The following is a 115,343-nucleotide window of genomic DNA, read 5'->3' as shown; positions in this document are numbered from 1 at the left end:
TTCAGACATCCTTTTCATGGTTCAACAGAGTTTGAATATGCTTGAACCATGCCGAAGAAAGTTAAGCCACAGTGGGTGGGGTTCGGTCGAGAGTTGCGACGATGGCGTGAACAGCAGGGCTTCACGCAGGGACAACTGGGCGATCGAGTTTCAATTTCCTATGGTCTGGTGAGCGCTTTTGAGCGCGGCACACAAGCCCCAAAACTGGACTATGTTGAACGAATCGACCAAGCCCTTTCAAGCGGTGGCGCCCTAGTTCGGCTATGGCATGCTGCGAACAAGGGCAACGGACTCGCTTCCTGGTTTCGTGGTCTAGCTTCTCTGATCCAGCAAGCCTCTGAACTACGCGAGTACAACCCGATGCTCATCCCTGGACTGCTCCAGACCAATGATTACGCTCGTACCATCCTGCGGGCGGGCCAGCCAGGCGACACCGACGACGAGATCGAGGAGCAAGTCGCAGCTCGCATGAGCCGACAGTCGATCCTGTCCTCGGAGCGTCCCCCTCACCTGGTAGAGATCCTCGACGAAGCGGTTCTGCGCCGCCCCGTTGGTGGGCGTGAGATCATGGCACAGCAGTTAAAGCGCTTACTCGATGCCATTTCGGGGTCAAGGCTCACCTTGCAGGTCATACCACTCAGTACTGAGCATCATCCCGGATTATCCGAAGCGTTCTCGCTGGTAGCCGTGCCCGAGCGCGGCGAAGCCCTATACATGGAAACTCGCATGTCAGCCACAGCGGTTGACGAGCCCGAGGTAGTAGCGGCATACAACCGCCACTTCGGAGACCTGCGAGGCGCAGCCCTGCCGCCAGCAGCGTCCCGCGAGCTGATTGAAAGCATCAGAGGAGAATTCCAGTGACCGCTAACCAGCATGTTTGGCACAAGTCCAGCTACAGCAACCAGACCGGCGGGCACTGTGTCGAGGTGGCCGAGGCCGTGGCCGCGGTCTATGTGCGCGACACTCAGCACCGCGAGCGCGGGCATCTCGCGTTCTCACCCGCCGAGTGGGCCGCCCTGCTCTCCGAGGTGAAGCACGACCGGCTGTAGCCCGGCGGGCGCCTTCAAGCAGGCGGAAGGCGCCGGGAAAAGGTCAGCGGCCGTGGGTGAATCTCCCCGATACCCACGGCCGCCCGGCCCGCTGTACGGTGACCAAAAGGGAACAGCGGGCACGTCTTATCCGGTTATCTCGCTAGTTCGCCGCGGCGGGTGTTTCCGCCGCCTCTCCCCCGCTACTTCACGCGAGTATCGCCGCTGCCCTCGATCCAGGTGTCGGGGACGACCTCCCGGTCGACGCGGCAATCCAGCAGGCAGGGGGCCTTCTCGCGCAGGGCGTCGGCCAGCGCGTCGTCGACCTCGTCGTCGAAGCTGACCGTGTGCGAACGCACGCCGTGGGCGCGGGCCACCGCGGCGAAGTTGGTGAACGTGAACTCGGTGCCCACCGCGCGGCCCTCGAAGCGGCGGCGCTGATGGTTGTACTGCGACGAGTAGGTGGCGTCGTTGCAGACCACGACGATCACGTGCGAGCCGCGCCGCGCGGCGGTCTCCAACTCGGACAGGCACATGGCCAGACAGCCGTCACCGACAAACGCCACCCCGACGCTGCCGGTGTCGGCCTCGGCCACACCCAACAGGGCGGGAAACGAGTAGCCCATGGCGCCCAGTCCGGCCGAGCGGATGTAGGTACGCGGCTCCAACACCCGCAGCTTCTTGCCGAAAAAGGAGTGCAACCCGGAGTCGATCGAGATGACGGCCTCGCGCGGCAGTAGGCGCTCCAGCGCGCGCACCAGGCGCCACGGGCTGACCCCGGTGCCGGGGTGGGGCTGGTCGGCGCGGTCGAGGTAGGCGCGCCGGCCCACCTCCCAGTCGGCGCGGGGCCGACTCCAGTCCTGGCCGCAGCGGTAGCCCCGCTCGGTGAGGCGCCGGCCCAGGGCGGTGAGGAAACCGTGGGCGTCGGCGACGACGGTGCGGTCGGCGGGCACGCCGCGCTGGCCTGCGGCGGGGTCGATGTCGACGCGCACAGTACGGGCGGTGTCGGGCCAGGCCGACCATTCGAACGTGGACACGTCGCTGAGGGCGGCGCCGACGACGATCACGAGGTCAGATGAGGCCAGCAGGCGTTTGGCGGAGTGGTCGCCGGCCTGGCGGGCGACGACGCCGAGGTGCAGCGGGTGGTCCTCGCCGAGGGCGCCGCGCCCGCCGTCGGTGGTGACCACGGGCAGGTTGTGGTGTTCGGCCAGCTCGGCCAGGGCCGGGGTGGCGCCCGACCACAGCGCTCCCGCGCCCACGAACAGCGCCGGCTTGGTGGCGGCGGCGAGCAGGTCGGCGACGGCAGCCACGTCGTCATCAGCGGCGGGGGTACGCACAGCGGGCACGCGGTCGCTCGCGGCGGTGACGCGGCGCGGGCGTGCGGGCAACTCCTGTTTGATGACGTCTTTGGGCAGATCGAGCAGGACCGGACCGGGCCGTCCGGAGGTGGCCAACCACAAGGCGCGGTTGACGGTGGAGGCGGCGTCGGCGGGGTCGCGCAGTTGGATGGCGGCCTTGGTGATGGGACGGTGCAGTTCGAGGACGTCGAGGACGTGGTAGCCCTCGCGCAGCGTGTCCTCGGTGCCGCGGCGGACCTCGTTGCCGGTGAGGGCGAGGATGGGCACGCCGTCCTTCCACGCGCCACCGATGCCGTACATCTGGCGCAGCGCGCCGGGGCCGACGTGGGCGAGGCAGACGCCGAGGCGGCCGGTGGCGCGGGCGTAGCCGTCGGCCATGTGGGCGGCGGCCTCTTCCTGGCGGGCACTGACGAACTCCAGGCGGGGCTCGTTGCCGATGGCGTCGGCGATGTCCATGGTCGAGGTGCCGATGACGCCGAAGACTTTTTCGACGCCGGCGGCGGCGAGGGTTTCGACGATGGTCTGCGCCGCTGTGGCCATCTGTCGCCTCCTGGGGTCATGGCGCGGGCGCGCCGGTGGGTGGGACGGGTCGCCGGGTGTCCCGGTGCCCCCGCAGGGCGCTGCGGGGGCACCGGGTGGGGGGTGGTTCCCGTGCGTTAAATGCCGAACAGGGTGGTGGCGTTGCCGCCGCAGATGCCGGCGCGTTCTTTGGGGGAGATGGCGCTGAGGCCGTCGATGAGGCCGAGCGGGTCGCTTTCGCCCATGTCGAAGGGGTAGTCGGTGCCGAGAAGGACTTGTTGTACCCCGGCGAACTCGACGAGGTTTTCCAGGATGCGGGGGGAGAAGACCATGGTGTCGAAGTAGACCTGGCGCAGGTAGGTGCTGGGGGGCTGCTCGATGCGTTCGCGGCATTCGGGGCGGACCTGCCAGGCGTGGTCCATGCGGGCGCTGTAGAAGGGGAGGTAGCCGCCGCCGTGGACGACGCACAGCCGCAGGTCGGGGTGTTGGGCGAGGGCGCCGGAGAAGATGAGGCGGGTGAGGGCGAGGGTGGAGTCCATCGGGTTGCCGATGACGTTCATCAGGAAGAAGTCCTGGAAGCGCTCGCCGTCGGTGAAGCCGTTGGGGTGGAGTAAGACGACGGCGCCCAGTTCTTCGGCGCGGCGAAAGAAGGGGCGGAAGCGTAGGTCGTCGAGGTCGCGGCCGGTGATGTTGCTGGAGATCTGGACGCCTTTGAAGCCCAGCGTCTGGACCACGTAGTCCAGTTCTTGCACGGCGCGTTCGCTGTCTTGCATGGGCACGGTGCCCACAGCGGTGAAGCGGTCGGGGGCGGCGGCGACCATCTCGGCGAGGCGGTGGTTCTGTAGCCGGGCGAGTTCGTGTCCCAGGGCCGGGTCGGTCCAGTAGTAGAACTGGGAGACGAACGAGGCGAGCACTTGGATGTCGATGCCCAGGCGGTCCATGTCGGCGACGCGAAGGGCGGGGTCGGTCATCTTGGGGCGCAACTCCGGCAATAGCGTGCGGTTGGTGCACGTGGTGCCTTGGCCCGCGTAGCGGTCGTAGGGGTCGTTCAGCAGGATCTGTTCCTGCGAGTAGTACTTCTCGACCAGGTCCTTGGCGGCCTGGCAGAAGATGTGGCAGTGCGCGTCGACCACCGGATCGCTGGTCGCGCCGTGTGGTGGCCGCACCGTTGACCGCTGCCCGGCCGTCGTGTCCCCAATCATTGCCCGCACCCGCTCTCTACCGCGTCAACCACGTCGACTGTCTGTACTGGAAGGCTCGGCCCCTAGGTTGTTTTTCGGGCGGCTGGGGGCCGTGGGGGTGTTCTTCGTTCGCTCGTGCCTCGATCACTTCGCGATCTCGGCAGCCCGCGGGGCGCCGGTGGAGGCGCTCGCCCCCGTGTGCCCCCACTTGTCCTCGTCGCCCGTCCGAAAACGGCCCTTAGCCGGGGCTGTTTACTGCCGGTGTCCCTTGTTGTCGATGACGTTCTTGCAACTGAGGACCTCAGAGTCCTCGACCGCGGTGACCTGGTGGGGCACATCGGGCAGGGCGTGGAAGGCCGATCCGGGACCCAGTTCGCCGATGTCGCCGTCAAGGTCGACTCTGAGGCGACCGGAGATGACGACCATGATCTGTTCGTGGGGGTGGTGGTGGCGTTCGGCCCCCTCGCCGGCTTTGAAGGTAAGGCGCCCCACCTCGATGGACTGGCCGGTGGCCAGCTCGCCGTAGGCGGTGGAGTGCTTGGGGGTCACGTATTCCTTTTCGACGTTGTCGAAGTGAATGAACGGCATGGTTCGTCCCTCCACGGGAAGCTTCAGCAAATTACACTGCATTTTATACGATGCATAGTCGCGTAGCAATATGCGAATATTGTCGGCTTAATACGCGATGGTGAGGTGTCGTCCTTAGCTCGCCCGCACGTCCGCCGTAGCGTGGCGCGACAGCCACGGGGAGCCCGAGCGGCACTGGGTTGTTATTTTTCGAACGGCTGGGGTCAGGGGTGCGCGGGAGTTCGTCGTCCGCTCGCGCCTCGATCGCTGCGCGATCTCGGCACCCCGTAGGGGCGACAGCGGACACGCTCCCCTGTTCCGCCCGCCCCCGCCCGCGCCGACCTTTTCAAAAAACAGAACCCAGGGCGCCACTCGGGTATACGTGCCCCTCACCCCGGCGTGGGGGCGAAGGCGGCGTGCCGGCTACTCCTTGCCGAGGTCGGGAACGCCGTCGACCGTGCCGTGGATGTGGTTGAGGATCGCCTCGCGCACCGCTTCGACGTCGCGGTCGCGCACGGCTTGCAGGATCTGGTGGTGCTGGTTGTTGGCTTCGTCGAGACGCCGCCCGCCGTGCAGCATGGCGGCCAGGATGTACATCGAGGCCGAGCCTTGCAGGGCCTCGACGATGCCGGCCAGTCGCGGCGAGTGCGCCGACTGGACGAACACCCGGTGGAACTGGCGGTTCAGCTCGACCCAGCGGGTGGGGTCGTCCTCGGCGTCGGCGCGCGCCTGGATCTCGGCGGCCTGCTCGATCTCCTCCTCGGAGATCCACTCCACCGCCCGCTGCATGACCTCGGGCTCCAGCAGCCGGCGGATGCGGTAGATTTCCTCGGCCTCGTCCTTGCTGAGTTCGCGCACCACGGCGCCCCGGTGGGCGTCCAGCCGGATCAGCCCCTCGGCGGCCAGGTCGCGCAGCGCTTCGCGCACCGGGGTCGTGCTCACGCGCAACTGCCGGGCCAGGTCGGCCTGGACGAGTCGCTCGCCCGCCTTCACCTGGCCGGTCAGGATGGCTCGGGACAACGTGTCGCGAACGAACTGGTAGGTCGTTCGCCGCTCACCGTAACGCAGGAGATCCAACAGGGGTACCGCCGACCGAAGCTCGTGCTCGTCGATTGCCAGGGCTGTATCGCAGCCTGATTCTACCGTTGATCAGACATGATCGATAAGCGAATGCGTGCATCATAGCTGACTGTCCCATCCTCCTCGGTCGAGGTCACGATTGCCCCATGTCAGCCATGGAGCGCCACCGTGGCGCGGTCACCGTCGACCGCGGCGACGAACCGGCCGGGTTCGGCCAGGTCGGATAGTGAGAGCCCGGCGCTGTCCAGGCGTACCCCCAAGACGGCGGGCACTCCCAGCGAGGTGGCCACCTCGAAGACGTGGGCGCCCGGGTTGCCGCCGAGGGTCACCAGCGCTGAGGCGCTCCACAGCAGGGGCGACAGGCCCGGGAGCGGGCTCTCGGCCACCACCACCTCCCGGCCGCCCAGCGGCGGGGGGTCGTGGGGGTTGGTCACCACGATCACGGGTCCGGCGCCCACGCCCGAGGCGGCCGAGCGTCCCGGCAGCGCGGGGCCTTGGGTGGAGATCGTGGAGAAAACGAAGGGTTCCCACGGGTCGGGACCGATGCGGGGCGCCTTGCCAGGGCCGTGACCGCGCTCGAACCAGCCGGCGATCTCGTCGGCGCTGTGGCGCCACAGATGCCCGGTGTGGCCGATGAACCCGGCCTGGACCGCGGCCACGGCCACCCCGTGGAGCAGTTCGACGATGCGCTGGCCCCACTCCCCCGGTACGGGGGCGAGGGCGGCCAGACGCCCCAGAGCCCGGCCGCCCTCGTTGCCACGTAGCCGGCGCAACACAGAGGTGGCCACGTCGGCGGCGTGGGGCATCGTGTCGCGCCAGGCCCGCTCGGTGAGCGTGCGCGCCAGGTCGTGGGCGTCGCGCAGGTCGGTGCGGGGATCGCGCGAGGCCGCCATCGGGACACCGGGACGTACCGGGGTGTCGGCGGCGGCCAGCCATGGCAACACCAGCTCGGCGCCCAGCGTTCCGGGGTGGTGGGCCGCGCCCACCGCCAGTCGCAGCGCGAGCGGGTCGACGGTGCCGGTGGCGACGGGTTCGGCGGTGACGGCGCCGCGCACGCGCGAGCGGGAGGACTGCAACAGTACGGGCTGGTCCCCGGTGAAGGCCCACTCGATGGTGGCGTCGCCGACCCGGTCGAAGGTGTCGCGGGCCAGTTGGGCCACCCGCGCGAAGACGGCCGCGTCGATGCCGCTGTCGGCGGTGTCGACGTCGACCTCCCCCTCTGCGGTGACGGTGGCGCACACGCCGCTGTCCCAGCCGGCGGTGAGTTGGGACAGCCGGCCGGTGGTGGCCACGACCTCGACGACGCCGTCGGGGCTGACGCTGGCCAGCCCCCCGCACTCGGTGACCAGTTGCGGCTGCACCAATACGGCCATGGCGACGGCGCCGGGGTCGAGGTCGGCCTGCTCGCAGCGTTCCACGGCGTCGACGGTGAAGGTCGAGGCCCACACGCCGCGCACCGCGGTGTCGAGTTCGTCGGGTGTGACGTCCTCGAAGGTGCTGAAGGCGCCGGCCCAGCGCCCGCCCGACTCCAGTTCGCTGGAGGAGCGCACGATGGCGGTGTGGAACCGGCCGCGCATCTCGGTACGCAGGTGCCGTTCGAGCTCGGGGGCGAGCTTTTCGGCCATGACCGCCAGGCGCGCGGCGCCGCTGCCCCCCTCGGTGAGGGCGGCGGCGCCCGCGCCCAGAGCGGGGCGCGCACACTCGGCGGTGACGACGAACCCGGGCGCGACGGGCAGGCCGGCGCGGCGCAACTGGGCGAGCCGGGCCGCCTTGGCGCCGGCCGCGCGCGGGTCGAGTGCGGCCTCGTCGTCGAGATCGATGAGCGACATGTCAGTCCACCGCGATGATCTCGTGTGGCTTGTAGCTGGAGAGCAGTTCGGGGCCGTCCTCGTTGACCACGAGCATCTCCTCCAAGCGCACGCCGAACTCGTGCAGCTTGCCGTGTTGGGTTTCCAGGGCGAAGACCATGCCTTCCTGGATCTCCACGGGGTGGTCCAGCGACCAGATGCGCGAGATGACGGGCTGGTCGTACTGGGCCAGGCCAAGGCCGTGGCCCCACAGGTTGGCGGCGGCCTGGTCCTCCTCCTCGTAGCCCCAGGCTTCCTTGGCCGAGGGCCACTTGGAGGCGATGTCGCGGGTGGTGGCGCCGGGGCGGACGGCCTCGATGGAGTCCCATAGCCACTTGTGGGCTTCGTCGTAGTAGCGCTGCATCTCGGCGGTGGGTTTGCCGCCCACACAGTAGGTGCGGTAGACGCAGGATTTGAAGCCGTTCCAGGTCAGCGCGGCCAAGTCGATGATGACGAGTTCACCGGGGCGGATGATGCGGTCGGAGAAGTTGCGCCAGTTGGGCCAGGCGTTGGGGCCGGAGGAGACGATGACGTCTTCGACGTCTTCCATGCCGGGGATGTCGTAGAGGTATTTGAAGCCGAAGGCGGCGACCTCGTTCTCGGTCAGGCCGGGTTTGAGGAACTGGGTGAACTCGTAGTGGAGCACGTCGCAGATCGCGCCGACGATGCGCATGGCCTTGATCTCGTCGGGGCTTTTGACGGCGCGGGCCTCCATCATGGGGGTCATGCCGTCGCGCCACTCGATGCCGGCGCGCTCGAAGGCGCGCATCATGTTGACGTCGATGAAGTCGACGCCGATGGGCTTGTCGCGCACCCCGGCCTCTTCGAGGTCGTTGAGCAGGGCCTGGGTGAACTTCTCGACCTGCTGCTCGGCGGCGGGGCCGGCGGCGCCCTTGATCCAGCTATAGGAGTGGCGGATGTTGCTCTTGGGAATCCAGGGGTTGTGCACCTCCAGGTGCAGCCCGATGTCGCCCTGCTCATAGACGATGGGTTCCCTGCTCTCCACCAGAATCCCGTAGCGCAGCCCCGGCTTGAGCCGGTTCCAGCCCGGGGTCAGCGTCGAGGAGATGTAGCGCAGGTTCTCGTCGTACATGCACAGCATCGCGCCCAACTCGTGGCGGTGCATCGCCTCGCGCGCGCGGCGCAGTCGCCATGAGCGCACCGCGTCCCAGTTGATGCCCTCTTTCCAGTCTGTGCTGAGAGCGCCGAAAGCTTCCTTCACGCTTCCTCCTCCGGGTCCTGACCGCGCCGGGGCGGCCGGTTGGTCCTGTCGGTCGGATACAGCCGGAACACCGACCGTGCATCGCCGATTTTATAAGACACTATACATAATGCACTATCGCTTATCTAGTGCTCAATAGGGAAACATCGCTGGCGAGAGCGGGGGCGGGCCGTTGCATGCGCGCTCCGGCGCGGCTCCCCGGTCGAACGCGAACCGAAAATCGCCTGAAACCACGGAAAACGGCGGCACACCACACGGCCTCGACTTGGGGCAGCACAGCGGCCCCGCCGCAGACACGCCGGGTGTGAGCGCTCCCACTCCTCCCCCATACGGCGAGCCGCGTCATGTATATTGCAATTAGTTCTATTGCTGGTCGGTTCTGTAACCGGAAGATTGCGGGGGAGAAGGTGAACCTGCTCGAATTCGCGGAAGAGCGGCGGACGGCACACGAGTTCGTCCGCGACACGCTCCGTCGCGCCATCATCGGGGGCGCCTTCACCGGCGGGACGCGCCTCGTCCAAGCTGACATCGCCGAACAGCTCAAGGTCAGCACCACCCCGGTGCGCGAGGCGCTGCGCGATCTGGCCAGCGACGGGCTGATCGTCTTCGACCCCCACCGCGGCGCGATCATCCACGAGCTCGACGCCAGCGAACTGGTGGAGATCTACGAGATCCGCAAGGCGCTGGAGCCGCTGGCCATCCGCAAGGCCGCCCAACGCATCACCGAGGAGCAACTGCGCGAGGCCACCGCGTTGCAGCAGCGCATGGACCGCGAGGAGGACCCCGCGGCGTGGGTGGAGCTCAACTGGGAATTCCACTCGCTGCTGGAGCGCGCCGCCAGCTCCCCCCGGTTCCAGTCGCTGCTCAAGAGCGTGCAAGACATCGCCGCCATCTACGTGGCCCACTCGCTCAAGATCGAGCCCCAGCGCATGGCCTCGGGCAACCGGGAGCACTGGGCGCTGCTGGAGGCGTTGCAGCGCCGCGACGGCGAGAAGGCGGCCAGCGTGCTGGTCAAGCACCTCGACGGCACGCTGGGCACGATCCTGTCCTCGGGCAGCCTGGAAAGCAGCAAGGGCGGCCGGAGCAGCGAGGCTGAGGAGCGCGGCCCGCTCCCGCTGAGCGCGCTCGCCCAGCAGTAGCCGCCCCTCACCCCCGCCCCGAGGCGAGGTGGCCTCGCCCGCGCGGGCCCGCCCGCGAGCGCGCTGTGGCGCACCTGCGCCCCGCTGTGGGCGGGGTGGGCGCGCACCGTAGCGCCGCGCCCACCGCAGGGTCGCCGTCATTGCCCGCTCGCCCGGGCCAGCGGGCGCACGCTGCCCTCGTACCAGCTCCCGCTCTGCTCCTTGCCGCGCGCCACGGCCAGCAGCGCGCCGCGGCGGCGCTGCGGCAGCGTCCGGCAGAAGCTCTCGATCTCGACGGCAGAGGTGACCCAGCGGCTCTCCAGCCCCAACGCCGTGCCGATCGCGGCGATGTTGGGGTTGTCGTAGTCCACGCCGACGTTGCGCCCGCCGTAGGCTTCGCGCTGCTTCTTGCGCTGCGAGCCGAAGCCGCCGTCGTCGAGGACGATGACGACCACCGGCACCTCCAGCGCGGCCACCGACTCCACCGCGGCCATCGACATGAAAAACGAGCCGTCGCCCAGCACCGCCACGGCCCCGTCGACCTCGCCGGAGATGACGGCGCCGATGGCGTTGGGGACCGCGAAGCCCATGTAGCCGAAGCCGTAGGGGTAGAGGAACCGGCTCGTGCCCAGCCGGGCGGGCGCGGTCAGGGTGAGCGGGCCGAAGCCGGGGTCGATGGCCACCGCCCAGGAGGCGGGGGCGGCCTGGACGATCTGTCCCACCAGGCGGGCATCCAGCGGTGCATTCTCGATGTCGCCGGCCATGGTGTCGCCGGCGGGGCCGTCATAGAGGTCGACCGCGGCGGCCCGATCCAGCCACTGCGGCGGCCACCGGGTCTCGCGGTCGGCAAGCTCAGCGGTGAGCTGGTCGAGGAACTCCTCGGCGTCGGCGATCACCCCGATGTCGGCGGGCAAGCGCAGGTCGACCTTGCGCGTATCGGGGTGGACCAGGGCCAGCCGGCTGCCGGCCTTGGGCAGCGACCAGCGCACCGTGTCGATGTCGGACAGCTCGGCCCCCAGCGCGACGACGCAGTCGGCTTCGGCGACGAAAGCGGTGGTGGAGCGGGAGCCGAAGCGTCCGATCGTGCCCACGTAGCCGGGACGCTCACCGATCCCGCCATGGGCGCCGAACGTGGCTGCATAGGGCACCCCCAGGTCGACGCAGCGGCGCACGATCGCGTCGGGGTCACTGCCGGGGAAGGCGGCCTCGCCGATGAGCAGCACGGGAGCGGTGGCCTCGGCGAGCATGTCGGCGATGCCGGCCACTGCGCGCGCGTTGGGCGCGATGCGGGTGGCCGGAGCCGTACCGCAGGCGGCGATGTCGTCGAGGATGGGGCCGGCGTCGTCGTGCCACTGGCGCGCCTGTTCGGCGGGGATGGTGGCCAAAGCGATGTCTTCGGGCAGGTCGATGTGGACCGGCTGGGCGGCGCCGCGCATGGCCTGGCCCAGGGCGCGGCGCAGCACGTGGGGAACCTGGTCGACGCGGGTGATGCGGTAGGAGAAGTTGGTGACCGCCCCCATCGCGCCCATGATGTCCCAGTCGTGGTAGGGCTCGCGGACCAGCGTCTCGCTCTCCTCGTTACCGGTGATGAGCAGCATGGGCACGCCGTCGCGGGCCGCGCCCACGATGGAGGTGACACAGCTCGTGGCGCCGGGGCCGACGTGGGTGAGCACAACCCCCAGCCGCCCCGAGGTACGCGCGTACCCCGAGGCCATGTCGGCGGCGCTTTGCTCGTGGCGGGCGCCGACGTAGCGGATGTGGCCGTTGGCGGCGATACCGTCGAGCAGCGGCATGATGGTGCTGCCGGCCACGCCGAAGACGTCGCGGACACCGCCGCGAGCCAGGAGCGCGACCAGTGCGTCGGCGACGGTGACCTGCCGATCCGGGCCGGTCTGGGGTGGGTGCATCTGTCCTCCTTGGAGATGAGATCCCCGTGGGGCGCCCGCGGTGCGCACGCGACGGGGTTGGTGATCGGCCGGGGGTCAGTACGTGCGGGGGGATCGTTCGCGCACGGCGCTGGGCAGCACCATGGCGGCGGTGAGGAGGGCGATGGTGCCCATAGCGATCCAGGAGGGGCCATAGCCGCCGGTGACCCCGACAGCGGCGCCGAAGAGGACCGGGCCGAAGAGTCCGCCGGCCATCATGGAGCTGAGCAGGACCCCGCCGGCGCGGCCGGCCCGTCCCCGGCCAAGGGTTTCGGCGCCGAACGCGCGGCTCAGCCCTACCCAGCCTTGGGCGACCAGGCCAAACAGCAGCGCCGTCAGCGGCCCTAGCACACCGATCAGCAGGTCGGGGATTGCTCCCAGGCAGATAGCCACGGTGCCGCCGGTCAGCGCGCAGGCCACCAGGGGGTAGCCGCGCCGACCCGACCATAGGGCGTCGCTGGCCCACCCCCAGGCGATACGGCCGATGGCTCCGCCGACGCTGAACAGGGCGAACCACGCTCCGGCGGTGACCGGGTCCAGGCCCACGGTGTCGACGAAGAACAGCGTCAGGAAGGTCATCGTGGCGGAGATGAACACGCCCATGCCGAAGCTGAAGGTCATGACGGGCGCCAACGGGCGCACGGTGGCCAGCATCCGCGCCGAGGCGGTGGCCGGCCGGTGGGGCGGCGGCTGTGGCGAGTCGTCGCCGTGGGCCGGGGCGGGCTCCTCGGGGGTGTCCTGGGGCGGGCCGGTCGGGGTAGGGCGGGCGCTGGGCACGGTGCGGCTCAGCGGGAGTCCGACCAGCACCACGACCACGGCCAGGCAGGCGATGGCGCCGCGCCAGCCGGCCGACGAGGCGGCGATGGTGGGCAGGGTGAGGCTGACCAGGCCGGCGCCGGCCGGGGTGCCCATCTGCTTGATGCCGAAGACCAGGCCGCGCGAGTCCACCGGGCACAGTTCGTAGCCCAGCCGGTCGGTCAGCGGTGGGACGGCGCTGCGCGCCACCCCGGCCAGCAGGAAGCCGGCCATGAGCATGGCGACGTTGAGGGAGGCGGCGACCGCGGCCAGCGCCGTCGCCATCCCGGCCGTGGTGACCGCGATGACCCGTGCCGGCCGTCCCGCGTCGACCCAGGTACCTAGCCAGGCCGCTGCTAAGCCGGTGCCGATGTAGGGCGCGGCGCCGATGACGCCCATGGCCGAGGTGGAGATGTCCAGGCTGGTGCGGATGAACGGCGCGAGTGCCCCCAAGGTGGTGAACACGGCCGCTTGCAGGGTCATCAGCCCCGCGAGGTAGCCGGCCACACGCCATCGGTTCGCTGCCACTGCTCGCCCTTCCTATCCGGCGATCGCCCCCGTTGGATGCGCCTCGGGGCCGTCGCCGGTCGACCCCGAGGCACTGTGCGGTGGTCACAGCCACGTGCCTTCAGGAAGCGGCACGTTGAGCAGCAGCGCGAACAGCGCGTAGAGCGCCATCGCACCGGCTGCGCTGGACAGCAGCTTGATCGCCAGGGACAGCAGGGTGGGCCGCCCGCCCAGCACCAGCGACACCGCGAACATGAAGGTGATGGTGGCCACCAGGTAGCCCAGGCCGCCGAGGATGACGAAGTAGCCCACGACGGCGGCGATGAACCATGCCGCGTCGACGGCGGCGCCCCACGAGGGGAACATCCGCTGGCGACCGCGTTTGAGCAGCGCGGATACGACCAGCACCGCGCCGACGACGATGAGGCCGGTGCTGAGCACGTTGGGAAAGAGCCAGGCGCGCTCGCCCCAACTGCCGCCGGCCTGGAGCGCCCCCGCCCCCAGCAGGAAGAACGCTAGCCCCGAGAAGAGGTTGTAGTTGAGCACGCCCTCAATCGGGCTGGTCTGGTCGGTCTGGGTGGTCACCGCGACCTCACCTCGCTCTGGTCGGTCTCCTCGACGGTGGCCTGGCCGGTGGGTTCACCGCGCGGCGGTTCCGGGACGTCCGGCTCCTCGCCGGTGTCGGCAGGGTCCTCGGGTTCGTCGGGGTCGTCCTCGCCGGCGAGCTGCCTGCGGCGCTCGGCCCGCCGCGACAGCACCGTCCACACGATCGAGGCCACCGTCAGCAGGATGAGTCCGGCGGAGATGGGACGCAGCACGAAGACCTCCATGTAGGAAGAGCCCTGGGCCATCGACAGCGCGGTGTCCAGCCCCGACTCCACGATCGGCCCCAGGATGATGCCCAGCGCCACCGGCGCCACCGGCACGCCGACCTTGGTGAGCAGGTAGCCGGCCACGCCGATGATGAACATCAGGTAGACGTCGAAGATGTTGTTGCGGATCGCGAACGAGCCCACGACGGCCAGTCCGGCGATGGCGGGCACGAGAATCTGGACGGGCACGGCCACCACCGAGACCAGCAGCGGCGAGAAGAGCACGCCCACGACGAAAACCAAAAGCCCGCCGATGATCATCGCCCAGATGAAGGCGTAGACGATGTCGGGGTTGGTCTGGAACAGTTCCCCGCCCGGCCGCAGGCCGTGCAGCAGCAGGGCGCCCAGGATGACCGCGCTGGGCGAGGAGCCGGGCACTCCCAGGGTCAGGGTCGGGACCATGGAGGCGGGAGCGGCGGCGTTGTTGGCCGTCTCGGAGGCGACCACGCCCTCAATCGCTCCCTTGCCGAACTGCCGCTTGTTACGCGACCAGCGCTTGGCCTCGTTGTAGGAGATCAGGGCCGCGATGGGCGAGCCGGCGCCGGGCAGGATACCGATCACTGTGCCCAGCACGCTGGAACGGGCCAGGTTGACCGGGTTGGCCGCCCGCGGCAGGGTCTTGCGCAGCACACCCTTTTCACGATCGAGGGTGCCGATGCTGCTCTTGGTGCGTCGGCCCTCGATGAGCTTGATGAGCTGGGGGATGGCGAACAGGCCGATCAGTACCACCGGCAGGCTGATGCCGCCCATGAGCTGGTACTGGTCGAAGGTGAAGCGGGTCTCGCCCCCGGAGACGGCGACACCGATCGTGCTCAACAGCAGACCGAACATCCCGGCGCCGATGCCGCGCAGGAACGATTTGCCCACGATCGAGCCCATGATGGTCAACGCGAGGATGCCCAGCCAGAAGAACTCCGGTGGGCCGAACTGTAGGGAGAGCGCGGCCAGCGGCGGAGACAGCAGCAGCAGGGCCACGCCGCCGACTACGGCGCCCACCGCGGAGCTGAAGCAGGCGGCGATCAGGGCGCGGCGGCCCTGACCTTTTTCGGTCATGGGGAACCCGTCGAAACTGGTCGCCAGCGAGCTGGGGGTTCCGGGGATGTTGACCAGGCAGGCCGGGATGGCGTCGCCGTACATCGCGCCGATGTAGAGGCCGCCGAGCATGACGAGGCCGGCGGTGGGTTCCATCACGAAGGTGAAGGGAACCAGCAGCGCGGTACCCATCGTGGCGGTCAGGCCGGGCAGACACCCCACCAGCACCCCGCCGAGCACCCCACCGAGCAGGTACAGCAGGTGCATCGGCTGGAGGCTGGCCAAAAGCCCTTCGATCATCTGAGTGCTCCTTCCGGAGGAAGGCGGCAGCCGGCGCGCGGTCCCCGCCTGTCCCCGAGGCCACGGGGTCGCCGAGCCTCGGGGAGGCGGCGGGGAGCGCGCGGGTGCCTACTCCCCCTCTTGCTCTTCGATGAGGGCCACGATCTCCTCGTACTGGCCGGAGATGCCGGAGACGAACTCCTTGGTCTCCTCAGGGCCATAGCCCAGGACCTGCTGCCCCTCGGCCGCGACCGACTCTTGGACCTCTTCCTTGTCCAGTGCCGCGAGGATGGCGTCGGCCAGTGTCTGGCGGATCTCCATGGGGGTGTCCTTGGGTGTGGCCACGCCCCACGAGGTCATGCCGACCACGTCGATGCCGAGTTCCTTGAAGGTGGGCACGTCGGGCAGTGCCTCGAAGCGGTCGTCGCTGCTGACCGCGATGGCGCGGACCTCGTCGCTGCCGACGGCGTGGTTGGCGCCGAGCATGCCCACGGGGAAGTGGCCCCCGGCCACCCCGGTGACCACGGAGGTCGAGCCTTCGCCGGTCGAGACGTAGTTGGTCTCCAACCCTTCCTGGGCCAGCTCGGTGGCGATGATGTGGCTGAGGTTGAGGCGGGCCGAGGCGCCGACGCTGACCTCGCCGGGGTTGTCTTCGACGTCGGCGGCGAAGTCCTCGAAGTCCTCGTAGGCGGGGTCCTCGGCGCTGACGATCAGTGCTTGGGGGGCTTGGACGTTGGCGCTGACGAAGCCGAAGCCGTCGGTGCTGAAACTGCCCTCCCCCTGGACCATCGGTTGCAGCACGATATGGGGGGTGACGATGCCGCCGATAGTGTAGCCGTCGGGTTCGGCGTTGACCAGCTCCGACCAGCCCACGCCGCCGTCGGCTCCGGGGCGGTACTCGACCTCGACGGAGACGCCCAGCGCCTCCTCCAGGTGGGGTTGGAGCCGGCGGAACTCGGTGTCGGAGCCGCCGCCGGGATCGAAGGCGACGATCCAGGTGATGGAGCGTTCGGGGTAATTGCTGTTGTCGCCGCCGCCCTCGGTGGCGCCGCCGTCTTGGGCTCCACCCTCGGTGGAACCGCAGGCGGCGACCAGGGTGAGGGACAGTGCGGCGCACCAGAGCCCCACTCCGCGGCGCACGAGCACTCTCGTTTTATGCATTGGCACTCCTCCTCATGGCCAATTGCGTGGCGGAAAACAGTGCCGTGCGTTACTCACAGGAGCTGAGACCGGAAACGGTGATCAGTACAGCGACTATGTAGTGCAAACTATAAGATGTCAAGAGCATTTCAGCGATGCTGCGGGTGAGGGTGCGGTCGAGCCGCCGCCGGCGAGCAGACCGCGAGCGCGCACGTCGGCCCGCTGTTTCCTCCCCTGTGCCGGCCCATTCGCCAGCCCAGGAACGCAACGACGGCGTAGTGCCCCGGCAGGATCGGCAGCGTGTGGGCGCGACGAGCCGGTCACACCCCGCCACGACGGCCGCCGGCCGCGCCCGTCCCGCTCCGGACCCCGGTCGGACTCATATCTGCTCCCCACCATGGCCTCGACAGGGCACATAAGCTCGTGACGTGGGAAAAGGTTGCTCTTCCCGCGAACCCCTCGCGGGCGCGCCCGCGAGGGGTTCGCCGTATCGGCCACCCCAGGCCGAGACGGCGCGGTCGCGGATGTGATGGACGGACAACACCTTCACAATGCATTAAGCATCATATATAGTCCTATGTGACCGAGGTCTCCAGTGCGCGTCGTAACGATCACAGGAGCCACGCGCTTCACCCGGTCCGGAAACAACAGACGCCCCCGATGCCCGCACAGCGGCACGGGCCAGGTCGATCGCTTCGCGGCTCGCCGCCGGCGGTCACCCACAGACAGTGTCATCTCGGATGCGATCACCCCTGAGAGAAGGCAATGAGCCATATCAGCTTCCCGGAAAAGGACGCCGGCAACATGGTGGCCAGTCACTACTCCACTGGCCAGGGACAGGTGCTGCGCAGCGACAAGATCGAGATCACCAAGATCCGTTTCCAGAAAGGCCACGGCGCCGCCACCCATCACCACCCCGAAGAGCAGGTCTTCTACATCCTTGAAGGCTGCCTGGAGGTGACGGTCGACGGTGAGACCTACGAGGTGCACCCCGGCGAGGGAAGCTTCCATCCGTCCAACGCGCCCCACTCCGTCATGGCCAAGGAGGACACGGTCGCACTGTCCTTCAAGAATCTCGTCGACCCCAATTACGAGGCGACGGGCAACCTCACCTGACGTAAGCGAGCGAAAACCGAGACGCTGTCGATCGCCCCTGTAACGACGGCCCCGCGCTCGCACGCACCGGCGTGCGAGCGCGGGGCCGGCACCGGCAATCCGGCCAGGCGGCTCACGACGGAAAGGCACCCTCGCATGGAGAACTTCTACCGGCTCCACATCGACGGGAAAGACAGGGTCGCCAGCGACCACGCCACGTTTTCGGTGGAGAATCCAGCCGATGGCAGCGTCATGTGCGAGGTCGCAGCCGCGACCTCCGAAGACGTCGCCGCCGCGGTGGCGGCGGCCAGCCAAGCGGTCGCCGACGGCCGGTGGTCACGGCTGCGCGGGCGCGACCGTGCGCGCACCCTCCAGCGGGTAGCCCAGCTTCTAAGCGAGCGCATCGAAGAACTCGCCGAGCTGGAGACGCGCCAGATCGGCCGACCCCTGCGGGAGATGCGGGCCCAACTGGCCCGCGTTCCCGAATGGTTCGAATACTTTGGGTCCCTGGCCCAGACGGTCGAAGGCACCATCCCCGACTTCGGGGGCCAGCACCTCAACTACGTGCAGCGGGTGCCCATCGGTGTCGCGGGGTTGGTGACCCCGTGGAACCACCCGTTGTTGATCACCACGAAGAAGCTGTCGGCGGCCATCGCCGCCGGTAACAGCGTCGTCGTCAAACCCTCGGAGTACGCTCCCCTGGCTCCACTCGAACTCGCCGCGATCTGCGAGGAGGCGGGGGTGCCACCGGGAGTGGTCAACGTCGTTCCCGGCTGGGGCGCCACGGCGGGCAAAGCGCTGGGCGAACATCCTGGCCTTGCCCGGGTGGACTTCACCGGCGGAACGGTCACGGGCCGGCGGGTGGCGGCCGCGGCGGGACAGAACCTGACCCCGGTCACCGCCGAACTCGGCGGGAAGGCACCCGTGGTGGTGTTCGACGACGTCGACACCGAGCGGGCGGCGGCTGCCGCCGCGTTCGCCGCCTTCATCGCCACAGGGCAGACGTGTGTGCAGGGGGCGAGGCTGCTCGTCCAGCGTTCGGCCTACCAGCGGGTGACCGACGCCTTCGTCGAACGCGCCGCCGGGCTGCGCGTAGGCGAGCCGATGAGCGCCGACACCCAGGTCGGCCCGTTGTCCTCCCGAGAGCAACTCGAGCGTGTCGCCGCGGCCGTGGCGCGCGCCCAGGAAGAGGGAGCCACGGTGCTGTGCGGCGGCCGTCCCTGTGACGACCCGCCGTTGGACCGCGGCCACTACTACCCCCCGACCGTCCTGGCCGATGTCACCCCCGACATGACGGTGTGGCACGAAGAGATCTTCGGCCCCGTCACCGTGGTCACCGCTTTCGACGACGAAGCCGAGGCCGTGCGCCTGGCCAACGACACCCCGTTCGGTCTGGCCGCCTCAGTGTGGACCCGGCACCTGGGCCGCGCCCACCGCGTGGCCGACCGGATCGACGCGGGGATCGTGTGGGTCAACGACCACCACCGCATCGACCCCGCCTCGCCCTGGGGTGGGGTCAAAGACAGTGGGATGGACCGCGAGAACGGTATCGCGGCCTACCACTCCTACACCCGCCCGAAGAGCACCATCGTCAACACCAGTGACGAGTCGTTCGACTGGTTCGGTACAGCCGACGAGCTGCGCTACTCCTGAGCAACGACTCTTCGGTCCAGATTCCGCCACCTGTGCCACCTGATCGCCGTTGAGCTGAGCGGTGGAAGCGGATCAGACGCATTGGCAACCGCGCTTTCCGCCCCACCGCCGCTCTCGGTCGGGCAACCACCGACGTGGCTGTGACCAGCCAGCTAAAGGGAGATGTCGTTGAAAGCCCAACGACCCAATAGCCAACCTATATTTTATTTTATCAATTTTATCGTCCCTGTCTGGCGGCCGGGGCGCCTGAAAGGGGCGAACTGACATGAGGAACAGATCATCCCGTGGGGGCACCGGCTCGACCGCGCTGGGACGGCGGGACTTCCTGCGCAGCGCCGCGATCGGCGGCGCCGCCGTGGCGCTGGCGCCCAGCCTCAGCTCGTGCATGCTCAGCGGCCAGGGACAGAGCAGCGGAGGCGGCGGTTCGCTGGCCCCGGTGCGCTTCTCCTTCGCCCCGGACCCGGTATGGGACTACATGTTGCAGCAGGGCGTGCAGGAGAAGTTCGAAAAAGAGCACGGCCTGGTCATCGAGACTTCCTCAACGTGGGACGAGTTCGCCTACTTCGCCGGCGGTCACGGCGACATCGTCTCCACGGCCAGCTACGAGCTGCCGCTGCTGGAAGAGGAGACCGGCATCAAGACGGTCACCTTCGGCAAGTACAACCTGCTGCGCATCACCCCCATCGTCAAGACCGACAAGCCCTACCAGACGCTGGCCGACATCCCCAAGGGTTCACGCATCGGCGTGCCCAGCGCGGTGTCGTCGACGCTGGTGTGGGGCATGTTCGCCCGCGAGCTCCACGACCTGGACTTCCAGGTCGGCAGTGGGGACTACGAACTGGTGGTCGAGGACCACTTCGTCATGGCCGAGCACGTCGATCGCGGCGACATCGAGGCCGCCCTGGTCATTCCCGAAGCCGCGATCAGCCTGCTGCGCCAAGACCGGCTCCGGGTGCTCTACGACAACAAGCTGCCTTACCAGATCTACGGCGAAGTCCGCGGCTCCGAGCACCGGGGCGTCATGGGCAACATGTTCACCGCCACCGAGGAGTGGTTCGAGAACAACCGGGAGCAGGCTGCCCTCTTCCTGGCCATGTGGGAGGAGGGCATCAAGCTCTGGGAGAGCGACCGCACCCAGATCATCCGCGACTTCCCGCAGCACTTCGCGGTGGAGGAAGAGGCCGACATTCAGGCCATGGACGACTACCTCAGCGAACACGACTGGTTCGTGGACACGGTTTACCTGGACCAGGACTGGATCGAGGGCGAAACGTCGCTGTACGACTTCATGAAGGACAGCGGATTCATGGAAGAAGACGCGCCGGTTCCCCGCTACGAGGCGGTCGACCCGCCGGAGCTTGGCTGACGGCCCCGGACCCCCGCGGAGGTGGGTATGGCAACAAACGCAGTGGAATCGCCAGACGCCAGCTCCTCGCCTCAAGAGAGCGACGAGAAGGCGCAACTCAACGCGCAACTGCGGCAACAACAGCGGGCCGAGCGGCGTAGCCGTTGGTTCTGGCGCATCAGCGGCTACGTCTTCTTCTTCGGGCTGTGGCAGTTCGCCTCCAGCTTCCTGGTGGCGGACTTCATCGTCCCACCGCCGCTGGCGATCTTGGAGAAGATGCGCGACATCATCGTCTCCGGCGAGGTGTGGGTCCACTTCGGCGCCACGCTGTCGACGATCGCCATCGGGTTCACCGTCGCCTACGTGCTCGGCGCGGCTCTGGGCATGCTCATCGGGCGGAGCCGCTGGTGGGAGTCGTTCTTCGGCGACTGGGTCATGGCCACGCTGACCACCCCCGGTCTGGTGTTTGCCCTGCTGACCGCGATGGTCTTCGGCCTGGGGCAACTGGGGCCGATCGTGGCGGTGATCATCACCTCGATCTCCTATGTGACGGTCAACGTCGTGGAGGGCGTCAAGGCGATGCCCGAGGACCTGGTGAGCATGGCCCGGGCCTACCGCAGGTCGCGCTGGCAGATCGTGCGCCATGTCTTCATCCCGTTCCTGGCGCCGTTCTTCTTCACCGCGGTGCGCTACGGCTTCTCCATCGCCTGGAAGATCGCCACCCTCACCGAGGTGATCGTGGGCACCGCCGGCATCGGGTTCATGATGCGCCGCGAGTTCCAGTCGTTCTCCATGACGGGCTTCCTCGCCTGGGTGCTGCTGTTCTTCGCTTTCGCGCTGTTCCTGGAACGCGTGGTGTTGCAGCGCCAGATGAAGCGCGTCCTCAAATGGCGCCCGGAGGTGGCCAAGTGAGCGCTACGACCCTGCGGCGACCGGCGCTGCCCTCCTCGGGCGCGAAGCTGGTCAACGTGCTCAAGGCCAACCGCAGCGCCCGGATCATGTCCTGGATTTCGCTGCTGGTGGCGTGGCAGTTGGCGACGTTGGTCATCCCGAGCGAGCTGATTCCCCCGCCCGCTCAGGTGCTGGAGTTCATGTGGAACGAGGTGCGCGCGGTCACCGTGGCACCGGAGACGCTGTACATGTCGTTCGGGCTGAGCTTCGAGCGGCTGGGCGTGGGACTGGCCATCGCCTTTGCTATCGGCACCCCGATCGGGCTGGCGATGGGGATGTACAAGCCGGTCGAGCACTTCCTCCACGACTTCGTCGTGGTCGGGCTGGCCATGCCCTCGTTGGTGTGGGCGCTGGTGGCCGGCATGTGGTTCGGCTTTGGCAACCTCGCTCCGGTGATCACGGTCACGCTGGCCGCCGTCACCTTCGTGGTGATCAACATCGCCGAAGGTGTGCGCAACGTGCCCAAGGAACTGCTCGACATGAGCGCCGCCTACGGGGTCTCGCGCTGGCGCACGATCCGCCACGTGATCTTCCCGTCGCTGATGCCGTTCTTCTTCGCCGCTCTGCGCTATGGCTTCGCCAACGCTTGGAAGGGGCTGGTGCTGGCCGAGGTGTGGGCCTCCACCTCGGGCGCGGGCTGGGTCATCAAGTTCTGGTACGACGCGCACCGCTCGCAGGGCATCGTCGGCTACGCCCTGTTCTTCATCCTGGTCGCCATCTTGATCGAACGGCTCGTGTTCGGTCGCCTGTCCAACTACGTCTTCCGCTGGCGCGCCACCACGAGCCGGGAGATCCCCGAACCTGCCAGCGAAGCACCGGCGAAGGAAGGAGCCTGACGTGGCAACCATTCGACTGGAGAAGCTGCGCAAGGAGTTCATCACCGACGATTCCAAGGTCGTGGCCCTCAACGACGTGTCTTTTGAGGTGTCGGGCCAAGAGTTCGTCAGCGTCATCGGGCCGTCCGGCTGCGGCAAGTCCACGCTGCTCAACATCCTCTCGGGGATCGAGACGGCGACCTCGGGCAAGCTGGAGATCACCGAAGGCGAACGCCAGGCCCGACTGGGCTACGTGTTCCAGGCCGCGCGGCTGCTGCCGTGGCGCACGGTCATGGACAACCTGCTGTTCGTGCAAGACGTGCGGGACAAGGAGACACGCGAACGCTGCCAGCGCTATCTGGAGATGGTGGAGCTGGGCCATACCGGCAAGCAATACCCCTCCCAACTCTCGGGGGGTATGCAGCAGCGGGCCGGCATCGCCCGGGCGTTTTCGACCGAGCCCGACCTGTTGCTCATGGATGAGCCGTTCAGCCACCTGGACGCGATCACGGGGCGCTCGCTCCGGCGCGAGCTGCACGAGCTGTGGACCCGCACCAAGAAGACCGTCCTGTTCGTCACGCACGACGTCACGGAGGCGGTGGAGCTGTCCACCCGGATTTTGATGTTCGCCAAGGGCGGGCACCTGGTCGAGGAGGTGACCATGGACCTGCCCTTCCCCCGCGACGCTACCTCCGACGAGGTGGCGCTGGCGCGCGCCGACATCATGCGCCGCTTCGAGGCACTCGACCTGGTGGCCACCTGACCCACGGGCCGACCGGCCCGGCGGGTGTCTCTCAACGGTGCCGCGAGCCTGCCCCGGCTCGCGGCACCGTCACGTGTGCAGCGCCCGACCGACCCCCCGGGGGCAATGTGGCGGGGTGTGGCTTCGGTCTGGGGAGAGCATGCGGGGTTTCTCCTCGCTCGTGCCTTGATCGCTGCGCGATCTCAGCAGCCCGGGGCGGGCTGTGCCTGAGGTGGCACGGGTGTCACGACGGGGGCTGGGGCCGACGCCGTAACCGGGCAGACGGGAACGAGACCACCACCGCAACCGGGCACACGGGAGCGGGGCGGCTCGGCGGGTTCCGGCGTGTTCTCAGCCGCCACCCCACCGGCATACCCCCCACACCAGCAGCACCCGGCACAACAGCGATGCGTCAAAGCTGCCGAGATCGCGAAGCGATCGAGGCACGAGCGAACGACGAACACCCCCACCCACCCCCGACACACACCCACCTACACCCCACCCCCGGCGTGACAAACCCAGAGAAGCACCCCCGGGGGGCACTACCGCTTTAAGAGCCCTCGGCTTCCCTGGAACTGGGGGTGACTTCGGCGGCAGCCGGCTTTCGGGGGCCCCACTGCCATTTGAGAATGTAGTTGGCTTCGGTGGGCAGCCACTTGCCTTTGGTGGGCAGGATGCGCCAGTACAGCATCGTGCCCTCCTGGGTGACGAGAGGACGGTGCTCACCCGTTAACTGACGGGGTTGGCCGCGACCGAGCTTGGCCTCGCCCGTGGCGCTGGAGCAGGGGTAGGCGGGATCGAAGATGAGCACGAAAGTCAGCGAGCGCACCGGACGCTCGATGTGGGTCTCGAACGTCTCTTGGGGGCGCTTGTCGTAGGCGCCCCGGAAAACGATCTCGTTGGTCACCCGCACCATGTTCTTCGCGGCGAGGTGCTCCAAGTCCACGGCGATCACCCGGTTCACCGCCATGTGGCCGGAAGCGTATTCTCCCCACTGATGTTTCGTGGGGTGGCTTACGCATTCTCCGGATAGCTCGCCGCTGGTGCTGTAGAGAAAAATGGCGCCATTGCCGTCGTTGGATTCGCGCCGTATGAGGTAGGAATCCGTGAGCCGTGCGACGCCGGTCGTTTCCTCACCCCGACTGGGACTCTCCCGAAGATCCAAGACCTTAACCAGATCATGAACACTGAACGCCGATCCCTCGCGAATCGCGCCGTACTCCAACGACTCTGAGCGGCGCGGCGCTCGGTCGCGGTTCCAGTTCCACGTGCGCTGGATCAACGCGCCCACTATGGTCGCCACGACCGCACATATACCGACGATGACCTGAGCATCCACGAGACAACCACCCTCCCCTCCCCCCGTGCGCGAACAGTACAGTCCCGCCGCCCACCCCGCCCCGTGGCGCCGTGACTCGACACAGCCTGATTAATGGTAGAACGCGCGACGGAGAACGACACACATTTTCACGGAAAATGGCAACGGAAGGGGAGTGTTGATCTTTCCCACCCTCACACGCCTCAGAACAACACCCTTCACCAGAAATGCAATCAAGGAGACACGAAGCGTGAAAACAAGAATCCAGCACCATTAGAAGCGAAAGTAATACTAGGTATTTTCACGTTTGCTTAGGTCGTGTGCCGTGCCGTCCGCGCCCCTCATGCGGCATCAGACACCTTTTGGCCTCAGCACGGCGAAGGTATCTTCTCCACCGTGGCCCCGTCCCCTTCCCTGGGATGCGCGCTGCCCGCCGCGATCGCCACCGCTAGAGAAGAGACGTTAATGCCCGACCCGTCGCCCGCTGTCCCCGGCTTCCCCATCGACCGGTGGAAGCCCGCCCGCACATTCCCCGAGACCTACCCGGGGGAATGCCCCAGCGGACCCTACCTGCTGTGCGAGGACACGGTACGGCCGATCGTGGGCGACGGCCCCGGCGGCCACTACGAAATCGACGCCCCGCAGGGGCGTATCCCGCTGGAGACGGCCCTGGCCAGGCTAGGGCTGCCCGGGCTGGCCGAACGCTTCCCCGTCCTGGCCTACGGCGCCAACCGCAACCCCGCGACGCTGCGGATGAAACTGGCCAACTACAACTACGAGCCCCCCAACGGCGTCGACTCCTGGATTCCCATGCTCAGCGGCAGGATCGCCGGGGCCGACATCGCCGTATGCGGGCCGCACGGCCACGGCTACTTCTACGGCGAACTGCTGATGGACGAACGCTTCACCGCCGACACCGTGCTGGATGTGCACGTGTGCCTGGCCGACCGCGACCTGCTGCGCGTACTCAACGCCAGCGAGGGGGTCACGACCGGGATGTACGCCCTGGCCAGCGTCTCCGGCGTGGAACTGACCGGCGGCGCGAGCCTACGCTCGACGCTGGGCTACATCGCCCAAGCTCCGGTATGGCGCTCGCCGCGTTACCGCTCCCCTGTCTCGTATGCGGTCAGCACCGCGAGCAACCGCACCCTGCCCGCGCTGACCTCGCGCGCGATCATGGAACACGTGCTCGACACCCTCGGCCTGCGGGGCAAAGTCAGCGCACTATCGGGCCTGCCCGACGACGCCGCGCTGGCCTCCGCCCTAGCCAGCTACCTCAACGAGCAGTGGTGGCGCGAGTTCAACGGCACCGGCCCGGCGACCCCGGCCTACCACGAGATCCTGGAAGCATTGCGTTCGGGCATGGCCGGTGACGGGTTGACGCCCCGCACCCTGGACCATCTGGCGCGCTTGGGCCGGGTGCTGCCCACCGAGCGCGCCGACGATCCGGGGCCAGCGCACACGTGGGCGGCCCTGCGGACGTGAGCACGGCCCACAGCCGGTGCCTGAGAGAGCGCGCCGGGCACGATCTGCCACGCTCTCCCGCGTCCCAGGGGCACCAACGGGTAACGCGCCCCTACCCAGCCTCGACGCGGGCGAGCTTAGGGCTTGTAGGCGATACCGGCCATCTGGGTGCGCTGGAAGGGTTCCATGTCCTCGAAGTCGGGCACGGGCACCTCGGGGGTCTCGGGGAACCACTGGGCGATGTACTGCAACCCCGGCGGCACGAGGTCCAGCCCAACGAAGTGGGCCAACAGATCGTCGACGGGGCGCGCCCAGCCGTTGCCCAAGGTCTGCACCGCGGCGCGCTCCAGCGACTTTTGGGCCGGGTCGCCGGTGTCGGGCCAGGAGGTGATGAACAGATAACTGCCCGAGGGCAGCGCGTCGACCAGCTCACCGATGAGACGGTTGGGCTCCTCGGTGTCGCTGATGTGCATGAGGATGCCCACGATCATCAGCGCGATGGGGCGGTCGAAGTCCAGCATCCGCTTAGCCTCGGGCGCGGTCAGGATGGCGTGGGGATCACGCAGGTCAGCGGTAACCACGCTGGTGGTGTTGTTCGTGGCTAGCAGCGCACGCCCGTGAGCCAGCACGATCGGGTCGTTGTCGACATAGACGACGCGGGCCTCGGGATTGATCTCTTGAGCGGCCTCGTGGGTGTTGCGCTCGGTGGGCAAGCCGCTACCGATGTCGAGGAACTGGTCGACGCCGGCGACGCGGGACAGGTACTGCACTCCCCGGATGAGGGCTTCGCGGTTTTCCCAAGCGCATTCGCGCACCTTGGGAATACTGTCGGCGAAGACGCGGGCCGCGGCCCGATCGGGCTCGAAGTTGTCCTTCCCGCCAAGGATGGCGTCGTAGGTACGGGCGATGGACGGTACGGACATGTCAATGTCCGGGGGAAACCGGTGAATGTCACCCTCGTGGGAAGGGTCCCGATCGGAACTGCTCATCGCCTACCTCTTTTTCTCCACGGCAACATGAAAAATCTTAGGTGCTCGCTCATCAATGTACGAACCGGGACAACAGAGCGGATATAAAAACGTTTACTCTTCGGGACGCAGCGGCGACCACCGGACCGCGGCCGGTAACGAGGAGCGGCGCAGCGAAGCGGCTGCGCGCCTGCCAGAGACGAAGCCGGAAGCAAGGGCCGGGCCACTCTGGAACTCTTCGGCGAGGGGGAACCTTTTCCTAACCCCATGCCCCTGTAAGAAAGATTTTATCCGGCAATGCTGCTCGGGCCGCCGGTGGCAAGGAGTAGGCCGGGCGGGGCTCGAACCCGCGACCCACGGATTATGAGTCCGCTGCTCTGACCATCTGAGCTACCGGCCCCCAACGGGGTGGGGCCTCGGTGCGGCCCACAGCACGATTCCGGCCATCTGTGGGCCGGACTCTCGAATCAGTTTAACAGGGGGTGAGCCCCCGCCTCCGTGCCAGAACCCCCGCGTGCTGGGGGGATCGGGCGGATCACACTACCTTCCCCAGACTCAGGACACACGCGACAAGCTGGACAGGGGCAGTTGAGGTGGCGAGCGGGCGCACAGATTAGGGTTTTAGGGTTGTTATCCGCGACGCGGGTGCAGACCGGGCGGTTTCGTTTCGGGCACCGACAGCGACGGCCGGGCCGCCGCTCGTCTCGTGTCCGTCGCGAAACGAGACGGGTCACCCAGCGCGCCGCCGCCGGGCCGAAACACCCGGCAGCATCACCGTCGTCAGGAGAAGAAGGTCATGGCCCAAGTACCCGTCAACGTCACCGTTACCGGCGCCGCCGGCCAGATCGGCTATGCGCTGTTGTTCCGCATCGCCTCCGGGCAGTTGCTCGGCCCGGACACGCCGGTCAATCTCCGCCTGCTGGAGATCCCCCAGGCGGTGCAGGCCGCTGAGGGCACAGCGATGGAACTTGACGACTGCGCGTTTCCGCTGCTGCGTAGCGTCGACGTGTTCGATGACGCACGCCAGGCGTTCGACGGCGCCAACGTCGCACTGCTCGTGGGCGCCCGTCCGCGCACCAAGGGCATGGAGCGCGGAGACCTGCTGGAGGCCAACGGTGGGATCTTCAAGCCCCAGGGTGAAGCGATCAACGCCGGTGCTGCCGACGACGTCCGAGTGCTGGTCGTGGGCAACCCGGCCAACAGCAACGCGCTGATCGCCCAAGCACACGCGCCCGATGTCCCAGCCGAACAGTTCACCGCCATGACGCGCCTGGACCACAACCGGGCGCTCAGTCAGCTCGCCAAGAAGCTCAACGTGCAGGTCAGTGAGATCAAGAAGCTCACGATCTGGGGTAACCACTCCGCGACCCAGTACCCTGACATCTTCCACGCCGAGGTTAACGGCACCACCGGCGCTGCCGCGGTCAACGACCAGGCGTGGCTGGAGAATGAGTTCATCCCGACCGTGGCCAAGCGCGGCGCCGCCATTATCGAGGCCCGCGGCGCATCCTCGGCCGCCTCGGCGGCCAACGCGGCTATCGACCACGTCTACGACTGGGTCAACGGCACGCCCGAGGGCGACTGGACCTCCGCGGCCGTGATGTCGGACGGCTCCTACGGCGTTCCCGAGGGGCTCATCTCCTCCTTCCCCGTCGTCTCGCGCGGCGGCCAGTGGGAGATCGTGCAGGGACTGGAGATCGACTCGTTCTCGCGCGAGCGCATCGACGTCTCGGTCAAGGAACTCTCCGAGGAGCGCGAGGCCATCGCCAAGCTGGGGCTGGTCTAGCCGTCGCAGCCGGGGCGGGCACCGGAAGTCCCCAGTGCGCGCCCCACGGCCCACGTCCGCATGGGCGGGAGCACGGCTGTTCGCTCCGAGCTGGCGTGTCGCCTGCGCCGGACCCTCCCCGCCTGCGCAGAGCCTGAGGCGGGGTGTGGGTTGGGTTGAGGGAGACGTGTGGTGTTCTTCGTCGCTCGTACTTCGATCGCTGCGCGATCTCGGCAGCTCAGAGGTGGGCTGTGCCCCTGGGACGGATGCTTGAACACCCCCAGAGCACGAGACACCTCTGAGACAAGCGCTTCAACCTGACGTCCCACCCCGAAACCCCGGCCACAGGGCGACTGTCGTTGAGGCGCCTAACCTGGCGCCACACCCAAGGAAAACCACCATATACAGCCACACCCCACCCACCAGAATTACGGATAGCACCACACCCAGGGGAGGCCGTCACCCGTTGCTGTGTCCTGGGCTATAGGCAATACTCCTCCCCCCGGTGGCTGCCTGCGTCGCGTCACGGCACCTCACCCCGCCCCCGCATTGCTCGATATCACCCCACTCTCCGCGCCCTCGCATCGTTTGATGCCGCCCCTGCCCCCGCGCCCCGCAGGCTGCCGAGATCGCGCAGCGATCGAGGTACGAGCGAACGATGAGGCTTTCCCCACCGCCCGCCACAACCATTCCCGCATGCGTGGGGAGTACCGTTCCACGGGAGTTTGGGGGCGTACGGACAGGGGACCACCCCCGCATACTGCGGAGCTTACGTCTCCCCCTGAACCCGCCGACGCCAGCGGACCGGACCATCCTCGCAGGTGAGGAGCTGCCGCGCTGCGGGCGCGAACCGCGTGCCACGGCCGGTGGCATCCACGCAGCCACCGGGTGAAGCCAAGGTGACAGTCGTTGCGCGGGGGACGCGGTGCCCCGCCTCACGTATGCATTCAAGGTGACGGCGAGGGCGCCGGCTGCATAAGGTCGTGCCATGCCGCGCACCGATCTGCCCTTGGACGAACTTCGCGACTTCCAGGTCGCGAGCACCGCGCCCGACGACTTCGACGAGTTTTGGGCCGAGACCCTGGCCGAAAGCGGGGAACGCCGGGTGACCCCGCAACTCGTCGCCCACCCTCGGCGGCTGCACACCGTCGAGGTTTTCGACCTCGCCTACGCCGGTTTCGCCGGCCACCCCGTCAAAGCGTGGCTGGTGCTGCCGCGCGAACGCACCGGACAACTGCCCTGCGTGGTGGAGTTTCCCGGCTACGGCGGTGGCCGCGGCAACCCGCTCGACTTCCTGCTCTACGCTTCGGCTGGCTACGCCCACCTGGTCATGGACCTTCGGGGCCAGGGCAGCGGCGGGCGCACCGGCGAGACCCAAGACCCGGTCGCCTCGCCGCACCCCCACTTTCCCGGCTTCATGACCAACGGAGTGCTCAACCCGCGCGAGTACTACTACCGCCGTGTCATCACCGACGCGGTGCACGCGGTGGATGCCGCTCGGCGGCTCTCCGTCGTCGACCCGCAGCGGGTCGCGGTGATGGGGGGCAGCCAAGGCGGCGGGCTGGCTGTGGCGGTGGGAGCCCTCGTGCCGGATGTGGCCGGTGTGATCTCGGACTGCCCCTTCCTGGCGCACATGCGCCGCGGCGCCGAGATCGCCACTGAGGGCCCCTATCTGGAACTGGCGCGCTACTGCCAGGTCCACCGCAACCGGATCGACGACGTGTTCACGACGCTGGCCTACGTCGACGCTCTCAACTTCGCCCCTCGTGCCACCGTGCCCGCAGCGTTCAGCGCCGGCTACATGGACCCGGTCACACCCCCGTCGACCTGTTATGCGGTCTACAACGCCTACGCCGGCCCCAAAGAGATGAAACTGTGGGAGTTCAACGGCCACGAGGGCGGCGAGGCGATGCAGCACGAACGTCGGCTGGACTTCCTGGCCAAGGTGCTGGACTGAGCCGCTGCCGCGCCGACAGCGCCCCTCGAACGCACCGGGCCCCACCGCCGCTGTCCTGGCGTTTTACCACGGCCTACGGCGGGCGGGGGCAGGCACGTTGTCGGTAGCGGTGTCCCGGACGGTTGATGACAGCGGGCAGTATGGGAGGTGTGAGTCTCCTCGATCATCTCCCCGCAGACCCTGAACCCGACTCCCTATTCGAGACGTTCGCCACCTGGGCGGAGGAACGTGGGCTCACGCTCTACCCTCACCAGGAAGAGGCCCTCATCGAGGTGGTGTCGGGGTCCAACGTCATCCTCAGCACCCCCACCGGCTCAGGTAAGAGCCTGGTGGCGGCGGGCGCGCACTTCACATCGTTTGCCCGCGGTGAGCGCAGCTTCTACACCGCCCCTATCAAGGCCCTGGTCTCGGAGAAGTTCTTTGACCTGTGCGAGGTGTTTGGCACGGTCAACGTCGGCATGATGACCGGCGACGCCAGCGTGAACCCCGGCGCCCCCATCGTGTGCTGCACGGCCGAAGTGCTGGCCAACATCGCGCTGCGCGACGGCGCCGAGGCCGATATCGGCCAAGTCGTCATGGACGAGTTCCATTTCTACGCCGAGCCCGACCGCGGCTGGGCCTGGCAGGTGCCGCTGCTGGAACTGCCCCGGGTGCAGTTCTTGCTGATGTCGGCGACGCTGGGCGACGTCACGCGCTTCGAGGAGGATTTGACGCGGCGCACCGGCCGCACCACTTCGGTGGTCAAATCCGCGGAGCGGCCGGTACCGCTGTTCTACTCCTACCGCACCACGGCGCTGCACGAGACGCTCGAGGAGCTGCTGAGCACCCACGAGTCGCCGGTCTACATCGTGCACTTCACCCAGGCTCAAGCCGTGGAACGGGCGCAGTCCCTGACCAGCATCAACATGTGCAGCCGCGCGGAGAAGGACGCCATCGCCAAGGAGATCGGCAACTTCCGCTTCACCACCCGGTTCGGGCGCAACCTGTCGCGCTACGTGCGTCACGGCATCGGCGTACACCACGCCGGCATGCTGCCCAAATACCGGCGGCTGGTGGAACGGCTCGCCCAGGCGGGGCTGCTCAAAGTCATCTGCGGTACCGACACCCTCGGGGTGGGGGTCAACGTGCCGATCCGTACGGTGCTGTTCACGGGGTTGTCCAAGTACGACGGTGCTCGCGTGCGCCGGCTCAGCGCGCGCGAGTTCCACCAGATCGCCGGTCGTGCGGGCCGCGCCGGCTTCGACACGGTGGGCAACGTCGTCGTGCAAGCGCCCGAGCATGTGGTGGAGAACGAGAAAGCGCTCGCCAAAGCCGGGGACGACCCCAAGAAACGGCGCAAGGTGGTGCGCAAGAAGGCACCGGAGGGCTTCGTCGGCTGGGACAAGGCCACCTTCGAGAAACTGATCGCCGCCGATCCCGAGCCGTTGACCTCCCGGTTCAAGGTGAGTAACGCGATGCTGTTGAGCGTCATCGCCCGGCCCGGCGACTGCTTCGCGGCGATGCGCCAACTGCTCACCGACAACCACGAAGAGCCCAAGTACCGACGCCGCCACATCAGCGAGGCCATCGCGATCTACCGTTCGCTGCTCGACGGCGGCATCGTGGAAAAGCTCGACGAGCCCGACGAGGCGGGCCGCACCGCTCGACTAACCGTCGACCTGCAACCCGACTTCGCGCTCAACCAGCCGCTGTCGACGTTCGCGCTGGCCTCACTGGAACTGCTCGACCCGACCTCGCCGAGCTATCCGCTGGACGTGTTGACGCTGGTGGAATCCACGCTCGACGATCCGCGCCAGATCCTGGCGGCCCAACAGAACAAGGAACGCGGCGAGGCCATCGCGCGGATGAAGGCCGAGGGGGTGGAGTACGAGGAGCGCATGGAGCGCCTGGAGGAGATCACCTACCCCAAGCCGCTGGAGGAGCTGCTCGACCACGCCTACGAGGTCTACCGGCGCGGCCACCCGTGGGTAGGCGACCACCCGCTGCGGCCCAAGTCGGTGGCGCGCGACCTCTACGAGCGGGCGATGACGTTCTCGGAGTACATCGGCCATTACGAGCTGGCCCGCTCGGAAGGGCTGGTGCTGCGCTATTTGGCCGGCGCCTACAAGGCGGTGAACCAGACCATCCCCGAGGACGCCAAAACCGAGGAGCTGCGCGACCTGATCGAGTGGCTGGGCGAGCTGGTGCGCCAGGTCGACTCCAGTCTGCTCGACGAGTGGGAAGAGCTGACCAACCCCTCCGCCGACACCGCGGAAACCGAGTGCGCCGACGACCGTCCCAAGCCGGTGACCGCCAACCACCGGGCTTTCCGCGTGCTGGTACGCAACGAGCTGTTCCGCCGCGTGGAGCTGGCCGCGCGGGAGGACTACGCCAAGCTGGGGGAACTGGATGGCGCCTCGGGCTGGGACGCAACAGCCTGGGAGGAGGCGCTGGCCGACTACTACGACGAGTACGACGAGATCGGCATCGGCCCCGACGCGCGCGGTCCGGCGCTGCTGCTGGTCGAAGAGGACGCGCAGGTGTGGCGCGTGCGGCAGATCTTCGACGACCCCGAGGACCACCACGACTGGGGCATTAGCGCCGAGATCGACCTGGCCGCCTCCGATGAGGAGGGCCGGGCGGTCGTACAGGTGACGGCGGTGAACCGCCTGGAAGCCTAGCGCCGAGCGACCAGGGTGTTTAACTACAACGACGACAAGTGAGAGACAAAACGGGCGAGCGCGTCCGCTGCCACCCCATGGGCTGCCGAGATCGCGTAGCGATCGAGGCGCGAGCGAACGAAGAACACCTCCACACCCCAGCCGTTCAAAAAAACAGGCCCCAGGCGACGGTGCAGGAGTTGTGCGCGGGTGCGTTCACTCACCGCCCGCAGGGGCACGGGGCAACGGTGGGCTGCGGCGAGACGCGGCGTGTAGAAAACCCGTGCCCGGGAGCAAGGGGGAACGGGGTGGCTGCGAAGAGATGGGCGTTGTCAGTGGTCGCGGCGCACCGCTAGGTGGGCCAGGGCGGTGAGCTCGGCTGCCGGCTCTGGGGCGGGCTCGGCGGCCTGCAAATGCTGGAGGGCTTGGGCGAGGAGCTCGTCGGCCTGGGATTGGGCCCAGGCACGCCCGCCGGCGTTGTCGACGAGTTGGGCGGCGCGGACCACGTCGGCCTCGTCCAGGGGCCGTTCGTCGGTGTAGAACGCGGCCAGCTCCCGTCCCGCGTCGGTGTCGGAGGCCAGGGCCGCGACCACCGGCAGGGATTTCTTGCGGTTACGCAGGTCGGAGTGGACTGGTTTGCCGGTCGTCTGGGAATCTCCCCAGATCCCCAGCAGATCGTCGGCGAACTGGAAGGCCAACCCCAGGTGGTCGCCGAAGGCGCGCAGGTGTTCGACCCGCTCGGGTGAAGCTCCGGCGAACGAGGCACCCAGCGCGCACGAGCACCCCAACAGCGCGGCGGTCTTGCGCCGCGCCATGCTCACGCACTCCTCGACGCCGACGTCTCGGCGTTCCTCGAAGGCCATGTCGGAACTTTGGCCGGCCACCAGATCCTGCACGGCGGCACTGACCATGCGCACGCCCTCTTGCGCGGTCGGGTTGCCGCTGGCGGCGAGCACATCCAAGGCGAGGGTGAGCAGCGCGTCACCGGCCAGGATCGCCGGGCCGAGGCCGAACACGCTCCAGGCCGTGGGGCGGTGACGGCGGTTGGTGTCGCCGTCCATGACGTCGTCGTGGAGCAGGGAGAAATTGTGCACGAGCTCCACGGCCGCGGCGGCGGGAGTGGCCACCGCAGCGGTACCGCCGGTGGCCGTAGCTGCCAGGAGGGCCAACGCGGGGCGGACCGCCTTTCCGGCGGGGGTAGCGATCGGGTGACCGTGTTGGTCACACCAACCGAAGTGGTAGCCGATGACACGGCGTGTGGAGCCGGACAGCGTGTCGACCGCGGCGCGCAATGCGGGGTCGACCGTGGCGCGGCTCCAGGCCAGTGTTTGGCTGACTGAACTCTCGGCGGCACGTTCCTCCTCGATAGCGGCCATGGCCCCGATTCCTCCTTATATTCACCACACGGTCCCGAGATTGTCGGGTTGATCGGGCGCCGCTAGGGCGCATCTGACCCCGGTGCCGCGGGTGGCCGAGCACTCGCGGCGCCCGCGGCACCGGACTCCGTCACGGCCCCACCCCGTGTCGACCAGAACCGGGAGATCCCTGCTCCTGCCAGCACGGGCTCCAGGCCAGTCCCGCCGACACTCCAGCCGGGCCGGGGATGTGGCGACGGGACCGCTGCGGCGAGGGTGGCGGTGGCGCGAGGCGACCAGCACGGCCGCCTTACACCCACCGGTGGCTGTGGACCCGCGCGGCTGCCACGGGCAATCGCGCGGGGTGAGGGGTGCGAAACCTCGGCTGCCCAAGGGGCGCCTGCTCCGCTTAGATTCTGTTTGTCGGACGGCTGGGGGCGGGGACTGTGGGAGTGTTTTTTCGTCCGCTCGTGCCTCGATCGCTGCGCGATCTCGGCAGCCCGCGGGGCGGCGGTGGACGCACTCACCCGCGTGCGCCCACCGCCGGCCCTCGTCGCCCGTCCAAAAACAGAACCTAGTTCTCCCGTCCGATCTCGACGTGCTCCAGGACGCCCAGCGCGTCGGGAACGAGGATGGCGGCGGAGAAGTAGGTGCTGACCAGGTAGGAGATCAGGGCTTTTTCGTTGATGCCCATGAACCGCACCGATAGGCCGGGCTCGTACTCGTCGGGCAGACCGGTCTGGTGCAGCCCGATCACACCCTGGTTGTTCTCGCCGGTACGCATGGCCAGGATGGAGCTGGTGCGGGTCTTGCTGATCGGGATCTTGTTGCAGGGCAGCACCGGCACGCCGCGCCACGCGGGCACCATGTGCCCGGCGAAGTCGACGTTGTCGGGGTAGAGGCCCCGGCGGTTGCACTCGCGGCCGAAGGCGGCGATGGCGCGGGGGTGGGCCAGGAGGTACTGCGTGTTGCGGCGCATCGACAGCAGCTCGTCGAGGTCATCGGGAGTAGGCGGGCCGGTGCGGGTGTGGATGCGCTGCTTGAGGTCGGCGTTGTGCAACAACCCGAAGTCGGTGTTGTTGATCATCTCGTTCTCTTGGCGCTCGCGCAGCGCCTCGATGGTGAGCCGCAACTGCTGCTCGACCTGGTTCATCGGCTCGTTGTAGAGATCGGCCACGCGAGTGTGCACGCGCAGCACGGTCTGGGCGACGCTGAGCTCGTACTCGCGCGGGGAGAGCTCGTAGTCGACGAAGGTGCCGGGCAGGTCGGGCTCGCCGGAGTGTCCCGAGGCCAGTTCGATGGCGGCCTCGCCGTACTTGTTCTGTGCAGCGGAACGGTCGGCCTGGCTGCGTTGGAGCTGCTCGCGCAGCGCCTCGGACTGGTCGCGCAGCTCGGCGAAGGCCTGGCGCGACAGCGACAGCACGATGCAGGGGGTCACGGCCTTGACGGTGAACTCCCACTCGCCCTCGTCTTCGACCATGAGCTGCTCGCCGAAGTGCTCACCGTCGGCCAACACGTCGAGCACGGTGTTATCGCCGTACTCGCCCTGACCGAGCTTGTTGACCTTGCCGTGGGCGATGAGCACGATCTGGTCGGCCGGTTGGCCCCTCTCCACGAGCACGTCACCGGGCTGGAACTCCTGCTGGGTGAAGCGCCCGGCCATCGCGGTGAGGACCTCTAGGTCCTCAAAGCCGCGCAGCGGGGCCAGCTCGGCCAGCTCCGGCGGGATGACCTGCACTTCGGAGCCGGTGTTGGTGAAGGTGACCCGCCCGTCACCGACCGCGTAGGTGAGCCGGCGGTTGACGCGGTAGGCGCCGCCCCTGGCCTGGACCCACGGCAGGATGCGCAGCAGCCACCGCGAGGAGATGTCCTGCATCTGGGGCGTGGACTTGGTCGTCGTCGCCAGGTTACGGGCAGCGCGGGTGCTCAGGCTCAGCGGCGACTGCCCGTTGAGCTCCTGCGCACCCGCTTCGGCACCGGCGCTCGCGTCCATCGACTCCGTCACGAAAAACCACCAATCAGAGAGCGAAGAAACAAAGAAAAGAGGGAGATGTCAAATTAAAGGACCGCAGGCGGTGATTTTTGGTGATCCCCCCGCTTCGGAGACAACCGTACCGGAAGCCGTCGATACACGAGACAGGAATTAGCAAACTCCGAAAGATGGGATCTTGCTCACTTTGCCCCTCTCCTCGCATCTTCGAACGTCTTGATACGTACATCTTCACCACATTTCCAACGGCCAAATTTGAATATCGGAAACAAATTTCTGAAATTCGGCCCTGGATTGTCTCGCCACACTGAACAGGCAACGTAACGCTGCCACCTAGGATGATTACGAAGCGTGCCCGGTTTTGGACGTGATCAATACAGACGCCACTTCCACCCTTTTCGCTTTTTAAGAAGTCTTCTCCGTTCGTAAACCGAGGGCGGACGATCGGGCAGCCACACGGGGCAGCGGGGCAATCAATCCGACTAGCACCCCGAAAAGCCAAGAACAGACCAATTGATCATCACAGAAATGAGAAATACTGCTGCATTCCTTAAGAGAGGAAACAGCGCCGCAAACAGTACAAAACGGTCAAATCTTCAAGGGGCGAGCAGCGGGCGCGGAGGGCACCTCGGCCTCTCCGGCGCCCGGTGAGAGCCCGGTCAACCGCTGCTGGACCCACGCGCCGCCGCACCAGCGGGTGCTGGACGAAAAACCAGGTCAAGGAGTGCTTTGCCGGCTGCGGGCACCTCTCGCAGATGCCCGTAGAGTGTGACCACAGGCAGTGATCCCAGGCTGGTGTCGGCCACACCGACCGCGTCGATGCCCATCGCGCGGCACAGCGCCAGCGCCCGGGGCAGGTGAAAGTCCTGTGTCACGACCACGGCGGCCCGCACGCCGAAAACCTCGCGGGCCCGCGCACACGAGTCCCAGGTACGAAACCCCGCCGGATCGGTCATGACCTGGCCGGCGGGCAGGCCGGCCGCGAGGAGATAGCCACGCATCGCCTCGGTCTCGTGGTGGTGGGCGGCCGTGTTATTGCCACTGACCAGCACCGCCTCGACGCTGCCGCGCCGATAGAGCCGCGCGGCGACATCGAGGCGGCGCGCCAGGACCGGCGTGGGCTCTCCTTCGGCGGTGACCGCCGCCCCCAGCACGAGAGCGACCGGCCGCGGCGGCACCTCCTCCTCGACGGTGAAACGGTCGCCGGCCGTGGCCAGGTGCAGGCTCGCCAGCGGCACCAGTACGGCGACGAGCGCCCCCACCACCACGAGCCGCCAGCGCCGCCTTAGTACGGCCTGCCATGGCGTCACCCTCACGGCCCCTTCAGGACCATCGGGGGTGCTGTCGCAGGAAGAGGTCACGTCGGATCGGCAGCTCGCGCCCGCCACACGTGGGCCACAGCCACGGCTATTGCGCGGCCGGCGTGCGCGCCACGGCACCCACGCACCACATCGTCTCGGGGTCGGTGACCACGGTGGGGTCGTCTTGGCGCCAGTCGGTGACGTAGCCGAATCCGGGCGCCACGAGTTCCAGTCCGTCGAAGAGCCGGCGCACCTCGGCACTGGTTCGGAACTTGAGCCGCCCCACGGCCTGCCCGCCGACCTCCTCGGCGCGCGCGGCGTTGGGCTGGCCGTCGTTGACCAGTGAAGCCAGGCACAGGTAAGAGCCGGCGGGAAGGGCCGCCAGCAGTGTGGCGACGATGCCCTCGGCGTCCTCCTCGGCGAGCACGTAGTGCAGCACGCCGACGAGCAGCAGAGCGACCGGCTCCTCACCGTCGAGCAGGCGGGTGACCTCGGGATGGGCCAGCAGCTCGGCGGGGCGCAGCACGTCGCCGTGGACCACCGTGGTCGTGTCGTTGTCGGCGAGCAGGGCGCGACCGTGGGCCAGCACGATCGGATCGTTGTCGACGTAGACCACCTGGGTCTGCGGGGCGTGCTCGTGGGCGACCTCGTGGACGTTGCGTGCCGTAGGCAACCCCGAGCCGATGTCGATGATGCGTCGGATGCCGGCCTCGCCCACCAGGTGGTTCACCGCACGGCGCAGAAACGCGCGATCGGCGTTGGCGATGTCGATCAGTTCGGGACAGGCTTGTTTCATGGCGGCGCACGCCTCGCGGTCGACGGCGAAGTTGTCCTTGCCGCCCAGGAAGTAGTCGTACATCCTGGCGATGCTGGGCCGGGAGACATCGATGGGAGGCGCGCTTTGTGCTTCGTCGTCGGGCGGTGTCCGCATCCACTCGGGGGTCTCGCTCGCCACGGGAAGCGCTCCTTCTCACTGCTGTCCGCCGCTGCGCCGCTGACAGGGCGTGCACGGGCGTGGACGAGGGGCAATGGTTTCCCACCCTACTCGGAAATGAGCTGGACAACCGACTAGATTACACAGCTTGTCCCATTCATCATGAAATGGACGATAAGTTTCTTTTGCCGGAACTCCTGTTGAGCTGCGCAGGTGAGCGCACCGGCCCCGCAACGCGCGGCCCGGTCAGCGTGAACGTTGCCCCATCGACCCGAGCCACCCCGCCCCCGCCACGGCAGCCCTCCGGATACCGGCACCCCCGGCACCGGAAGGACCCCCTTTGCGCAGACGCAGCTTCCTGGCGGCAACCGTGGCAGCGTCGGTGGTCGGCACGGTCGGGGCCACCGTGGCCGTGAACCGTCCCTGGTCAGCGCCGGCAACCGCCGTGGCGCCCCAACACTCCGGCGCCGCGCGGCACGTGATCCTCATCGACTGGGACGGCGTCGCCCCCGGCTACCTCGACGCGCTCTTCGCCGCGGGGGAACTGCCCGTGCTGCGGGCACTGGCCGACAACGGAGGGCGCTCGACGGTGTCGTGCTCCTACAAGGCGATCTCCAACCCCAACCGCTCCAGCCTGGCCACCGGAGCCTGGCCTGCTATCCACCGCAACACCGCCTACGTGCTCGCCCCCGACACGGGGCGGGCCATCGGCCAGACCCGCCGGCTCGACGCCGAAACCATCGCCCAGAGTCTGCGCCGCCAAAACCGCACCGTCCTCGCGGCAGGGTGGTACATCGTCCAGAAGCGGGGCAGCGACTACGGCGACCCTGCGGGGCTCTACACCCAAAGTGAGTCGTGGGAGGAGACCGTGGACGCGGTCGTGGGGGTGCTGCGCGGTGAAGCGGTGCGCTCAGGTTGGCGCGGGGTGCGCATGCGCCGCATCCCCGACCTGATCGCCGCTTACACCGCCGACGTCGACGCCATCGGCCACCGGGAAGGCCCCGATTCGCCGCGCGTGCGCGAACGGCTCCTGGCGCTGGACACCGGGCTGGGCCGCATCGTCGACGCCGCACGCTGGGCCGGGATCGCGGAGCAGACCACGTTCGCCTTCGTCTCCGACCACGGCATGACCGGATACACCGAGACGCTGGAGCCGGCGGTGCTGGGCGCGATACGCCACGCCGGGTTCAGCGTGGAACGGCTGTACTCGGGGCATCTGCCGCTTGCCGAAACCGAGGTGGTGCTGACGGCGAGCCCGCGCGCGGCCAACGTCTACCTGCGTGGGCGCGCCGCCACCGCGGCGGGGCGAGCGCAACTGGCCGAGATCCTGGCCGGGCTCGACGAACTGGAAGGCGTCCACGACCGGGAACATCTCGACGCGCTGGGCGCCGCGCCCGAGGAGGGCGATTTCGTGATCGAGGCGCGCCCGCCCTATGCGTTCCTCGATCCGGCCGCCGTCGACGGCCGCACCCGCGGCGGCCACGCCAGCGCGCGGGAGGGCCACGCTCCCCTCATCCTCGCCGGCGCCGGCATCCGCCCCGGCCACCAACTGAGGCAGGCCACCATCGTCGACGTGGCCCCCACGTTGAGCCACCTGCTCGGCGCCGCTCCACCCGCCCACGCCCAGGGCCGGGTGCTGGAAGAGGCGCTGGAGGACATCTCCTCTTTTGAGTGAACCGGTGAGCAAGACTGGGTCTGGAGGTCACTCCAAAGCCAAAAGCGCCTGGAGCGCCTGATCGACCGCCTGCATCTCCCCACCGTCCAAGCGGCCCGCGAACTCTCCCAGCCGTTTGTGGGGATCGATCACGGTGAGCTGTTCGACCATGACACGAGCCTTGGTGCCGGCAACCTCGATCTCCGGTCGAAACGACGCCTCTTTACGTCCCGTGGACGTAGGAGCAATAACCCAGGTGGACAACGGGAGGTCATCGGATTGCACGACAACGGCATAGCGTGCTCCGTTCTGCTCGTGCCCGTGCGCGTCCCTGGGCGCCCGCAATCGGTACAGGTCACCACGCACGCAGTTCCTCCATCTCAGCAGCCAACTCCTTGGAAGCCGCAACGTCCTCCGGATCGTTGCGCAGCGCTTCAGCCTCGGCACGCAACCGCCTGCGGCGATGCTCACGCTCGGCGGCGAGAATCGCTTGACGGGTTGCCTCTGAACGGGAGGCCCCATCTCTTGTCAGTTCATCGAGCGCGCGCTCGACCTCAGAATCAGTACGGATCGTCAACACAGACATAAGATCGAGCGTAATACGTCTTGTATTTCCTTGTGTAGTTCATGCTGCTTTCGTAAGCGTCCGCCCCCGAAGTCCCATGAAAGGAGAAGCCGCTGAGCCGGAAACGAGCCTGGGTATATCGTTGGGCCGAGCTTCCGTCTCAACGGCCGCGCTTAACCACCCGGAGCACGGGGAAGCCCCCGACGTAATCGGAACAGCTATCCGGAGGACACTATGCAGCTTGGCCTGCACATCCCCAGCTTCACGTGGCCCGGTGGCCCGCAGACGCTCAACTCCGACCTGGCCCGCACGGCGAGTGCGGCCGAGGAGGCCGGTTTCGGCTACGTGAGCGTCATGGACCACTTCTGGCAGATCGGCGTGGTCGGCCCGCCCGAACAGGAGATGCTGGAGGCATACACCACGCTGGGCTTCCTCGCCGCCCACACCTCCCGGGTGAGACTACAGACCCTGGTCACCGGGGTCACCTACCGTCCGCCGGGGCTGCTGGCCAAAACCGTCACCACGCTGGACGTGCTCTCGGGCGGGCGTGCCGGGCTGGGTATCGGCGCGGCGTGGCACGAGGAGGAGGCGCGCGGGCTGGGGCTGCCGTTCGCCCCGACGGCGGAACGCTTCGAGCGGCTGGAGGAGACGCTGCGCATCTGTCGGCGGATGTGGAGCGAGGACGAAGAGCCCTTCCAGGGCACGCACTACCGACTCGACCGGCCGCTGAACTCGCCGCAGCCGCTCACCCGGCCCCACCCGCCGATCATGGTCGGCGGCGGCGGGGAACGTAAGACGCTGCGGCTGGTGGCGCGCTACGCCCAGGCGTGCAACCTGTTCGCTGGCCCCGAACTGGCCCACAAGCTGGAGGTGCTGCGGGGCCACTGCGAGGCCGAAGGCCGCGACTACGACGAGATCGAGAAGACCGCCACCATGCCCTTCGAGATCGGGCCCGACGGGGAAGGCGTCGACGAACTGCTGAAACAGTTGCGTGACATCGCTGACCTGGGGGTCACGACGGTGTTCGGGTGGGTGCACGACGCCGCCGACGGCCGCCGCCTGGAGGTGCTGGGCCGCGAGGTGATTCCGATCATCGCGCAGTGGTGAGCTGGGCGCGGCGCTCGCCACGGGAGGCGCGCGCCATCACCGTAAAACGGTCTAACCTGGCATAGTGACCGACTTTCCCCATTTCGGAGCCGGCCCCGAGCGCCCCTACACGATCCTGAGTTGCGCCGTCTCGGTCGACGGCTATATCGACGACAGCGGCCCCGAGCGGCTACGACTGTCCAACGAGGCCGACTTCGACGAGATCGACGCACTCCGCGCCGAGTGCGACGCGATCCTCGTCGGCGCCCAAACGGTGCGCAACGACGACCCGCGGCTGTTGGTGCGCTCGCCGCAGCGCCAGCAGGAGCGGCTGACCGCGGGCCGGCCCGCGCACCTGCGCAAGGTGGTGCTCAGCGCCAGCGGCGACCTCGATCCGGCCGCGCGCCTGTTCGCCGCCGGCGACACGGACACGATCGTCTACGTGTCCTCGACCGCCCACCCCGCGACGACCGAAACCCTGGCCACGGTGCCGGGTGAGGTGACCGTGGCCGACGCCGGAGAGCCGCTGAACGTGGCCACGGCCGTGGCCGACCTGGCGCGGCGCGGCGTGGGCCGGCTGCTGGTGGAGGGCGGTGGCGCTGTGCACACCGCGTTTTTGACCGCCGGGCTCGCCGACGAGCTGCGTCTGGCCATCGCGCCGTTCTTCGTGGGCGAGGCGGCGGCGCCGCGCTTCGTCCATCCCGGCGCTTTTCCCCACACCGCTGCGCACCCGATGCGCCTGGCGCAGGCACGCACCATCGGCGATATCGCGGTGCTGCGCTACCTGTTGAAGGAGGACGGGTGAGTCTTATCGACACGGTCGAGTCCGACCAGCGGTGGCTGCGCGCCGCGATCGAGCTGTCGCGCTCCTGCCCACCGTCGCAGACGGCGTTCTCGGTGGGGGCCGTCATCGTCGACTCGGGGGGCGCGCTCGTGGGTGAAGGGTACTCGCGCCGGGACGACCCGCACGACCACGCCGAGGAGGTGGCGCTGCGCCAACTGCCCGACGCCAAGGACCCGCGGCTGGGGGCGGCGACGCTCTACAGTTCGTTGGAGCCGTGTGGCGCGCGCTCCTCGCGCCCGCGCTCGTGTGCCTCGCTGATCTTGGACACGCCGATCCAGCGCATCGTGTTCGCCTGGCGTGAGCCCTCGGTGTTCGTCACCGGCGAGGGTGCCGAGCTGCTGCGCGCCGCGGGGCGCACGGTCGTGGAGATCCCCGACTTGGCTCCGCTCGCCCGCGAGGCCAACCGTCACCTGCTGGCGGAGTGACCCGGCGGGGGTGACGGAGGGCCGTGATCGCCATGGCGCGACTCTCATGGCGATCACCGCAGCTCCGATCGTTGCGCCACGCTTGGTGGGACAGAGAGCGGCAACGGTGGCCCATGTCGACCGGCCCGCGCGCTGCTTTTCCGCTTCGCGCCGGATACCATAATTACCGACCAGTAGGTACGGCCTGTGTTGGCGCGTATGTCCGCTGCGGGCCTGGTCGCCGCCACCGCATGCCCCGGGAAAGGAACCGTTATGCCCACGTTGGAGCGCCACGGCGACGTCTTCGTCCTGGATATCGGTGACGGCGAGAACCGTTTCCACCCCGACTGGGTCGCTTCGGTCAACGCCGCGCTGGACGAGGTGGAACGGGCCGAGCAACCCGCTGCCCTGGTGACCGCGGCGACCGGCAAGTTCTTCTCCAACGGTCTGGATCTGGACTGGCTGGGCGCCCACCGCGACCGGCACCAGGAGTACATCGCAAGCGTGCACGCGCTGTTCGCGCGGGTGCTGTCGCTGCCGGTGGTCACTGTGGCGGCGTTGCAGGGGCACACGTTCGCCGCCGGGGCGATGCTGGCGCTGGCGCACGATTTCCGGGTGATGCGCGCCGACCGCGGGTTCTGGTGCCTGCCCGAGGCCGACATCACCATCCCGTTCACCCCGGGGATGTCCGCCCTGATCCAGGCAAGATTGGCCCCGCAGACCGCCCACGAGGCCATGGTCACCGCCCGCCGCTACGGCGGCCACGACGCTTTGGCCGTCGGCATCGTCGACCGCGCCGTGGACGAGGACGCGGTGCGGCCGACCGCCGTGGAGATCGCCCAAGCCCAGGTCGGCAAGGACGGCCCCACCCTGGCCACGATCAAGTCCCGCATGTACGCCCCCGTCCTGGCAGCGCTGCGCGACACTGACACTCCCCTGGGCTGAGGCCTCCGGCATCCCATGGGCGTTCATGATCGTCACGAGGCATGTCCGTTCGGCGGTTCTCGCGCCCCAGAATCGCCGAGCGGACACATTTCGTCATGGTCATGGCGCTCGTAACAGCACCACCCGAGCCACCACCCCGAGGATAGAGCGCTCAAGACCACACCACCCCAGCCACCACCCGAGGCTGCCGAGATCGCGAAGCGGTCGAGGTACGAGCGAACGGCGAACCTCCGCACCCCCGCCCCAGCCGTCCGAAAAGCAGAATCTACGCCGGGACGTGGGCGCGCAGGAAGGCGCTGACGGCGCCACGGCTGAGCTGGGCGCCCCACGAGCCCGGGCGCGCGTCGAAGACGTGGCCAGCGTAGGGGATGCTGACCAGCGTGACGGGGGTACCGGCCCGCTGAAGGGCGGTGACTAGGGTCGATGACTGGTCGTGCGGCACTGTGTGGTCGCGGCGCCCGTGCAGCAGCAGGGTGGGCGGCAGCCCGGGGCGGGCGTAGTGGGTGGGCGAGCTCAGTTCGTGGGCCTGGGGAACCTCGCTCGGCGAGCCGCCGGTGTAGGCGCGGATGAGGGGCCGGTAGCCGTCGCCGCCCTTGGGCGGGGTGTAGTCCCACCACTGGCCGATGTCGGTCACCGGGTAGAACGCCATGACCGCCTTCACCGAGGTGTCGGCGACGTCGCAACTGGGCGCCACGCCGTCCTCGTCGTAGGCGGCCATCAGCGCCAGGTGCCCGCCGGCCGAGGAGCCCGAGAGCACCACACGCCCCGGGTCGATGCCGTAGTCGGCGGCGTGCTCCTTGACCCAGCCCACGGCGCACGTGACGTCGCCGGGGGCGTCGCGCCACCGGGCGGGCGGGGCGAGCCGGTAGTCGATGTCGAAGACGGTGTAGCCGCGTTGGGTGAGCCAGCGGTTCCAGTGCGCGGTCTGTCCTCGGGAGCCGGCGACCCACCCGCCGCCGTGGACGCGGACCACGGCGGGGGTGCGCTTGTCGGTGGCCGTGGCGGGCCGGTGGACGTCCAGCGCGAGCGAGTGGCCCTCGACCTCGACGTAGTCGACGGTCGTCGTGGGGGGAGCCGGGTCGGGGGCAGGGGCGAAGTAGCTGTGCAGGGAGAGCCCGACCTCGTGGCGTCCGGCCTCGCGCCCGACCGCCACGGTGGGCACGAGGGCGACCAGCGCGGTAGCGCCGGCGAGGGTGACGACGGCGAAGGAGGTGCGCCGCGCGCCCAGCCGCCCGGCGAGGAGGGCGGCACCGGCGGCGAGCAGCGGAAACGGGAGAACGTAGAGGTCGCGGCGGTAGGTGTGGATGTCGAACACCGCCGACTCGGGCGCCATGGTGGGCACCAGGATCGGCAGGAGGGCCGAGATGGCCTCAGCCAACAGCAGCAGCGCGACGAGGACCGCGCCCCACCGTAGGATCGCCAGCGCCACGCGCACCCACGATACGCCGGTAGGCCCCGCCGGAGCGTCCTGCCCCTCCCCTACCGGGGCCGATGGTGACTGAGCCATACGCCCCCTTCCACTCGCCCGGTCCAGCGCCCCACACCAGGGCACTCGGGGCACTGAACCTCGCTGCCGTATTCCCGCCCGACACCGCACGGTAACCAGCACTATGGCGATTTAGACCGATATCACACGTTATGCCGATGACCTGCTGTTACCGGTCTCGAAGGGACAACTAAACAGCGGCGTTTCCGCCGGTATGGGGTAGGGCCATGCTTGCTGGCCCCACCCCACGCGGTCGGGGGGGCAGGGGGAAGTCTCAGAACCAGACGATTTCCCCGTCTTGCCGGTCGGCGAAGCGTTCGATGTCGATGAAGGAGTACAGGCCCGTGCCGTCCATACCGCGGGCGATACCGCTGCCGTCGGAGAGCACGGCACCGAACCAGGCGTGCACGTAGTCGTCGCGATCGTCGTCGTAGACGTCGAGATAGAACGCTCGCACCCGACCCTCGGGGACGGCCCCCTCATCCTCGGCGGAGTCGTGGTAGACAGAAGTCGAATCGAGACTGGGACGATCCATACGAATCCTTCCTCGGTTCCCCGGTCCGGGCGGAAGTCGTTGGCAGCTTCTCTCCGCCCGGCCCGCTCTGGCGGGTGGTGCTATCGGTATGAGTTGCACACCTCTCGGAAACTTGCTGTGATCAAGCTCCCACTCTTTGCTACGGTACGACACAGCCATTGCTCACACAATTCTTTATGAGAAAGATTGTGGAGAACTTCTGGAGGGAGCATCCCCATGGCGATCGGACGCCCCAAAAGGGTGACCCTGCGCGGTCGCTGGCTCGGGCAGCGGCTGCGTGAGTTGCGCGACGAGAGCGGCATGAAAGTGGAGGAGGTGGGCGACTACCTCCAGCGCAGTTCAGGGACGGTGAGCCGGTTCGAGAGCGGCATCTATCCGATTCGCCGCTCCGAAGTGGTTGCTCTCCTTGACCTGTACGGGGTCAACGAGGCGAAACGGAGGGCCGACCTTCTCAAGATCGCCGACGACGTGTGGCAAACCGGCTGGTGGGAGGGGTACACCGGCGAGGTCGCCGACTGGTTCATCGACTTCGTCTGGCTCGAAGAACAAGCGACTGAGCAACGGCTGTTCGAGAACACCGTGGTCCCCGGCATCGTGCAGACCGAGGCGTACGCGCGAGCCGTAATACTCGCGGCTGATCCCGATGCCACTCGCGACCAGGTTGACCGCTGGATTGAACTGCGAATGACCAGGCAGAATTTATTCCAGAAGGAAACGCCGCCCAGGGTAAGGATCGTCCTGGATGAGGCAGTCCTGCGACGTCGGGTGGGAGGCACGCGAGTGCTCTCGGGACAACTGCGACACCTGCTCGACCTCGTCGGCCGCTCGATCATCGAACTGCGCGTACTGCCGTTCTCATTGGGAGCGCATGCCAGCCCGACGGGCCGTTTCAGCCTGTTCACGATGGCGGAGCCCTATCCCGAGGTCGCTTATGCAGAGAGCCCCAAAGGAGGTATTTACATCGAATCTCCCGATACGGAGCGAATCATCGAAAAGTACGATCGGTTGTGGGACGAGTCCCTGAATACAGAGGAGTCCGTCGAGTTCGTCTCGACGCTCATCGAGGAGTACCAGTGAACACGGAACCGACGCTCCAACACCTCTCCCCCGACGAACTCGCAAACGTCGCCTGGCACATCAGCACCTACAGCGACAACGGCGGCGGTAGTTGCGTGGAAGCCGGTCCCCTCAACGACGGCACCGGCCGGATCGCCATGCGCCACAGCCACCACCCCCACAGCACCACCATCGTCTCCCCCCACCACGCCTGGACCGCCTTCACCGCTGCGGTGCGCGGTGGGGAGTTCGGGCTCAGGTAGAGCACTGCTCCCCTTTCAGGGGATGGGCGGCGAAAAAAGCGCCGGCCCCACCTGGGAGGGGAAGGCGGGGCCGGCGTGTGGGGGATGTGGGGAGCGGCTCGAACCGGTCGGCGTCCGAACCCGATGGTCGCTTGCCCCCTAGAACGGGTAGCGGGCGACGTCGGCGCGCATCGTGACCCATTGGGTCTCGGTGAACGCCTCGATATTGGCTGTTGTGCCCCCGAAACGGCTACCGGTGCCAGAGGCGCCCACACCCCCGAAGGGAGCCACCGCCTCGTCGTCGACCGTCTGGTCGTTGATGTGGACGAGTCCAGCGGGGATGCGGTCGGCCAACTCGTAACCGCGCATCGGGTTACTGGTGAGTATACCAAGGGAGAGGCCGTAGTCGCTGGCAGATGCGATATTGGCCGCCTCTTCTGCGGAGTCAAACCGGATCACCGGCGCCACCGGGCCGAACACCTCCTCGGCGAAAGCCGGCGTGGTCTCGGTGACGTCGGCGAGCACGGTCGGCCGGTAGAACAGCCCCTCGTAGGTGCCACCGGCGGCAACCCGCGCACCCGCCTGCGAGCTGCGGGTAACCAGCGAGTGTACCGAGTCACGTTGACCGGCGTCGATGATTGGTCCCAACGCGACCTCCCCGGCCTCGGGATCGCCCACGGGCAACCCTTCGGCCTTGGCTGCCAGCCGCTCCACGTACTCGTCAGCGATCGAGGAGTGCACCAGGTGGCGACCGGTGGTCATGCAGATCTGGCCCTGGTGCAGAAACGACCCCCACGCCCCCACCGAGACCGCGTGCTCGACATCGACATCGTCGAGCACGATCAGCGGCGAATTACCGCCCAACTCCAAGTGCGCACGCTTGAGGTGGCGCCCCGCGGCCTCGCCGACCTTGCGGCCGGCGGCAGTGGAGCCGGTGAAGCTGATGACGCGCACGTGCGGGTCGGCGACCAGGGCCGCGCCCGCCTCGCCGCCGCCGGGCAGCACGTGCAGCACCCCTTCGGGCAGGCCGGCCTCGCGGAAGATCTCGGCGATGACGGCGCCGCCGGAGACCGCGGTGCGCGGGTCGGGCTTGAGCACCACCGCGTTGCCCAGCGCCAGGGCGGGAGCCACCGAGCGCATACCCAGGATCAGTGGGAAGTTGAACGGGGCGATCACCCCGACCACCCCCGCCGGCACCCGGCGGGCCAGGCTCAGCCGGGGCTTGGCGGTGCGCAGCACCTCCCCAATCGGTTGGGAGGCCAGCGCCGCCGACTCGTAGGACTCGGTGGCCGCGAGGTGGTTCTCGAAGGCGGCCTTGCCCGCAGCGGAGCCGGCCTCGCGGACGAGCCACGCGCTGATCTCCGCGGCGCGCTCCTCGAACAGCGCCCCGGCGCGGCGCAGCACCGCGGCGCGCTCCTCGAAGGAGGCCGCGGCCCAGTCGCGTTGCGCCCGCGCGGCGGCCGTGGCGGAGGCGGCGACGTCGGCCTCGTTGGCGGAGCCGATCCGGGCGACCTCGGCTCCCGTGGCCGGAGCCACGACGGGGGCATCACCGCCCTGGGCCGCCTGCCACCGGCCGGTGAAGATTTGGCCCGACCAGACGTTGCTGTCGAACATGCTCATGGGTGCTCCTTTGCACTGACGGCGAACTGCGCGGCTGCCTCCACCCCCCGGCGGCGACACCCGCCGCCCCCGGGGACTCGGGTCACAGCTTCTGGGCGCTGACCGGGCCGCGCTTGGCGTTTTGGATCTCCTCGTAGACCTTGGCGCGCAGCTCGGTGAAGCGGCCGGCGCCGCGGGTGGTGAGCTGGTCGCGCTCGTCGGGCAGGTCCACGGGGATGTCGTCTTGGATGACCGTGGGAGAGGACGACAGCACGAGCACGCGCTGGCCCAGGTAGACCGCCTCGTCGATGTCGTGGGTGACGAACAGGATCGTCATCTGGAACCGCTTCCACAGCGAGCGGATCAGATCCTCCAGGTCGGCGCGGGTTTGGGCGTCGACGGCGGCGAAAGGCTCGTCCATGAGCAGCACCCGCGGCTGGTAGGCGATGGCGCGGGCGATGGCCACGCGCTGCTGCATACCGCCGGAGAGTTGCCAGGGGTAGGACTTGGCGAATTCGGAGAGGCTGACCGCGGCCAGAGCCTCGTCGATCAGTTCGCGGCGCTGCTGCTTGGGCAGCTTCTTCTGCTTGAGCGGCAGTTCGATGTTGCCCTGGACGGTGAGCCAGGGGAACAGGCTACGGCCGTACTCCTGGAAGACCACCGCCATGTCGGGCGGGGGTCCGGTGACGGGGCGCCCGGCCAGCGAGACGCGGCCGGAGGTGGGTTGCAGTAGGCCGGCCACGCACTTGAGCAGTGTGGTCTTGCCGCAGCCCGAGGGGCCGACGAGGCAGGCGAGTTCACCTTCGTCGAGGCGGAAGGTGAGGTCGCGGACGGCCTCGACCGAGCGGCCCTCGCCCTGGTAGATCTTTTGCATCGCGCTGACGTCGAGCATCGGCGACCTCCCGTTGTGGGTCGTGGTGGGCGTGGTCAAGGGGCTCACTCTCCCTTCGTGGCCGCGCGCAGGCCCAGGTACCAGCCCAGCACTCGGCGCTCGACGAGCTGGAACAGTACCGAGAGTGTGAAGCCGAGCAGGCCCAGCAGCACGATGCCCGACCACATCTCGGGGATGGCGAAGCTGCGCTGGAACTGCACGATGGTGAAGCCCAGTCCGCTGGAGCTGGCGAACATCTCGCTGATGACCATGAGGATGATGGCGATGGACAGCGCTTGACGCAGGCCGGCCATGATTTGGGGGCTGGCCGAGCGCAGCACGAGCGTGACGAGGCGGCGCGGGCCGCGCACGCCGTAGCAGCGGCAGGTGTCGGACAGTACCGGGTCGACGGCGCGCACACCTTCGACGGTGTTGAGCAGGATCGGCCAGATACAGCCGGAGACGATCACCAGCAGCTTCATGGAGGTGGTGACGCCCACGAGCAGGATCAGCAGCGGCACCAGCACCGGCGGTGGGATAGCGCGTAGGAACTCCAAGACGGGCTCGGTCAGCGCGCGCAGGCTGCGCGACAGGCCCAGCGCGATGCCCACGCCCACGCCGAGGACGGCGGCCAGGGCGAAGCCGGCCAGCAGCCGGCCGATGCTGGGCAGGGCGTCCTGGGCGAAGCGCTCGGAGAACCACACCTCGCCGAAGGTGGTGGCGATGACGTCGGGGGCGGGCAGGTAGTACAGGCCGCTGGAGGCGCTGGCCCACCACCACACCAAAATCAGCGCGACGGGCAGTCCCAGCAGATAGACAAGGCGCAGGCCGGCGCGGCGCAGCATGGCGGCCACGGGAGAGCGGCGCTGCGGTGGTGTTGTGGTGGCTGGCTGCTGCTGGGTGGCTGCGTGGCTCATACGGCGGCCTCCCCACGGACCGAGGTGTGCCAGTGCAGAACGCGCCGTTCCAGGGCGCGCACGCCGACGTTGACGATGACGCCGAGGGCACCGGTGGCGATGATGAGGGCGTAGACGACGGCTGGGGCGCCGCTGGCTTGGGCGACGGCGATCTCTTTGCCGAGGCCGGGCGTGCCGATGATCAACTGGGAGGTGATGGCCAGGATCAATGCGACGGCCGCGCCCAGGCGCAGGCCGGTCAGCACGTAGGGCAGGGCCGAGGGCCAGGTGATGTGGCGCATGCGGGCCAGCTTGCCCATCCCGAACGACCGCGCGGTCTGCTCCGCCACGGGGTCGATGTCGGCGACGCCGTAGAGGACCTGGATGTAGATCTGCCAGAACGCGGCGTAGACGACCAGCAGCAGGGTGGAGCGGATGTCGGTGGCCCACAGCAGCACGGCGAGCGGGATCAGCGCCACGGACGGGATGGGGCGCAGGAACTCGACGGTGGAGGAGGTCAGTGCGCGCAGCGCGGGCACCGAGCCGATGAGGAAGCCGAGGATGACCGCGGCCAGAAAAGCGATGCCCAAGCCCAGCCCCCACCCCAGGAGGGTGTCGAGCAGCGCGGTCCAAAACGTGGGAGTGGCCATGCGGGCGGCCAGCTCGGTCAGGACTTCGGAGGCCGGCGGCAGGTAGCGCGCCTGGACCAAGCCCAGCCGCGGGACCGCCTCCCACAGGCCGAGGAACAAGACGATGCCGATGAGGCCCAGTACGGCGTTAACGAGCTTGGTGGGGGTGGCGACGCGCCGCGGGCGCGCGGCCGACCGGCGGGAGGTTTTCCGCCGGTCGGCCGCCGCGGGCGCCGCTGGTGTCGCGGCACTCTTGGTCATGGTGCTCACTCGTAGTACAGGGCTTCGAGGTCGGGCTGGCTGTCGACGAGACCGTCCTCGACCATGAGATCAGCGATGGTTTGCACCGATTCGCGGTTGACTTCCGGCGGGAAGTGGGGCAACCGGATCTGCTCGATAAGGTTCTGGTCGATCTCGGTGTAGTTGGTCAGAACGCGCCGCACGTCCTCGGGGTTGGCGTCAGCGTAGGCCATGGACTCGTGCATGGCGGTGCGGAAGGACTCCACCAGCTCGGGGTCCTCGTTGGCCAGTTGCTCGGAGGTGAAGTACTGCGCGACCGAGAGGCTCGGCGAGGCGTCGACGAAGTTGGAGGCGACCTCGGTGGCGCCGTTGTTGAGCGACTGGCTGAGGAAGGGCTCGACCAGCCACGCGCCGTCGACCTGGCCGTTCTCAAGGGCGGCGGGCATCTCGGGGAAGGGCAGCTCGACGAACTTGATCTCGTCGGGGTCGCCGCCGGCCACGCGCACCGAGTTGCGCACCGTGGTGTCGCCGATGTTTTGCAGCGTGTTCACGGCGACCTTCTTGCCGGCCAGACCGGAGGCGTCGGTCACGGGGCTGCCTTCGGGAACGACGATGCCGCCGAAGTCGGCGCCCTGCTCGCCGGTGCTGGTCACGCCGTTGCTGACGACCTTCAGTGGCAGGTCTTCCTGTCGGCCGATGAGCAGCGAGGTAATGTTGCTGAAACCGAACTCGAAGTTGCCGCTGACCACACCGGGAACAATGGCGGCGCCGCCGCTGGCGTTCTCGATGTTGAGCTTGAGCCCGTGATCCTCGAAGTAGCCCTGCTCTTGGCCGAGGTAGACCGGCGCGACGTCAACGATGGGGATGAGACCCACGGTGACTTCGGTGAGCTCGCCCTCCGCCTGGCCGTCGCCGCCGCTGTCGCCACTGTCGCTGCTTCCGCCGCATGCGGACGTGGCCAGCAGTGCGAGCGCACTGGCCAGAACGAAGATCTTTCGACGCATCGGGATCTCCAAAATTGGATGGTGTTGAGAGAAAAACGGACGAGGCGATGGGCGCGGATGACAGGCGCCGGCTGATCAACCTCTGCGGGGATGCTATCGCTATCGCGCAGACCCGCTCGTTCGTTTTACGAACGCTTGTTCATTCAGCGAACGTAGGGGAGGAGTTTCACCACGTCAAGCCATACCGATCACAGTTCGGTTTCCATCCTTCCCCGCCTCTCACATCATGCGCCACGCCATGTCAGAGCGGATCATGGGGGGCCTGCAACGGGTCATGGGACGTCAGGATGACTAGTGACATCACAGCGCCCATCAAGGACGATCGGCCTATATACAGGCAATGCCTTGTGCGTTATGAGAACATCGCTGGAAGCGGCGTCGCTGGAGGCCCTGGAAGGCGCCGCGGTGAGCGCGGAAACGAGAGCCGAAACCGCAGCACAGCCAGCCACGAGGCGAGGTTTCGGTCAGGCGGGAAGGAGCCAGAATTGACGACGGCCGAGTACGGCGGAGAGCCGGCAATGCGGGCCGAGCACTACGTGCAGTCGCTGGAAAGAGGCCTTGCGGTGATCCGGGCCTTCTCCGCCGAAACCCCATCGATGACGCTGAGCGACGTCGCCAGGAGTACGGGACTGACCCGCGCGGCGACGCGGCGCTTCCTGCTGACGCTGGTAGATCTAGGCTACGTGCGCACCGACGGCAGACAGTTCGCCCTCACACCGCGAGTGCTGGAACTGGGGTATGCCTACCTGTCCTCGGCCGAGCTCCCCGAGGTGGTACAGCCGCACCTGGAGCGCCTGGCCGCCGAGGTAGGCGAGTCCTCGTCGGTGTCGGTGATCGACGGTGACGACATCGTTTACGTGGCGCGCGTGCCCACGTCGCGGATCATGGCCGTGTCGATCAGTGTGGGGACTCGGTTCCCGGCCTACCTCACCTCGATGGGGCGGGTGCTGCTGGCGGCGCTGCCCTCCGAGGAGCTGGAGCACTACCTGGCGGGACTGGAGTTGCGCACCGCGACCCCCTACACCGTCTCCTCCACACAACTGCTGCGCGCCGAGATCGACCGCGCCCGCAGCCAGGGGTGGGCGATCGTGGACCAGGAACTGGAAGAGGGCCTGCGTTCGGTGGCCGCGCCCATCCGCGACCGGGAGGGCACCGTGGTGGCCGCGGCCAACGTCTCGGCCCACGCCACCCGCACCTCGGTCGAGGACATCCGCCGCGAACTGCTCCCGCCGCTGTTGGCCACGGTGGCACGCATCGAGGCGGATCTGGAGATCGCCAACGGCAGCACGCGCGTGTAAGCGGCAGCGGGACGAGCGGGGCGGCGCCGTCGAAGGCGCGGTGACGAGCGCGAGCGGGCGCGGGGAGGGCACGTCGGTCCGGGCTTGACCCCGGTCACATCCACGAATAATGTCGCCATTATGATGTTCGCCTAGAGAACATTTATTCGTTATACGAACACAGGATGGCAAAACCCATGATCGTGCCGCTGGACGAGGGAATCCGCGAACTCGTCCACGATGGAGACACGGTCGCGCTTGAGGGCTTCACCCACCTCATCCCCGTGGCGGCCGGACACGAGATCGTCCGCCAGGGACGCCGCGACCTCACCCTCGTGCGAATGACCCCCGATATCGTCTACGACCAGCTCATCGGCGCCGGATGTGCCCGCAAACTGATCTTTTCCTGGGGCGGCAACCCCGGAGTGGGCTCACTGCACCGCTTCCGCGACGCCATCCAGGCAGGCTGGCCGGTACCGCTGGAGATCGAGGAGCACAGCCACGCCGGCATGGCCAACCGCTACGTCGCCGGCGCCTCCGGCGTGCCCTTTGCCGTGCTGCGCGGCTACACCGGGACCGACCTGATCGGCCCCACCGCCACCATCAAGACCGTCACCTGCCCCTTCACCGGGGAGGAACTCACCGCGGTTCCCGCCCTCAACCCCGACGTGACCATCGTGCACGCCCAGCGCGCCGACCGGGCGGGCAACGTGCAGATGTGGGGCATCACCGGGGTGCAGAAGGAGGCCGTGCTCGCCGCGCAGCGCTCGCTGGCCACCGTCGAGGAAGTCGTCGACGAACTCGAACCAGTGCCCGGCCAGGTCATCCTGCCCCACCGCGCGGTCACCGCCGTCGCCGAGGCGCCGGGCGGCTCCCACCCCTCCTACGCCCACGGCTACTACAGCCGCGATAACGACGCCTACCAGGCATGGGACGCCATCAGCCGCGACCGCGAGGCGTTCACCCAGTGGCTGGAAGAACACGTCCTCGCGGGGCCGACCCCCGCTCCCCACGGGAAAGGGCAGTAATAGCGATGACGGCAGTGACCTGGTCCTCCGACGAGATCATGACCGTGACGGCCGCGCGCGCCCTCACCGACGACATGGCCTGCTTCGTGGGCATCGGCCTGCCCAGCACGGCCGCCAACCTCGCCCGCCGCACCCATGCCCCCGGCCTGTGGCTGATCTACGAGTCGGGCACCCTGGGCGCCAAACCCGACACCCTGCCGCTGTCCATCGGTGACGGAATCCTGGCCGAAACCGCCGACACCGTGGTCTCGGTGCCGGAGATCTTCAACTACTGGCTCCAGCCCGGCCGTATCGACACCGGCTTCCTGGGCGCCGCCCAGATCGACCGCTACGCCAACATCAACACCACCGTCATCGGCGACTACGCCGACCCCAAGGTGCGACTGCCCGGCGCGGGCGGCGCCCCCGAGATCGCCGCCTCCTGCCGCGACGTCATCGTGATCGTGCGCCAGTCCACACGCGCCTTCGTCGAATCGGTCGACTTCGTCACCTCGGTGGGCTACGGCTCGGGCGCGGGCGACCGCGAACGGCTGGGGCTGCGCGGGCACGGCCCCAAGCGCGTCATCACCGATCTTGGTGTCCTCGAACCCGACCCCGAGACCGCGGAACTGACCCTGGTCAGCGTGCACCCCGGCGTCGACGTCGCCGACGCGCGCGCCGCGACCGGTTGGGAGCTCGCCGTGGCCCCCGAGGTGGCCACGACCCCCGAGCCCACCTCCGAGGAGCTGGCGGTGCTGCGCTCGCTGACGGGCGCTTCGCCGGCGTGAGCCGCCACCGCCGCCGGATGCCAGATCGTTACAGCGCGGCGGCGCTGCACTAGCCTCGCTCTTAGGGCCCAAAAACAGGGCACTCGGAGCGTTCACGGGGGAATCCGGCCCAGAGGCATAACTGACCGGTATCCGAACAATCTCGACACCACTGTGACGTATCCAACTTGGGAGTCACCATGACCGATGCGTTCATTCTGGACGCGATTCGCACACCCTTCGGCAAGTACGGCGGTGCCTTGGCCGGCGTGCGCCCCGACGACCTCGCCGCGACCGTGGTGCGCTCCATCGTCGAGCGCTCCCCCAACCTCGACCCGGCTACCATCGACGACGTTTACTTCGGAGACGCCAACGGCGCCGGTGAGGACAACCGCAACGTCGCCCGGATGGCCGGGCTGCTGGCCGGGCTGCCCGCCTCGGTGCCCGGCGCCACCCTCAACCGGCTGTGCGGCTCGGGCCTGGAGGCCGCGATCGCCGCCAACCGCGCGGTAGCGGTGGGTGACGCCTCCCTCGTGCTGGCCGGCGGCGTGGAGTCGATGAGCCGCGCGCCCTGGGTGCTGCCCAAGCCGGAGAAGGGGTTCCCCGCCGCCCACCAGACGCTGCACTCGACCACCCTGGGCTGGCGTATGGTCAACCCCCAGATGCCCGACGAGTGGACGGTGTCGCTGGGCGAAAGCACCGAGCAGGTCGCTGAACTCTACGGCATCGGCCGCGCCGAGCAGGACGAGTTCGCGCTGCGCAGCCACAGCAACGCCGCCACCGCCTGGGCCAAGGGCGTCTTCGCCGACGAGACCACCGCCGTGCCCGGCGTGGAGTTGGAGCGCGACGAGAGCATCCGCGAGACCTCGCTGGACAAACTCGGCCAACTCAAACCCTCGTTTCGCGCCGACGGCACCATCACCGCCGGTAACGCCTCCCCCCTCAACGACGGGGCCGCCGCCGTGCTCATCGGTGACGAGGCCGCCGCGCGGGCTCGTGGCAGCGAGCCCTTGGCCCGCATCGTCAGCCGCGGCGTTGCCGCCGTCGAGCCGCACCGTTTCGGCATCGGGCCGGTCGAGGCCGCCGAGACCGCGCTGCGCCGCGCCGGTATCGGCTGGTCGGAGTTGTCGGTGGTGGAACTCAACGAAGCCTTCGCCGCCCAATCGCTGGCCTGCCTGAAACTGTGGCCCGACCTCGATCCCGAGATCGTCAACCCCAACGGCGGCGCCCTGGCCATCGGCCACCCGCTGGGAGCCTCCGGGGCGCGCATCCTGGGGGCGCTCGCCCACGAGTTGCGCCGTCGCGGCGGCGGCTGGGGGCTGGCCGCCATCTGCATCGGCGTGGGACAGGGACTCGCCGTCGTGCTGCACGCCTGAACGGGCCACCGTTTCACACCCGTGGAGGAAACATGACCACATCAGAGCAGTCAGCCGCCTCGAGTGCGGCAACCGGGCTGCACGTTCCCGGCTACATCCGTGACCACGAGGTCCACCCACCGCTGGACTACCCCGGCTACCGCAGTACGGCGCTGCGCCACCCCAAACGGCCGCTGACGCTGCTGCCGCACATGCTCACCGAGGTCACCAACCCGGTGCTGGGCCAGGATCGGGTGGGCGAGACCGACCACGACCTCACCCGCCAGCACGCCGAGGAGCCTCAGGGCCAGCGGATCATCGTCCACGGCCAAGTCCGCGACAGCGACGGCACCCCCATCCCCCACACGCTGGTGGAGATCTGGCAGGCCAACGCCGGCGGACGCTACCGCCACACCGGCGACAACTGGCCCTGCCCGCTCGACCCCAACTTCACCGGGGTCGGCCGCACCCTCACCGACGCCGAGGGGCGCTACCGGTTCATCACCATCCGGCCCGGCGCCTACCCATGGCGCAACCACGACAACGCCTGGCGCCCCGCCCACATCCACTTCTCGCTGTTCGGGCGCGCCTTCACTCAGCGGTTGGTCAGCCAGATGTACTTCCCCGGCGATCCGCTGTTCTTCCAAGACCCCATGTGGAACTCGATCCCCGACCCTAAGGCGCGCGAACGTCTGGTCGCACGGTTCGACTACGCCAACACCGTGCCGGAATGGGCGCTGGCCTTTGAATGGGACATCGTGCTGCGCGGCCAAGAGCAGACCCCGTTTGAAGACACCGAGGCAGAGGATGACGAGTGATGCCTGAAACCACCCCGTCCCAGACGGTCGGCCCCTACCTGCACATCGGGCTGCCCTGGGCCGATGGCCCCTTCGCCGCCGCCGAAGGCACACCCGGCGGGCTGTGGCTGCGCGGCACGCTCTACGACGGTGCCGGCGCGCCGGTCACCGACGGACTCATCGAGACCTGGCAGGCCGACCCCAACGGCCGGTTCGCCCACCCCGCCGACCCGCGCGGCGCCGTCCCGTACCCGGGGTTTCGCGCCTTCGGGCGCTGCCCCACCGACGCCACCGGCCAGTACGCCATCCACACCCTCAAACCGGGGCCGGTGCCGGGACCGGCAGGGCCGCAGGCACCCCACATCGATGTCTCGGTCTTCGCCCGCGGCATGCTGCACCGTGTCGTCACCCGCATCTACTTCCCCGAAGAGGAGGCCGCCAACGCCGCCGACCCGGTGCTGGCCAGTGTGCCCGAGGGGCAGCCACGCCAAAGCCTCATCGCGCACTCCACCGGCGACGGCTACCAGTTCGACATCTACCTCCAGGGCGAGAACGAGACGGCGTTCTTCGACATCTGAGGCGCCGTCGGGGACACGATCGTCATCGCCGGCCCGCGCCGCTACGATCGCCGGCACCACGGGAGACCGCCACAGGCGGCCGAGCAATCCCCCGCATCCGGCGCGTCCGCGCGTACGGCGGAGACCGCGTGAGCACCCGACAGAGAATAGGCATGACGTGGACCAGGCAACAAACCCGACAGGCCCCGACAGCGACGCCGCCGCGGGACCACCCGGCCTCTTCGGCGGAATCTTCGCCAACGGGCAGGCCACGGCCGAGACCAGCGACGCCGCCTGGCTGTGCGCCCTGACCGACGCCGAAGCCGCGCTGGCGCGCGCCCAAGCGACCGTAGGGCTCATCGAAGTCGACGACGCCGAGGCCATCGCCGCGGCCTGCGAGCCGGCCAACTTCGACCCCGCCGAGTTGGGTGCCCTGGCCGCCAGCGGCGGTAACCCCGTGATCCCGCTGGTCAAAGCACTGACCGCGGCGGTGGCCGGTGACGCCGCCCGCCACGTCCACAAGGGTGCGACCAGCCAAGACATCATGGACACCGCGGCGATGCTGGTGAGCAGACGGGCAAGCGCCGCCATCCTGGGCCAGACCGGGGAGCTGACCACCCAACTGGCCAGGCTCGCCCACACCTACCGCGACACCCCCATGGCCGGGCGGACCCTGCTCCAGCAGGCCCTGCCGACCACGTTCGGGGCTGTGGCCGCCGGCTGGCTGCACGCGATCGGCACCGCAGCCGCGCGGCTGGCCGAGGTCGCCCGCCACCGACTGGCCGCCCAACTCGGCGGCGCCGCCGGGACCCTGGCTTCCCTGGGCGACGCCGGACCGGCTGTGGCCACCGCCTACGCCGGTGAACTGGGCCTGGCCGAACCCACCCTGCCCTGGCACACCGACCGCGGCCGGGTGGCCGACCTCGCCGGGGCGCTGGGCGAACTCAGCGGCACGGTCGGCAAGGTCGCCCGCGACATCACGCTGCTGGCCCAAACCGAGGTGGGTGAGGTCAGCGAGGTCGGCGGCGCCGGGGTGGGCGGTTCCTCCACGCTGCCGCACAAGCGCAACCCCGTGGCGGCAGTGGCCGCGCTGGCGTGCGCGCAACGCACCCCCGGGCAGGTCACCACGCTCCTGGCAGCGATGGTGCAAGAGCACCAGCGCGCAGCCGGGGCTTGGCACAGCGAGTGGCCGGCGCTCAACGACCTGCTGGGCACCACCGGATCGGCCGTGGCGTGGCTGGAGACCTCGATGCGGCGCCTCCAGGTGGCCCCCCAGCGGATGCGCGCCAACCTCGACCTCACCGGCGGGCTGCTGCTGGCCGAGCGGGTCACGACGGCGCTGGCGCCGCAACTGGGGCGCGCGACAGCCCACGAACAGGTCCAGGCCGCCTGCGCCGAAGCGGCCGAAACCGGCCACGACCTCGCTGACACGCTCGCCTGGCGCCTGGCCGGCCAGCGCACCCGAGACGACATCGCCCGGCTGTTGGAGCCCGACGGCTACCTCGGCAGCGCCGGCGTCTTCGTTGACCGGGCGCTGGCCGCCCACCGCGAGCGCGGCCGGCCCAACGTGGGCGGGCCGTGGCGGGAGGCCGCGCGGTGAGGGCCATGGCCGCAGCGCACGCGGTGTCCCCGGCGGCGGAGATAACCGTTGACCGTGGACTGCTCGCGCCACCCGCCACGGCCCCAAGCCAACCCAAGCAAAGGGGAAAGTGATGAGTATCGAGGTCCACCACATCGTCGACGGCCCGCCCGGAGCCCCGGTGATCGTGCTGTCGGGATCGTTGGGCAGCACCCTGGATATGTGGGAGCCCCAAGTCGCGGCGCTGTCGGGAGACTTCCAGGTGGTGCGCTACGACATCCGCGGCCACGGCGAGTCGCCGGTGCCCCCTGCCCCCTACTCCCTCGCCGATCTGGGCTCTGACGTGCTGACACTGCTGGACCGGCTAGGGGTGGAGCGCGCCCACTTCGCAGGGCTGTCCATCGGCGGCATGACCGGGATGTGGCTGGCCGCCCACGCCAGCGAACGCATCGACAAGCTCGCCCTGCTGTGCACCTCGCCCCTATTGGGGCCACCGCAGAACTGGGCGCAACGCGCGGCAACCGTGCGCGCCGGCGGCACCGAGGCGGTAGCCGACGCCGTCGTGGCGCGGTGGCTCACCGCCGACTACCTCGAACGCGAACCCGAGACGGTGGCGCGGATGCGCGAGATGATCGCCACCACCCCAGACGAAGGCTACATCGGATGTTGCGCGGCCATCGAGCACATGGACCTGCGCGACGACCTGCCCACCATCACCGCACCAACCTTGGTCATCGCCGGCTCCGACGACCTCGCCACCCCACCCGAGCACGCCGAAACGATCGCCGCCGGCCTCAGCCGGCCGCCGCGACTGGAGGTGATCCCCGGCGCGGCCCACTTGGCCAACTGGGAGCAGGCCACGCTCGTCAACGGACTCCTGCGCGAGCACTTCGCCGACTGACCACCACCGCCACGCACAAGCTCCGACCGATTGGGGAAAGGCCGCGTTGAGCACCGACACACCAGCCACCGCCGGAACCGACGAGACCGCGCCCGCCCGCCACGACACCGGCATGCGGGTGCGCCGGGAGGTGTTGGGCGACGCCCACGTGGACCGTGCCCAGCGGCGCACCACCGCGTTCACCGAGCCCTTCCAAGACTTGATCACCCGCTACGCTTGGGGAGAAATCTGGGCCCGCCCCGGCCTGGACCGCGCCACGCGCAGTTGCATGGTGCTGACCGCGCTGACCGCTCACGGCCACTGGGACGAACTCGCGATGCACGTGCGAGCGGCGGTAGGCAACGGGCTCACCGCCGCCCAGATCCAAGAGGTCTTCCTCCAAGCCGCCATCTACTGCGGCGTTCCCGCGGCCAACAAAGCGTTCGGGATCGCCCAAAGCGTGCTGACCGAATTAGGCCTGGTCGAAGAGCCGGCCCAGGCCGAGGACGCCTGAGGGGAGCTCCACCACCCGCAATCGCCCTCGGGCCAGGTGCGAGGCCCTGGCCGCTGGTGGCGCTGCCGTGACGAACGCCTGCCCGTGGCGACGGCGCGACCAGCGGCGAGCCCTCCCACGAAGTGATCCCCCTCGGTTGGGACACGGCGACGCCACACCCAGCCGTTCTCAGCCAGCACCAGTTGCCGCATCTGCGTAAAGGAGAGCACTCTCATGCGTACCCGTGTGGGAATCATCGGGGCGGGACCAGCCGGACTGCTGCTGTCCCACCTGCTGCACCTCAACGGCATCGACTCCGTCGTTCTGGAACGCCGTGACCGTGATTACTGTGAGCACCGCCAGCGCGCCGGCGTGGTCGAGCACGGCGTGGCCGAGATCCTGCGCTCCAGCGGCGTGGGCGAGCGCATGGACCGCGAAGGCTTCGTGCACCACGGCATCGAACTGCGCTACGACGGCAAGCGCCACCGTGTGGACTTCCCCGCGCTGACCGGCGGGCGCGACGTGATGATCTACGCCCAGACCGAGATCGTCAAAGACCTCATCGCGCGCCGCCTCACCGACGGCGGCACGCTGCTCTTCGAGGCCGAGGCCACCGCGATCGAAGGCATCGAAACCGACCAGCCGCGGGTGCGCTTCACCCGCGGCGGCGTCGAAGACGTGCTGGAGTGCGAGTTCGTCGTGGCCTGTGACGGCTTCCACGGCATCGGGCGCTCCTCACTGCCGCCCGAGCTGGTGCAGGTGTTCGAGAAGAGCTACCCGTTCGGCTGGCTGGGCATCCTCGCCGACGTGCCCCCCTCCTGCGACGAGCTGATCTATGCCCACAGCGAACGTGGATTCGCGCTGCACAGCATGCGCTCCGAACACGTCAGCCGGCTCTACTTGCAGGTTCCGGTCGACACCGACGTCAAGGAGTGGTCCGACGAACGCATCTGGGACGAGCTGTCGGCGCGTTTCGCGCTGCGCGACGGTAGTTGGACCCTCAAGCGCGGCCCCATCACCGACAAGAGTGTGACGCCGATGCGCAGCTTCGTCAGCGAACCCATGAGCCACGGCCGGCTCTACCTGGCCGGCGACGCCGCCCACATCGTGCCGCCGACCGGCGCCAAGGGACTCAACCTGGCGCTGCACGACGTCAACCTACTCGCCAAAGCCCTCGTGGCTGCCGACGCCGGCGACCCTGGGCCGCTGGAGCGCTACTCCGAGGACGCGCTGCGCCGTGTCTGGCGCGCCGAGCACTTCTCGTACTGGATGACGACGCTGCTGCACCGCGACCCGGCGGCCAGCGAGTTCGACCATCGGCTCCAGCTCTCGCACCTGGAATTCCTGGCCTCCTCCACCGCCGCCTGCACCCAACTGGCCGAGAACTACACCGGTCTGCCGCAGGTGTGACCCGCCACGGCGCGCCTGCCCGCCGCTGAGGCACGCCGGCCGTTTTCGACGCGGCCCTCCTAGCGTCCGGGCGAGGCAGGGGCGTTCACTCCCACGGCAACGGCGGGGACGCCTGGGTGAGGTCGGCGCCGTTTTGGGCGTCGCGCTCGCGATGCTCGGTGCCGTACCAGTCCAAGCACAACACCGTGGCGTCGTCTGGGGGACGGCCGTTACAGGCCCGCAGAACCGTCGAGGCGAGCACGGAGCTGACCTCGCGCGGGTGGAGGTTGGCGGTACGTTCGACCAGGGCCGGCAACTCGGCGGAGGCGGCGCAGCGCTCCAGCATGCCATCGGTGAGCATGACCAGGCGATCACCAGGGCGGATCTCCAGCGGCTGCACGTGGTAGGAGTGCGGGAACGGGGCGCCGAAGGGCAGGTCGGCGTCAAGGGCAAGCTGCTCGACCTCTCCTCCGCGTAACCGCAGGGGCGGCGGATGGCCGGCGTTGACGAGTTCGGTGCTGCCGTCCCACAGGTCGATCTGCACCAGTTGGCCGGTGACCATGCCTTGGTTGCCGTGTCGGGCAACGGCCCGGTCGGCCCGCCGGGCCTGCTCGACCAGGTCGGCGCCTTCCCTGCGCGCGCCCCGGAGCGCGGCCACGAGCAGCGTGGCCAGCAGGGCCGCGTCGACCTCGTGGCCCATGGCGTCGGTGACCGACAGGTGCAAGATCCGGCGGTCGGCGGCGTAGTCGAACGTGTCGCCGCCGATGCTGGAGGTGGGTTCCAGCGCCCCGGAGACGGTGAACTGGGCGGCCTCGCACGACAGCGCAGAGGGCAACAAGTGGTGCTGGATCTCGGCGGGCAGGGTAAGCGGGGTGGTGCGGCGCCCCCACTGGTAGAGATCGGTGAAGCGCCGGTTGGCGATGATGATGTAGGCCAGCCCGTGCGCGGCGCGGCCGATCTCGTGCAGCGCCGGATCGTCGGCCTCGATCGGAGCGGCCAGTTCCAGCAGACCGATGGTGTCGCCGCGGTTGGTGACCGGCACGATCACCCGCCGCGGCTCGCCCCAGCCTTCGACCGCCGCGTAGGGGCGCTGGGTGCGCAGCACCTGTTCGTAGACGGTGCCGGGGAGCTGAATGCGCTCGGCGCTCCGCGCAGGAGGCAGCGTGCCGACCGTGGCCAGCCGCACCACCGCGTCGCCGGAGATGTCGGCGATGAGGAAGGACACCATGGTGGCGTCGAAGCGTCGCCGCACGTCTTCGACGACCACGGTGACGGCCTCCGCCGGCGGCACCGCCTCGGTGGCGGCCAAGAGTTCGTTGAGTCGCATGTACTGACCAGCCATACCCCCTCCCCTGCCACACGGGGAGCACCGGCTAACGAGGCAGGTCAGGGCGGCCATGCGCCGCGTGAGAGGGACCGTGGTTTTTCCGTATCCCTGCCCACTGCGGCCGACGAGGGCGTACCCGCCTTCGCGTTCGGACGCGGACGACAAGCCCGCACCGAACGTGAGGAAACATTTTCAGGCGTTATCGCCCCAGCGAAGAAGGCAGTAAAGCTAACAATTATTGCGAAGCGCGAAAACAAAAATAAGCGCTTGGAACACTCACCATCCGTGCTACTTTACCCACGTCGCCGACGGGCGCTGTGTAGTGATCGAGCAGGAAGAAGGATGACGTGAAGAAATCCCTACTGGCCGTGATCGTCCTCGTGGCGTTGGTGGCATCGGGGTGTGCGCCACGGGACGACGGTATTCTCCGGCAGATCCCGCCTGGGACCACTGTCTACATCGACGGCTGGGACGAGCACGGTGACAAGGGCGATCAGGCTCTTGTGGAACAGAAACCCTCGAAACTGTGGGTGGTCCCGATGGACGCGCCTTACCGCAACAAGCGCAGCGGCGACTTCACCGTCGAGATCACACTCAACAACGAGGGGGTCTTCGTCGTTGAGGACCTCGGCGGAATCCAGGTCGGGCAGGATCACGACAACTGCCTGGCCTCCGGAGAGGTCTACGTGCTCATGGAGGTGCCCAAGAACAAACTCACCGAGGAGCCGGCCAAGTCCAACCCCGACACCAGCAACGACGACTGCGCACGGGTTCCCGAATAAGGCCTCCCCGCCCCGAAACGGCCCCTCACCCGTTGACGGATGCGCTACTCCCCTGACGGCCGGCCGACGGCCCTTATGCGGGCCATGCCTCCCCTGCCCCGCGGTGTGGCCCTCCTGCTCGCCTCCCCAGATTGAAAAGAGCTACCCCGGCGCGCGGATCACACCTTCGCGGAACACTCGCGCCGGGGCCGATCCTGTTCGATCACGGCAGCCACTATGGCGGCGGCACCCCCGACTCCCGCCAGGATGAGGATGGTATTTGGGTGATGCCGCTGCTGCTGTGCCGCCCTAACGGAATACGGCGTACGATTTCGAAAACACCGGCGGGAGGCACGACAGCCAGCACGTAGGGACGCTAAGGAAGTCATCCCCGCAGACGAGGCAACGCCAACGATCATTCGCAGGAAATCAGAAAAAGCTGTACAGCGTTCTTTTCTTATTCCCGAGTCACTTCAAACGCGCCAGGACGACTGTAACTGATTTTTGTGGTCCGGCGGAAACCACATCGGCCATTGCCGCAGCTCCGAGACAACAACGGCTTCCTGCGCCACGGCTACCGGCGGTCGACCAGACCGAGCGTGACACCGGCGACGATGACGGCGCCTCCCGCGAGCTGGGCCAACTGCACGGTCTCGCCGTTGATCACCACCGCGCCGAGCACCCCGAAGGCCGGGACAAGGTTGAGGATGTTGACGGCCACCGAGGGCTTCAACGCCTTGAGACCGTAGTTGTACAGCAGGAACCCGCCGATCGAGCAGCCGACGGCCAGGTAGACCAGCATCGCCGAACTGGCCAGACTCGGAACCGACCATTCGGAGACTTCCAGCAGCGAGGCGAGCACGAACCCCGCCGCGCCCGCGGTCATCTGGTGGTAGGTCGAGCTCAGGGGGTCCTGCCCGCTGCCCGAGCGTTTGGCCACGATGTTGTACACCGCCCAGACCACACCGCCGAGCAGCAGGAGCATGTCACCGGCCCAGCGCTGGTCGCCCCCCACATCGGCCCCGTTGCGCACGACCAGGTACACCCCGGCCATGGCCATAGCGACCGCACCCACCCGCAGCAGCGGAACGCGCACGCGAAACAGGACCACCTCAAGGAGCATGGTCATGAGCGGGTAGGAGGCGACGATCAGCGAAGCGTCGGAGGCGGTGGAGAGCTCCACCCCCACGTTCTCCAAGATGAAGTATGCCGTGATGCCAAGCAGGCCGCTCACCCACATCATCCGGCGCTGGCGCGGGTTCGGGCGCTCTACGGAGCGTCGCCGCGCCAGCACCCCGGTTAGTACGGCCAGCAACAGCGCGGCCAGTGTGAAGCGCACCGCGCCGATGGTGAGGGGGCCGACCTCGGCGAGTATCTCCTTGGTGACCGCGTAGGAACTGCTCCACAGCAGCGCCGCGCCCACGACGGCGCCGATGGCCAGGGCTCTGCCCCGGCCGCTTTGGGCGGCTGTGGCCGGGGCGGCACCGTCGCCACGGTCCACCTCGTTTCGCGTTGCCATAGCAACTACTCCCCTAAGGGCTGGACGATGAGCTGCGTACACCGAATTCGGCCGATCATTTGAACGCCTCACGAGAAAAAAAGCTAGCATTCACACGGCGATTAAGCCGTATAATTGAATTTAATTCGGCAGCAGCGAGAAAGTGGGAACGATGGACGAACTAGATGCGGCGCTACTGCGATTTCTCCAGGAGGATGGTCGGCGCACCAACCGCGACCTCGCCAGAGAGTTGGGAGTGGCGCCCTCCACCTGCCTGGAGCGGGTACGGTCGCTGCGCGAGCGCGGCATCTTGGTCGGCTTCCGCGGCGAGGTCGACCTGGCGGCGATGGGACGCGGGCTCCAGGCCGTCATCGCCGTGCGGGTACGGCCGCCCACGCGCAAGGTGATCGAGGACTTTCAAGCGTTCGTGGAGCGCATGCCCGAGGTCATCTCGGTGTTCGTGCTAACCGGCAGCGACGACTTCCTCCTCCACGTGGCGGTGCGCGACACCGACCATCTCCACGCCGTGGTCCTCGACGAGTTGACCAAACGCGAGGAACTCGCCGATGTCCGCACCTCCGTCGTCTATGGTCACCACCGGCGCACGATCATCACCCCCGGTTGAGCCCCGTCCTTCTGGGCGCCCCCGCGCAGGGCGGGAACACCGCCAGTGCCCGACTCGAGCGGCATGGTCAAATCGATGCGCTGGGTGCTCACGTTCACCGTGATGTTGGAGCCGGAAGCGCTCCCCGTAACACTGTCAGGTGTCCCGGGCTTTTCGTTGAGCCGTCCCAAAGCTCACGTGGGGTCGTCAGGAAGCAGGCGGAACGCCTTACGCAGGGCGAGCGAACGCACGTTTCGAAAGTCGCGCCGGTCGAGGCTCAACAGCGCGTCGGTCCGATACTCGGCGGCTAGGGCGACGTTGACACCGTCGGCGAGATCCAGCTCCAGGGCCGCGTAGCGCCGCTACACGGCTCGCGCAGTATCGAGGACGTCATTTCTCGTCTCCGGGACCTGGAAGCGCATGCAATGCACTTGGGCGAGGAGGTGGCCCAGCAGTTGGCTCCGCGCTTCGGAGCCGAACCGGGCCTTGGCCATGTGGTCCAGTTCCGCCAGAACCAGCCCGGAAACGATCACCATGCCGGCCTTCTCCAGCACGGACCGGCAGGCTGCCGCCTCAGGCGCGTTGCGATCGGAGGCGGCAATGACTCCTGAGGTGTCGGCGATGACGATCATGCGCCACGGCGCCCCTCAGCGATAGTCTCGGTGATCTCGTCACGGGTGACGGGCTCGCCACTCCCCTCGAAGATCGGCCAGTCGAGGGGAGCGTCCCAGACGCGATTCGCCATGGCGGCGAGATGCAGGCCTTCGCGAATGATCTCCGCTTCCGCTACGCCAGGACGCCGGGCGGCCTCCTTGATCAGGGCCAGGTCCTCGGGGGCTGCGTAGACATTGGTCCGCTGCATCGACATGTACCAATACAAACACATACACCCCTGGGTGCTTGAGCTTGGCGTATCGGCGCCGCGCGGAGGCAACCGCTCACCCCGGAGCCCTGCGGGGCGCGGTCCCGACAGCCCCGTCCACGGGCATGATGATAGCTCTGGTTCTCGATCTCGATACGCCGACTCCGCCCCTGTTCCCCCAGACGCTGAGGAGCGGCAGAGGATGTTCTCACCGCCACGCGGCGACGACATCCTCCGGGCCCCACACGAGATCGTCCGAGCCCAGACCGAGGCCGGGGGCTAGACCGGAACGCGACACCACGACCCGGCCCGTGCGGTCTGGGTCGACCCCTGGAACCTGGGCGAGGGAACGGTCGAGCCGCGACAGGTCGTGGTGGTCGAACGCGGACTCCAGCCACTTGATAGAGCCGGTGAACCGGATGTGTCGGGCGACCGGGGCGTGGTCGCCGCCCACTACGTCTACCTCCGGGTCGAATTTGCGGTTCCACCACCCGCCCACGGCCTCGACGTCCTCCCACGGCAGGTCTCCGGCCAGAGCGGCGAGGGCCAGTGCCTCACGCACCAGTGGTTCCACGGCCCGGCCACGCCAGGAATCCCATCGGCGCCGGATCAGGCGGACTGCGGCCTCCTTGCGCCCGCGGCGGACCAGCTCGTGGGCGGTGCGTAGCATCGCAAGGTAGCACCGCAGGTTGGAGTCCGCGACGCGGTAAAGCGCCGGCTTTCCCGGTTTGGTGGACAGAGGATGATCGACGGCGAGCACCTGCTTGTCCTCGACAAGGCGACGCAACAGCGGCGAGAGCACACCGGAGGGCAGCACCTCGGAGTTGCCGCCGGCAGTGGAAGCGATGTTGGTATACGTGCGGTCTCCGCCCCCCACTGCCTCCAGGATCGCCCGCGTCCGGTCCGGGGTGGGGAACTCCGCCATCAGGGTGGATTCAGCAACGCTGAACATCGGGGCCGCCGGGTCGTCGCACTCCGACTCAGCGAATTCCAACGCCGGTGTGCCGTACGGCCAGCGCGTCAGAATCCCAGGAAGCCCACCGCAGAGCAGGTGGGCGTCGAGGGCGTCGACGGCGTCCAGGCCGAGGGCCTGTCCGGTCTCGGCCGGGTTGAGCGGCCCCAGCACCAGATTGTCGGCCCGACCGTAGAACGGACGGTCGTATGAGGTGAGCCGTTCCATCATGTGGACGTCGCTGCCGAGCAGTAGCAGCAGGATCGGACGGTCACGCAGCAGCCGGTCCCACGCGGCCTGCAACGCGCCGTCGAATGTGTCGTCCTGCTCGGCGAGCCAGGGCAGCTCGTCGAGCACCACGACGCTGGGACGATCGGGCAGCACAGAGGCCATGACCCGGAACATGTCCGGCCACCCCCGGGGGGCCTGTTCGGGCAGCAGCTCAGCGGCGTTGGGGAGGGCGGAGTCCCGGAGAGCTCCCAGGAACTCCTGGAGCAACTCCACTGTCGAGGCCCCCTTGACGGCGGTGAAGAACACGTAGGGCGCCTCCGCTCGGTCGCAGAACTCCTGGACAAGGCGTGACTTGCCGACCTGCCGGCGCCCGCGCAGGGCCAGGGCGATCCCGGTTCCGGTCCGCGAGACCCGATTCAGGCGGTGACGCAGAAGCCCAAGCTCGACGGTGCGTCCGACGAAGTCCACCATCCCAACCCTCCAACTACGTATATAGTATCTACGTAGATACTATATACATAGTTAAAATCTGAGGGTTCTAGGGCCGCCATGACTCGAACAGTGACCTGCCCCTATGCCTGGCCGAACGCCGAGGGAGGTCACGACCCGAAAACCTTGCGCGGCGCCCCTGCAAGTTGGCGCCGCCATGACATACAAAAAGCCAGGCCAAAATGGCCTGGCTAAGGGAGCTCCCGCGACTGGATTCGAACCAGTAGCCTGCCGGTTAACAGCCGGCTGCTCTGCCGATTGAGCTACGCGGGATCGCGTTCCGGGAGGGCCGGTTGGGGGCCGGGCTCCGCGGCGACGTCCTCTAGAGTAGCGTACGTGACGGAGTGCTCGTGACAGGCTTTGCGCCGTGCCCCGAGTGAAACGGCTTCTCCGCCCTGGTTGCGGGGTAACGTGCTTCTCATAGGACCTTGGATTCACGCGCCCCTATGACGCCGGGAGGAACGCATGCGCCACCGGATCACATTCGCCGCCGGTCTGGCCGTCGGCTACGTCCTCGGCACCCGAGCAGGCCGTAACCGCTACGAACAACTCTCCCGCACCGTCCGCCGGATCGCCGAGAATCCGCGGGTACGCGAAACCGCCCACGTGGTCGGCGACCGGCTCAACAACGCGGGCAGCACGATCTACGACAAGACCACCGAACGGCTGCCCGTGTCGTCAATGCGGGACTTCCTGGCCCGCCCCACCGCTGAGGAGAACGTCGTGCTCGACCAGGTCGACGGCCATTCCCTCGACGAGCAGGAGCGCTGACCAGCAGCCGTGGCACGCCTGCGATGGCCGCGCCGCAACCGCCTGCCCCAGGAGGTCAAGGCGCGGCTGCACACCGCGCCGGGCGAGCGCGTGTTGGCCCACGCACCGGCCGAGGAGGGCACGGCCGTGGCCACCACGCGCGCCCTGCACCTGCCCGGCGGTGCATCCGTACCGTGGGAAGACATCGACAGCGCCCGCTGGGAGAGCGACGGGCTCGTCCTCGTCGAAGCCGACGGCACCAAGCACCTCATCGCCCTGGCCGCACCGGGCCCGCTGGCCGAGGCCGTGTTCGACCGGGTCAACGCCACCATCCTGGTAAGCCACTACGTGACGCTCACCGAGGACGCGGAGGGCACCAAGGGCTTGCGTCTCATAGCGCGCCGCCCGCCCGGCGGCGACGAGGTCACCTGGCGGGTACGCTACGACGACGGCGTCGACCCCGCCGACCCGGCCGTGCGTGACCACGCGCAGCGCTGGCTGGCTCTGCTGCGCGAACAGACCGGCGTGTGACCGCCGCAACCGCCGCTCATCACGGCCCCGACCGGGCTACCGGCCGCCACGCCCCCACACCCGCCGCTGGAGGGCGACGGCCGCCGCCCCCGGTGCGCTCCTGCGAAAACGTCGCGGCAGGGACGAACGGCCGCCGCGCGTGACGGCGCGGCCGGAATTAAGCCTCCTGGTGCGGCGGTCCGTGGCGGGAACCGTCAGGGGTGGCACCAATACTGGGGGCTATGACGACATGGGAGACATTCGCCGCTGCGGCGCCCGACCTCGCCGCGGCCGTACGGGCGCGCTTCGAGGCCCACACCCACCACGTGCTCGCCACGCTACGTAAAGACGGCTCGCCGCGGGTCAGCGGCACCGAGGTCACCTTCAAGGGCGCCGACCTGACCATCGGCTCCATGCCCGAGGCGGTGAAGGCACACGACCTCCAGCGCGACGGTCGCTACGCGCTGCACGCCAACCCCGGTGACGCCGACATGAGCGAGGGCGACGCCAAGATCTCGGGGCGGGCCGTGGAGGTCACCGACGAAGCGGCCCTGGAGGCCGCCCGCGAGCCCGGGCAGCCGGCGGGGCCGTTCCACCTGTTCCGAATGCTCATCGGTGACGTAGTGCTGACCAGGGTGGCCAACGATCGGCTCGTGATCGAGCACTGGCGCCCGGGCCAGGAGGTGCGCCGCACCGAGCGGACCTGACCCGCGCGCCCGGGGTATCCGCGCCCCGGGAGGAGAGGCTCAGTCTCCCTGCTGTTCCTCCTCCTTGGGGCGCAGCGAGTCGGCCATGGCCGCGACCAACTGGGCTTGGGGGTCCATGTCGAGGTTCCACATCATCAGCCCGCCGAGGTTGTTCTCGACGACGTAGCGCCCCTTCATCCGCACGATCCGGGGAGTGTCGTAGGACCACCACTCGTCGCCGTCGTAGATCCAGTACGAGCCGTTGACGGGGTCTAGGAAGCGGTGTCCCTCCTGCTCGCGGTCGAGCACAACGTAGGCGTCGGTGGTGTCGCCGTAGCCGCCCTCAGCCCCGCCCTCAGCCGAGGCGTAGCGGCCAAAGCCCTGCGGGTCGACGCCGGCCCAGCCGCGGCCGAAACCGGGAAAGCCCACCACGAGCTTGTGGGCGGGCAGCCCGTACTCCAGGTACCGACGCACCGTCTGGTGGACGCTCTTGCTCGGCGGGCCGCTGGGGGCGTCCTCAGGCGCGTAGAGCTGCGAGTGCGGGCTGGTGACGTCGCTCCAGGCGCCGGTGAAGTCGTAGCCCTGGACGGTGACGAAGTCGGCGATGTCGAAGATCTGGGGCTCGTAGCTGTCGCGCATCACCTGCTCCTCGTGCGACACCGACACCGTCAGCTCGTACTTGCGGTCGGTCTCGTTCTCCAGCTCGTCGAGTTGGCGCCGGAACTCCTCGACCAACAGCGTGAAGTTGCGCTTGTCGTCAGGGCTGGTGATGTTGTCGGCGCGGCCTCCGCCGCCGGGCCACTCCCAGTCGAGGTCGATGCCGTCGAAGATCCCCGCTGCCACGCCGTCGCCGCCTTGGGGCTCGGCGTCGGTGCGGGGAAGGTCACCGCGGAGCCACAGGTCGACGCAGGAACTGACGAACGCGCGGCGCGACTCCTCGGTGCGGGCGGCGGTGGAGAAGTGGGTCGACCAGTTCCATCCGCCCAGGGAGATGCTGGTCCTGAGGTGGGGGTGTTTGCTCTTGAGCTTGCGAAGCTGGTTGAGGCTGCCGGCCAGGGGCTGGGTGTACTCGTCGGCCCTGCCGTCGACGCTGTTGGCGGCATCGTAGCGGCGCTGGTAGATCTGCCACGCCTGGGAGGCCTCGGAGGGAGGTGGGATGTGGCAGCGACCGTTCTCGCTGACGTCGCCGAAGGCCCACATGAGGTGGGTCAGGTCGGCGGCGGCGCCGGAGTCGTCGACGTCGTTGATGGTGTAGTCGCGGTTGGCGGTGTTCCAGTCGGCGAAGTAGGCGACACGGCGACGCGGTGACTCCTGCCACGGCGCCGTACCGTCGATAATCACCATGAACGCGCTGAAGAACACGGCACCGAGGGTCACGGCCACAACGATGCCCAGGAGTGCGTTCGTGGGCCGGGAGCCGCCGAAGGCCCCCCGGCTGCGCTGGTGGGTTGACATCACCTAGCAAAGTAGCCGGGCCACACCAGGCAGCACACCCTATTTGGGACCCTCCTGGCCAGAAAGGCCGATATCGGTCGTTCCGGAACTTGAGAGCTGCCCGGAGCGTTGATCACCCAGCCCGATGCGTGTCGCAGCGGCAAGGTTACTCTAGATAGTCACCCAGACGCCGTACCCGCGACGGGTGGCGCAGTTTGGCCAGCGTCTTGGCTTCGATCTGGCGAATGCGCTCGCGGGTGACGCCGAACTCCTGCCCGACTTCCTCCAGAGTGTGGGGATGGCCGTCAGCCAGGCCGAATCTGAGGCGGATAATGCGCTGCTCGCGTTCGGGGAGCGCGTCGAGCAGCCCGCCAAGCTGCTCTTGCAGCATGAGGAAGGAAGCGGCCTCCACCGGCACGACGGCGTCAGAGTCCTCGATGAGATCCCCGAAATCGGATTCCTCCTCACCGACGGGGGTGTGCAGCGACACCGGTTCCTGGGCGAAGCGCTGGACCTCCTGGACACGCTCCTGGTCAAGGCCGGTTTCGCGCGACAGTTCCTCGGGAGTGGGGTCACGCCCCAGCTCTTGGTGCATCCGCCGACGCACCCGCATGACCTTGTTGATGGTCTCGACCATGTGCACCGGGATGCGGATGGTGCGCGCCTGGTCGGCGATGGCGCGGGTGATGGCCTGGCGAATCCACCACGTGGCGTAGGTGGAGAACTTGTAGCCCTTGGTGTAGTCGAACTTCTCCACCGCACGGATCAGCCCGAGGTTGCCCTCCTGGATGAGATCGAGGAAGAGCATGCCGCGCCCGGTGTAGCGCTTGGCGACGGAGACGACGAGGCGCAGATTGGCCTCAGTCAGGCGTTCCTTGGCCCGCTCGCCTTCTTCGGCCAGGTATTGCAGGTCGTCGAGGAGCTGGACGCGCTCAGCGGCGTCGGTGGGCAGCGGCGGCACCGAGGGCGGGGGCGCGTCCGGGCGCTGCGCGTGACACAGCTTGTGTCGCGCGTAGAGACCCACCTCGATCGTCTTGGCGAGCTCCACTTCCTCTGCTGCCGTCAACAGCGCGACACGGCCGATCTCGCGCAGGTAGACCCGGACGAGGTCGCCGGCGGGAGCCTGCGGCTCAGGCTCCAAGGTCTCGACGTCGTCGAGCGTGGGATCGAGCACGTCGATCCCCTGTCGGGCTAAGTCACGCAGGACATCGTCCAACGCCTCGGCCGGAGCTTCCAGCCGTTCGAGGACAGCGGCGACGTCGCCGACAGTGATCGGACCACCGGCGCGGGCACCCGCAATGGAATCCACCACCTGCCGTACCGGTGGTATCTCGCTGGACAGTGCCGAAACAGCCACGATTACAGTGTGCCCGCTCATACAGCACTACAGAGAGATCTATTTTTGTCACTGTTGTGTTAGGTACTACCTGAGGCCCGCTCTCTCATCAAGCGTTTTTGCTGCTCAACAGCCATGAGATCGGCAAATACACGTTGATATTCGTCGGCTTGGGCGACTGGATCGAGCCGGCCGAGGCGTGACTTGAGGTTTGCGACCTGGCGATTGATGGAATGAATTTTAATTGTGCTTAGAATTTCTTTTGCATAGTGCTCGTCGAGTTCGCCATAGACCTCGACGGGTTCCACCGCTAGCCGGGTGACGAAGTCGCGCTGGGCGTCGTTGGGTGCGGCCTCACGCAGCGTAGCCGCCCACCGTTGGGCGTCGGTGACCGGACCGACCCCGCCTTGGGCCATGATCAGTTCGTGGATGGCGCGGTGCTGGACGACAGCGAAGGCGTCGGCGTCGAGCGCGTCGAAGTCGGCGGCCAAGGTCGGGTACTGCACCGCGATCTTGAGGGCTTGCCGCTCGCGCCGCACGGCCGGGTCGGCTAGGTCGTAAGAGGGGCTCTCCTCGGAGCGCTGCGCGGGCTCGGAGCGCTGGCCCTGGTCGCGTCCGCGACCGCCGGCGGCGATGCGGTTGACGCGGCGCAGCACGAAGTCCTCGTCCATGATGCCCAGCCAGCGGTCCAGGCTCACCCCGTAGAGTTTGCGCACGCCAGCGTTGCGGATGCTGGCGACGATGGGGGCCGCGCTGTCGAGGGCGGCCATGCGGCCTTCGGGGGTGTCGAGGTCGTGGCCTTCGATGACGTTGCGGATCATGAACTCGTAGAGGGGTTTACGGGCCTCGACCAGTTCGCGCACCGCACCGTCACCCTGCTGCACGCGCAGGTCGCACGGGTCGAGCCCATCGGGCTGGACGGCGACGAACGTTTCGGCGGCGAACCCGTGCTCCTCGGCAAAGGCGCGGATGGCGGCTTTACGGCCGGCGTTGTCGCCGTCGAAGGTGAACACCACTGCGCCACCGAACTCCGAACGGCCCAGCAGCATGCGACGCAGGATCTTGAGGTGGTCGGAACCGAACGAGGTGCCACAAGTGGCTACGGCTGTGGTGACACCGGCCAGGTGACAGGCCATGACGTCGGTGTAGCCCTCGACCACGACCGCTTGGCGGTCGCGGGCGATGTCGCGCTTGGCCAGGTCGAGACCGTAGAGCAGGTGGCCCTTTTTGAAGATGGGGGTTTCTTGGGTGTTGAGGTACTTGGGGCCGTCGCCGTCGGGGTCGAGCTTGCGCGCACCGAAGCCTACGATCTCGCCGGTGACTTCGCGTACCGGCCACATGAGCCGGTTGCGGAACTTGTCGTAGGGGCCGCGCCGGCCTTGGCTGGCTAGCCCCGCGAGGATGATCTCCTCGTCGGTGAAGCCCTTCTGGCGCAGGTGGGTGGTGAGCGGTTCCCAACCTGGCGGTGCGCAGCCGACCCCGAAGTACTCGGCGTCAGCGCGGGTGAAGCCGCGTTCGCTGAGGAACCGGCGCGCCTCTTGGGCGGGCGGGGCCAGCAGGTATTCGGCGTAGAACTGCGCAGCCACCCGGTGGGCCTCGACCAGACGCTGACGCTGGCCCTGCTCGTTGCGCGGCACATAGCCGCCCTGCTCGTAGCGCAATTGGATGCCGGCGCGCCCCGCCAACGTCTCGATGGCCTCGACGAAGCTGAGGTGCTCGATCTTTTGCACGAAGGCGATGACGTCGCCGCCCTCAGCGCAGCCAAAGCAGTAGAAGAGGCCACGGCTGGGGGTGACGTTGAACGACGGCGACTTCTCGTCGTGGAAGGGGCACAGCCCTTTCAGAGAGCCACCGCCGGCGTTGCGCAGTTGGAGGTACTCCCCCACCACGTCGGCGATGGGGGAGCGCTCGCGTACCAGTGCGATGTCTTCGTCTCGAATCCGGCCTGCCACGGTCACTTACCCTACGCCGCACTGGAGCCGGTTGGGGCGCGGCGGGCAATGGTGTGGATGGTGCCCGTGCCCGCCGGGAGGGGAAGGGAAGCGGGCACGGGCACCGAGGGGAGGTCACTGGCGAGATGGAGGGGTCGCCAGTTCGGGGTGGTCGGTGTCGTCGGTGTCGGATGTGGCCGGCGTTCCGGTGGGTTCGGGCGGCGGGGTGCCGGTGCGGCGCAGCCCGATGAGGGGCCGTCCCGCGCCGATGCGGTTCTTGTTGTAGATGTCGAAGGCCACCGCGGCGAGCAGCACCAGCCCTTTGATGGTCTGTTGCCAATCCACGCCCAGGCCGATGAGCGACATGCCGTTGTTCATCACGCCCATGACGAACGCTCCCACGACGGCGCCGATGACGGTGCCCACGCCGCCGGTGGCCGAGGCCCCGCCGATGAAGGCCGCGGCGATCGCGTCGAGCTCGAACATGGTGCCGGCCTTGGGGGTGGCCGCGTTGAGCCGAGCCATGAAGACGAGACCCGCCAGGGCCGACAGGGAGCCCATGGACACAAAAACCCAGAAGGTCGTGCGCTTGGTCTTGACGCCCGACAGCATCGCGGCCTTCTCGTTGCCGCCGACCGCGTAGACGTGGCGGCCCGCCGTGGTGGAGTTCATCGTGAAGGAGAACACCACGATGAGCCCGATAAGCAGCACCCCGATGATGGGGATGCCGTTGTACAGCGCCAAAACGAGAGTGAAGACGTTGACCACGACCGCGGTGGCCACCACCTTGGTGATGAACAGGTTGAACGAGCTGACCGGCAGCCCGTAGCGCAGGCCGCGGGCGCGCGAACGCCACTGGCTCCAGACGATGGCCGCCGAGGCGGCGATGCCCATCACCAGTGTGAGCACGTGGACGGAAGCGTTGGTGAGGTCGGGCAGGTAGCCGGTGCCGATGGCGCGCAGCCCGTCGGGCAGCGGACCGATGGACTCCCCGCCCAGCACGATCATGGTGGCGCCGCGGAACACCAGCATGCCGGCCAGCGTCACGATGAACGCGGGGATGCGCACGTAGGCGATCCAAAAGCCCTGCCAGGCGCCGATGAGGGCGCCCAGTCCCAGGGCCAGCACTACGACCACCGGCGTGGGCAGTCCCCAGGAGGTGAGCATCACCGCCGACACCGCGCCCACGAAGGCGACGACCGAGCCCACCGACAGGTCGATGTGGCCGGTGATGATCACCAGCATCATCCCGATCGCCAAGATCAGGATGTAGCTGTTTTGCAGGATGAGGTTGGTGATGTTGAGCGGCTGCAACAGCAGACCGCCGGTGAGGATCTCGAACAGGATGACGATGATCGCGAGGGCCATCACCATCCCGTACTGTCTGGCGTTATTTCTCAGCAGGTCACGCAGGGCAGTCATGGGGCCTCAGGCATTCGTCAGTGTCATGAGCTTCATCAGGGACTCCTGGGTGGCGTGCTCGCGATCCAGCTCGCCGGTGATGCGGCCCTCGCACATCGCGTACACCCGGTCGCACATGCCCAGCAGCTCGGGTAGCTCGGAGGAGATGAACAGCACACTCTTGCCTTGGGCAACGAGGCGCTGGATGATCAGGTAGATCTCGTACTTGGCGCCGACGTCGATACCGCGGGTGGGCTCGTCGAGGATGAGCAGCTCGGGGTCGGTGAACATCCACTTGGCGAGAACGATCTTTTGCTGATTGCCGCCGCTGAGGTCGCCGGCGGTCTGGAGGATGTCGCGACTCTTGACGCGCATCTGCTCGTGCAGCTCTTCGGCGGCGACGACCTCGCGGGCCGGGTTGATGACCCCGCGGCGGCTGACGCGGTCCAGCCCGGCCAGCGTTATGTTGCGGCGCAGGTCGGTATCGAGGATGAGCCCCTGCTCCTTGCGGTCTTCGGGGACGTAGGCGATACCGGCGGCGATGGCGTCGTCCACGCCGTTGAGCTGGACGCGGTGACCGTCCTTGTGCAGGGTCCCGGAGACGTAGCGGCCGTAGGAGCGCCCGAACAGGCTCATGGCGAATTCGGTGCGCCCGGCCCCCATCAGACCGGCGATGCCGACGATCTCGCCGCGGCGCACCTGGAGTCCGGCGCCGTCGACGACTCGGCGCTCGGCCTGGGTGGGGTGGTCGACGGTCCAGTCGCGCACCTCGAAGCGGACCTCGCCGATGTCGGGCTCGCGTTCGGGGTAGCGCTGGTCGAGATCGCGCCCGACCATGCCGCGGATGATGCGGTCCTCGGTGATCTCGCCTTCGGAGGGGCGCAGCGTCTCGATCGTGCGGCCGTCGCGCAGGATGGTGATGGCGTCGGCGACCTGGATGATCTCGTTGAGTTTGTGGGAGATCAGGATCGAGGTGATGCCTTGGTCGTTGAGTTCGCGCAGCAGCCGCAGCAGGTTGGCGCTGTCGCGTTCGTTGAGCGCCGAGGTGGGCTCGTCCAGGATCAGCAGTCGCACGTCTTTGGACAGCGCCTTGACGATCTCGACGAGCTGGCGGTGGCCCACCCCCAGTGCTGAGACCGGGGTCGTGGGGTCCTCGGCGAGGCCCACCCGATCGAGTAGGTGCTTGGCCTCACCGATGGTGCGGCCCCAGTCGAGGACACCGCCGCGCCGGGTGCGCTCGTTGCCCAAGAAGATGTTCTCGGCGATGGACAGTTGCGGGATGAGCGCGAGCTCCTGGTGGATGATCGCGATCCCGGCCGCCTCGCTGTCGCTGATGTCGCGGAAGGCGCGGGTCTGGCCGTCCATGAGGATGTCGCCGCCGTAGGCGCCGTACGGGTAGATCCCGCTGAGCACCTTCATCAGGGTCGACTTGCCGGCCCCGTTTTCGCCTATCAGGGCGTGGATCTCGCCGCGCGTGACCGTCAGGTCCACGTTCTCCAGCGCCATGACGCCGGGGAAGGCCTTACTGATCCCGCGCATCTGGAGGATGGTGTCGGCCATGCCGCCTCCTCGGTCGGTGGGAGTGGGGCCCGCGCGGACGCGGGCCCCTACTGGTCAGCCGGTGAGTTCGTCCTTGGTGTAGTAGCCGCTGTCGATGAGGATCTCCTCGTAGTTCTCCTGGTCGACCGAGACCGGTTCGAGCAGGTAGGAGGGCACGACCTTGACGCCGTTGTCATAGCTTTCGGTGTCGTTGACCTCGGGCTCCTCCTCGTTGAGCACAGCGTCGACCATGTTCACCGCGACCTCGGCGAGCTCGCGGGTGTCCTTGAAGACGGTCTGGGTCTGCTCGCCGGCGATGATCGACTTGATGGAGGCGGTTTCGGCGTCCTGACCGGTGATCACCGGCATCGGCTTGTCCTCGGTGCCGTAGCCCACGCCCTTGAGCGAGGAGATGATGCCGATGCTGATGCCGTCGTAGGGCGAGAGCACGGCGTCGATGGTGTCCTCGCTGTAGTGGGCGCTGAGCAGGTTGTCCATGCGCGACTGGGCTTTTGCGCCGTCCCAGCGCAGCGTGGAGATCTGGTCCATCGTGGTCTGGCCGCTGCGCACCTCGAGGGTGCCGTCGTCGATGTAGGGCTGGAGCACCGACATGGCGCCGTCGTAGAAGAAGTAGGCGTTGTTGTCGTCGGGTGAGCCGCCGAACAGCTCGATGGTGAAAGGCCCCTCTTCCTCGGGCAGGTTGAGGGCCTGCTCGATGTAGGTGGCCTGCAACACGCCCACCTGGAAGTTGTCGAAGGTGGCGTAGTAGTCGACGTGCTCGGTGCCGCGGATCAGCCGGTCGTAGGAGATGACGGGGATGTCGGAGTCGCCGGCCTTTTGCAGCACCTCGGTGAGGGCCTCGCCGTCAATGGGGGCCACGACGAGCGCGTCGACGCCCTTGGTGATCATGTTCTCGATCTGGGCGATCTGGTTCTCCACGACGTCTTCGCCGTACTGTAGGTCGGCGCCATAGCCCAGCTCCTCGAACTGCTTGACCATGTTGGAGCCGTCGTTGACCCAGCGTTCGGAGGACTTGGTGGGCATAGCGATGCCTACGGTTCCGCTCTCGCCCTCGGGGGCGGCGGCGTCACCGACGGCGCAGCCCGACAGCAGCAGCGCGGCGCTGCCCACGGCCGCGCCCAGGAGTTTCAATGGGGTTCGCATGGGTGTTCTCACAATCGATTGCGGAAAGAGGGCGCGGGATGTCTCCCGCGCCCGGGAAACGGCGGGGGATTCACAGCGGGGTCACGACGAAGCCGTAGTGGCGAGTTCGATGACGGTCCACGACACCGGCGGCAGGCTCAGCCGCAGTCGACCGTCGGCGAGTTCGGCGTCGTCGCGGGAGCGCGGAGCGACCCGGTCGGGTTCCGCTGCGGTGTTGCGCACGTAGGGGTCGGGGTCGGACAGGGTGCGGCACGCGGTGACGCGCTGGGCGCCGAGTGCGCGGGTGTCGACGTCGAACTGGACCGTCTCCTCGGTGGAGCGATTCACGACGAACACGGCGGCCTGGCCGGCCGGGGCATCGTAGGTGGCGACGGCGTCGACGACCGGAACCTCGCCGTGGCGTCCGGTCTCGTAGGTGGGGGACTGCGCCTCGACGCGCAGCACCTCGCCCTTGGCGGTCCTGGCGGTCTCGGCGAAGGGGTGGAAGGTGGTCTGGCGCCAGGCCGGGCCGCCGGGCTCGGCCATGATGGGGGCGATGACGTTGACCAACTGGGCTTGGCAGGCGGCGGTGACGCGGTCGCTGTGGCGCAGCAGGGAGATGAGCATGTTGCCCACGACCACGGCGTCGGCGAGGTGGTAGTGGTCCTCCAGCAGCCGCGGAGCCACTGGCCAGTCGGTGGGCGGGCCGGCGGCTTGAAACCGGCTCAGGTACCACACGTTCCACTCGTCGAAGGAGAGCATGATCCGTTTGGTGGCGCCGCGCTTGGCGCGCACGTAGTCGGCGGTGGCCACCACCGAGTCGATGAAGTGGTCCATGTCGACGGCCGAGGCCAGGAAGCTGCGCAGGTCGCCGTCGTACTCTTCGTAGTAGGCGTGTAGCGAGATGAAGTCGACCTCGTCGTAGGCCTCCTCCAGCACCGTGGCTTCCCACTCGCCGAAGGTGGGCATCTGCGAGCCGGAGCTGCCGCAGGCGACCAACTCCAGGCCGGGCTCGGTCATGCGCATGGCCCGGGCGGTCTGCACGGCGAGCCGCCCGTACTCGCGAGCGCTCATGTGGCCGAGCTGCCAGGGGCCGTCCATCTCGTTGCCCAGGCACCACAGCTTGATGTCGTGGGGCTCGACGCTGCCGTTGGCCGCGCGCATGTCCGACAGCCGGGTACCGCCGGGGTGGTTGGCGTACTCCAGCACGTCCAGCGCCTCGGCGACCCCGCGGGTGCCCAGGTTGACGGCCATCATGGGCTCCACCTCGGCCTTGCGTGCCCAGCGCATGAACTCGTCGAGGCCCACCTCGTTGGTCTCGGTGCTGTGCCAGGCCAAATCGCGGCGGACCGGCCGGTTCTCGCAGGGGCCCACCCCGTCTTCCCAGCGGTAGCCGGAGACGAAGTTGCCGCCGGGGTAGCGGACCATGGTGACGCCCATTTCGCGGGTGAGGTCGAGGACGTCGGTGCGGAAGCCGTCCTTGTCGGCGCTGGGGTGATCGGGTTCGTAGATCCCGGTGTAGACCGCCCGGCCCAGGTGCTCGACGAAACTGCCGAATGTGCGGCGGTTGACGGGAGCGATCCGAAACGCGGGATCGAGGGTGACAGCGGCGGTGAGCACGGTGCGGTTCTCCTCCTGGGATGGCGGGTGGTGCTGCCCCGGACGCCCCGGGGCAGCACCGGTTCATGTGAACGGGTCAGGTGTCGAGTTGGGGCCAGCCGTCGGCGGTCCATTGCAGGGTCTCGATGTTGAGACGGAAGCCGCCGTCGGAGCCGTAGGAGTGGTAGGCGATGTAGGGGCCAGAGACTGACTGGCCGCCCGAGCCGACCTCGTCGCCACGCTCGGCGAGCAACACCGTGCCGCCGCCGTTGAGCATGGACCGACCGTCGCGGTCGACGTAGGGGCCGGTCACCGAGCGAGAACGGCCCACGGCGATCTTGTAGTCGCTGTCAGCGCCCTGACAGCAGTGGTCGAAAGAGACGAAGAGGTAGTACCAGCCGTTGCGGCGCACGATGTGGGGCGCCTCGATGGCGTTGGGAGGTTGCTGACGGTCGGCGATGTGCAGCGGTTCGGACTGGCCGGGGGCGGGTTTGCCGCTGGGCCACTCCAGTTGCAGCATGCGGATGCCGCTCCAGAAGGAGCCGAACGCCAGCCAGGGGGTGCCGTTAGCGTCCTCGACGACCCCGGGGTCAATGGCGTTGTAGTTGTCGCTGGTAAACGACTCGGTGACCATGCCGCGGTCGACCCAGTGGTAGTCAGGGTGGTCGGGGTCGAGAGTGGTGTTGGTGGCCAGGCCGATGACCGAACGGTTGGAGCCAAAGGTCGAGGCGGCGTAGTACAGGTAGTAGGTGCCGTCGTTGTAGTGGACTTCGGGGGCCCACAGGTTGCTGACGCCGGGGACCTCTTGGGAGAGCCACGCCGGTTTGGCGTCGAAGACGGTGCCGGCGCTGCGCCAGAACCGGCCGGTGCGCGAGGAGCGGATCTGGATAGTGCCGTCGGCCACATTGCCGTCGCCAGTGGAGAAGACGTACCAGTCGTCGCCGTTGGTGCCGTGGACCAAGGCGGGGTCGTGGGCGGTCAGGTCCCCGTAGAGCCACAGCCGGTCGGCTGAGGCGGCGGGTGCCATGGCGAGTAGGGTTAACACGGCCACAGCCGCGGTGACAGTGGAGCGCACAAGCCCTCGCATGTCGGTGGTTCCTTCCAGTTGGGGGATGTGAGTCGCGGCGACTTACTTGAGGCCAGCGTCGGTCACGCCACGAACAACCTGACGCTGGAAAATGAGGAAGACGATGATGAGCGGCAGCGCACCAAGGACGGCGGCGGCCATGTTCTGGGCGTACTGGATGCCGTAGGCGCCTTGGACGGTGCCCAGCCCCACCGGGACAGTCATCAGTGCCGGGTCGGTGGTGGCCACGAACGGCCACAGGAAGTTGTTCCAGGCTTGGACGAAGGTGAAGATGCCGACCGCGGCCAGGATCGGGGTGGACATGGGGACGACGACGCTCCACAGCACCCGCAGGTGACCAGCACCGTCCAGGCGGGCGGCCTCCTCGTAGTCGCGCGGGATGTTGTCGAAGAACCGCTTGAGGATGAAGATCATGACCGGGGCCACCACCTGCGGCAGCGCCACGCCCCAGTAGGTGTCGACCAGGCCCAGCGCGGTCATCTCGTCGAACAGCGGAACGATGAGGACCTGCGGCGGCACCAGGATGCCGGCGATGAACAGCGCGAACAGCCAGGAACGCCCGGGAAAGTCGGTCTTGGAGAAGGCGTAAGCGGCCATGACGCAGGTGATCAGGGTGAGTGCGGTGACCACGAGCGAGATGATGGTGCTGTTAAGCAGCCACTGCTGCAAGTCACCACGGGCGATGACCGACCGGTAGGCCTCCAGTGTGGGTTCGATGGGCAACCAGCGGATCGGCACGGCGGTGGTCTCGCCCTCGGGTTTGAGCGAGGTGAGCACCGCCCACACGAGGGGCAGCAGCCACAACAGGGCCAGCACAAGCGCCGAGACGGTGACGGCCACGCCGCCGGGAGTGACGCGCAGCCGGCGACGCTCGGGCCGACCGGGCGCGGTGCGGACGGGAGACGAGGGGGACGTGACGGCGCTCATGCCGCATCCCCCTTCCGGGAGAACAGCCGGAACTGGATAATCGAAGCGATAATGATCACCGCGAAGAACAAGTAGGAGATCGCAGAGGCGTAGCCGATACGCAGCCCGGTGAAGCCCGTGTCGAAGATGTAGCCGATGATGGGTCGGGCAGCGTAGTTGGGGCCACCTGAGCCGTTCGTCATGAGGTAGGCCTGGTCGAACAGCTTGAGTGAGGCCACCATCTGCAACATCACGATCAACGTGGTGGTGCGGCGCAGCAGCGGCAGCGTGATGCGGGTGAGACGCTGCCACGGGCTGGCGCCGTCGATGGCGGCGGCCTCGTAGAGGTGGGCGGGGATGCCCTGTAGCGCGGCGAGGTAGAGCAAGAAGTTGAAACCGACGGTCCACCACACGGTGGTGATGACCACCGACAACAGGACAACGTTCTCGTCACCGAGCCAGCCCACTTGGGACAGGCCCACCGACTGCAACAGGCCGTTGATCATGCCGAAGCCGGGCTGGTACAGCCAGACCCAGATCAGGGTCACCACGGCCACCGGCAGCAGGAACGGGGCGAAGAAGGAGAAGCGCAGGAACCAGCCCAGGCGGGTGGCCCGGTTGGTCAGCAGCGCCATCCCCAATGCGATGAGCACCAGCAGCGGGACGCTCATGGCTGTGAACAGCAGCGTGACCCACAGTGACTGCCACACGGCCGGGTCGGTGAGCATCTCACGCCAGTTGGCCAGGCCGACGAAGGAGACGTCGGTGCTGGCGAGGCTGCGGTCGGTGAAGCTGGTCCACAGTCCGGCCAGCATCGGCCAGACGAGGAAAACGGCGAACAGCACCGTGAAGGGCATGACGAACCACAGGCCGGCCCACGAGGTGCTACGGCGGCGGGTACGGCCGGAGGTATCGGTCGCGGCGGTGGGTGCTCTGCCCTGGTTGACGGTAGCGGCGGGTGCGGTCATAGCAGGCTCCAGAGAAGACGGGGGATGGCCCGGGTCACACCGGCTCCGGGGTGTTGATGAGCTTGCGGGCGGCCCGCTTGAACCGCTCGAGTGCTTCCTCTGGCGTGACCGAACCGTTGTGCACGCCGGCGAAGACCGAGTTGGCCTCGTTTTGCAGTTGGGCGGCCGAGCCGCTGAACCATGCCTGCGGGTCGTACTGCACCTTTTCGGCGGCCTCGCGGTAGTTGACCTGGGGCTTGAGCTCGTTGTACTGCGCACTCTCGGTCACCGGCAGGTAGGCGGGCACGTGCCCGCCTTTGGCCCAGGTGATGCTGTTTTTGAGCATCCAGGCCGCGTACTCCACGGCCGCGCGCACCGCGGCGTCGTTAGGGGTCCTGCGGTGGGGCAGCACGAAGGCGTGGGAGTCGCCCTGGCCCAGCGCCTCGCCGTAGATGCCGGGAAACGGCTGCATCCCGAAGTTCATGCCGGCGTCTTGGAACGTGGTGATCTCCCAGTTACCGGCGAACATCAGCCCCGCGATCTCGTTTTGGAAATTGGCGGGGGTGCCGGGCGCGTCGGAGACCTCAGGTGCCAGCCCCTCCTGGCAGATGCGGCGCAGCAGGTCGAGGACGCGCAGCGCCTTGTCGTCGTCGATGCCCAACTCGCCGTCGAAAGTCATCTCCCCGCCGAGTTGGCGATACAGCGACCAGAACTGCCGCCAGGCGCCAGTGGTGTCCATCGCGATCCCGTACTGGCCGGTGACGTCTTTGACCGCGGCCAGCAGGTCGATGAACTCCTCCTCGCTGGTGGGCTGGATCAGCTCACCATCAGCGTCGAGGACGCCCGCGCTGTCACAGATGTCGCGGTTGAAGTAGGTGACGACGAGGTGGGTGTCGAGCGGGATGGCGTAGAGCTGGCCGTCGACCACGCATTTGTCCCAAATGTTGGGCAGCACGTCGTTCTCGGTGACACCGAACTCGGCGAGCACGTCGACCGGAACCGGGTCGATCAGCGTGCCCGGCCCCATGCCGCGCAACCGCGACAGGTGCAATGTAGCGATATCAAAGGCGCGTCCCCCGGCTGCGCCCATCGTGAACTTGGTGTAGAAGGGGTTGCCCCACAGGTAGGTCGTAGGACGGAAGTCGATCCCGGGATGCTCGCTTCGGTAGGCGTCGTGCATCTGGACCATGCGGGCGCCATCGCCACCGGTGAACAAGTTCCACTGGCGGACCGGAGTGCGGCTATCGAGGGCGGTGGTGGCGGGCCCGCAGCCGGCGAGGCTGAGCCCGGCCGCCGCGAGGCCCCCCATCAGGAAGGAACGGCGTCCAATTCCGACTGGTCGGTATGGTGTGGGTGTGGGATGTATGCGCATTGGCGCCTCCTCGGTCATTGGCGCCGCCGTCACGGCCGTCCCCAGCGACCGCGGGGCGGGGCGAGGCGCCTCCACAGAGGCACCCGGACACGCTGAGTGCGGACCCCATGCCCCGTGAAGGGCCCGCACTGTCGGGTTTTAGACCTGGTAGAACTCGATGCCGACCATCTCGCAGAAAACCTGCCAGTCAGCGGCGACGTGGCCGAGGTTCATGACCATGTGGTGGGTACCGCCGGCGCGTAGCCAACCGTCCATGCACGTGCGAACGCCCGAGGCCGGTCGGAACTGGCCATAGGGCATCTCCAGGGCAGGCAGCTCTTGGGAGTCCAGTACCTCGCCCTCGCTGACGACCAGGCGGAAACGCTCGCCGCCGAGAGCGACCAGGGAGGCCAATGTCGCCGGTCCCGGCTGGATACGGAACAGCAGCGTGGGCGGGTCATCGAGGTTGCCGATGCCCAGCGGGCGTTTGATCAGCCGCACCGGTTCGTCGTCGCGGGCGACCTTCCAATTGCCCTCCCCCATGTGGCTCATGAGGATGGAATCCGACGGGAAGTCCATCGCGTACATCTCAGTGAAGTGGCCATCCCCAGCAAGCTGGTGGCCGGCGTAAACGATGGACGCGGCGAGCGCGTCGCCCTCACCTGCGAAGCCGTAGCCCTGGGACATGAGCGTGGAGGCCGCCGCCATGGGCAACCGCGGGAAACGGCCGTCCTCACCAATGGCGTCGAAGTGGGTGGAGTAGGCGCCACAATCGTGCTCGCGCAGCAGCCGCTCGATACTCAACTGTAGGCGCGCGTGATCCTCGCGCTCCTCCTTCGACAGCCGCGGATCGATCGAGAAACGCTGGTCCTCCCAGGCCATGAGCTCGGCAACCTCCGAGCTGGACAGCTCCTGGGTAGCGCGGTACAGCCGCCCCGGCGCGATCGTCACGATCTCCGGTCCCAGAGCGCGCGCCAGCGCTGTTTCGTCGAAACGGGCGTCACCCATACCGTTCATGGCGTAGCCGAAGATGCCCACCCGCAGTTGGCGCCAGGCCGTGACCGCGCGAGCGGCCCGCGCCCACCGGCTCACCCGGGAACGGAACGCTTCGGTCTGCCACTCCTCGGTGATGACGTCGAAGGGCAGGCCGGCGCGCACCATCGCGTTAGCGGTGTCCTGCGCACCATGGATGCCCTGGTTGTAGGTCATGTCGGCCATGTCCCACTCGGGCGTCACCGTGGGGTCGGGCTGAATGTTGGCCAGACACACCGGCAGCCGCGCCTCGTTGAACACACGGGTAATCCGCAGCGAGGGGCCGTAGGTGAGCATGACGACGAGGACCCCGTCGAGATCGGCGTTCTCGAAGTCACGCATCGCGCGCTCGGCGTTGGCGCGGCCACGCACCGGCGGCGCGACAACCACCTCGGCCACGTCGGCGAGGTGGGCCGCAACATCACGGGCGTAGCCGGCCTGCCGGTCGGTGATGCCAGGGATCATGTCGTCGTAGAGCTCCTGCATGATCCCCATGAGCCCGATACGGGGAAGACGATCGGTCAAGACTGCGCACCTTCTTCTTGTTGCTGGGGTTGACTCGCACCGCGCTGGCCGTAGACGTTTTGGTACCGCTCGTAGAGAGCGTCGATGTGCTCGGCGGCGAGGGCACCCACTGGACCGTGAACGCGCGCCAGATGGACCGTGCGGGCCACGTCCTCACACATCACCGCGGCCTTGACCGCGGCCTTGGCGTTCTTTCCTATCGTGAAGACGCCGTGGTTGCGCATGAGCACCGCGGGCGAGCGGTGACCGGTGAGCGTGTTGACGATGCCCTTGCCGATGTCGTCGCCACCGATGAGCGCAAAAGGGCCCACGGGGATATCCGCACCGAACTCGTCGGCCATGGCGGTGATGGCGCACGGGATGGGCTCGCCGCGCGCGGCCCAGGCGGTGGCGTAGGGGCTGTGGGTGTGGACCACTCCCCCCACGTCGGGCATGGCTCGGTAGACATAGGCGTGGGCGGCGGTGTCACTGGATGGGGAGTACTCGCCGTCGACCACGGTGCCGTCGAGATCGGTCACCACCATCGACTCCGGCGTCAGCTCGTCGTAGAGCAGGCCGCTGGGTTTGATGACGAGCAGATCGGCATCGGGAACGCGGGCGGAGATGTTGCCGCTGGTCCACGTCACCAGTCCCCAGCGCAGTAGCTCGGCATGGAGATCGCAGACGTCGCGGCGCACCTGGTCGACGCTGTCAGGCAGCACAGTCATCTGTCCCTTCGCTGGTCACTGGGTGTGGGTGCGGTTGCGAATCCGGCGCAGGCGATGCAGTGCGTCGCTACCGCCGCGGCCGAAGTGGTCGTGTAGATCGGTGTAGACGGCGTACAAATCGTCGTAGGCGTCGGCGCGGGCATGGTCGGGACGGAACACGTCGCGTTCGACCTTGCCCATGGCCGCCGAAGCCGCGTGGATGTCGGGATAGGCGCCGGCGGCCACAGCGGCGTGGATCGCCGAACCAAGAGCGGGCCCCTGGTCGGAGCCGATGGCGTGCAGCGGACGCCGCAGCACATCGGCGTAGACCTGCATCACGAAGGGGTTGCGCACCAGGCCACCGGCGACGACGAAGTCGCGCACCGGCACCCCCGAAGAGTCGAAGGCGTCGACGATGGTGCGGGTACCGTAGGCGGTGGCCTCCACCAGCGCCCGATAGATCTCCTCGGGGCGGGTGGCCAGGGTGAGGCCGGCGATCACCCCGGAGAGGTCGTGGTCGACCAGCACCGACCGGTTGCCGCTGTGCCAATCCAGGGCCACCAGCCCGTGCCCGCCGACCGGCTGGCTCACGGCCTTCTCAGAGAGCAGTTCGTGGGCGGAGAGGCCGCGTTGGGCCGCTTCACGGGCGTACTCCTCGGGTAGGCCCGTGTCGACGAACCAGCCGAAAATGTCGCCCACGCCGCTTTGTCCGGCCTCGTAGCCCCACAGCCCCGGCACGATCCCGTCGCGCACCACCCCGCACATGCCCGGCACTTCGGCCAGGGTCTCGGCGTTCATGACATGGCAGGTGCTGGTGCCCATGACGGCCAGCATCTGGCCCGGGCCGGTGGCGCAGGCCGCCGCGGCCGTCACGTGGGCGTCGACGTTGCCCACGGCCACGGCGATGCCCTCGGGCAGGCCGGTCCAGGCCGCGGCTTGGGCGGTGAGACCGCCGGCGCGGCCACCCAACTGCGACAGCGGGTGGGCGAGTTTGGTGTCGACGAAGTCGGTGAAGCGGGGGTCGAGAGCGGCGAGGTAGTCATGGTCGGGCCAGACCCCGTCCTGGTGGATGCCCTTGTAGCCGGCGGTGCAGACGTTGCGGGTCTCCCGGCCGCACATCTGCCACACGATCCAGTCGGCGGCCTCGATCCAGCGGTCGGTGCGCTCGTAGACCTCCGGGTCCTCCCGAAGCACCTGCAACGCCTTGGCGAACTCCCACTCCGAGGAGATCTTGCCGCCGTAGCGGGGCAGCCAGAACTCGCCGCGCTGACTCGCCAGGGCGTTGATGTCGTCGGCCTCGGGCTGGGCGGCGTGGTGCTTCCACAGCTTGGGGTAGGCGTGCGGACGGTCGAGGAGGTCGGGGAGCTCGCACAGCGGGATGCCGTCTACGGTGGTGGGCAGAACCGTGCAGGCGGTGAAGTCGGTGGCGATGCCCACAACCTGTTCGGGAGTGGCACCACTGTCGGCCAGCGCTTTGGGTACCGCCCGGCGCAGCACGGCGCGGTAGTCCTCGGGCACCTGGAGCGCCGTTTCGGGGGGAAGCTGGCGGGAGGACCCCGGCAGTGTCTCGGAGATGACCCCGTGCTCGTAGTCGTGGACCGCACTGGCCAACTCCGCGCCGTCGCTGACCCGCACGACGACGGCGCGTCCCGAAAGCGTTCCGAAGTCGATTCCGATCACTACGGACGATTCGCTGTTAGCGCTAACATTTGTGTTCAAGGGGGCTCCTCGCGCAGCGGAGATCATGGGTGGGAGACCGTACTCATGCGTTGGACGAGCCGGGCGGGCACCACCTCGCGCGCGGCGCCCCCGTCCCGACGGGAAGTCTCGTTGCCGGCCAGCAGGTCGAGCAGCATCTGGATCGCCCGCTCCCCCACTTCGGTAAAGTCCTGACGCACGGTCGTCAGCGGCGGCGTGAAGAACTCGGCCTCGGGGACGTCATCGAAGCCGACCACGCTGACGTCCTCGGGCACGCGCAGCCCCGACTCGGCCAGCGCCCGCAGCACCCCCAACGCCATCTGGTCGTTGGCGACGAAGACCGCCGAGACCCCATGACTCGAATCGGCGGCCAGCCGCAATCCGATCTCAAAGCCCGACCGGGGACTCCAATCGCCGTAGTAGGGCTCGGGAATGGGGCAATCGGCCTCAGTCAACGCCTGACGCCACCCGGTGACGCGGCCTTCGGCCTCCAACCAGTCGAGGGGGCCGGCCACGTGGTGGACCGTGTGGTAACCGCAGTCCAGCAGGTGGCGCGTGGCCGCGTAGGCACCGCCCACCTGGTCAACGCACACCACCGGGGTACCGTTGGCGCGACCGCCCTCGACAGCCACGAGCGGACGCTGAGCGGGCAGGTCGGCCAGCGCTTCGACCGCGCTGCGTTGAGGGGCGATGACGATGACACCGTCAACCGACTGTTCGGCGAGATGGTTGAGCGCCTCCGAGACCGTCTGGCGGGTGATCGTCCGCAGGCTGACGATACTGACGAAGTAGCCGGCCTCACGGGCGGCCTGCTCGATGCCGAGCAGCGTGCTCGCCGGACCGTAGAGCGTGGTGTCGAAGGCCACGACGCCCAGGATGCGGGTCTTGCGGGTAACCAGGGCACGCGCCGAGAGGTTGCGGTGGTAGCCCAACTCCTCGATGGCGTTACGCACGCGCGTCTGGGTCTCCGCCCTAACATTGGGGTGACCGTTGAGCACGCGCGAGACGGTCTGATGGCTGACGCCAGCGAGCCTGGCAACATCTGCCATGACCGGTTCACGCCTAGAGGAAGACGGCATGGTCGTTCGACACCTCGTGAAACGTCCGATTAATGGGTACGTGACGCGAGAAACATTGTTAGCGCTAACATTCACGGCGTCAAGGGGGTAGCTCCCCTCGTTTTCCCACTCGTTATGCGCCAGGTCACAGCAGCGCCCACACAACCGCCGCGACCGGCCCGGAAAGCCCCCTGCGAGCAGGAGAGCGGAGTGAGCAGGAGGACGGAGAGACGAGGCCGAGCGGGACCAGGGGCGGACACGGAGGGCGTGAAAGGCCAAGGCGGACAGAGCGAACGGGCCGATACGGATGAAGCGAGAGGCCAACGCCTACGTCCGGAGAATGAACCCTTCGTGCCGTCTCGCCCTGGCACCCACCCCGCAGCCATCACCACCTTGGACGTCAACCGCCACACCGCCTACAGCCACCTGACCACCGCCCGTCCCCCGGCTGAATCACCGAACGGGAAGACAACGGTTGCCCTCCCCCGCAAACTCCCAACCGGCCCCCAGAGCCGCGACTAGACTGCCCCCATGCGCCACCGATCAACACCCCTGCACACTTTGCGACCTATGCGGCATTCGCCCGATTCTCAACAAGTGGTCAAAACAGCCACCCACCACTGATAGCGTCGCAGGTCAACGAGGGTGCTCCCCGCGCGTGCGGGGATGGTCCCAATCCACGGGGGCTGTCGCCCTCGATGCGTGCGTGCTCCCCGCGCGTGCGGGGATGGTCCCGTTCTTCAGGAAATCCATCTGTCAGAGCCTAAGTGCTCCCCGCGCGTGCGGGGATGGTCCCTCTGATCCCGGGGGCCGGATCGCGTTCGCGTTGTGCTCCCCGCGCGTGCGGGGATGGTCCCCCCGGGCATAGCCGGGGCGAGGATGGGAGGGCGTGCTCCCCGCGCGTGCGGGGATGGTCTCGACCTTTCACTACCGCACCTATGGTCATGCGCGTGCTCCCCACTCCCCGCGTTGGCGGGGGCTGGTGGGGTTGGGAGGGTGGCGTCGTCCGCTCGTGCCTCGATCGCTTCGCGATCTCAGCAGCCGGAGAGGGCGCGGTTGCCGAGGTGAGGTGAAGTGGTGCCGGCGGCCGCCGAGGTCAAGGAACGTCGCTACAGTCCAGGACACAACAACCGGTGGTGTCCTCTCCGGGAAGGGCACCAGGCTGCGCCCCAAGACACAGCCCCCGTGATAGAGGGCCTCTCCGGGGCGGCCGGCAAACTGAGGCACCCACCCTAGGCACAGCCCACCCTGGGCTGCTGAGATCGCGAAGCGATCGAGGCACGAGCGACGGGGAAACCCGCCCCGACCGCCTCAACCCGAAACCACGCCGCAGCCGCCACACGCGCAGGGAGACTCCCTCCTCGCGCAAAAGCCGCGCTTCCAGATCTTCGTACCCCCGCGCGTGCGGGGATGGCCCCAACTCAACCTCGCTGGGCCACGGTCCGTGGAGGTACTCCCCGGCGGAGGTTTGCGGCTGGGTGTGGGTTGGTGTTGAGGGTGTCGTGTGGTGCTTCTTGCCGATCGTGCCTCGATCGCTTCGCGATCTCAGCAGCCTAAGGGGGCACAGTAGCTAAGGTGACCTGGAACGATGCAGGCGAACACCGGGTGGGGGCCGGCGGTGGCGATCATGGGTGAAGGTGGCCTGATGCCGGTGTTGTGACTTTTATGTTGCTAGCAGTAACGAAAGACAGCGAAGACGGGCAGTGGGTGGGGGGCGACGCTGGGGCGGCTCCGGTGCGCTGGAGTGACTGGCGGCAACGTAGGCAGCGACGGCGGCCGGTGGGTAAGGGTGGTCGGGTGTCGGTGCCGCTGGTTGGGGTGGGGTGGACGGCGGAGAGCAGCAAAGGCCGGTGGTGGTGAGGGGGAATGAGGGGAAGAGGTCGGGTTGGTACTGCGGATTCGGGTTACCGCTGGTAACGGGGGGCGGTGAGGGCGATCGGTGAGGGGCGGCGCCGAAGTAGGGGCCTGCCGCCAGGACCGGGGGCACAGGGAAGCGGCCTTGGGTCAGAGGAGAGTGGTGGGGATGAGCGGAAGGACTGGCCAGCGCGGCATGATCGCCGCGAGGGGTGCCCGCTCGGCGATCCGGGGGCACGAGAATTGCCGAGTGGGCACCCCTTGTCATGGTCGCGGCAACGCTAGACGCAACCATCGACCTTTTCGCGTCCGGTTTACCCCTTTATGTCGCTTTTCTATCAAGGGAGAACGTTTATTCTTAAACGAATATCTCGCATTTTGGACACTTGCGCTGCCGTCGCTGCGCGATATGGATGGTTTGTCGCTTTTGTAAGGGCGGATCTCACTACCAACTGCGCTCAGTGTTGCGCTACCCCCAACACTGAGCGCAGGGTGCACCTCCACCGTCTCACCAAGCGAGACAAACCCAACGTTCTACTGTCACCTTCCCCACCACCCACTCCCCGGAAGCGATCCTGCACCACCTCCGCCCACTGGCCTTCGCTGCCTCCCGTCACCGCCGGCGCCCCGGGCCGCAGAACCGACATCCGCCACCCTCCTACCGCCGGCCTGCTGCTCTCCGTCGTCCACCCCACCCCAACCAGCGGCACCGACACCCGACCACCCTTACCCACCGGCCGCCCTCGCTGCCTGCGCTACTCCACCCCCCAAGACCGGCCACTCAACCATCACCTCCCCCACCCCAACCGGTCCTCGCCGCTCTCCGCCACAGCCCCACCACCCACGCCCCGGAACCGGCCCAACACCCCCTCCACCCACCACTCCCCTCGCTGCCTTCGTCGCTGTCCTCTTCCCTGAGCGAGCAGCACCGATCCCCACCCCCGCATCCCGCCCCGCACGGAGGCACCGAGAACTGACCGACAGGCCCCGCTGAACGGTAAAAGCGAGCCCTCCCTCTACGCAGGATGCCGGCCCCCACGCGGCTCCTCCCCCTGCGCGGGGGCCGAGGAGACCGAGAATCTCCAAGGGGACGGACAGGAGAAGACCGCGGGGAACAGGCTGGTTGGGGTATCGGCCGCACCCAGCCCGCCGATCGGCCCATCAAGGCTCAGCCCACCAAGGCGCGGTGCCAGGCCATGGCTGAGGTGTCGGTCAGCGAGGCGACTTGGTCGACCAGGACGCGCAGGGCCGCGGCGTCGTCGGCGGCGCGTAGGTAGTCGGTGCGAAACGGGGGTTCCAGCGCGTCGGGGGCGCGCATCGACAGCGCCGCCACCAGTTCGGTGATGATCTCGCGTTCGCGGGCTTGGTACTCCCGAGCTTCCCAGCGTCGCATGACATAGTGCACGGCTGCGGCTTTGAGCAGCGCGCACTCCAGCAGCGAGCGCCGCGGCACCACGAGGGTGGCGCTGTAGCGGGTCAGTGGGCCGGGGCCGTGTGCGGCGCGGGTGGCCGATTCGGCGGCGCGGCACCACCGTCCGATCAGCTCGCTGGTGAGGTTCTTCAACGCGGCGAGGGAGCCCAGGTCGCCGTCGAAGTCGCGGGGCCAGAACGGCTCGGCTACGAGGTCGGTGAAGGTCTGCGCCAGTTCCGCCTCGTCCGGGACGGTCTCGCCGTTCTTGGTGGCGGTGCGCGCCGCCAGGGCGCACACCTCGGCGCGTTCGGTGGGGCTGTGCAGCGCCGCCAACCGGATCAGGCCGGCGTAAATGCCGTCCTCCAAGTCGTGCACGGAATAAGCGACGTCGTCGGCCCAGTCCATGACTTGGCTCTCGAAGCTGGTGGCGGTGGCAGGGGCGTCTTCGCGCAGCCAGGCGAAGATTTCGGCGTCGTCGGGGTAGTAGTTGAACTTGTGCGGTTGGGGTCCCTCGCCTCGGGGCCACGGGTATTTCACGGTGGCGTCGAGGGTGGCGCGGGTGAGGTTGAGGCCGGCGCTGCGCCCCTCGGGGGTGCGGACCTTGCCTTCCAGGCGGGTGAGTAGCCGCAGGCTCTGGGCGTTGCCTTCAAACCCGCCACAGTTGGCCGCCGCGGCGTCCAGGGCGACCTCGCCGTTGTGGCCGAAAGGCGGGTGCCCCAGGTCGTGGGCGAGGCAGGCGGTTTCCACGAGGTCGGGGTCGCATCCGAGCGCCTGGCCGAGTTCGCGGCCGATCTGGGCGCATTCCAGGGAGTGGGTGAGGCGGGTGCGTGGGAAGTCGCTCATCCCCGGCTGGACGACTTGGGTCTTGGCGGCGAGACGGCGCAGCGCGAAGCTGTGCAGCACGCGGGCGCGGTCGCGTTCGAAGGGCCCTCGGGCGCGGCTTTTAGGCGGTTCTGGCGCCCACCGGCTTGCGTCGCGGGCCGCGTAGCCGGGGGTGGAAGCCTCGGGACTGACCAGCATGCTCCTCCTCGCGGCGGTCGCAACGCCACGGTGTGGCCAGCGGGTGGCCCGGGTGACGGGTGGCCGCTACAGCGCGGCGTCGACTTCGATGCCGGAACTCTCGCCCACGATCCAATACCACCACAGCGACGCGGTCTCACGTGTGATGTACCACAACTGTGTGGTGCGCTCGCGCACGGCGGGCCCTGAGCGGGAGGGGGAGGTGGCGGCGTCGATGCTGAGGTCTTCGGCCATGAGGCGCGAGCGGAGGGAGTGCCAAGGGTCGGTGACGATGACGGCGGAGTCCCAGCCGCGCTGCTCGTAGACCTCGGAGACGGCTCGCAGGCTCTGTAGGGTGTCGCTGCCTTCGCCGATGCCGATGACGTGGTCGCCGGGTATGCCGGATTCGACGAGCCAGGTGCGGCCACTGCCGCCTTCGGTGTAGTTATCGCCGGGCTGGTTGCCGCCGACGGTGATGATGGTGGGCGCGACGCCTTCTTCGTAGAGTCCGGCGGCGTGGTCGAGGCGCGCCTCGAAGATCGGTGAGGGTCGGCCGTTGTACTGGCTGGCTCCCAGCACGACGATCGCGTCGGAGGTGGGGCGGTCGTCTTGGCGGGCGACCCACCATACCCATACCCAGGTGCCGCAGGGCAGCGCTACGCAGAGGGCCAAGACGAGGGCGATGAGGCGGCCGGGACGCAGCCAGCGCAGGCGGGAGCGGCGGCGCTGGGCGGGTGGGGGCGGTTCTGGCCGCCGGCGCGGCTCGCGCCGTCGGCGCACCATTTCGCGCGTGCGGTCGGCGTCCCCGTGGTCGCTGGGGGTGCCCCGGTATGGTTCGCGCCGATGGAGATCGCCCTCGGCGTCGATGGTGTCGGCGTCCTCGCGGGGCTCGACGTCGGCGGCGGCACTGTCGTCGCCCGGTGACCAGGGGCGAGCCATGGTTCGGGTGGGGTCGGGGGGCGGGGAGGCAGAGCGGTGGAAGACCGCGGTCGCCTCGTCGTGGAGCGCTGTTTCGCGGGAGGCGGTGGGCGCGGTCTCGGCGGGCGTCTCGCCGGGACTTTGGGGCAGGCGCGTGAAGTGGCGGGTGGCCTCGGCGTCAGAGGTGTGGTCGGGGGTGGCGCGCCATCGAGATTGTGGCCATAGCTCGTCGCCGCCTTCGTCTCCGGCTGCCTGCATGTCTCACCCCCCGTGAGGATCACCGCCGCTTTCTTTGACGATAACCCACACCGACATACGCCGCCCCGAAATGGGCACTGCCGACAGCAGCACCTATTTCGGGCGCCCGGACGGCCATCTCGTCCGGGCGCCCGGTGCTAGGGGGTTGCGCCGGCCTGCCGGTGGGCCGGCGTGCGGCCGGCCTTACGGCCGCGCCGCGGCCCGTCCCGCCTCTAGGCGGGCGACGGGTACTCGGAAGGGAGAGCAGGACACGTAGTCGAGTCCGGCCGAGTGGAAGAAGCGCACCGAGGCCGGATCGCCGCCGTGCTCGCCGCAGATGCCGAGCTTGATGTCGGGACGGGCCGCGCGCCCCTCCTCCACGGCGATCTTGATGAGCCGGCCCACTCCGGCGATGTCGAGGGACTCGAACGGCGAGATGCCGAACACTCCCTTTTCCAGGTAGGCCGAGAAGAAGGAGGCTTCGACGTCGTCGCGGGAGAACCCCCACACGGTTTGGGTGAGGTCGTTGGTGCCGAACGAGAAGAATTCGGCGTTCTCAGCGATCTGGCCGGCGGTCAGGGCTGCGCGGGGCAGCTCGATCATGGTTCCGATGGGGAAGTCCAGTTCGACTCCGTACTGCTCGCCGACCTCGCGTAGGACCTCCAGCGACTCGGCACGGATGATCTCCAGCTCCTGGACGGTGCCCACGAGCGGGATCATGATCTCGGGTCGGGGCCGGCCGCCGGCCTGGATGCGCTCGGCGGCGGCTTGGGCGATGGCGCGCACCTGCATGGTGAACAGGCCGGGTACCACCAGCCCCAGTCGTACGCCGCGCAGGCCCAGCATCGGGTTCTGTTCGTGCAGGCGGTGCACGGCTTGCAGCAGGCGCAGGTCGTTTTCGTGCTTCTCCCCGCGGGACTCGGCCACGGCCACGCGCACCGACAGTTCGGTGACGTCGGGCAGGAACTCGTGCAGCGGCGGGTCGAGCAGCCGCACGGTGACGGGCAGGCCGTCCATGGCGTCGAAGATGCCCACGAAGTCCTCGCGTTGCAGCGGCAGCAGCGCGGCCAGGGCCTCGTGCTGCTCCTTCTCTGTGTCGGCGAGGATCAGCCGCTCCACCAGGGAGCGCCGGTCACCGAGGAACATGTGCTCGGTGCGGCACAGGCCGATGCCTTGGGCGCCCATGCGGCGGGCGCGCTGGGCGTCCTCGGGGGTGTCGGCGTTGGCGCGCACGTAGAGGCGGCGTGCGGCGTCGACGTAGTGCATGATGCGGTCGACGGCGCGCACCAGGTCGTCAGCTTGGTCCGAGGCCGGATCGATCTCGCCCTCGAAGTAGCGCACGACCGGTGAGGAGACCACGGGCACCTCGCCGAGGAACACCTCGCCGCTGGTGCCGTCGATGGAGATCACGTCGCCTTCCTCGATGACCTTGCCGCTTGGGGCGACGAGGCGGCGGTTCTTGGTGTCGATGTCGAGTTCCTCGGCGCCGCACACGCAGGTCTTGCCCATGCCGCGGGCCACGACCGCCGCGTGGGAGGTCTTGCCGCCGCGGCTGGTGAGGATTCCGCTGGCTGCGATCATGCCGTCGAGGTCGTCGGGGTTGGTCTCGCGGCGGCACAGGATGACGTCCTCGCCGCTGCGCGACCATTTGATGGCGGTGTAGGAGTCGAAGACGGCCTTGCCCACGGCCGCTCCCGGCGAGGCGTTCATGCCGCGGCCGAGCCGGTGGCGTGGAGCGGTCTCGTCGAAGCGGGGGAACATGAGCTGGGCGAGCTGATCACCGGTGACGCGGGTGACGGCCTCGTCCAGGGTGATCAGTTCCTGGTCGAGGAGCTGGTCGGCGATGCGGAACGCCGCGGCGGCCGTGCGCTTGCCCACGCGGGTCTGGAGCATCCACAGCTTGCCGCGCTCCACGGTGAACTCGATGTCGCACAGGTCGCGGTAGTGGTTTTCGAGCTTTTCCATGATGGCGATCAGTTCGCCGTAGCTCTTGGGGTCGATGCGCTCCATGTCGGCCAGGGGGACGGTGTTGCGCGAACCGTCGACGACGTCCTCACCTTGGGCGTTTTGCAGGTAGTCGCCGTAGATGCCTTGCTGGCCGGAGGCGGGGTCCCGGGTGAAGGCCACGCCGGTGCCGGAGTCCATGCCCATGTTGCCGAAGACCATGGAGCACACGTTGACTGCGGTGCCCAGGTCGGTGGGGATGCGTTCCTGGCGACGGTAGAGGACGGCGCGGGGAGCGTTCCAGGAGTCGAAGACGGCCTTGATGGCCAACTGCATCTGCTCGCGGGGGTCGGCTGGGAAGTCCCGCTCCGTCTTTTCCAAGACGATGTCTTTGAACGTCTGGACCAGTTCCTTGTAGTCCTCGGCGCGTAGCTCCAGGTCGCTGCTGATGCCCCGCTTGTGCTTGACGGCTTCGATGGCGTCGTCGAACAGCTCGCCGGGGATGTCCTGGACGGTCTTGCCGAACATCTGGATGAGGCGCCGGTAGGAGTCCCACGCGAACCGCTCATCGCCGGACTGTTTGGCCAGGCCGTGGACGGACTCGTCGTTGAGGCCGATGTTGAGAACGGTCTCCATCATGCCGGGCATGGAGAACTTCGCGCCGGAGCGCACGCTGACCAGCAGTGGGTTGTCGGGCTGGCCCAGGCGCTTGCCCATCTGGGTTTCCAGGGCGGCCAGTTTCTCGTCGATCTCGGCGTTCATGCCATCGGGCACTTCCCCGTGTTCGAGGTAGTGCTGGCATGCCTCGGTGGTGATGGTGAACCCCGGCGGAACGGGGAGCCCCAGGTTGGTCATCTCCGCAAGGTTCGCGCCCTTGCCACCGAGCAGGTCCTTGAGGTCCTTGTTCCCCTCGGTGAATTCGTAGACGTACTTGGGCACGGAGAGCTCCTTTTCACGGCCGTTTGACCTTGGATGCGCGTGACTCTACCCGTCGAGCACCAAAACTTTTCCCACCCCATCGCAATATCGGCGTTTTCCCAGCTCACAGAGATTCATTTGGTTTAGACCAGAGGTTTCACCAACTGGTCTAGAGGAGTCTGCGTCACACCACACAGCAAGGGCGATGAGCTGGGAAGATGATGCCGATTTGGCGACTGCCTCCGGACGGGGAAGCCAAAAAGACCAATCCACACGAGAGCTCTCGTGTCACACCCACGGGGCGCGCGGGGGACACGAGGCGGGAAACTGTGCCCAGAACCACATCCACAACTCCCGAGTAACCTACGGTTGCGTAGGTAGAGTTCCGCTCAGGATGGGCGTTCGCGCGCCCCGCGCACGCCCGGCAACCGACCGTGGCCCTCCCGGCTCACACGTGATGGAAGAGACCAAATCGTGGCTGTAGATCCTGCCAACGACACCCTGCGGTACGCCGGGAACGACCGCGACAGTGGCAAGGACGGCGGGGATAGCCCCACCGCCCCGGCACACCCGGTGAGCCAGGTTCCGCGAGACCTGCTCAACGTGGTCAAACCGCGGCTGCGCGGCTGGCTACACCTCGGCACCGCCCCGGTCGCGCTGGCCGCCGGCCTTGTGCTCGTCATCATGGCCCCGACCGTGGCGGGGCGCGTCGCCAGCGCTATCTACGCGGGCAGCGCCGTGCTGCTGTTCACTACTTCGGCCGTCTACCACCTGGGCCACTGGCCGCCGAAGCCCCTCGCGCTGCTGCGCCGGATGGACCACTCCAACATCTACCTGATCATCGCCGGCACCTACACGCCGTTCGTGGTGCTCGTGCTCGACGGGGCGCTCCAGGTAGCAATGCTCTCGATCGTCTGGGGCGCGGCAGCGGCCGGTGTGGTGTTCAAACTCGTGTGGCTCAACGCGCCCCGATGGCTGTCCACCGCGCTCTACATCGCCGTGGGCTGGGTCGCGGTGGTCTTCATCCCGCAACTCCTAGGCGGCACGCACCCGGCCACCTGGATTCTCATCCTCGTCGGCGGGCTCCTCTACAGCCTCGGGGCACTCGTCTACGCCATGAAACGGCCCGATCCGGCACCACGCTGGTTCGGCTTCCACGAGGTCTTCCACTCGCTGACGATCGCCGCCTACGTCTGCCAGTACATCGCCGTCTCGTTCGTTGTCTACGCCGCCGGCTGACCTCGTAAGAAGGGCCGCGGCACCCCTGAACCCCGGGGAGGGCGAATCACAATTGCCTTACGCGGTCGGACGGCAAGGACGAAACCGCGCTCTCCCCGGGAACGCTCCCGCTATTTTGGGAACCGGTTTCACCGCCATAGCGGTGGACCGGTGAGGCGGTCGGAGACCATCTCCCCCCGGGTCCGACCGCCTCACGCTTACCAATCCGGCGCCATGCGGGCGCGCAGAGCGCACGGCCGTCGCCACCGCCACAGCCGCTTCTCCAGCACCCCACCCGCGCACCGCACTCGTGGACTGTCTCGCCTGTGCCGGTGGGCCTGACACGCGCCGACCGGCACAGCCCGTCGCGCCGTCAGCAGCCGGCCGGCAGCCGCTCCACCAGGTACATCTCGATCTGGTCCAGCGAGACCCGCTCCTGGCTCATGGTGTCGCGCTCGCGCACGGTCACCGCATTGTCGTCGAGGGTGTCGAAGTCGATCGTGACACAGAACGGGGTGCCGATCTCGTCTTGGCGCCGGTAGCGGCGGCCGATGGCTCCCGCGTCGTCGAACTCCACGTTCCAGCGTTTGCGCAACTGCCGGGCGAGGTCCCGGGCCTTGGGCGAAAGGTCAGAGTTGCGCGACAGCGGCAGCACCGCGACCTTGACCGGGGACAGCCGCGGGTCGAGCCGCATGACGGCGCGTTTTTCCATCTTGCCCTTGGCGTTGGGCGCCTCGTCCTCGTAGTAGGCGTCGAGCATGAACGTCAGCAGCGCCCGGTCGACGCCGGCCGCAGGCTCGATGACGTAGGGCACGAACCGCTCGTTGCTCTCCTGGTCGAAATACGACAGGTCAGCACCGGACTTCTCCGAGTGGGTGCTCAAGTCGAAGTCGGTGCGGTTGGCGATGCCCTCCAGCTCACCCCACTCGGTACCGACGAAGTTGAACCGGTACTCGATATCGACGGTGCGCTTGGAGTAGTGGGACAGCTTCTCCTTGGGGTGCTCGTAGAGCCGGAGGTTGTCCTTGCTGATTCCTAGGTCGACGTACCACTGCATGCGGGTGTCGATCCAGTACTGGTGCCACTCCTCGTCGTCGCCGGGACGAACGAAAAACTCCATCTCCATCTGCTCGAACTCGCGGGTGCGGAAGATGAAGTTGCCGGGGGTGATCTCGTTACGGAACGACTTACCGATCTGGCCGATCCCGAAGGGGATCTTGCGGCGGGCGGACTGCTCGACGTTTTTGTAGTTGATGAAGATGCCCTGGGCGGTCTCGGGGCGCAGGAACGCCAGCCCCGACTCGTCCTGGACCGGACCAAGGTAGGTGCGCAACAGTCCGTTGAACATCCGCGGTTCCATGAAGGAACTCTTCGCGCCGCAGTTAGGGCAGGGCACGTCGGCCAGCGTCGCGTCTTGGGCCTGGCTGTGCTTGGCTTGGTAGCCCTCGATGAGGTGATCGGCACGGAAACGCTTGTGGCAGGCTTGGCACTCGGTGAGCGGGTCCACGAACTCTTGGACGTGCCCGGAGGCTTCCCAGACTTCGCGGGCCAGGATGACGCTGGAGTCCAACCCCACGATGTCCTCGCGCTCCTGGACCATGGCGCGCCACCACTGGCGCTTGATGTTGTTCTTGAGCTCCACGCCCAGCGGCCCGTAGTCCCATGAGGCGCGCAGCCCCCCGTAAATCTCACTTGAGGGATAGACCAGCCCCCGGCGCTTGGCAAGGTTGACCAGGGTGTCCACAGCCTCTGACTTGACGGCCATAGTTGTCAGACTCTCCATCCAACTGGCGGTCGGCGGATCGCGGAACGCGACGCTCTCAGTTACCGATGACGGACGCCCAGTCTAGGCGGTCGCGACGTGCACCATTGACGTTACGCGCGGCGCGGTGCAACGTCACTCGGTTTCCGTGGCCAGGCGAGCCGCGCCCTGAGAGCCGGCCGGCGGGGCTGCCCGCCGGCCGAAGACCCGCTCCACGACGCGGGCGGCGGCGTGGCCGTCGTCGAGGGGACAGAAGGTGTCGACGAAGTCCTGGTAGCGCCGCGCGTGGGCACGGGCGACGTCGTCGATTCCCAAGATGGCGGCGATGACGTCGTCGGATTCCCGCAGCAGCGGCCCCGGAGCGGTCTCCTCGAAGTCGAAGTAGAACCCGCGCAGGTTGTCGCGGTAGCTGTCGATGTCGTAGGTGAAGAACAGCATCGGACGGCCGGTGTTGGCGAAGTCGAACATCATCGACGAGTAATCGGTGATGAGGATGTCGGTGAGCAGGAAAAGCTCCATGACCTCGGGGTAGAGCGACACATCGTAGACGAAGTCACGCCCCACCACCGGCACACTGTCGACCACGCGAGGGTGGCGGCGCACCAGCAGCACGTGATCCTCGCCCAACTTGTCGTACATCCGGTGCAGATCGAGGTGGAGATCGAGCTTGTGGCGACCGCGGGTGTAGTACTTGTCGTCGCGCCACGTGGGGGCGTAGAGGATGACCTTCTTGTCAGCGGGCAGCCCCAACTGGCGCCGGACCCGCTGGGCCACCTCGTGGCGGTGGGGAGAGAAGAAGATGTCGTTGCGGGGGTAGCCGGTCTCCAGGATCTCGCCTTCGAACCGGAACGCCCGCCGCAGGATCGGGGTGGCCCACGGGCTCGGCGAAACCAGGTAGTCCCATTGCTGGGTTTCCCAAGCGAGCTTCTCGTGGTAGTCGCGCGACTTGCCGCGGATGTTCTCGATGTCGAAGCCGATCCGTTTGAGCATCGAGCCGTGCCAGGTCTGCACCACGGTCTGCTCGGGGCGGCGGTGGAACCAGGCGGGCTGGCGGGAGTTGGTGACGATGTAGCGCGAGCGGGCGAGGGACTCGTAGAACTCTCGCCCATTGTGGCGGACCTTGGTGAGGTCGTCGGGGAGGTTGAGCTGACCGTCTCGCACCAGCCACGACATCGGGTAATCGCCCCAGGCTCCGCCGTCGGCACGCAATTGCGCGTAGATGGCGTGGGGACTGTCGGAGAGCTGGCGCCCGGTGTAGCTGTCGAACAGGATCTCTTCTCGCAGCGGCTCGTGGCGCTGGGCAGGATAGTGCTCCTGGCGCAGCCGCCGTTGGGCGTAGCTGCCGCGCTCGTCGTCGCGCAGGTCGCTACTGACCTTGAGTACGGGGGTGTCGAAGCCCGTGTCAGCGAAGGAGAAGGTCCGCTCGGGCGTTTCCATCGGCAGCGGGAGCTGCCAGACGAACCCTGAGGCGAGGTCGGCGCCGATCTCGGTGGTTTCGGCACCGGCCTCACCGCTGGCCCCGGAGCCGGCGCCCCCGTCCAGGTGCACACGGGCGCGCAACTCGTAGTTGCCCGCCGAGAGCGGCAGTGGCCCCGACAGGGTCTCGACCGCGGCGGGCGCCCACACCGCGCGGAAGTCGTGGCCGTCGCGTTCAACGGGCACCACATGGCGTTCCTCGCGGCCTCGGGCCTTGAGCACCAGCGAGAATTGCGCGGCGGCAGCGTAGGTGCCGGTGAGGACGAGCTGGCGCCCCGACCAGGCCGCGCTGTGGATGACCGGACGCGCCCAGCCCGCTCGCAGCCGCAGGTGCCCGCTACTGGTGCGCATGACGGCGACCTCGTGGTGACCGTCACCGGCGGGGTGGGACTCCGCTGCGATCTCGTCGGGCAGCACCAGGCGCAGGTCCGTGCCGTCAGGGGTGTGTAGCCGAACGTTCCACTGTTCCTGACGCAGCGCACCGCCCCCCTCGTTGAGGGCGTGGGCGAGCAGGCCGGCCACGGGGATGCGGGTGAGGAAGCGTGCACCGGTGATGTCGAGAGAGTAGTCCAGCGACGCCGTGCCGGGCAGGCGGGTCAGGCGCAACGTGGTGGCCTCGGCGGCGGGCGGGGCCACCAGTTCTCCCTCGATGCACAGGTGGGCCCCGCTGGGAGCATGGTCGATCCGGTAGCCGCTGACCCGCGCCAACAACGACTCGACCGCGATGTTGAGATGGCCGTGGCTGTCCCAGCTCGGACGAATCCACACGGCGTTGCTGGTGCCCTCATTGTCGTCGTCGCCGCCGCTGACCCGCTGGTAGGGCGGACGCTCCGGCGGACCCGAGACCGGGTTGGCCACGATACGGCGCCGGACGAAGCCCCGGTTGAGGATGACGAGCTCCAGTTTCCAACTGGTGTCGTGCCACTGGCCTCCCAGACGGAGCTTGGCGGGGTCGACGCTGATCTCGAAGCCGCCGTAGTCGTGGCGCGCGGCGTCGGCGACGTCGGGCAGCCGGTACTCGGCAGCCCGACGGACCTTCACCGGTACGGGGATGCGGCGCCGGGTGGTGGTGTTGACGGCGAAGGCCAGCAGGTGCTGCTGCCAACGGCGGCGGGGCCGCAGGTGGTGCAGGCCGACCCGGCCGGCGACGACGAGACGTCCGTCGCGCCACTCGACCCGTTCGGTCTTTTGCCGCACACGCAGTTCGGAGTCGATCCGGTAGATCTCGCGCGGCACGCGAACGTGGCCGGCGGCGGGCTCGACGTCGCTCTCGCCGCCGGCCGGTGCGCTGGACTCGAAGAAGGGGTAGTTGACGTAGTAGTGCATCCCGCGGCGCACCACCGGCGCGTTTTTGAGTTCGACGCTCTTTTGGAACGTGAGTGTCTCCAGCAGGGCGGCGAGGTGGCGCTTGCGCACGAGGTAGTAGTTCAGGCGGTGCAGCGCCTCAAGGTGGTCGAGTACGGTGCGGTCGACCGCGTCGAGGTAGGCGTTGGTGAGCTCAAGGAAACGCTCCCGCCCGGCGGCGTCGGTGTCGTCGAGACGCAGCAGGATATGGCGGATGTCGCGACGCAGCGCCACGCCGTCCCAGACCGCGCGGTCGCTGGCTGGCAAGGACGCCGCCAGTGCGGCCATGGCCGACAGCCGTGCGGTGAGGGTGGCGGTGTCGCTGAGGTCGGGTGTGGTCTGGGCGTCGCGCCATAGGTACACCGGCGCGTGGCGGGTGTCGACGGCTGCGGCGGCGAAATGGGCGGCCACGACGAACAGGTCGGCGGTGGTGTCGTCGTCGGGGGCCGGGGGCAGCGTGTCCCAGAAGGAGCGGCGCCACACCTTGTTGCCGAAGAGCCGGTCGCCGGTCAGGGCGGTGGTGAGGCGCGCGTGGGTGGCGGTGCGGGTGCGGGTGAAGATCTTGGCGTGGGCGCGTGAGGCCCGCGAGCCGAGTTCGTTGAAGCGGTACACACCGCCGGCGGCGATGTCGGAGCCGCTGTGTCCCAGCGAGTCGAGGAGGAGCTCGTAGGCGTAGCTGGTGACAGCGTCACTGCCGACGAGAAAGGCCAGATAGTCGCCGGTGGCACGGCGCGCGCCACGGACGCGGGCCTGGATGTGGCTGGTGGCGCCCTTCCGGTCCAGCGTCAGGGGCGCTCCGTTGGGCAGGCACGCCCCCGCCTCCGTAGCGACGGCAAGCCCTTCGGCGCGCGCGGCGTCGGTGGCTTCGCTGTCCTCGTCAGCATCATCGCCGGCCGGGATTGCGCTCGCCGCACTGCTCGCCGTTTCCTCGCCGAAGGAGGGGCATTGCTGGGGGGTGGACCACACCGGCACCAGAATGATTTCGGTCTGCTGGGCGGACAGCGTCTGGCGGGAGATCGAGTCCAAACAGGACCGCAGGTGAGGCTCGGTCGCATCGAAGGTGACGATGACGCTGAGCGTAGGCATCGATCAACTCCCCCTGATCGGTTTCTGCGGAGTGGTTGACAGCCTCAGGACCACCTACCTCCAGCAGCCGGACAAAATGTGTGGCCGTTGCGCACGGATGTGAGAGTGGCGCCCGAGCACGCCATATTGCGCTGCGTCGCGTGCTGTGCACCCAACATAACGGCAACGGGGGGCGCGTGTGATCAACATTCCCACAACCGGCGGTGGCGCGTGGCACATCAACCGGTCGGGCGAAGTGACCAGTGAGGACGTTAGCAGGGGGTGACCGCGGCACGCCGCAGAAGGTGGAATGTGTCGTAGGGTTCATATGTCGGTCAAGCGCTCGGGAGGACATACGTGGCCGAACGCGACGATGACGTTGGGCAGTCGCGCGACAGCGCCGAGGGGCCCCAGCCGGCAGCGGCCCCGCCGGGTTCACTGCGTCGCAAAGTCGAGGAGCGCAGCGCGGTGCCGCTGGTCTTCTTGCATAACGCCCCGAGCTGGGTACTCCCCGTGACGGTCGCAGTGCTGTTTCTGGCCGGGCTGGCCCTGCAAGGGCCGGTGGGGGCCATACTGCTGACCGTTCTCGCCGTGTTCTTCGCCTGGCTCGCCTACCTGACCTGGCCGCGGTTCAGCCGGACGGAGAAGGCTGCCCGATGTGTGCTGGTCAGTGTGGTACTCGCGCTCGCCCTCCTGCAAACCGGGCTTTTCGCGGTCATTTGACAACCGTTTTCATTTTCGCGAGAATTTGGACGTGTCCGTTGATGTTTCCAGCACCGACCGTTCAAAGCGGCACAGCCGTCCAGGCGCCATAGCGTTTCGCGCCCACGACGCGGTGGTGGAGTACGACCGCCGTCCCGCTCTGCGCGGGGCCACCCTGGAGATCGAGACCGGCGAAATCATCGCCGTGCTCGGCCCCAACGGCTCGGGCAAATCCACCCTCGTACGGGCACTGCTAGGACTCACTCCCCTGGCCGGTGGCACAGTTGAGATCCACGGCCAGCCGCCACGGCGCTTCCGCGACTGGGGCCGCATCGGCTACGTACCGCAGCGACTCTCCGCCGGCGGCGGAGTCCCCGCCACGGTGCGCGAAATCGTCGCCTCAGGCCAGGTGGTGCGTCGGCGTCGGCTGCGCCGCGCCACAGCCGCCGACCGCGAGGCCGTCACCGAGGCCCTGTCGGCTGTGGGACTGGCCGACCGCGCCCACGACTCCATCCACGAACTCTCCGGGGGCCAGCAGCAGCGAGTACTCATCGCCCGCGCGCTGGCCGCGCGCCCCGACACCTTCATCATGGACGAGCCGTTGGCCGGCGTCGACGCCGCCAGCCAACGCGCCCTAGCCGACACCATCACCGCGTTGTCGGCCCGCGGGGCCACCATCGTCGTGGTGCTACACGAACTGGGCCCCCTGGAACCGCTGATCGACCGCGCGATCGTGCTCTCCCACGGCCGCATCACCCACGAGGGCGCGCCCCCGCGTCCGGAGGGCGAGTGCGCCCGCCCGGGCCACGACCACGTGCACCCGCACGCCGAAAGCGACTACTCCTCCACCGGCCCGCCGCCGGCCGTTCCCACCTTCGAGGTCAGCCGTGGTGATTGAACTCCTCAGCTACGACTTCATGCGGCGGGCGCTGCTCGCGGCCGTACTGGTCGGTCTCGTCGCCCCCCTCATCGGGACCTTCATGGTGCAGCGGCGACTTGCCCTGTTGGGTGACGGCATCGGCCACCTGGCCCTCACCGGCGTCGCCTTGGGATTTCTCACCAGCACCTCGCCCGTGCTCACCGCGCTCGTGGTCGCCGCGGCCGGCGCCGTCGTCATCGAACTGGTGCGGGTGCGGGCGCGCACCAGCGGCGACGTGGCGCTGGCGCTGCTGTTCTACGGCGGCATCGCCGGTGGCGTGCTGCTGATCGGCCTGGCTCCCGGCGCCAACAACGCCACACTCACCGCGTACCTGTTCGGTTCGGTGAGCAGCGTCAACGCCACCGACGTCTACGTGGTCGCGGGGTTGGCCGCTGTGGTGTTGGCCGTGCTGGGCTACTTCGGGCGGGAACTGTTCGTGCTGTGCCAAGACGAGGACACCGCCCGGGCGCACGGACTGCCGGTGCGCTTACTGAGCTTGGTGATCGCGGTTACCGCCGCTGTGACCGTCGTCATCGCCATGCGGGTGGTGGGGGTGCTGCTGGTCAGCGCGCTCATGGTCGTCCCCGTGGCCGCGGCCCAGCAGCTCAGCCGCAGCTTCCGCATTACCATGGCCCTGGCAGTGGTCATCGGCGTCCTCGCGGCACTGGGCGGGTTGTCGACCGCCTACTACGCCGATGTCGCTCCGGGCGCCGCCATCGTACTGATCGCCTTGGCCGTGTTCACCTGCGCCGTCGTCGTCGGACGGGTACTGCGTCGCTATCGCCACACCGGTAGGACCTCCCCGATCGAGGAAAAACGTGCCATGGTCGGTACGATGCCCCAGACCGAGTCGGGGAGCGTATCGAGTTGAGTTCACGTCGCGACACCGTGCGCCGGGCGCTGAACGAGAGCAGCGGCTTTCGCAGCGCCCAGGACCTGTATGCCGATCTGCGTGCCGAAGGCTCCAAGATCGGGTTGACCACCGTCTACCGAGCATTGCAGGCTCTCAGCGACGCAGGCGAAATCGACTGCCTGCGCACTGACGACGGCGAGGCCGTCTACCGGGCCTGCGTTACCGACACTCACCACCATCACCTGGTGTGTCGTTCCTGCGGGCGGGCCGTGGAGGTCGAAGGGCCCGCCGTGGAGAAATGGGCCGAGAACGTCGCCGCGCGCCACGGCTTCGTCGAACTCACCCACACGGTCGAGGTGTTCGGCACCTGCGGCGAATGCGCAGCCGCGCGGCAGCCGGCTGTGCACGGCTGAGCCGAGAAGGGCCGCCCGCGGCACGACCGCCAGCCAGCGCCGGGCCGGTACCGCGGGCGACTCTTAGGACAACTGCCGCAATTCGGGGCGCTTGGCGCTCACCCCGTCGCCGGAGGACCGGCCGGTCAGACGCCGTCCGATCCACGGCGCGAGAAAGGTACGTATCCAACGCAGGTCCTCCCGGCGCGCGGTACGCCAGTCCAGCAGCTCAGCGGGAGGCCACGGTTCGTCCCAGCGCTCGGCTACCTCAACGCCCAGCACCTCGCACACCTTCAATGCCAGCCGCCGGTGCCCCTCGGGCGACATGTGCAATCGGTCTCGATCCCAGGCACGGCGGTCGGTCAGCACCTCCATGGACCACTGGTCCACCAGATAGCAGCCGTAGCGATCGGCGATCGCGCGCAGGTTCATGTTGAACCGCGCGAACGTGCCGATGAGCGCGCGCATGTAGCCGGAGGGAAAGTTGACGCCAGTGAACAGGAGGACCTCGCAACCGGCTTCGCGCAGCTCGGCCACCCCCCGTTCCACCACCCGCGCCAGGCGGTCGGGGTCACTGCCGGGGCGCAGCAGATCGTTTCCCCCGCCGCTGAAGCTCACTAGGTCGGGGCGCTTGGCAACAGCCTCAGGCAACTGGTCGATCATGATCTGGCGCAGCAGTTTGCCGCGTACCGCGAGGTTGGCGTAGCGGACGTCGGGCACCTGCTCGGCCAGGTGCGCGGCGAAGCGGTCGGCCCAGCCCCGGAAATGCTGCGGGGTGGCTCCCTCATCGGGGTAGGGATCGCCGACACCCTCAGTGAAGCTGTCGCCAATGGCCACATAGGACAGCCGGTCGCCGCACGTGTCGAGGATGCTCATGGGGACTCCCTCACTCTTGGCTGCTGGGACCGGGCTCGACCGGGTTGGGCACCGCTCCGCCGTAGCGGCGGTCGCGCGAGGCGAAGACCTCGCAGGCGTGCCAGAGGTGACGGCGGTCGAAATCGGGCCAGAGCGTGTTGAGGAAGACGAACTCGGCGTAGGAGGACTGCCAGGGCAAGAAGTTGGAGTAGCGCTGCTCTCCCGAGGAGCGCACGAACAGGTCGACGTCGGGCATCCCGGGCGTGTAGAGGTGGTTGGCCACGGTCTCTTCGGTGATGCGATCAGGGTTGATCGTGCCGGCCACGGCGGCCCGAGCGATCTCGGCGGCGGCGTCGACGATCTCGGCGCGTCCCCCGTAGTTGACGCAGAATTGCAGCGTGAGCGCGTCGTTGTCCTTGGTGAGCTCCTGAGCGTGCTCCAACTCGCTGATCACGCTCTTCCACAGCCGTCCCGGCCGGCCGGCCCAGCGCACCCGCACTCCTCGGGCGTGCAGCTCGTCGCGGCGCCTGCGGATGACGTCACGGTTGAACCCCATGAGGAAACGCACCTCGTCGGGAGAGCGCCGCCAGTTCTCCGTGGAGAAGGCGTAGGCCGACAGGCACGGGATGCCCAGTTCCAATGCCCCTTCGATCACGTCGAACAGGGAACTCTCCCCGGCCTTGTGGCCCTCGGTGCGTGCCAGCCCTCGCTCCTTGGCCCAGCGGCCGTTGCCGTCCATGATCAGGGCAACGTGGCGCGGGATCACCTCGCGCGGCAGTTCAGGGGGGCGGGCACCGCTGGGATGGGGGTCGGGCGGCAGCACCTCCCGCTTAGCGGACTTCGACGACGAGGATTTATACAGACTCACGCACGCTCCACCAGGCGCAGGGATCGGATTCCGTTTTCCAGGTGCCACTGTAGATAGGCGGCCACCAGGCCACTGCACTCGCTGCGGGTCCGGGGCTGGCTGGCGTCGGCCTCGGGCCAGTCGCCCCGCAGCAGAGCATCCATCAGGTGCAGCGTTTCGGCGGCCGGGCTGGTCGAGCCAGCGGGACGACACACCGAACACACCGCGCCACCGGCGTGGACGGCGAACGAACGGTGCGGCCCTTGCCCGCCACAGCCGGCGCAGTCGTGCAGCGCCGGGGCGTAGCCGGCCACCGCTAGCGAGCGCAGCAGATAGGCGTCGAGCACCAAGCGGGGAGCGTGGCTGTTCTCCCCTAGGGTGCGCAAGGCGCCCACGAGCAGCAGGAACTGTCGCAGCGCGGGGTCCTTTTCCACGATGACGATCTTCTCGGCGGTCTCCAGCATCGCGGTGCCCGCGGTGTAGCGGGCGTAGTCGTCGACGATGGGGCTGCCATAGGCGCGCACCGTATCGGCCTGGGTGATCACGTCCAGGCTGCGGCCCGTGTGGCATTGCAGGTCGACATGGGTGAAGGGTTCCAGTCGGGCACCGAAACGAGACTTGGTGCGGCGCACTCCCTTGCCGACCGCGCGCACCAGCCCAGTGCGCCGGGTCAGCAGGGTGACGATGCGGTCGGCCTCCCCCAGTTTCTGGGTGCGTAAGACGATGCCTTCATCGCGGTAGAGGCTCACGCTTCCATTGTTGCCGATCGCTGGACGTGGGGCGAACCAGCCCGAAATCACTGCCACCCCTGGCGGCAGGCGGACAGGCGTCGCCGGCTTACGCGGGGCCACGGGACACACCACCGTTCGGCGACACCTTTAGGGTGGATTTGTTCTACCATCCCGCACAAAAGTCACTAAGGGATCATTCGTTAGCGAATAGAGGCGGGATATGCCACGGGGAAGCGGGAGCCGTAGCGGCGCCAGGACCATGGCGGGCACAGGTGGGCGCCGCCGCAATGGCGCGAAACGGTCGGCGCCCCGCCGCCGCTGGGGACGGCCCCTTGTGGCGGGCCTGGTCGCGTTGCCCGTAGGACTGGGGCTGGCGGGGGCGCTGACCCTCGGTGCTTTGGCCTACGAGGGCGCCGGCGGCACGCCCGATCACGCCGGGGCGGCCTCACCGCCGACCTCCAGTGAGCAGCGCCCGCCCACGGACTTCTTCCCCGACGCCGGCGACGGTGCCGCCCCCACGCCTACCACCCGGCCCAGCCCCGACAGTTCGGCGGAGCCGGTGACGGCCACGGCTGTGCCCAGCGCGCTCGACATCGCCCCACCCGAGGACAGCGGAGGGCAGGAAACGCCGCTACCGCCCGATGACCTCAGTGGCGATACCGGGGAGCTCGAAACGCTGCGGGCGGAAGTAGCCGAGGTCGTCGAGTTGGCCAACACCGAACGCGCCGATGCCGGCTGCGAGCCGCTGCGGGTGGATCGACAGCTCACCAAAGCCGCCGAGGTACACAGCGAAGACATGGCGACCCGCAGGTACATGGCCCACGAGAGCCCCGAGGGCGAGGGGCCGGCCGAGCGCGCCGAGGACGCCGGATACGAGGCGTGGTCCGGGGAGAATGTCGCGGCCGGCTACCGCTCGGCGGAAGCTGTCATGGCGGGCTGGATGGACAGCCCTGGCCACCGCGCCAACATCCTCAACTGTGACAACAGGGCGGTCGGGGTGGCCGAGGTCGATACCTACTGGACGCAGACGTTCGGGCGCCGCTGAACGTGGTGACCGTTCGACTGAAGCGCGAGCACCGCCTGAGCTGAGGGCCGGGGCACCGGTGCCCCGGCCCGAGCGCCGGCGCACCGAGAAACCTCGGTGGACCGGCGCGCCAGTGCTTCTCAGCGATTCTCAGCGGTTGGCGGCGATGGTGGCCGCGTGGTTGACGGCGCTGCACACCGCCCGGAAGGAAGCTGTGGTGATGTTGGCGTGGATGCCCACGCCCCACACCGTGCGCCCCTCCACCTCGGCCTCGACGTAGGCGGCGGCCCGCGCGTCGCCGCCCTCGCTCATGGCGTGCTCGACGTAGTCCAGCACCCGCACCTTGACCCCGATCTCCCCCAGCGCGTCGACGAACGCCGATATGGGACCGTTGCCGTTACCGGTGACCTCACGGATCTCGCCTTCAAAGCGCACGTCGGCGCTGACCGTGTAGGAACCCTCCGAGCCGTTGGTGCTGGAGCGGTGCGCCATCACCCCCAGCGGCCCGTCGGTCAGGTAGATCTGGGTGAAGATCTCCCACAGCCGCTCAGCGGAGAACTCGCCGCCTTCGGCGTCGGTGAACTCCTGCACCGCGCGGGAGAACTCGATCTGTAGCCGCCGCGGCAGGTCCAGCGCGTGGTCGCGGTTCAGGATGTGGGAGACCCCGCCTTTGCCGGACTGGCTGTTGACGCGGATGACCGCCTCATAGGTGCGGCCCACGTCCTTGGGGTCGATAGGCAGGTAGGGCACCTGCCATGGATACTCGTTCACCGGCGTGCCCGCTGCTTCGGCTTCCTCTTCCAGGGAGCGCAGGCCCTTGTTGATGGCGTCCTGGTGGGAGCCGGAGAACGCCGTGTAGACCAGCTCACCGCCGTAGGGGTGGCGCGGGGCTACCGGCAACTGGGTGCAGTGCTCGACCGTGCTGCGGATGGCGTCGATGTCGGAGAAGTCGATCATCGGGTCCACACCTTGGCTGAACAGGTTCATGCCCAGGGTGATCAGGTCGACGTTGCCGGTGCGTTCCCCATGGCCGAACAGGCACCCCTCGACACGGTCGGCCCCGCCCATGACGGCCAACTCAGCCGCGGCCACGGCGGCTCCCCGGTCGTTGTGCGGGTGCACCGACAGACATACGTGCTCGCGCCGCGACAGGTTGCGGCTCATCCACTCGATCTGGTCGGCGTAGACGTTGGGGGTGGCGCGCTCCACCGTGGCCGGCAGGTTCAGGATGATCTCGCGCCCCGGACCGGGCTGCCAGACATCCATGACGGCCTCGCACACCTCCAGCGCGAAGTCCAGTTCGGTGTCGATGAAGATCTCGGGTGAGTACTCGTAGCCGAAGTACTCGGTGTCGGCCAGGTACTGCTCAGCGAACTTCATGACGTGGCGGGTGCCCTCGACGGCGATAGCCTTGCAGGCGTCGCGGTCGACCTCGAAGACCACCCGGCGGAACTGCGGCGCGGTCGCGTTGTACAGGTGCACCGTGGCGCGTTTGGCGCCCACCAGGCTCTGCACGGTGCGTTCGATCAGGTCTTCGCGCGCCTGGGTCAGCACCGAGATCTGGACGTCGTCGGGGATCGCCTCGCCGTCGATCAGGCTACGTACGAAGTCGAAGTCGGTTTGGCTGGCCGCGGGGAAACCGACCTCGATCTCCTTGTAGCCCATCGTGACCAGCAGGTCGAACATCTCACGCTTGCGCTCGGGGTCCATGGGCTCGATCAGTGCCTGGTTCCCGTCACGCAGATCGGTGGACAGCCAGCGCGGGGCCTGGGTGATGGTCGCGGACGGCCACGTTCGATCCGGCAGATCGACCCTTGGGAAAGGCGTGTAGCGCTGAAAGGGCATACCACTGGGTTGCTGCTGCGGCATCATGAAATAGCTCCTCGAAAACTCAAGTGCTGGCGGTCGGTGCGGCCGACAGAACATGCCGAAGCCCCGCGGCGAGGGAGCCGGCCGTTTTTTATCGGCCCCCGCCGCGGCCACTAAGGAGGAGCAGCTCGCGCAGCATAACGGTAGACACCGTAGCAGACGTTGGGCGCGAGAAACGTCAGCCCCCCCGAAGCTCTCCGCGTCCGGTGGGCCCTCGCATCCCCCAGGAGGCCGGCGCCGACCCTCCACTTCGCGAAGACGGGGGTGGTACCGGGGCCGATGCCGCGGCGGCGCACCCGGCCCTGGAGGACGCCACCGCCGCCGCGGGCGGTTCTCCGAATCCGCCTGCTCGCGCCCTCGGCTCCACCCCACACCGCGCCGCACGTCCCTGACCCAACCGTGTTGTGGGCGGGATCTTGTGTGAGGCCGGCAACGGGCAATGGCACGTGAGGAAAAGTTTCCCCCGTTCGGACGGGGTTCTGTTTTTGGGCAAGGGCGGCGAGGACAGACGGTGGGTGACGTGGGTGAGCGCCTCCGCTGTCGCCCCCGCGGGCTGGCGAGACCGCGCAGCGATCGAGGCACGAGCCGACGACGACCCCCCACCCCAGTCGTTCGAAAAACAGAACCTAGATCGTTGATGGGAATCTTGTGGCCGGTCGCGGACATGGCGAAGGGCGCCCATGATCGATGTGTGACCAAAAACCTGGACGCCCTTCTGACCGCACTCTATGTCCATCTGGACG

96 protein-coding genes, 2 tRNA genes and 1 CRISPR repeat array are annotated in these 115,343 nt (G+C 68.1%); of the genes, 41 read left to right on the top strand and 57 right to left on the bottom strand.

What is annotated here, in order from left to right:
• Positions 1-48 precede the first annotated feature (48 nt).
• Together ABD848_RS15720 and ABD848_RS15715 are read left to right on the top strand one after the other, a co-directional pair.
• Positions 49-861, top strand: coding sequence for a helix-turn-helix domain-containing protein (locus ABD848_RS15720; RefSeq protein WP_344972543.1), 813 nt, complete (start codon positions 49-51; stop codon positions 859-861).
• Positions 858-1,049, top strand: a complete 192-nt coding sequence (locus tag ABD848_RS15715) for a DUF397 domain-containing protein (protein ID WP_344972541.1) — start codon at positions 858-860, stop codon at positions 1,047-1,049. The genes ABD848_RS15720 and ABD848_RS15715 overlap by 4 nt, the downstream gene beginning before the upstream one ends.
• A 182-nt stretch (positions 1,050-1,231) precedes the next feature.
• Here ABD848_RS15715 and ABD848_RS15710 read toward each other — a convergent pair whose 3' ends face one another.
• From ABD848_RS15710 to ABD848_RS15685, 6 genes are all read right to left on the bottom strand, one after another.
• Complete coding sequence (locus ABD848_RS15710) at positions 1,232-2,926, bottom strand: thiamine pyrophosphate-binding protein (protein ID WP_344972538.1); 1,695 nt, start codon at positions 2,924-2,926, stop codon at positions 1,232-1,234.
• 116 nt (positions 2,927-3,042) lie between these two features.
• Positions 3,043-4,107, bottom strand: a complete 1,065-nt coding sequence (locus ABD848_RS15705; protein ID WP_344972535.1) for an amidohydrolase family protein — start codon at positions 4,105-4,107, stop codon at positions 3,043-3,045.
• Between the two features lie 231 nt (positions 4,108-4,338).
• Entirely contained in the window at positions 4,339-4,674 is a 336-nt protein-coding gene (locus tag ABD848_RS15700) for a cupin domain-containing protein (RefSeq protein ID WP_344972533.1), read from the bottom strand.
• 402 nt (positions 4,675-5,076) lie between these two features.
• A complete protein-coding gene (locus ABD848_RS15695) occupies positions 5,077-5,730 on the bottom strand; it encodes a GntR family transcriptional regulator (RefSeq protein ID WP_344972531.1) in 654 nt (217 codons plus the stop codon).
• Between the two features lie 152 nt (positions 5,731-5,882).
• Entirely contained in the window at positions 5,883-7,562 is a 1,680-nt protein-coding gene (locus tag ABD848_RS15690; protein ID WP_344972528.1) for a PEP/pyruvate-binding domain-containing protein, read from the bottom strand.
• Position 7,563: 1 nt separating this feature from the next.
• Positions 7,564-8,802: a Xaa-Pro peptidase family protein gene (locus ABD848_RS15685; protein WP_344972526.1), complete on the bottom strand. Its 1,239-nt coding sequence runs from the start codon at positions 8,800-8,802 to the stop codon at positions 7,564-7,566.
• Between the two features lie 407 nt (positions 8,803-9,209).
• On the opposite strand from ABD848_RS15685, the gene ABD848_RS15680 reads away from it, so the two are divergent.
• A complete protein-coding gene (locus tag ABD848_RS15680; protein WP_344972524.1) occupies positions 9,210-9,941 on the top strand; it encodes a GntR family transcriptional regulator in 732 nt (243 codons plus the stop codon).
• Positions 9,942-10,078: 137 nt separating this feature from the next.
• Here ABD848_RS15680 and ABD848_RS15675 read toward each other — a convergent pair whose 3' ends face one another.
• The 5 genes from ABD848_RS15675 to ABD848_RS15655 form a co-directional block, all read right to left on the bottom strand.
• Positions 10,079-11,827, bottom strand: coding sequence for a thiamine pyrophosphate-binding protein (locus ABD848_RS15675; RefSeq protein WP_344972522.1), 1,749 nt, complete (start codon positions 11,825-11,827; stop codon positions 10,079-10,081).
• Between the two features lie 75 nt (positions 11,828-11,902).
• Positions 11,903-13,168, bottom strand: a complete 1,266-nt coding sequence (locus ABD848_RS15670) for an MFS transporter (protein ID WP_344972520.1) — start codon at positions 13,166-13,168, stop codon at positions 11,903-11,905.
• Positions 13,169-13,252: 84 nt separating this feature from the next.
• Positions 13,253-13,732 carry a tripartite tricarboxylate transporter TctB family protein gene (locus tag ABD848_RS15665; protein WP_344972518.1) on the bottom strand — a complete coding sequence of 160 codons (480 nt, stop codon included), beginning with the start codon at positions 13,730-13,732 and terminating at the stop codon, positions 13,253-13,255.
• Positions 13,729-15,351: a tripartite tricarboxylate transporter permease gene (locus ABD848_RS15660; RefSeq protein ID WP_344972516.1), complete on the bottom strand. Its 1,623-nt coding sequence runs from the start codon at positions 15,349-15,351 to the stop codon at positions 13,729-13,731. The genes ABD848_RS15665 and ABD848_RS15660 overlap by 4 nt, the downstream gene beginning before the upstream one ends.
• Before the next feature lie 108 nt (positions 15,352-15,459).
• Positions 15,460-16,491 (bottom strand): tripartite tricarboxylate transporter substrate binding protein, encoded by a 1,032-nt coding sequence (locus tag ABD848_RS15655; RefSeq protein WP_344972514.1) that lies wholly within the window; start codon positions 16,489-16,491, stop codon positions 15,460-15,462.
• Between the two features lie 744 nt (positions 16,492-17,235).
• Between ABD848_RS15655 and ABD848_RS15650 the strand changes: the two genes are divergently transcribed.
• The 6 genes from ABD848_RS15650 (at position 17,236) to ABD848_RS15625 (ending at position 23,092) form a co-directional block, all read left to right on the top strand.
• Positions 17,236-17,586 (top strand): cupin domain-containing protein, encoded by a 351-nt coding sequence (locus ABD848_RS15650; RefSeq protein ID WP_344972512.1) that lies wholly within the window; start codon positions 17,236-17,238, stop codon positions 17,584-17,586.
• Between the two features lie 135 nt (positions 17,587-17,721).
• Entirely contained in the window at positions 17,722-19,218 is a 1,497-nt protein-coding gene (locus ABD848_RS15645; protein WP_344972510.1) for an aldehyde dehydrogenase family protein, read from the top strand.
• Between the two features lie 265 nt (positions 19,219-19,483).
• Positions 19,484-20,584 carry a twin-arginine translocation signal domain-containing protein gene (locus tag ABD848_RS15640; RefSeq protein WP_344972508.1) on the top strand — a complete coding sequence of 367 codons (1,101 nt, stop codon included), beginning with the start codon at positions 19,484-19,486 and terminating at the stop codon, positions 20,582-20,584.
• Positions 20,585-20,611: 27 nt separating this feature from the next.
• Positions 20,612-21,475, top strand: a complete 864-nt coding sequence (locus tag ABD848_RS15635; RefSeq protein WP_344972506.1) for an ABC transporter permease — start codon at positions 20,612-20,614, stop codon at positions 21,473-21,475.
• The gene (locus ABD848_RS15630; protein WP_344972504.1) at positions 21,472-22,350 is read left to right on the top strand and encodes an ABC transporter permease; all 879 of its coding nucleotides are present in this window, start codon (positions 21,472-21,474) and stop codon (positions 22,348-22,350) included. The genes ABD848_RS15635 and ABD848_RS15630 overlap by 4 nt, the downstream gene beginning before the upstream one ends.
• A 1-nt stretch (position 22,351) precedes the next feature.
• A complete protein-coding gene (locus tag ABD848_RS15625; protein WP_344972502.1) occupies positions 22,352-23,092 on the top strand; it encodes an ABC transporter ATP-binding protein in 741 nt (246 codons plus the stop codon).
• Between the two features lie 529 nt (positions 23,093-23,621).
• On the opposite strand, the gene ABD848_RS15620 is transcribed toward ABD848_RS15625, so the two are convergent.
• A complete protein-coding gene (locus ABD848_RS15620; protein WP_344972500.1) occupies positions 23,622-24,410 on the bottom strand; it encodes a hypothetical protein in 789 nt (262 codons plus the stop codon).
• Positions 24,411-24,785: 375 nt separating this feature from the next.
• Here ABD848_RS15620 and ABD848_RS15615 point away from each other — a divergent pair, with 375 nt between their 5' ends.
• A complete protein-coding gene (locus ABD848_RS15615; RefSeq protein WP_344972498.1) occupies positions 24,786-25,874 on the top strand; it encodes a hypothetical protein in 1,089 nt (362 codons plus the stop codon).
• 116 nt (positions 25,875-25,990) lie between these two features.
• Here ABD848_RS15615 and ABD848_RS15610 read toward each other — a convergent pair whose 3' ends face one another.
• Together ABD848_RS15610 and ABD848_RS15605 are read right to left on the bottom strand one after the other, a co-directional pair.
• Positions 25,991-26,842, bottom strand: a complete 852-nt coding sequence (locus ABD848_RS15610; protein ID WP_344972496.1) for an SAM-dependent methyltransferase — start codon at positions 26,840-26,842, stop codon at positions 25,991-25,993.
• Between the two features lie 305 nt (positions 26,843-27,147).
• Positions 27,148-27,221 (bottom strand) — tRNA-Ile (locus tag ABD848_RS15605).
• A 396-nt stretch (positions 27,222-27,617) separates the two neighbouring features.
• Here ABD848_RS15605 and ABD848_RS15600 point away from each other — a divergent pair.
• The 3 genes from ABD848_RS15600 (at position 27,618) to ABD848_RS15590 (ending at position 33,203) form a co-directional block, all read left to right on the top strand.
• Positions 27,618-28,607: a malate dehydrogenase gene (locus ABD848_RS15600; protein ID WP_344972494.1), complete on the top strand. Its 990-nt coding sequence runs from the start codon at positions 27,618-27,620 to the stop codon at positions 28,605-28,607.
• Between the two features lie 967 nt (positions 28,608-29,574).
• Complete coding sequence (locus ABD848_RS15595) at positions 29,575-30,543, top strand: acetylxylan esterase (RefSeq protein WP_344972492.1); 969 nt, start codon at positions 29,575-29,577, stop codon at positions 30,541-30,543.
• 140 nt (positions 30,544-30,683) lie between these two features.
• Positions 30,684-33,203, top strand: a complete 2,520-nt coding sequence (locus ABD848_RS15590; protein ID WP_344972490.1) for a DEAD/DEAH box helicase — start codon at positions 30,684-30,686, stop codon at positions 33,201-33,203.
• Between the two features lie 311 nt (positions 33,204-33,514).
• Here the strand turns inward: ABD848_RS15590 and ABD848_RS15585 are convergent, their stop codons facing one another.
• From ABD848_RS15585 to ABD848_RS15570, 4 genes are all read right to left on the bottom strand, one after another.
• Entirely contained in the window at positions 33,515-34,558 is a 1,044-nt protein-coding gene (locus ABD848_RS15585; RefSeq protein WP_344972488.1) for a family 2 encapsulin nanocompartment cargo protein polyprenyl transferase, read from the bottom strand.
• 553 nt (positions 34,559-35,111) lie between these two features.
• Entirely contained in the window at positions 35,112-36,530 is a 1,419-nt protein-coding gene (locus tag ABD848_RS15580; RefSeq protein ID WP_344972587.1) for a family 2B encapsulin nanocompartment shell protein, read from the bottom strand.
• 656 nt (positions 36,531-37,186) lie between these two features.
• Complete coding sequence (locus tag ABD848_RS15575) at positions 37,187-37,837, bottom strand: SanA/YdcF family protein (RefSeq protein ID WP_344972486.1); 651 nt, start codon at positions 37,835-37,837, stop codon at positions 37,187-37,189.
• Between the two features lie 97 nt (positions 37,838-37,934).
• Positions 37,935-38,783 (bottom strand): SAM-dependent methyltransferase, encoded by an 849-nt coding sequence (locus ABD848_RS15570; RefSeq protein WP_344972484.1) that lies wholly within the window; start codon positions 38,781-38,783, stop codon positions 37,935-37,937.
• A 319-nt stretch (positions 38,784-39,102) separates the two neighbouring features.
• Here ABD848_RS15570 and ABD848_RS15565 point away from each other — a divergent pair, with 319 nt between their 5' ends.
• Positions 39,103-40,437, top strand: a complete 1,335-nt coding sequence (locus ABD848_RS15565) for an alkaline phosphatase family protein (RefSeq protein ID WP_344972482.1) — start codon at positions 39,103-39,105, stop codon at positions 40,435-40,437.
• Positions 40,438-40,464: 27 nt separating this feature from the next.
• Here the strand turns inward: ABD848_RS15565 and ABD848_RS15560 are convergent, their stop codons facing one another.
• Positions 40,465-40,782, bottom strand: coding sequence for a type II toxin-antitoxin system PemK/MazF family toxin (locus ABD848_RS15560; RefSeq protein WP_344972480.1), 318 nt, complete (start codon positions 40,780-40,782; stop codon positions 40,465-40,467).
• Positions 40,772-41,002, bottom strand: a complete 231-nt coding sequence (locus tag ABD848_RS15555) for a hypothetical protein (protein ID WP_344972478.1) — start codon at positions 41,000-41,002, stop codon at positions 40,772-40,774. Before ABD848_RS15555 ends, ABD848_RS15560 begins: the two co-directional genes overlap by 11 nt.
• A gap of 213 nt (positions 41,003-41,215) precedes the next feature.
• On the opposite strand from ABD848_RS15555, the gene ABD848_RS15550 reads away from it, so the two are divergent.
• From ABD848_RS15550 to ABD848_RS15535, 4 genes are all read left to right on the top strand, one after another.
• Positions 41,216-42,088 (top strand): LLM class F420-dependent oxidoreductase, encoded by an 873-nt coding sequence (locus ABD848_RS15550; protein ID WP_344972476.1) that lies wholly within the window; start codon positions 41,216-41,218, stop codon positions 42,086-42,088.
• 64 nt (positions 42,089-42,152) lie between these two features.
• Positions 42,153-42,872 carry a RibD family protein gene (locus ABD848_RS15545; protein WP_344972474.1) on the top strand — a complete coding sequence of 240 codons (720 nt, stop codon included), beginning with the start codon at positions 42,153-42,155 and terminating at the stop codon, positions 42,870-42,872.
• Positions 42,869-43,336, top strand: a complete 468-nt coding sequence (locus ABD848_RS15540; RefSeq protein WP_344972472.1) for a deaminase — start codon at positions 42,869-42,871, stop codon at positions 43,334-43,336. Before ABD848_RS15545 ends, ABD848_RS15540 begins: the two co-directional genes overlap by 4 nt.
• A 252-nt stretch (positions 43,337-43,588) precedes the next feature.
• A complete protein-coding gene (locus ABD848_RS15535) occupies positions 43,589-44,260 on the top strand; it encodes an enoyl-CoA hydratase-related protein (protein WP_344972470.1) in 672 nt (223 codons plus the stop codon).
• 265 nt (positions 44,261-44,525) lie between these two features.
• Here ABD848_RS15535 and ABD848_RS15530 read toward each other — a convergent pair whose 3' ends face one another.
• Both ABD848_RS15530 and ABD848_RS15525 read right to left on the bottom strand, forming a co-directional pair.
• On the bottom strand, positions 44,526-45,689 hold the full coding sequence (locus ABD848_RS15530; RefSeq protein ID WP_344972468.1) for an alpha/beta hydrolase: 1,164 nt from the start codon (positions 45,687-45,689) through the stop codon (positions 44,526-44,528).
• 331 nt (positions 45,690-46,020) lie between these two features.
• Positions 46,021-46,281 (bottom strand): hypothetical protein, encoded by a 261-nt coding sequence (locus ABD848_RS15525; RefSeq protein WP_344972466.1) that lies wholly within the window; start codon positions 46,279-46,281, stop codon positions 46,021-46,023.
• A 216-nt stretch (positions 46,282-46,497) separates the two neighbouring features.
• Here ABD848_RS15525 and ABD848_RS15520 point away from each other — a divergent pair, with 216 nt between their 5' ends.
• Both ABD848_RS15520 and ABD848_RS15515 read left to right on the top strand, forming a co-directional pair.
• Positions 46,498-47,358 carry a helix-turn-helix domain-containing protein gene (locus ABD848_RS15520; RefSeq protein ID WP_344972464.1) on the top strand — a complete coding sequence of 287 codons (861 nt, stop codon included), beginning with the start codon at positions 46,498-46,500 and terminating at the stop codon, positions 47,356-47,358.
• A complete protein-coding gene (locus ABD848_RS15515; RefSeq protein ID WP_344972462.1) occupies positions 47,355-47,600 on the top strand; it encodes a DUF397 domain-containing protein in 246 nt (81 codons plus the stop codon). Before ABD848_RS15520 ends, ABD848_RS15515 begins: the two co-directional genes overlap by 4 nt.
• A gap of 138 nt (positions 47,601-47,738) precedes the next feature.
• On the opposite strand, the gene ABD848_RS15510 is transcribed toward ABD848_RS15515, so the two are convergent.
• From ABD848_RS15510 to ABD848_RS15490, 5 genes are all read right to left on the bottom strand, one after another.
• Positions 47,739-49,199: a benzaldehyde dehydrogenase gene (locus tag ABD848_RS15510; RefSeq protein ID WP_344972460.1), complete on the bottom strand. Its 1,461-nt coding sequence runs from the start codon at positions 49,197-49,199 to the stop codon at positions 47,739-47,741.
• A gap of 82 nt (positions 49,200-49,281) precedes the next feature.
• Positions 49,282-50,070 carry an ABC transporter ATP-binding protein gene (locus ABD848_RS15505; RefSeq protein ID WP_344972585.1) on the bottom strand — a complete coding sequence of 263 codons (789 nt, stop codon included), beginning with the start codon at positions 50,068-50,070 and terminating at the stop codon, positions 49,282-49,284.
• Between the two features lie 44 nt (positions 50,071-50,114).
• Complete coding sequence (locus ABD848_RS15500; protein WP_344972583.1) at positions 50,115-50,894, bottom strand: ABC transporter permease; 780 nt, start codon at positions 50,892-50,894, stop codon at positions 50,115-50,117.
• A gap of 68 nt (positions 50,895-50,962) precedes the next feature.
• Positions 50,963-51,835, bottom strand: a complete 873-nt coding sequence (locus ABD848_RS15495) for an ABC transporter permease (protein WP_344972458.1) — start codon at positions 51,833-51,835, stop codon at positions 50,963-50,965.
• 5 nt (positions 51,836-51,840) lie between these two features.
• Complete coding sequence (locus ABD848_RS15490) at positions 51,841-52,818, bottom strand: ABC transporter substrate-binding protein (protein ID WP_344972456.1); 978 nt, start codon at positions 52,816-52,818, stop codon at positions 51,841-51,843.
• Between the two features lie 518 nt (positions 52,819-53,336).
• Between ABD848_RS15490 and ABD848_RS15485 the strand changes: the two genes are divergently transcribed.
• The 10 genes from ABD848_RS15485 to ABD848_RS15440 all read left to right on the top strand — a co-directional run bounded on the left by ABD848_RS15485 (position 53,337) and on the right by ABD848_RS15440 (position 62,940).
• A complete protein-coding gene (locus ABD848_RS15485) occupies positions 53,337-54,116 on the top strand; it encodes an IclR family transcriptional regulator domain-containing protein (RefSeq protein ID WP_344972581.1) in 780 nt (259 codons plus the stop codon).
• Positions 54,117-54,292: 176 nt separating this feature from the next.
• Entirely contained in the window at positions 54,293-55,123 is an 831-nt protein-coding gene (locus tag ABD848_RS15480) for a CoA transferase subunit A (protein ID WP_344972579.1), read from the top strand.
• Positions 55,124-55,128: 5 nt separating this feature from the next.
• Complete coding sequence (locus tag ABD848_RS15475; protein ID WP_344972453.1) at positions 55,129-55,890, top strand: CoA-transferase subunit beta; 762 nt, start codon at positions 55,129-55,131, stop codon at positions 55,888-55,890.
• A 179-nt stretch (positions 55,891-56,069) separates the two neighbouring features.
• Positions 56,070-57,245 (top strand): thiolase family protein, encoded by a 1,176-nt coding sequence (locus ABD848_RS15470; protein WP_344972451.1) that lies wholly within the window; start codon positions 56,070-56,072, stop codon positions 57,243-57,245.
• A gap of 32 nt (positions 57,246-57,277) precedes the next feature.
• Complete coding sequence (gene pcaH, locus ABD848_RS15465) at positions 57,278-58,042, top strand: protocatechuate 3,4-dioxygenase subunit beta (RefSeq protein ID WP_344972449.1); 765 nt, start codon at positions 57,278-57,280, stop codon at positions 58,040-58,042.
• Positions 58,042-58,599: a protocatechuate 3,4-dioxygenase subunit alpha gene (gene pcaG, locus ABD848_RS15460; protein WP_344972447.1), complete on the top strand. Its 558-nt coding sequence runs from the start codon at positions 58,042-58,044 to the stop codon at positions 58,597-58,599. The genes pcaH and pcaG overlap by 1 nt, the downstream gene beginning before the upstream one ends.
• Positions 58,600-58,756: 157 nt before the next feature.
• On the top strand, positions 58,757-60,178 hold the full coding sequence (pcaB, locus tag ABD848_RS15455) for a 3-carboxy-cis,cis-muconate cycloisomerase (protein ID WP_344972443.1): 1,422 nt from the start codon (positions 58,757-58,759) through the stop codon (positions 60,176-60,178).
• 112 nt (positions 60,179-60,290) lie between these two features.
• Positions 60,291-61,058, top strand: coding sequence for a 3-oxoadipate enol-lactonase (gene pcaD, locus ABD848_RS15450; RefSeq protein ID WP_344972441.1), 768 nt, complete (start codon positions 60,291-60,293; stop codon positions 61,056-61,058).
• A 46-nt stretch (positions 61,059-61,104) separates the two neighbouring features.
• Entirely contained in the window at positions 61,105-61,551 is a 447-nt protein-coding gene (pcaC, locus tag ABD848_RS15445; RefSeq protein ID WP_344972437.1) for a 4-carboxymuconolactone decarboxylase, read from the top strand.
• Positions 61,552-61,764: 213 nt separating this feature from the next.
• Positions 61,765-62,940, top strand: a complete 1,176-nt coding sequence (locus ABD848_RS15440) for a 4-hydroxybenzoate 3-monooxygenase (RefSeq protein WP_344972434.1) — start codon at positions 61,765-61,767, stop codon at positions 62,938-62,940.
• A gap of 85 nt (positions 62,941-63,025) precedes the next feature.
• Here the strand turns inward: ABD848_RS15440 and ABD848_RS15435 are convergent, their stop codons facing one another.
• A complete protein-coding gene (locus tag ABD848_RS15435; protein ID WP_344972432.1) occupies positions 63,026-64,261 on the bottom strand; it encodes a PP2C family protein-serine/threonine phosphatase in 1,236 nt (411 codons plus the stop codon).
• Between the two features lie 332 nt (positions 64,262-64,593).
• Here ABD848_RS15435 and ABD848_RS15430 point away from each other — a divergent pair, with 332 nt between their 5' ends.
• Positions 64,594-65,028 (top strand): hypothetical protein, encoded by a 435-nt coding sequence (locus tag ABD848_RS15430; protein ID WP_344972430.1) that lies wholly within the window; start codon positions 64,594-64,596, stop codon positions 65,026-65,028.
• A gap of 553 nt (positions 65,029-65,581) precedes the next feature.
• Here the strand turns inward: ABD848_RS15430 and ABD848_RS15425 are convergent.
• Positions 65,582-66,526: a DMT family transporter gene (locus ABD848_RS15425; protein WP_344972428.1), complete on the bottom strand. Its 945-nt coding sequence runs from the start codon at positions 66,524-66,526 to the stop codon at positions 65,582-65,584.
• A gap of 151 nt (positions 66,527-66,677) precedes the next feature.
• Here ABD848_RS15425 and ABD848_RS15420 point away from each other — a divergent pair, with 151 nt between their 5' ends.
• Positions 66,678-67,130, top strand: coding sequence for an Lrp/AsnC family transcriptional regulator (locus tag ABD848_RS15420; protein ID WP_344972426.1), 453 nt, complete (start codon positions 66,678-66,680; stop codon positions 67,128-67,130).
• A 341-nt stretch (positions 67,131-67,471) separates the two neighbouring features.
• On the opposite strand, the gene ABD848_RS15415 is transcribed toward ABD848_RS15420, so the two are convergent.
• From ABD848_RS15415 to ABD848_RS15400, 4 genes are all read right to left on the bottom strand, one after another.
• Positions 67,472-67,741: a PIN domain-containing protein gene (locus tag ABD848_RS15415; RefSeq protein ID WP_344972424.1), complete on the bottom strand. Its 270-nt coding sequence runs from the start codon at positions 67,739-67,741 to the stop codon at positions 67,472-67,474.
• On the bottom strand, positions 67,738-67,977 hold the full coding sequence (locus tag ABD848_RS15410; RefSeq protein ID WP_344972422.1) for a ribbon-helix-helix domain-containing protein: 240 nt from the start codon (positions 67,975-67,977) through the stop codon (positions 67,738-67,740). The genes ABD848_RS15415 and ABD848_RS15410 overlap by 4 nt, the downstream gene beginning before the upstream one ends.
• A gap of 202 nt (positions 67,978-68,179) precedes the next feature.
• Positions 68,180-69,625, bottom strand: a complete 1,446-nt coding sequence (locus ABD848_RS15405; protein WP_344972420.1) for an AAA family ATPase — start codon at positions 69,623-69,625, stop codon at positions 68,180-68,182.
• 218 nt (positions 69,626-69,843) lie between these two features.
• Positions 69,844-69,916 (bottom strand) — tRNA-Asn (locus ABD848_RS15400).
• Positions 69,917-70,108: 192 nt separating this feature from the next.
• Here ABD848_RS15400 and ABD848_RS15395 point away from each other — a divergent pair.
• The 3 genes from ABD848_RS15395 to ABD848_RS15385 all read left to right on the top strand — a co-directional run bounded on the left by ABD848_RS15395 (position 70,109) and on the right by ABD848_RS15385 (position 71,610).
• A complete protein-coding gene (locus ABD848_RS15395; protein ID WP_344972418.1) occupies positions 70,109-70,414 on the top strand; it encodes a hypothetical protein in 306 nt (101 codons plus the stop codon).
• Positions 70,415-70,423: 9 nt separating this feature from the next.
• Positions 70,424-70,924, top strand: a complete 501-nt coding sequence (locus ABD848_RS15390; RefSeq protein ID WP_344972416.1) for a hypothetical protein — start codon at positions 70,424-70,426, stop codon at positions 70,922-70,924.
• A gap of 221 nt (positions 70,925-71,145) precedes the next feature.
• Complete coding sequence (locus ABD848_RS15385) at positions 71,146-71,610, top strand: pyridoxamine 5'-phosphate oxidase family protein (RefSeq protein ID WP_344972414.1); 465 nt, start codon at positions 71,146-71,148, stop codon at positions 71,608-71,610.
• A gap of 39 nt (positions 71,611-71,649) precedes the next feature.
• On the opposite strand, the gene ABD848_RS15380 is transcribed toward ABD848_RS15385, so the two are convergent.
• From ABD848_RS15380 to ppdK, 18 genes are all read right to left on the bottom strand, one after another.
• Positions 71,650-73,044 (bottom strand): glycoside hydrolase family 18 protein, encoded by a 1,395-nt coding sequence (locus ABD848_RS15380; RefSeq protein WP_344972412.1) that lies wholly within the window; start codon positions 73,042-73,044, stop codon positions 71,650-71,652.
• A 145-nt stretch (positions 73,045-73,189) separates the two neighbouring features.
• Positions 73,190-74,401: an RNA polymerase sigma factor RpoD gene (gene rpoD / locus ABD848_RS15375; RefSeq protein ID WP_344972410.1), complete on the bottom strand. Its 1,212-nt coding sequence runs from the start codon at positions 74,399-74,401 to the stop codon at positions 73,190-73,192.
• Positions 74,402-74,439: 38 nt separating this feature from the next.
• A complete protein-coding gene (gene dnaG, locus ABD848_RS15370) occupies positions 74,440-76,311 on the bottom strand; it encodes a DNA primase (RefSeq protein ID WP_344972408.1) in 1,872 nt (623 codons plus the stop codon).
• 114 nt (positions 76,312-76,425) lie between these two features.
• Positions 76,426-77,712: a multiple monosaccharide ABC transporter permease gene (gene mmsB / locus ABD848_RS15365; RefSeq protein ID WP_344972406.1), complete on the bottom strand. Its 1,287-nt coding sequence runs from the start codon at positions 77,710-77,712 to the stop codon at positions 76,426-76,428.
• Between the two features lie 6 nt (positions 77,713-77,718).
• Entirely contained in the window at positions 77,719-79,251 is a 1,533-nt protein-coding gene (gene mmsA, locus ABD848_RS15360) for a multiple monosaccharide ABC transporter ATP-binding protein (protein ID WP_344972404.1), read from the bottom strand.
• A 54-nt stretch (positions 79,252-79,305) separates the two neighbouring features.
• Positions 79,306-80,394, bottom strand: a complete 1,089-nt coding sequence (gene chvE / locus ABD848_RS15355; RefSeq protein ID WP_344972402.1) for a multiple monosaccharide ABC transporter substrate-binding protein — start codon at positions 80,392-80,394, stop codon at positions 79,306-79,308.
• A gap of 81 nt (positions 80,395-80,475) precedes the next feature.
• Positions 80,476-81,993 (bottom strand): arabinosylfuranosidase ArfA, encoded by a 1,518-nt coding sequence (gene arfA / locus ABD848_RS15350; RefSeq protein WP_344972400.1) that lies wholly within the window; start codon positions 81,991-81,993, stop codon positions 80,476-80,478.
• A 76-nt stretch (positions 81,994-82,069) separates the two neighbouring features.
• Positions 82,070-83,059 (bottom strand): arabinan endo-1,5-alpha-L-arabinosidase, encoded by a 990-nt coding sequence (locus tag ABD848_RS15345; RefSeq protein WP_344972398.1) that lies wholly within the window; start codon positions 83,057-83,059, stop codon positions 82,070-82,072.
• Positions 83,060-83,101: 42 nt separating this feature from the next.
• The gene (locus ABD848_RS15340) at positions 83,102-83,986 is read right to left on the bottom strand and encodes a carbohydrate ABC transporter permease (RefSeq protein ID WP_344972396.1); all 885 of its coding nucleotides are present in this window, start codon (positions 83,984-83,986) and stop codon (positions 83,102-83,104) included.
• Positions 83,983-84,933 carry a carbohydrate ABC transporter permease gene (locus ABD848_RS15335; RefSeq protein ID WP_344972394.1) on the bottom strand — a complete coding sequence of 317 codons (951 nt, stop codon included), beginning with the start codon at positions 84,931-84,933 and terminating at the stop codon, positions 83,983-83,985. Before ABD848_RS15335 ends, ABD848_RS15340 begins: the two co-directional genes overlap by 4 nt.
• 34 nt (positions 84,934-84,967) lie before the next feature.
• Entirely contained in the window at positions 84,968-86,221 is a 1,254-nt protein-coding gene (locus ABD848_RS15330) for an extracellular solute-binding protein (RefSeq protein WP_425567554.1), read from the bottom strand.
• 201 nt (positions 86,222-86,422) lie between these two features.
• Positions 86,423-87,790 carry an L-fucose/L-arabinose isomerase family protein gene (locus tag ABD848_RS15325; protein ID WP_344972577.1) on the bottom strand — a complete coding sequence of 456 codons (1,368 nt, stop codon included), beginning with the start codon at positions 87,788-87,790 and terminating at the stop codon, positions 86,423-86,425.
• A gap of 26 nt (positions 87,791-87,816) precedes the next feature.
• Positions 87,817-88,527: an L-ribulose-5-phosphate 4-epimerase gene (locus tag ABD848_RS15320; protein ID WP_344972390.1), complete on the bottom strand. Its 711-nt coding sequence runs from the start codon at positions 88,525-88,527 to the stop codon at positions 87,817-87,819.
• Positions 88,528-88,542: 15 nt separating this feature from the next.
• Positions 88,543-90,225: a ribulokinase gene (araB, locus tag ABD848_RS15315; protein ID WP_344972388.1), complete on the bottom strand. Its 1,683-nt coding sequence runs from the start codon at positions 90,223-90,225 to the stop codon at positions 88,543-88,545.
• 23 nt (positions 90,226-90,248) lie between these two features.
• Positions 90,249-91,253 carry a LacI family DNA-binding transcriptional regulator gene (locus ABD848_RS15310; protein ID WP_344972386.1) on the bottom strand — a complete coding sequence of 335 codons (1,005 nt, stop codon included), beginning with the start codon at positions 91,251-91,253 and terminating at the stop codon, positions 90,249-90,251.
• Between the two features lie 654 nt (positions 91,254-91,907).
• Positions 91,908-92,180: a CRISPR direct-repeat array (repeat unit 29 nt; unit sequence GTGCTCCCCGCGCGTGCGGGGATGGTCCC).
• Positions 92,181-94,284: 2,104 nt separating this feature from the next.
• The gene (locus tag ABD848_RS15305; protein WP_344972384.1) at positions 94,285-95,547 is read right to left on the bottom strand and encodes a deoxyguanosinetriphosphate triphosphohydrolase; all 1,263 of its coding nucleotides are present in this window, start codon (positions 95,545-95,547) and stop codon (positions 94,285-94,287) included.
• Positions 95,548-95,613: 66 nt separating this feature from the next.
• A complete protein-coding gene (locus tag ABD848_RS15300; RefSeq protein WP_344972382.1) occupies positions 95,614-96,702 on the bottom strand; it encodes a YdcF family protein in 1,089 nt (362 codons plus the stop codon).
• 183 nt (positions 96,703-96,885) lie between these two features.
• The gene (gene ppdK, locus ABD848_RS15295) at positions 96,886-99,564 is read right to left on the bottom strand and encodes a pyruvate, phosphate dikinase (protein WP_344972380.1); all 2,679 of its coding nucleotides are present in this window, start codon (positions 99,562-99,564) and stop codon (positions 96,886-96,888) included.
• Positions 99,565-100,116: 552 nt separating this feature from the next.
• On the opposite strand from ppdK, the gene trhA reads away from it, so the two are divergent.
• Positions 100,117-100,782 (top strand): PAQR family membrane homeostasis protein TrhA, encoded by a 666-nt coding sequence (trhA, locus tag ABD848_RS15290; protein ID WP_344972575.1) that lies wholly within the window; start codon positions 100,117-100,119, stop codon positions 100,780-100,782.
• Between the two features lie 352 nt (positions 100,783-101,134).
• Here the strand turns inward: trhA and ABD848_RS15285 are convergent, their stop codons facing one another.
• The gene (locus ABD848_RS15285; protein WP_344972378.1) at positions 101,135-102,526 is read right to left on the bottom strand and encodes a glycine--tRNA ligase; all 1,392 of its coding nucleotides are present in this window, start codon (positions 102,524-102,526) and stop codon (positions 101,135-101,137) included.
• Positions 102,527-102,658: 132 nt separating this feature from the next.
• Positions 102,659-106,429 carry a bifunctional glycosyltransferase/CDP-glycerol:glycerophosphate glycerophosphotransferase gene (locus ABD848_RS15280; RefSeq protein WP_344972376.1) on the bottom strand — a complete coding sequence of 1,257 codons (3,771 nt, stop codon included), beginning with the start codon at positions 106,427-106,429 and terminating at the stop codon, positions 102,659-102,661.
• A gap of 336 nt (positions 106,430-106,765) precedes the next feature.
• Between ABD848_RS15280 and ABD848_RS15275 the strand changes: the two genes are divergently transcribed.
• From ABD848_RS15275 to ABD848_RS15260, 4 genes are read left to right on the top strand one after another with little or no spacing between them, the layout of a single operon-like run.
• Entirely contained in the window at positions 106,766-107,131 is a 366-nt protein-coding gene (locus ABD848_RS15275; RefSeq protein WP_344972374.1) for a DUF6703 family protein, read from the top strand.
• A gap of 31 nt (positions 107,132-107,162) precedes the next feature.
• Positions 107,163-108,008 carry a metal ABC transporter ATP-binding protein gene (locus tag ABD848_RS15270; protein ID WP_425567553.1) on the top strand — a complete coding sequence of 282 codons (846 nt, stop codon included), beginning with the start codon at positions 107,163-107,165 and terminating at the stop codon, positions 108,006-108,008.
• Positions 108,001-108,900 carry a metal ABC transporter permease gene (locus ABD848_RS15265; RefSeq protein ID WP_344972571.1) on the top strand — a complete coding sequence of 300 codons (900 nt, stop codon included), beginning with the start codon at positions 108,001-108,003 and terminating at the stop codon, positions 108,898-108,900. The genes ABD848_RS15270 and ABD848_RS15265 overlap by 8 nt, the downstream gene beginning before the upstream one ends.
• Complete coding sequence (locus ABD848_RS15260) at positions 108,897-109,295, top strand: Fur family transcriptional regulator (protein ID WP_344972372.1); 399 nt, start codon at positions 108,897-108,899, stop codon at positions 109,293-109,295. Before ABD848_RS15265 ends, ABD848_RS15260 begins: the two co-directional genes overlap by 4 nt.
• 63 nt (positions 109,296-109,358) lie before the next feature.
• Here the strand turns inward: ABD848_RS15260 and ABD848_RS15255 are convergent, their stop codons facing one another.
• Genes ABD848_RS15255 through recO form a run of 3 tightly spaced genes read right to left on the bottom strand, consistent with a single transcriptional unit; the run spans position 109,359 to position 111,725 of the window.
• Positions 109,359-110,150, bottom strand: a complete 792-nt coding sequence (locus ABD848_RS15255) for an SGNH/GDSL hydrolase family protein (RefSeq protein ID WP_344972369.1) — start codon at positions 110,148-110,150, stop codon at positions 109,359-109,361.
• 10 nt (positions 110,151-110,160) lie between these two features.
• Positions 110,161-110,997: an isoprenyl transferase gene (locus tag ABD848_RS15250; protein ID WP_344972367.1), complete on the bottom strand. Its 837-nt coding sequence runs from the start codon at positions 110,995-110,997 to the stop codon at positions 110,161-110,163.
• A complete protein-coding gene (gene recO / locus ABD848_RS15245; RefSeq protein ID WP_344972364.1) occupies positions 110,994-111,725 on the bottom strand; it encodes a DNA repair protein RecO in 732 nt (243 codons plus the stop codon). Before recO ends, ABD848_RS15250 begins: the two co-directional genes overlap by 4 nt.
• A 316-nt stretch (positions 111,726-112,041) precedes the next feature.
• Between recO and ABD848_RS15240 the strand changes: the two genes are divergently transcribed.
• Positions 112,042-112,752, top strand: coding sequence for a CAP domain-containing protein (locus ABD848_RS15240; RefSeq protein WP_344972362.1), 711 nt, complete (start codon positions 112,042-112,044; stop codon positions 112,750-112,752).
• Positions 112,753-112,881: 129 nt separating this feature from the next.
• On the opposite strand, the gene leuA is transcribed toward ABD848_RS15240, so the two are convergent.
• Complete coding sequence (gene leuA / locus ABD848_RS15235; RefSeq protein ID WP_344972359.1) at positions 112,882-114,603, bottom strand: 2-isopropylmalate synthase; 1,722 nt, start codon at positions 114,601-114,603, stop codon at positions 112,882-112,884.
• Positions 114,604-115,343 lie beyond the last annotated feature (740 nt).

The organism is Salinactinospora qingdaonensis, from assembly GCF_039539445.1.
Classification (GTDB): Bacteria; Actinomycetota; Actinomycetes; order Streptosporangiales; family Streptosporangiaceae; genus Salinactinospora; species Salinactinospora qingdaonensis.
This window is presented reverse-complemented; position numbering and strand designations above follow the sequence as displayed.

Coding starts and splice junctions, on each gene's coding strand:
- ABD848_RS15330 (WP_425567554.1), bottom strand. CDS start 86,221: ATGGGGGGCCTCGCGGCGGCCGGGCTCAGCCTCGCCGGCTGCGGGCCC.
- ABD848_RS15595 (WP_344972492.1), top strand. CDS start 29,575: ATGCCGCGCACCGATCTGCCCTTGGACGAACTTCGCGACTTCCAGGTC.
- ABD848_RS15415 (WP_344972424.1), bottom strand. CDS start 67,741: ATGATCGTCATCGCCGACACCTCAGGAGTCATTGCCGCCTCCGATCGC.
- ABD848_RS15535 (WP_344972470.1), top strand. CDS start 43,589: ATGCCCACGTTGGAGCGCCACGGCGACGTCTTCGTCCTGGATATCGGT.
- ABD848_RS15340 (WP_344972396.1), bottom strand. CDS start 83,986: ATGAGCGCCGTCACGTCCCCCTCGTCTCCCGTCCGCACCGCGCCCGGT.
- ABD848_RS15585 (WP_344972488.1), bottom strand. CDS start 34,558: ATGGCCGCTATCGAGGAGGAACGTGCCGCCGAGAGTTCAGTCAGCCAA.
- ABD848_RS15285 (WP_344972378.1), bottom strand. CDS start 102,526: ATGGCCGTCAAGTCAGAGGCTGTGGACACCCTGGTCAACCTTGCCAAG.
- ABD848_RS15255 (WP_344972369.1), bottom strand. CDS start 110,150: ATGAGCATCCTCGACACGTGCGGCGACCGGCTGTCCTATGTGGCCATT.
- ABD848_RS15700 (WP_344972533.1), bottom strand. CDS start 4,674: ATGCCGTTCATTCACTTCGACAACGTCGAAAAGGAATACGTGACCCCC.
- ABD848_RS15690 (WP_344972528.1), bottom strand. CDS start 7,562: ATGTCGCTCATCGATCTCGACGACGAGGCCGCACTCGACCCGCGCGCG.
- mmsA (WP_344972404.1), bottom strand. CDS start 79,251: ATGGCCGACACCATCCTCCAGATGCGCGGGATCAGTAAGGCCTTCCCC.
- ABD848_RS15485 (WP_344972581.1), top strand. CDS start 53,337: ATGCGGGCCGAGCACTACGTGCAGTCGCTGGAAAGAGGCCTTGCGGTG.
- mmsB (WP_344972406.1), bottom strand. CDS start 77,712: ATGACTGCCCTGCGTGACCTGCTGAGAAATAACGCCAGACAGTACGGG.
- ABD848_RS15405 (WP_344972420.1), bottom strand. CDS start 69,625: ATGGTGGACTTCGTCGGACGCACCGTCGAGCTTGGGCTTCTGCGTCAC.
- ABD848_RS15410 (WP_344972422.1), bottom strand. CDS start 67,977: ATGTCGATGCAGCGGACCAATGTCTACGCAGCCCCCGAGGACCTGGCC.
- ABD848_RS15505 (WP_344972585.1), bottom strand. CDS start 50,070: ATGCTCGACGTCAGCGCGATGCAAAAGATCTACCAGGGCGAGGGCCGC.
- ABD848_RS15645 (WP_344972510.1), top strand. CDS start 17,722: ATGGAGAACTTCTACCGGCTCCACATCGACGGGAAAGACAGGGTCGCC.
- ABD848_RS15495 (WP_344972458.1), bottom strand. CDS start 51,835: ATGACCAAGAGTGCCGCGACACCAGCGGCGCCCGCGGCGGCCGACCGG.
- ABD848_RS15470 (WP_344972451.1), top strand. CDS start 56,070: ATGACCGATGCGTTCATTCTGGACGCGATTCGCACACCCTTCGGCAAG.
- ABD848_RS15280 (WP_344972376.1), bottom strand. CDS start 106,429: ATGCCTACGCTCAGCGTCATCGTCACCTTCGATGCGACCGAGCCTCAC.
- pcaH (WP_344972449.1), top strand. CDS start 57,278: ATGACCACATCAGAGCAGTCAGCCGCCTCGAGTGCGGCAACCGGGCTG.
- ABD848_RS15600 (WP_344972494.1), top strand. CDS start 27,618: ATGGCCCAAGTACCCGTCAACGTCACCGTTACCGGCGCCGCCGGCCAG.
- ABD848_RS15610 (WP_344972496.1), bottom strand. CDS start 26,842: ATGAGCAGTTCCGATCGGGACCCTTCCCACGAGGGTGACATTCACCGG.
- ABD848_RS15510 (WP_344972460.1), bottom strand. CDS start 49,199: ATGAGCATGTTCGACAGCAACGTCTGGTCGGGCCAAATCTTCACCGGC.
- ABD848_RS15635 (WP_344972506.1), top strand. CDS start 20,612: ATGGCAACAAACGCAGTGGAATCGCCAGACGCCAGCTCCTCGCCTCAA.
- ABD848_RS15655 (WP_344972514.1), bottom strand. CDS start 16,491: ATGCATAAAACGAGAGTGCTCGTGCGCCGCGGAGTGGGGCTCTGGTGC.
- ABD848_RS15310 (WP_344972386.1), bottom strand. CDS start 91,253: ATGGCAGATGTTGCCAGGCTCGCTGGCGTCAGCCATCAGACCGTCTCG.
- ABD848_RS15660 (WP_344972516.1), bottom strand. CDS start 15,351: ATGATCGAAGGGCTTTTGGCCAGCCTCCAGCCGATGCACCTGCTGTAC.
- ABD848_RS15345 (WP_344972398.1), bottom strand. CDS start 83,059: ATGCGAGGGCTTGTGCGCTCCACTGTCACCGCGGCTGTGGCCGTGTTA.
- ABD848_RS15550 (WP_344972476.1), top strand. CDS start 41,216: ATGCAGCTTGGCCTGCACATCCCCAGCTTCACGTGGCCCGGTGGCCCG.
- ABD848_RS15650 (WP_344972512.1), top strand. CDS start 17,236: ATGAGCCATATCAGCTTCCCGGAAAAGGACGCCGGCAACATGGTGGCC.
- ABD848_RS15675 (WP_344972522.1), bottom strand. CDS start 11,827: ATGCACCCACCCCAGACCGGCCCGGATCGGCAGGTCACCGTCGCCGAC.
- ABD848_RS15335 (WP_344972394.1), bottom strand. CDS start 84,933: ATGACCGCACCCGCCGCTACCGTCAACCAGGGCAGAGCACCCACCGCC.
- ABD848_RS15525 (WP_344972466.1), bottom strand. CDS start 46,281: ATGGATCGTCCCAGTCTCGATTCGACTTCTGTCTACCACGACTCCGCC.
- ABD848_RS15440 (WP_344972434.1), top strand. CDS start 61,765: ATGCGTACCCGTGTGGGAATCATCGGGGCGGGACCAGCCGGACTGCTG.
- ABD848_RS15320 (WP_344972390.1), bottom strand. CDS start 88,527: ATGACTGTGCTGCCTGACAGCGTCGACCAGGTGCGCCGCGACGTCTGC.
- ABD848_RS15475 (WP_344972453.1), top strand. CDS start 55,129: ATGACGGCAGTGACCTGGTCCTCCGACGAGATCATGACCGTGACGGCC.
- ABD848_RS15720 (WP_344972543.1), top strand. CDS start 49: ATGCCGAAGAAAGTTAAGCCACAGTGGGTGGGGTTCGGTCGAGAGTTG.
- ABD848_RS15555 (WP_344972478.1), bottom strand. CDS start 41,002: ATGTCTGTGTTGACGATCCGTACTGATTCTGAGGTCGAGCGCGCGCTC.
- ABD848_RS15305 (WP_344972384.1), bottom strand. CDS start 95,547: ATGCTGGTCAGTCCCGAGGCTTCCACCCCCGGCTACGCGGCCCGCGAC.
- ABD848_RS15590 (WP_344972490.1), top strand. CDS start 30,684: ATGGGAGGTGTGAGTCTCCTCGATCATCTCCCCGCAGACCCTGAACCC.
- ABD848_RS15580 (WP_344972587.1), bottom strand. CDS start 36,530: ATGGACGCGAGCGCCGGTGCCGAAGCGGGTGCGCAGGAGCTCAACGGG.
- ABD848_RS15705 (WP_344972535.1), bottom strand. CDS start 4,107: ATGATTGGGGACACGACGGCCGGGCAGCGGTCAACGGTGCGGCCACCA.
- ABD848_RS15325 (WP_344972577.1), bottom strand. CDS start 87,790: ATGGGGATCATGCAGGAGCTCTACGACGACATGATCCCTGGCATCACC.
- ABD848_RS15300 (WP_344972382.1), bottom strand. CDS start 96,702: ATGCAGGCAGCCGGAGACGAAGGCGGCGACGAGCTATGGCCACAATCT.
- ABD848_RS15710 (WP_344972538.1), bottom strand. CDS start 2,926: ATGGCCACAGCGGCGCAGACCATCGTCGAAACCCTCGCCGCCGCCGGC.
- leuA (WP_344972359.1), bottom strand. CDS start 114,603: ATGATGCCGCAGCAGCAACCCAGTGGTATGCCCTTTCAGCGCTACACG.
- ABD848_RS15435 (WP_344972432.1), bottom strand. CDS start 64,261: ATGGCTGGTCAGTACATGCGACTCAACGAACTCTTGGCCGCCACCGAG.
- ABD848_RS15385 (WP_344972414.1), top strand. CDS start 71,146: ATGACGACATGGGAGACATTCGCCGCTGCGGCGCCCGACCTCGCCGCG.
- pcaG (WP_344972447.1), top strand. CDS start 58,042: ATGCCTGAAACCACCCCGTCCCAGACGGTCGGCCCCTACCTGCACATC.
- ABD848_RS15420 (WP_344972426.1), top strand. CDS start 66,678: ATGGACGAACTAGATGCGGCGCTACTGCGATTTCTCCAGGAGGATGGT.
- ABD848_RS15380 (WP_344972412.1), bottom strand. CDS start 73,044: ATGTCAACCCACCAGCGCAGCCGGGGGGCCTTCGGCGGCTCCCGGCCC.
- ABD848_RS15395 (WP_344972418.1), top strand. CDS start 70,109: ATGCGCCACCGGATCACATTCGCCGCCGGTCTGGCCGTCGGCTACGTC.
- chvE (WP_344972402.1), bottom strand. CDS start 80,394: ATGCGAACCCCATTGAAACTCCTGGGCGCGGCCGTGGGCAGCGCCGCG.
- ABD848_RS15500 (WP_344972583.1), bottom strand. CDS start 50,894: ATGCTGCGCCGCGCCGGCCTGCGCCTTGTCTATCTGCTGGGACTGCCC.
- ABD848_RS15425 (WP_344972428.1), bottom strand. CDS start 66,526: ATGGCAACGCGAAACGAGGTGGACCGTGGCGACGGTGCCGCCCCGGCC.
- ABD848_RS15480 (WP_344972579.1), top strand. CDS start 54,293: ATGATCGTGCCGCTGGACGAGGGAATCCGCGAACTCGTCCACGATGGA.
- ABD848_RS15640 (WP_344972508.1), top strand. CDS start 19,484: ATGAGGAACAGATCATCCCGTGGGGGCACCGGCTCGACCGCGCTGGGA.
- ABD848_RS15490 (WP_344972456.1), bottom strand. CDS start 52,818: ATGCGTCGAAAGATCTTCGTTCTGGCCAGTGCGCTCGCACTGCTGGCC.
- rpoD (WP_344972410.1), bottom strand. CDS start 74,401: ATGAGCGGGCACACTGTAATCGTGGCTGTTTCGGCACTGTCCAGCGAG.
- ABD848_RS15520 (WP_344972464.1), top strand. CDS start 46,498: ATGGCGATCGGACGCCCCAAAAGGGTGACCCTGCGCGGTCGCTGGCTC.
- pcaD (WP_344972441.1), top strand. CDS start 60,291: ATGAGTATCGAGGTCCACCACATCGTCGACGGCCCGCCCGGAGCCCCG.